The organism is Streptomyces sp. NPDC050535 (assembly GCF_044457665.1).
In the GTDB taxonomy this organism is placed as follows: domain Bacteria; phylum Actinomycetota; class Actinomycetes; order Streptomycetales; family Streptomycetaceae; genus Streptomyces.
On the sequence record NZ_JBITHE010000005.1, the window covers coordinates 282,527 to 396,753 of the forward strand.

The window sequence follows — 114,227 nt, forward strand, 5'->3', positions numbered from 1 at the left end:
GCCATCGCCGTCCACCTGTTGGGGACGCTGTACCTGTGCGCCGTGGTCGTGCGGGACATCTTCATGCCCGAGCGGGACATGGTGCGCCGCGCCGGTGACGACGATCCCTCGGGCGGGGTGCTGGACGGTGCCGAGGACATCTTCGTGTTCGGGGCCGCGGCCCGTCCGCCGCGGCACGCCGCCCAGTTCGATGGGCCTCAGGTGGACTGGGGCAGCGGCGGAAGCGCGACGGGTGGAGACAGTTCGCCCTGAGCGAACAGGTCGTAGCGAGCTACGGGAAGGGGCCGTACACGGTGTCCGTGTACGGCCCTTTCAGCTGGGTCGAGCGGGGTCGTCCTCCGACGGTCAGTGCTCGACGACGCGGTCGAACTGCGTGGTGGTGTGCCGCAGATGCGCCACGAGTTCGTCGCCGACCTTCGGCTCGGTGGCGTCGGAGGGCACGAAGAGGATGGAGACCTGCATGTGCGGGGGCTCCGCGAACCAGCGCTGCTTGCCCGCCCAGACGAACGGGGAGAGGTTCCGGTTGACCGTCGCGAGGCCGGCACGGGCGACGCCCTTCGCGCGCGGCATGACGCCGTGCAGCGCCTTCGGGGCCTCCAGGCCCACTCCGTGCGACGTACCGCCCGCGACGACCACCAGCCATCCGTCGGAGGCGGCCTTCTGCTGGCGGTAGCCGAAACGGTCGCCCTTGGAGACGGGTGTGACGTCCAGGACCGCACCGCGGTACTCGGTCGCCTCGTGGTCGCCCAGCCACAGCCGCGTACCGATGCGGGCGCGGAAGCGGGTCTGCGGGAACTGCTGCTGGAGACGGGCGAGTTCCTCGGCCTTGAGATGGCTGACGAACATCGTGTGCAGCGGCAGACGAGCCGCGCGCAGGCGGTCCATCCAGCCGATGACCTCCTCGACGGCGTCCGAGCCGTCGGTGCGGTCCAGCGGCAGGTGGATGGCGAAGCCCTCCAGCCGGACGTTCTCTATGGCGGAGTGCAGATGCGGCAGATCCTGCTCGCTCACTCCGTGCCGCTTCATCGAGGACATCACCTCGATGACGACACGGGCGCCCACAAGGCCGTACACGCCGTCGATGGACGACACGGAGCGGATCACACGGTCCGGCAGCGGCACCGGCTCCTCGCCCCGCCTGAACGGCGTCAGGACCAGCAGATCACCGCCGAACCAGTCCTTGATCCGGGCGGCTTCGTACGTGGTGCCGACGGCGAGGACGTCCGAGCCCAGGCGGGTGGCCTCGTCAGCGAGGCGCTCGTGGCCGAAGCCGTACCCGTTGCCCTTGCAGACGGGGACGAGCCCCGGAAACTGCTCGGACACCTGCTTGTGGTGTGCCCGCCAGCGCGCGGTGTCGACGTAGAGCGTGAGCGCCATGGCCGGTCCCGGAACCTTTCTCGTGGCTGCGGTGTATCAGAGGTATGAACGGAAATTGTGGCGGATTCGGCGGACTGATGGTGCGGCGCCGGGCCGGGTCAGGAGCGCGGCGTGCGGATCGGTCGAGGTCAGCGGCGTGACATGTAGATGTCGAGTGCCTTGTGGAGCAGCTTGTTGAGCGGGAAGTCCCACTCGCCGAGGTACTCCGCGGCTTCCCCGCCCGTGCCGACCTTGAACTGGATCAGGCCGAAGAGGTGGTCGGTCTCGTCCAGCGAGTCGGAGATACCCCGCAGGTCGTAGACGGTCGCCCCGAGCGCGTACGAGTCTCGCAGCATTCGCCACTGCATCGCGTTCGAGGGCCGGACCTCACGCCCGATGTTGTCCGAGGCACCGTACGAGTACCAGACGTGCCCACCCACCACCAGCATCGTCGCGGCGGACAAGTTCACGCCGTTGTGCCGGGCGAAGTAGAGCCGCATGCGGTTGGGGTCCTCGTTGTTGAGGGCCGTCCACATGCGCTGGAAGTACGACAACGGGCGGGGCCGGAAGTGGTCGCGGATCGCGGTGATCTCGTACAGCCGCTGCCACTCCTCCAGGTCCTGGAAGCCGCCCTGGACAACCTCGACGCCCGCCTTCTCGGCCTTCTTGATGTTGCGGCGCCACAGCTGGTTGAAGTTCTTGTGGACCTCTTCCAGGGAGCGATTGGCGAGCGGCACCTGGAAGACGTAGCGGGGCTGCACGTCGCCGAAGCCGGCGCCGCCGTCCTCACCCTGCTGCCAGCCCATACGTCGCAGTTTGTCGGCGACCTCGAAGGCGCGCGGTTCGATGAAGTCCGCCTCGATGTCACGCAGGCGCTTCACGTCCGGGTTCTGGATGCCGCCCTTGATGGAAGTCGCCTCCCAACGCCGGATGATCACCGGTGGGCCCATCTTCACGGAGAAGGCGCCCTGCTGCTTGAGATGCGCGAGCATCGGCTGCAGCCAGTCACCGAGGTTCGGAGCGAACCAGTTGATGACCGGCCCCTCGGGCAGGTAGGCGAGATAACGCTTGATCTTGGGCAGCTGGCGGTACAGGACGAGGCCCGCCCCGGCCATCTCGCCGGTCCTGTCGTCGAACCACCCGAGACTCTCGGAGCGCCACTCCGCCTTGACGTCTGCCCAGGCCGGGACCTGCATGTGGCTGGCCGCGGGCAGGCTCTGGATGTACGCCAGATGCTGCTCGCGGCTGATGGTCCTCAGGGTCAGGCTCATTCCGGGCGCTCCTCGGGCTGGTGTGTCCCCATGGGTACAGGGGCTCCGGCTCTCGCGCCGAAGCCTACTGCGCCCTGTGAGCGCCTCGTCTGGCCGTACGGAACCTGCGCCCCGACCGATACGTGGTCAGGACGCTCCGAGGGGTTGTTCGGCCCTCCGGTGGGCCTTCAGCCGATGACGCCGCCGAAGAGGCCGCCGTGTGCCATGCCCAGGAAGAAACCGACGGCCGAGGCACCGAGACCCAGGATCAGCCCGAAGCGCTCCCGGGTCGTCTCGGAGATGAACTGTCCGCCGGCACCGGTCAGGATGCCCACCAGCCCGGTCCAGGAGCTGAGCAGGTGCAGGCTGTGGAACTGGGCGGTGATGAAGGCCGTCGCCCCGAGAACGAGAGTCAGCCCGACCAGCGTGTCCTGGAGGGGGTGGGGCCTGTGGTCCGTGGCGAGCAGGGAGCCGGCGGTGTTGGGTCGCAATGTCTGTGCCATAAGGCACCTCCTGCGGAAGGCGGCGCATCGTAGCGCCATACACACCCGATGTGTACAGACTGACGCCGAACCCGGTCGGATTTCAACCGGAAGCCAGTGTGCGGGTAGTCTGTACCCTCTGCACCGGTGTCTGCCCAGGCCAAGGCCAGGTCACGACAGGGAAACCCGTTCGGTTCGCCGCTCGGGAGCCCCGATTGTCAGTGGCTGCCGATACCGTTGCGGACGCATCACAACCCTCCTGCCACGGAACGACCGTGGCCGCTGAGTCCAAAGGAGGTGGGTTCCACATGCGTCACTACGAAGTGATGGTCATCCTCGACCCCGATCTCGAAGAGCGCGCTGTCTCTCCGCTGATCGAGAACTTCCTCTCCGTCGTCCGTGAGGGCAACGGAAAGGTCGAGAAGGTCGACACCTGGGGCCGTCGTCGTCTGTCCTACGAGATCAAGAAGAAGCCCGAGGGCATCTACTCGGTCATCGACCTCCAGGCTGAGCCTGCGGTCGTCAAGGAGCTCGACCGACAGATGAACCTGAACGAGTCGGTCCTCCGGACCAAGGTCCTCCGTCCCGAGACCCACTGAGCTCTCCAGCTCAGCTGATCTCGGGCATCGAGTAGCAGCATTTAGCAGCCAGCAGCAAACCCGCCGAGAGGTTCCCCCATGGCAGGCGAGACCGTCATCACGGTCGTCGGCAATCTTGTCGACGACCCCGAGCTGCGCTTCACCCCTTCCGGTGCGGCGGTCGCGAAGTTCCGTGTCGCGTCCACTCCCCGCACCTTCGACCGGCAGACCAATGAGTGGAAGGACGGCGAAAGCCTGTTCCTGACCTGCTCGGTCTGGCGTCAGGCGGCGGAAAACGTCGCGGAATCGCTCCAGCGAGGCATGCGCGTCATCGTGCAGGGCCGGCTGAAGCAGCGGTCCTACGAGGACCGTGAGGGCGTCAAGCGCACGGTCTACGAGCTGGACGTCGAGGAAGTCGGCGCCAGCCTGAAGAGCGCCACGGCCAAGGTCACCAAGACCACGGGCCGAGGCGGCCAGGGCGGATACAGCGGTGGCGGTGCCGGCGGCCAGCAGGGCGGTGCCTGGGGCGGAAGCTCCGGCGGCGGCCAGCAGGGCGGCGGCGGAGCTCCCGCGGACGACCCCTGGGCGTCCGGCGCTCCCGCCGGCGGTCAGCAGGGCGGCAGCGGCGGCAGCGCCGGTAGCGGTGGCGGCGGCTGGGGCGGAAGCTCCGGCGGCTCGAGCGGCTCCGGCGGCGGCTACTCGGACGAGCCCCCCTTCTAAGAAGGGCGGGGCTCGAACCCCAACTTCTTGATCACACAGGAGAAACACCATGGCGAAGCCGCCTGTGCGCAAGCCTAAGAAGAAGGTCTGCGCTTTCTGCAAGGACAAGGTCACGTACGTGGACTACAAGGACACGAACATGCTGCGGAAGTTCATTTCCGACCGCGGCAAGATCCGTGCCCGCCGCGTGACCGGCAACTGCACGCAGCACCAGCGTGACGTCGCCACGGCTGTGAAGAACAGCCGTGAGATGGCGCTGCTGCCCTACACCTCCACCGCGCGATAAGGGAAGGGTGACTGACACATGAAGATCATCCTCACCCACGAGGTCTCTGGCCTCGGTGCCGCGGGCGACGTCGTCGACGTCAAGGACGGTTACGCTCGCAACTACCTGATCCCGCGGAACTTTGCGATCCGCTGGACCAAGGGTGGCGAGAAGGACGTCGAGCAGATTCGTCGTGCTCGCAAGATCCACGAGATCGCGACCATCGAGCAGGCCAACGAGATCAAGGCCCGCCTCGAAGGTGTCAAGGTCCGTCTGGCCGTTCGCTCCGGCGACGCCGGTCGTCTCTTCGGTTCCGTCACCCCGGCCGACATCGCCTCGGCGATCAAGGCTTCCGGTGGCCCCGAGGTCGACAAGCGCCGCATCGAGCTGGGCTCGCCGATCAAGACCCTGGGCGCCCACGCGACGTCCGTGCGTCTGCACCCCGAGGTTGCCGCCAAGGTCAACATCGAGGTCGTCGCGGCCTGACCGCTGCGCTCGGCATAGCTGAAGGAAGGGCCGCTCCCGGCTGGGTGCGGCCCTTCTTCGTTTCACGTGAAACGAAGAACGAGGCAGTGGTTTCACGTGAAACGCTCAGCGCGTCGCGCCCGTGACGATCCAGCGTCCCGAGCGGGAACGCATCCACAGGGTCGCCATCCGGACGGTCATCATCAGGGTCATCGCCCCCCAGAGAGCGGTGAGGTTGCCTCCGAGTACGGGTACGAGGAGCGCCACGGGAGCGAAGACCAGCAGGGTCAGCAGCATCGCCCAGGCCAGATACGGGCCGTCCCCCGCACCCATCAGAACTCCGTCCAGGACGAAAACGATCCCGCTGATCGGCTGCGAGACGGCGACCAGTAGCAGGGCGGGCAATGCCACGTTCTGGACGGCCGAGTCACTGGTGAACAGAGGGAGGAACAGAGGGCGGGCAGCGATGACCAGCAGGCCGAGTGCGACTCCGGTGGCGATTCCCCACTGGACCATCCGGCGGCAGGCATCCCGGGCACCCTGGGCATCGCCCGCGCCGAGGTAGCGTCCGATGATGGCCTGCCCGGCGATGGCGATCGCGTCGAGCGCGAAGACGAGCAGGCTCCACAGCGACAGAACGATCTGGTGGGCGGCTATGTCGGCGTCGCCGAGACGAGCCGCTACTGCCGTGGCGATCATGAGGATCGCCCGGAGGGACAGGGTGCGCACCAGAAGAGGTGCACCGGCCTGGGCGCAGGCCCGTATTCCGGCGGCGTCCGGCCGCAACGACGCGTTGTGCTTCCGGGCGCCGCGGATGACGACGTACAGATAGACCACCGCCATGCCGCACTGGGCGATGACGGTGCCCCAGGCGGAACCCGCGATGCCGAGGCCGGCTCCGTAGACGAGGCCGATGTTGAGGGCGCCGTTGGCGACGAAGCCTGCGGCGGCGACGTACAGCGGGGTCTTTGTGTCCTGGAGGCCGCGCAGGATCCCGGTGGCCGCGAGTACGACGAGCATGGCCGGGATGCCGAGTGCTGAGATACGGAGATAAGTGATGGCGTACGGAGCCGCGGTGTCCGAGGCGCCGAAGAGGCCCATCAAGGCCGGTGCCGTGGGCAGGGTGATGGCTATGACGGCCACGCCGATCAGCAGGGCGAGCCAGATTCCGTCCATGCCCTGACGGATCGCGGCGCTCAGGTCTCCCGCGCCGACGCGCCGGGCGACGGCTGCCGTGGTGGCGTAAGCGAGGAAGACGAAGACGCCGACGGCCGTCATGAGAAGGGCCGAGGCGACGCCGAGGCCGGCCAGTTGCGCGGTACCGAGATGGCCGACGATCGCGGTGTCGACCATGAGGAAGAGTGGCTCTGCGACGAGTGCGCCGAAGGCCGGAACGGCCAGCGCGACGATCTCTCGGTCGTGCCGGCGTCGGACGGCCTTGGACGCCGCGGGAGCCTGTGTCATGAGCACCAATCTAATCTTCCACAGGTAAGAGATGCAAACAGGTAGTGACTATTACTTGCTCGTGCTGGCGTACACCGTTTGCAACGATCTTGGTCTGGTCGCGAAAGTTTTTCTTCTGCACAGCCAGTGGATGGGAAAGGCGCAGTTCAGAGCGGGTTTCTCTGGAAGGTTGAGTGCTTGTTCACAGGCCTGTCCACCGGGTCGTGCACAGGTTTTGTGGAGTTCTCCACAGCATCCGGGGCGTCGTCCACATGGCCTGTGGATAACCAGATTGGCTGACGGTGCCCGCGGGCCTAACGTGGTGCGGCGCCCACTCTCTCCTTCGTCCTCGGATTCCTCGCAAAACCGACGCGCCAGAACCGGAGTTGGGTCCCTTAGTTGTCAGTGCCGTGCCGTAGAAATAAGGGGCACGGCTAGGTCCGCTCCGCGGACGGGAGGAGGTGGCTCGGTGAGTATTTCCGAGCCCTTGGACGACCCCTGGGCCGACAGCGGTCCCAGTGATCGTCTGCCCTCCTCCCGCCGGCGTCAGGAGGGTGGCCGGAGCCGCGACGAGCAGCACGACCGCGACCGGGAATCCGGCTCGTGGGAGGGCGGAGGGTCTGCCTTCGAGCGCGTACCGCCGCAGGACCTGGACGCCGAGCAGTCGGTTCTCGGCGGCATGCTTCTCTCCAAGGACGCCATCGCGGATGTCGTGGAGGTTCTCAAGGGTCACGACTTCTACCGTCCGGCGCACGAAACGATCTTTCAGGCGATCCTCGACCTCTACGCGAAGGGCGAGCCCGCCGACCCCATCACGGTCGCGGCCGAGCTGACCAAGCGGGGCGAGATCACCAAGGTCGGCGGCCCGCCGTACTTGCACACCCTGGTGCAGACGGTCCCGACGGCGGCGAACGCCGAGTACTACGCCGAGATCGTCCACGAGCGCGCGGTCCTGCGCCGGCTGGTCGAGGCGGGCACGCGTATCACGCAGATGGGTTACGCGGCCGACGGTGATGTCGACGAGATCGTCAACAGCGCCCAGGCCGAGATCTACGCGGTCACCGAGCAGCGCACCACCGAGGACTATCTGCCGCTCGGCGACATCATGGAGGGCGCGCTCGACGAGATCGAGGCGATCGGGTCCCGGTCGGGGGAGATGACCGGTGTGCCGACCGGCTTCACCGACCTCGACTCGCTCACCAACGGCCTTCACCCGGGCCAGATGATCATCATCGCCGCCCGTCCCGCCATGGGTAAGTCGACGCTGGCCCTGGACTTCGCGCGAACCTGCTCGATCAAGCACAACATGCCCAGCGTGATCTTCTCGCTCGAAATGGGCCGCAACGAGATCGCGATGCGTCTGCTGTCGGCCGAGGCGCGGGTCGCCCTGCACCACATGAGATCCGGCACGATGACCGACGAGGACTGGACCCGGCTCGCGCGCCGGATGCCCGATGTCTCCGCCGCCCCGCTCTACATCGACGACTCCCCGAACCTGTCGATGATGGAGATCCGGGCCAAGTGCCGCCGCCTCAAACAGCGCGCCGACCTGAAGCTCGTGGTCATCGACTATCTCCAGCTGATGCAGTCGGGCGGCAAGAGGTCCGAGAGCCGTCAGCAGGAGGTCTCCGACATGTCGCGAAACCTGAAGCTGCTGGCCAAGGAGTTGGAGCTGCCGGTGATCGCGCTGTCTCAGCTCAACCGTGGCCCTGAGCAGCGCACGGACAAGAAGCCCATGGTCTCCGACCTGCGTGAGTCCGGATCGATCGAGCAGGACGCGGACATGGTGATCCTGCTGCACCGCGAGGACGCGTACGAGAAGGAGTCACCCCGCGCGGGTGAGGCGGACATCATTGTGGGCAAGCACCGTAACGGCCCGACGGCCACGATCACGGTGGCCTTCCAGGGCCACTATTCGCGCTTCGTGGACATGGCGCAGACCTGATCCGAGAGCCCGTCGGTCCCGCGGGACCGACGCTCCCGCACCCGGCCGTGTCTCGGAGCGTCGGAGAAATGTGCTCGACGCACGGTGCCGGGCCGGGTGGACTGGGCGCATGACGACACCTCAGGAAGAGCTCCTTCCCACCACGGTCCGGTCTCTCCTGCACCGTATCGCCGTCGCTCAGGCCGAAGGACGGGCGCCGTCACTGGTCGCTTCGGTGGTCCGGGGCGGGGAGACCGTCTGGACCGGCGCACGGACCTCGGTGGACGGGCACGGGCCGGACGAGAACGTGCAGTACCGGATCGGTTCCATCACCAAGACCTTCACGGCCGTACTGGTCCTGAGGCTGCGTGACGAGGGGCTCCTGGATCTCGGTGATCAGCTCGAGAAGCATCTGCCGGGTACCGGCGCGGGGGAGGCCTCCATCGCCGAACTGCTCGCGCACACGGCGGGCTTGGCTGCCGAGTCACCCGCTCCCTGGTGGGAGCGCACGCCTGGCTCACTGCGCCCGGAACTGGCCGATGTGCTGGGTGAGCAGCCCTTCAGGCATCCGGTCGGGCGGCGCCACCACTACTCGAACCCCGGCTACACGCTGCTGGGGGCGTTGGTCGAGGAACTGCGAGGTGCTCCGTGGGAAGAGGTGCTGCGGCGCGAGGTGCTCGAGCCGCTGGGGCTGCGCCGCACCAGCGGACAGCCGCAGGCACCGCACGCGGGCGGATGGGCCGTCCACCCTTGGGCGGACGTGATGATGCCGGAACCGACGGAAGACCTCGGCCGTATGGCGCCGGCCGGACAACTCTGGTCCACCACCGGGGATCTGGCACGCTTCGCGGCCTTCCTGGCCCAGGGTGACGACCGCGTGCTGAGCGCGGACACCGTGCGGGAGATGCGGACGCCCGCCGCGCCGCCCGAGACGGCGGACCTGGCCGCGGGTTCCGCCTACGGACTGGGGATGCAGATCGTGCACCGCGACGGCCGGATCCTCGTCGGCCACTCCGGTTCCCTGCCGGGCTTTCTCGCCTGCCTGCTGGTGAGTGTGGAGGACGACCTGTCGGCGGTCGTGCTGTCCAACTGCACCTCGGGACCGCCGGTGTCGACCGTCGCCGCAGATCTCGTACGGATCGTTGCGGAGGCCGAGCCCCGGATCCCCGAGCCCTGGCGTCCGCTGCCCGAAATCGACGCAGCGGTGCTGGAGTTGGCAGGACAGTGGTACTGGGGGACGTATGCCTTCGGGCTGCGGCTGGTGGCCGACGGAGGTGTTTCGCTGGAGCCGTTGTCCGGTACGGGGCGGGGCGCGCGCTTCCGGGCGAACGGCGACGGTACCTGGACGGGACTCGACGGATATCACGCCGGAGAGCTCCTCCAGGCCCTACGGCGCCCTGACGGGTCGGCCAGCCACCTGGAACCTCGGATCGTTCACGTTCACGCGTCAGCCGTACGACGAGGGGGCTCCTGTGCCCGGTGGGGTGGACCCTGACGGCTGGCGAGGGGCTCGATAGGAGACGTGACGGCGGGAGGCGGCTGTTTCACGTGAAACAACCGCCTCCCGCCGAATGTGGGGCCGCTCCTCAGAGCGCCAGTTTGAACCCGACATGGGAGGCCGTGAAACCGAGCCGCTCGTAGAACCGGTGAGCGTCGGTACGGGTGACGTCGGAGGTCAGCTGAACCAACTGGCAGTCCTGACGCCGGGATTCCTCGATCGCCCACTCGATGAGCCGGGTACCGAGCCCACCGCCGCGCTCCTCGGCGTGGACACGTACGCCTTCGACGATCGAGCGGGTCGCGCCCTTGCGGGACAGCCCAGGAATCACCGTGAGCTGGAGAGTGCCGACGACACGGCCCCCACGTACGGCGACGACAAGGTGCTGGTTCGCGTCGCCGCTCAGGCGCTCCAGGGCCGCCAGATACGGGGTGAGGTCGTCGGGCGATTCCCGCTGGGCGCCCAGCGGATCGTCCGCGAGCATCGCCACGATGGCGGGGACGTCGTCCGCAGCGGCCGCTCGTATTTCAAGATCTCCCATGGCCGCACCCTACGAGAAGTGGGCTCACCCGTGCGTACCGCTCAGGCGGGCACGCTCGCCGATTCCACGACCCGGACCAGCGGGGCCAGTTCGGGGTTACGGGCCGCCTCGTCGAGCGCCTCGCGCAGGGCGGAGTCATTGGTGGGCCGCGCCGCTTCGAGGAGGGTCAGGCCCGCTTCGCCGACGTTCGTGTAGATGCCGCGGCGATCGGTCGGGCACAGGTAGCGCGAGAGCAGCCCGCGGTCCTCGAGCCGGGTTACCAGGCGGGTGGTGGCGCTCTGGCTGAGGACGACCGCGTCCGCGACCTGCTTCATCTGGAGGTGTCCGCCCTCGCCGTCGTGCTGCCGGCTGAGCACGTCCAGCAGGGAGTACTCCCGCACGCTCAGACCGTGCTTGGCCTGTAGAGCGCGCTCGATGTGGGCCTCGATCCTCCCGTGAAGCAGGGAGAGGGCGCACCAGCCCTGTGCGAGGGCGGTGAGCGCGGGGTCCGTGGCTGTCATGGCGTTTCCTCCGTCCCGGAGCGACTGAACCCAGGATAGAGCACCATCGCAATAGCCCGCCCTTGCATATAACCCGCGCATGCAACTATTGTGAACGCAGGCAAAGAGCTCCGGCAATCTTCTGGAAGGTGTTACCCCACCATGCCTCTCGCGCTTCTGGCCCTCGCGATCGGGGCCTTCGGAATCGGAACCACCGAGTTCGTGATCATGGGTGTGCTGCCCGAGGTCGCCGGTGACTTCGGTGTATCCATCCCCACCGCCGGACTACTGGTGACCGGTTATGCCCTCGGCGTGGTGATCGGCGCCCCGATCATGACCGCGCTCGGCACGAAGGTGTCCCGCAAGCGGATGCTGATGCTGCTGATGGGGCTGTTCGTGCTCGGCAACCTGCTCTCCGCCGCCGCCCCGAACTTCGGGCTGATGCTGGCCGGCCGAGTGGTGGCCTCCCTCGCCCACGGTGCCTTCTTCGGCATCGGCTCTGTGGTCGCCGCCGAACTGGTCGCCCCGGAGAAGAAGGCCGGTGCGATCGCCATGATGTTCAGCGGTCTGACCGTCGCCAATGTGGTCGGTGTCCCGCTGGGCACGCTGATCGGACAGTCCGCCGGATGGCGTGTCACCTTCGCCGGTGTGGCCCTGCTCGGAGTGGTCGGGCTGCTGGGCATCGCGAAGCTGGTCCCCGAACTGCCCAAGCCCGAAGGCGTGCACCTCCGCCACGAGCTGGCCGCTTTCAAGAACGTCCAGGTCCTCCTGGCCATGGCGATGACCGTGCTCGGGTTCGGCGGGGTCTTCGCGGCCATCACCTACATCGCGCCGATGATGACGCACGTCACAGGATTCGCGGACGGGTCCGTCACCTGGCTTCTGGTCCTCTTCGGCCTCGGCATGGTCGGCGGGAACCTGATCGGTGGCAAGTTCGCCGACCGCGCGCTGATGCCCATGCTGTACGTGTCCCTCGGCGGCCTCGCCATCGTGCTCGCCCTGTTCACCGTCACGGCGCACAACAAGTTCCTCGCGGCCGTCACGATCGCGCTGATCGGCGCTCTCGGGTTCGCCACCGTGCCGCCGCTCCAGAAGCGCGTCCTCGACCAGGCGCACGGCGCACCCACGCTCGCCTCGGCCGTCAACATCGGCGCCTTCAACCTCGGCAACGCCCTGTCGGCCTGGCTCGGCGGCATCGTCATCGCAGCGGGCATGGGCTACACCGCGCCCAACTGGGTCGGCGCCGTCCTCGCCGCGAGCGCGCTCGTCCTCGCGGTCGTCTCGGCCGCCCTGGAGCGCCGCACCACTGCTCGCAGCGCCGTCGTCACCGGTGGCACGCCCGCCGAGCGGCGGACCGCCGTCCCCCACTGACCAGCGCCGGGCTCTGGTGCGGGGCCAGGGCCGTCCCCGCGTCCTCTTGTCTCGGCATCAGCCGCTGTGACCCAGAACGAATCACCCAGCACGAATCACGCAGCACGAACCACCGAGCACCCCCTCACAAGGAGAAACACCCCCATGAGCACCACCACCGCAGTTGCCCCGTTGACCACTGAGGACGCCGAGGTTCTCGTCACCGCGGCCCGCCGTGCCGCGGAAGCGGCCGGAGTGCGGGTCAGCGTCACCGTTCTCGACGCGGGCGGTCACCTGCTCGCCTTCCGACGCGATGACCAGGCCGTGCTGATCTCCGGCGAGACCAGCACCCGCAAGGCCTACACGGCACTCCAGCTGAACTCGGCCACCGCGGACCTCGTCGAGGCGGTTCAGCCCGGCGGCCTCTTCCACACCTTGCCCACCGCGCTCGACCGCCCGCTCCTGTTCATCGCGGGCGGTGTGCCGGTCCACCGCGAGGGCCGGCTCATCGGTGCCGTCGGCGTCGGCGGCGGTGCGCCGGACCAGGACCATGGCTTCGCCGGAGCCGGTGTGGCGGCTCTCGCCTGACGGCGATTCAGCGCGGAAGCGCCGGTCTCCTCCACCCCGGGGGCCGGCGCTTCGCCGTTGCCTGCTTCAGGCCGTCGCCGTTCGCTAGCCGGCCGCCACCGTCAGTGGAGCGAAGCGTCGTGTCCAGTCCCCGGGCAGTTCCGAGATCCCGTACGTCATCACCGAGTTGAAGCCGGCGGACACGAGGCCGTGCTCCTTCACCCAGGACAGCAGCTCTTCGTGCCGTACATCGATGTCGGTGCGCAAAGGGCCGTCGGTGCGGGCGGCCAGTGAGGCGATGAGCGCCTTCGCTGTCTCCGTGTCACCGGCGATCAGCGGACCTACCACGTGGTTGTCCATGTTGGGCCACGCGGCCGCGTATCCGCTGATCCGGCCCCTGTCCTCGGCGACGCGCAGCTGGTCCGAGAAGGCGGGCAGTCGAGTGATCACATGAGTACGGTCACACCCGAAGGTTTCCTCGTCGAGCCGGAGGATCGCGGTCAGGTCCGCGGCCGTTGCCGGGCGCGTGAAGACCTTGGAGGTCGGCCCGGCGGGGGTGAAGTCACCTCGGACCATCTCGGCCCGGCCGGTGGCCTTGAATCCCAACTCCTCGTAGAGGGGACGGCCGTACGGCGTGGCATGCAGCGTCAGTGGGATGGTGCCCATCACCTCGACGACATGCCGCATCAGGCGCCGGCCGACTCCCTGGCGGGCATGCCGTTCGGCGACGAGCACCATGCCGATCGCGCCCAACTCGGGGCGCTCACGCGGTCCGTACTCGGTCACGACACAGGCGGTGACGAGTCCGCCGTCGGGATCGTCGATGCCGTATCCCGTTCCGGCAGTGAGGAGGAGGCCCCACTTGTGTTCCTCACGGGGCCAGCCACGGTCCTCGGACAGGTCGGCGCATGCGATGAGATCACGATGCGTCAGGCGGCGGATGGGCAGAGAGGCGAGGGAGGGTGTCGACACTCAGGTCAGGCTGCCTGACCCGTGCCCGCGACGTCCACTTGTTTGCGGGTGGACGTACGCGCCTCTGGTCAGGTCGCAGGCGATCAACCTGGCGCGCGGGCGGACGTTTCACGTGAAACACCTCACGCTTTTCGGCCGTGCTCTTCGCCGAGCGACTCAATGGAACCGGCGGGGATTCTCGCGCTGCGGTCAAAGTGCAGATCGCGGACCGGCTCTGTGAAGAATTCGAGGTGAGTCAGGACCGGCCGCGAGGCTTTGGGTGACTCGCTGTCGCACAGGGATGCGTTCGGTGCCGTGCAGGTATCCGTAGAGGCCGTCGCGGATCGGGATCCGACCGGTCCGGTGACCCACTCCTCTGTGGGGCTGAGACTGTGAAGCGCCCATGAATTGGCCCGCGGCGCCCGGCAATTGAGGCCATTGGTGCTTGAGCACCGCCAATTCGTGCTGAAGGCGGGCGGGACTTGTGCATGAGGCGGCTGCCGGTATGGTCGAGTCCGGTTCGCGTCCACCGTGATGTACGCAAGTCACGTAGAGGCGCGAACACACGTCAATGCAGCCTAACGGGACGGAGAGATCGAAGACCCGCATTTTCCGTTATGCGGCTGGGCTTCGGCTCGGGGTGGGATGCTGCGGTGGGACTGCGGCCAATGTCACATTCTTGCCTTACTTGTCCGTACGGAGTGGTAACCCGGGTTCAATGTGGCCGCATTGACCGTCGGAGGCTGAACCGGGAAAGAAAGCAAGCCGTCTGCGGGGAAAGCAGGCATCTTCCGACCGCGGAGGTGCGCAGACCGACCGAAAGATGTTCGAGGCGAGGCACAACCATGGACGCTCCGACCACCACGTCGGCCGACAAAGGCACTTCCGGCGGCAACGGCGGGAGTGGCTGGTTCACACCGCGCAAGGATCCCGCACCGACGTCCGCAGACGGAGAGCGGGAGGCGGAGGGGAGCCGTCTGGCCGCGCTGCGACCGGTGGGGCGGTCGACCGAGAACAGGCCTACGGACGCAGGGCCGTCCGGACGGACTCCCGGAGCAGCCGAGGCCACCCTCCCGCAGCAGCGAATACGGGCCGTCGAGCACTCTGGGACCACTGACCACCGGCGTCCCGAGGCGGTACCAGCCCCAGCGGCGCACCGCGAGCAGAGGCCCGAACCCGAGGCCGTACGACCGCAGTCAGGTCCCGCACCCGAAGCCGTACGGCAACAACCGGCCCCCGCACGGCCCGAGTACGGCTATCCGGGGCCTCAACCCGGCTCTGCGCGTACCGAACACGCCCTCGCGCAGTCCGGCCACGCCTCTCCGATGCCTCACCCGAGCCCGGAGCGGCCCGCTCCGGCGCCGGAGCCACGCGTTCCCGCTCAGAGTCCCCCCTCCACTCCTGCGGCGTCTCCGGACGCCGTACTGATCCGTCGGACCATGGCCGAAGCCGGTCCCGTGGCCGACAAGGTCACCTCCTACTTCTACGCGCTGCTCTTCGTGCGCCACCCGGAACTGCGGTCGTTGTTCCCCGCCGCGATGGACACCCAGCGGGACCGGCTGCTCAAGGCGCTGCTGACCGCCGCCGAGCACATCGACAACACAGAGGTCCTCGTCGCGTACCTCCAGAACCTCGGCCGTGGGCACCGTAAGTACGGCACCAGGCCCGAGCACTACCCGGCTGTCGGGGAGTGCCTGATCGGCTCACTCAGCCGGTTCGCCTCGGCGAGCTGGGACGCCGAGACCGAGGCGGCCTGGGTCCGCACGTACACGACGATCTCCCAGGTCATGATCGACGCAGCGGCCCAGGACGAACTGCGAGCCCCGGCCTGGTGGTACGCCGAAGTGGTCGCGCACGAGCTCAGGACCCCGGACATCGCGGTCATCACCGTCCGCCCCGACCAGCCGTACCCCTTCCTCGCCGGGCAGTACACGAGCCTGGAGACGCCGTGGTGGCCGCGGATCTGGCGCCACTACTCGTTCGCCTCGGCGCCCCGCTCCGACGGGCTGCTGTCCTTCCATGTGAAGGCCGTGCCGGCGGGCTGGGTGTCCAATGCCCTGGTGCACCGCGCCCGGCCCGGTGACAACGTCCGGCTCGGCCCGCCGGCCGGTTCGATGACCGTCGACCACACCACCGACAGCGGACTGCTCTGTCTGGGCGGCGGCACGGGCATAGCGCCCATCAAGGCGCTTGTCGAGGATGTCGCCGAGCACGGGGAGCGGCGCCCGGTCGAGGTCTTCTACGGTGCCCGTACCGATCATGATCTGTACGACATCGACACGATGCTGCGGCTCCAGCAGAGCCACCCGTGGCTCGCGGTACGCCCGGTGGTCGACCAGCAGTCCCATATCCAACTGCCCGACGTCATACGCGAGTACGGGCCGTGGAACGAGTTCGACGCCTACCTCTCGGGTCCGCCCGGGATGATCCGCAGCGGGGTGGACGTCCTCAGGGACATCGGTATGCCGTCGGACCGCATACGTCACGACGCGGTGGAGGAGCTCGTCGCAGCAGGGGACTGAGTGCGGAGCCGCGGTCCCACGGTCCGACTCGGTGTGACCCCGACAGAGCGTCAGCCCAGGTCAGGCGCGTGCATCGCTCGTACGCCCTCGATGTTCCCGTCGAGATAGTGCCGCAGGGACAGCGGCACGAGGTGGACGGAAGCGATGCCGACCCGGGTGAACGGGACCCGCACCGTCTCGTACTCGCCGCACGGCTCATCCATCTCGGGGCCGTGCCGCAGCGCCGGATCCATGGATTCCAGGTGGCAGACGAAGAAGTGCTGCACCTTCACGCCGGTCGAGCTCTCGTCGTGGCCGATGTGCTCGACGGTGTCGACGAAGCAGGGCACCACGTCGATGACCTTGGCGCCGAGTTCCTCGAGGACTTCACGGTGGAGCGCGTCGACGACAGTCGTGTCTTCCGGTTCGACCCCGCCACCCGGTGTGAGCCAGTAGGGATCGACACCGGGCTTGGTGCGCTTGATGAGAATCAGGTCGTCACCGTCCAGCAAGATGGCGCGGGCGGTGCGCTTGACCACGGGTCGGACGGTCATGGGAGGAATGTGGCCCGGTTGGTTCCACGTGAAACATCGCGAAGCCGCCAGGACGTCAGGAGAGGGCTCAGAAGGGGGCAAGAAGGCCCGCGGGGTGATGTCACGACCAGTCGGCGGCGGCACGCAGCAGCCACTCGTGCGCACGTGCGATGTGCGGCATGGCCAGCGTGCCGGTGCGGACCACCAGAAAGTACGTCCGCAGCGGGGGGACCGCCGGATCGAGGAGCGCCACGACATCGCCGCGTTCCAGGGCGGCGGCGCACAGGTACCGGGGAAGCACGGCGAGGCCCGCGCCCGTGGCGGCACAGGCGAGTACCGCGCGGAGATCGGGCACGACGACGGTGCCGGAGGTCGCCGGGCGGCGGTCGAAGACCGAGGCCCAGTAGCGGGCGACGAGCGGAAGAGACTCGTGCACCTCGACGACGGGGAAGTTCTCCAGTGCGTGGGCGCCCTTGCGGCGCAGCTTGCCCGGACCGATAAGGGCCGCCCAGCGCGGGGCGGCGACCAGGACGTGTTCCTCGTCGCAGAGCGGAGTCGCGGTGAGCAGCGCCCCGCGCGGCTGGGCTGTGGTGATGGCCAGATCATGGTGTCCGGCGGCCAGCCCCTCCAGTGTTTCCTCGGCGTTCCCGAAGGAGGCGCGCAGGGCCAGGCTCTGGCCGTCGTCGCCGGTCAGCTCGGTCAGTGCGGGCAGGGCCCGTTCAGCGGTGAACTCCGGCGGCCCGGCAAGGTGCAGAGTGCGCGACGAGGAGTCCTCGTCGAGCCCGGTCTCGGTGATCTCCACCAGAGCGTCGAGATGCGGTGCGGCCTTGTGGGCGAGTTCGTCGCCGATGGTCGTGGGGGTCACCCCGCGGGCCTGGCGCAGGAAGAGGGGCCTGCCCAACTGCCGCTCGAGTGCGCGGATCTGCGAGGTGACGGCCGGCTGAGAGAGTCCGAGCAGTGCGGCGGCTCGGGTGAAGGAACCGGCCCGGTGCACCGTCACGAACGTGCGTAGCAACGCCAGATCCACGATGCCCCCTCCCTTCCCGCCCACCTCGCCGGAGCCCCAACTATAAATATGTCGATAGGTCTCTGTCGCTACTGTGATTGGACACTGACACTGAGTCAACTAGCCTTGTGCGCGCGGTTCTTCGCGCGGAGAACCGGGACGGTCCGAGCCACGAGGGGGGAGGCTCGGACCGTCCGTTCTGCCTGGCGAGGCATCAGAAGCCGCAGCCGGACGGGTGGGGCCGCCTGCTCACCGATCGTTCAGGAAGAACCCGTCCTGGTCCGGTGAGGGCGCGGTCCGGTGAGGACGGAGTCCGGAGAGTGCGGGCCTCAGTCCTCGGACTCGTCGAGCGCCCGCAGCACGTCCGCCACCAGGTCCTCGGGATCCTCCGCGCCGGCGGAGAAACGGATGAAGCCCTCGGGTACCGCGTCCCCGCCCCACCGTCCACGCCGCTCGGCCGTGGACCGCACTCCGCCGAAGCTCGTGGCGTCGTCCACCAGCCGCAGGGCTTCGAGGAAACGGTCGGCACGCGCGCGCGTGGGCAGCGTGAAGGACACCACGCACCCGAAGCGCCGCATCTGCTGCGAGGCGATCTTGTACGAGGGATCGTCGGGGAGCCCCGGGTAGCGCAGCCCGGTCACCTCGGGCCGGTTCCGCAGCGCTTCGGCGATCGTCAGGGCGGTGGCGGTCTGCCGGTCGGCACGCAGTTGGAGGGTGGCCAGCGAGCGGTGGGCCAGCCATGCCTCCATCGGCCCGGGGATCGCGCCGACGACCTTCCGCCAGCGCCGTACGGGAGCCATCACGGACGCGTCGCGCCCGGTGACGTATCCCAGAAGGATGTCGCCGTGCCCGGTGAGCATCTTGGTACCGCTGGCCACGGAGAAGTCGGCGCCGAGCTCCAGCGGGCGCTGCCCGAGGGGGGTGGCGAGGGTGTTGTCGACGGCGACGAGGATGCCCTGCGCGTGTGCCGCCGCGACGAGCCGCCGTATGTCGCACACGTCGAGACCCGGGTTGGACGGGGTCTCGATCCACAGGAGCTTCGCGCCGTCGAGCACGTCGAGCTGGGCGTCGCCGCCGGTCGGGGCGGTGCGCACCTCGATGCCGAAGGCGGTCAGCTGCTCGCGCACCAGCGGCAGTACCTGGTAGCCGTCGTCCGGCAGTACCACGATGTCGCCGGCCCGCAGCTGGGAGAAGAGCACCGCGGAGATGGCGGCCATGCCCGAGGGGAAGGCGAGCGTCTCGACGCCGCCCTGCTCCGGGGCCTCCAGCTCGCCGATGGCGCGCTCCAGGAGCGTCCAGGTCGGGTTCTCGTCACGGCCGTAGGTGTACGGGCCGGTGGGCTCCCCCGGCAGATGGAAGTGCGCGGCGAAGACCGGGCCCGGGAGCGTCGGCTCGTACTTGACGGGTTCGGGCAGTCCGGCCCGCACCGCGCGTGTGCCGTCACCGCTACCCGTGACGAAATCTCCTGACGTCATGCCGCTCGTCCCTCCACTTGCTCTTGCACAGCGGCGAGCAGTCCGCGGCTCGCCGTCTCCACCATCTCAAGACATTCCGTGAAGCCTTCGATATGTCCGTAATACGGATCGGGGACATCGGGATCGGCGTCCGCGTCGGGGTCGTACGACCGCAGCAGCCGGATCTTCTCCGCGTCCTGAGGTGTGGGCGCGAGGCGGCGCAGGGCCTCTAGATGGCTGGAGTCGAGGGCGATGACGAGGTCGAGGCGGGCGAACCAGGAGACCTGGAACCGCCGGGCCGTGTGATCGCTCTCATAGCCGCCCGCTTCCAGGACGGCGATGGTGCGCGGGTCGGCGCCGTCGCCCTCGTGCCAGCCGCCCGTGCCCGCGCTGTCGACCTCGACCAGGCCGTCGAGCCCGGCTTCTTCGACGCGGGCGCGGAAGACGGACTCGGCCATCGGGGAGCGGCAGATGTTGCCGGTGCAGACGAAACAGACGGAGAAAGCCATCGGGACCACTCAGTCCTTGCCGTCGGGCAGGACGACGTTGAGCGCCCAGGACACGATCGAGATGATCAAGCCGCCCAGCACGGCGGTCCAGAAGCCCTCGACGTGGAAACTCAGGTCCAGTTTGTCGGCCAGCCACGAGGTGAGCATCAGCATCAGGGCGTTGACCACCAGAGTGATCAGGCCGAGCGTGAGGATGAAGAGCGGGAAGGTCAGCACCTGCACGACGGGCTTGACAAGGAAGTTCACCAGGCCGAACACCAGTGCCACAAGCAGGAGTGTGCCGATCTCCTTGCCGGTGTTGTCACCGGTCAGGGTGATCTTGTCGAGCAACCAGACGGCGATCGCCAGGGCCGCGGCGTTGGCGATCGTCTTGACTACGAAATTCTTCATGTGTCTGATCGTGGCAGAAGAGATCGACTGGCGAGCGCGGCTGTGGACAGAGCAGACGGCGTACGAGAGCGGACGAGGGCGATGAAGGCATTCCGGCTGGATGAACTGGAGGCGGAACGCGCCGCCAATGACGGTGCCTACCTGCAGTTTCTGCGTGAGCGGAACATGTCGGTCGGCCTGTACGCACTCGACGCGGGGGAGCAGGACCCGCAGCGGCCGCACCAGCAGGACGAGGTGTACTTCGTCGTGAGCGGGCGGGCCTCGATCACGGTCGGCCTGGAGACCACTCAGGTGGCGCGGGGCAGCGTCGTCTACGTGCCCGCGGGAGTCGCCCACAAGTTCCATCACATCACCGAGGACCTGCGGGTTCTGGTGGTCTTCTCTCCGCCCGAGAGCTGAGTTCGGTCTCAGGGTTCCCTAGGGGAACGGTCAGGGGGGAACAAGGGGTCCGAGGCCCCCGTCCGGTCCCGCGCGGATCTAGCATCGAACGCGGGACATCGAAGAACCCGGAATCACTGCCCCGGACTTGGGGCGACGGGCTGACAGAGGCAAGGACAAGGGCGATGCGAGAGATCTTCAACGGTATGCCGTGGTGGGTGAAGTGGGTCGCGGTGCCGGTCATCGCCCTCGTGGTGTTCGGCGGCCTGATAGCGACCGTCGTCGGCTTCGTCATCGGCCTGCTCTTCAAGGCGCTGATCTTCGTCGCGCTGGTCGGCGGACTGATCTACGTCGTAAGGAAGTTCACGACGAGTTCGTCCTCGCGCGGCGACTGGTGAGGCGACGGGCCGGCGCGAGCGGGTGAGCGATCGGTAACGGGTGGGCCGGTAAAGGGAAACCGAGGTTCCCTCGGCCGGGGGAAGTTTCCCGGTGGGGCCGTCTGCGAGCGGTGGTGGGCGGTTAAAGTCCGGGGGCCCGACGCGGGGCCGACCTCGCGGGCAGCGCACAACTCCCTCCCGTGTCCCCCCGCACGGGCGGTCCCCCTCGCGCTCAGGGAGTACCCCTTGGCCACGGTTGACACCGCACCCGCAGCATCACACGCTCCACCCGTCCAGCGGTCCGGGACCTCCGCGGGGTCTCGCGTCCCCCCGACCCAGCCACGCACGTCGCCCGCGGAGGCGCTCGCCGCGAAGAAGCCGCCCGCAGAGACGTCCGACGCACGCACGCCGACCGACGAGCGGGACACCCGGACCGCGGCGACACGCCCCCCGCCCGCCACCGCACGCACTCCCCTCTCCGGGGCTCGGGCACCCTCGCCCACGACCGCCCAAGCCGCGCTCTCCGGGGCGCGGACACCCCCGGCGGAGGCCGCGCCGCCGGAGCCGCATCCCACCACCCTCATCGGGTCCGTACAGCGGGCGATGCGCCTCCTGGAGGCCGTAGCCGCGCGCGAACACGGAGCGCCCGCCAAACAGCTCGCCAGGGAGGCGGGGCTCGCGCTCCCGACGGCGTACCACCTGCTGCGCACCCTGGCCCACGAGGGGTATCTGCGCCGCGAGAAGGGGCTGTTCGTGCTCGGTGAGGCCGCCGAGCGGTTGAGCAGCAGCGGAGCCCAGCAGAAACGTCGCAGCACGATGAACGACGCGCTCGCGCACTGGCGCGATTCGATCGGCGTCCCCGTGTACTACGCGACGTACCGCGACGGCGAGATCGAGGTGATCTGCGTCGCCGACACCCCGGCCAATCCCGCGGTCGAGGAGTGGGCCGACTTCCGGGAGACCGGGCACGCCCACGCCATCGGCCAGTGTCTGCTGTCGCAACTGGACGAGAAGGCACGCAGAGACCATCTCGACCGCTATCCGGTGCAGTCGATCACTCCCTACACGGTGCGCGACAGCGACAGCCTGCTGCGACGCCTGGAACGCGTAGGGCGGATGGAACCCCTGATCGAGCGACAGGAGTACGCCCTGGGCACCGTCTGCGCCGCGATTCCCCTCACCGTCGGCAACACCGCGTCGACCATGGCCATCTCCGTGCCGTCGCACCAGGCGGACCGACTCCTCCCCGCAGCACGCCAGTTGCAAGGGGAAATCGGCAGGCTGCTGGGGACACTCGCCATCTCTATCAGTATCTGAAAACTCACTCCTTGTAATCCGTCGTATACGTTGAGCAAGATTCCAGCAGTGTCAGGGGGATGATTCCTGGCCAGTCGACGGCAAACTCCGGGGTAGGCGATGCGCGAGTCGGTACAGGCAGAGGTCATGATGAGCTTCCTGGTGTCGGAGGAGCTCTCCTTCCGCATTCCGGTGGAACTGCGATACGAGACCTGTGATCCGTACGCGGTGCGGCTGACCTTTCATCTGCCCGGCGACGCGCCCGTGACCTGGGCGTTCGGTCGGGAGTTGCTGGTCGACGGCGTGGGCCGGCCGTGTGGCGACGGCGATGTGCACATCACTCCCGCCGACCCGGACGCGTTCGGCGAGGTCCTGATCCGGCTTCAGGTGGGCGGCGACCACGCGCTGTTCCGGTCCGGTGCGGCGCCGCTCGTGGCGTTCCTCGACCGGACGGACAAGCTGGTGCCGCTCGGGCAGGAGCGTGCCCTCGCCGACTTCGACACCCATCTCGACGAGGCGCTGGACCGCATCCTGGCGGAGGAGCAGAGCGCGGGCTGAGCGGTCACCCTCGGTCCAGAGTGGCGTAACGCTTCCTCCGAGGCGGCCCCGGAGCGGACAGCGGCCGCACGGCTCCCGGCAAGTCGCCTGGAAGCCGCGGGACTTCAGTGCTTGCGGCGGCGGCCCTTCCCACCCCGTACCGGCGTCCTGGCGGCCCCCACAGGCTCCCCAGGGCCGTCCGGAGTCCCTGGCCGGACCGCGCCCCCCGCACGGTCGGCGGAGACCACCAGGGCGGCCAGTGCGGTCGTGACCGGCACGGCGGCGACCAGGCCGATCGACCCGACCAGGGTGCGCACGATCTCCTCCGCGACCAGTTCGCTGTTGGCGACAGCTCCCACGCTGCTCTGCGCGATCGAGAAGAGCAGCAGCAGGGGCAGCGCCGCGCCCGCGTAAGCCAGGACGAGCGTGTTGACGACCGAGGCGATGTGGTCACGGCCGATCCGGATGCCCGCGCGGTACAGCCCCCGCCAGCCCATCGCCGGATTCGCCTCGTGCAGCTCCCAGACCGCGGAGGTCTGCGTCACCGTCACGTCGTCGAGTACACCGAGCGAACCGATGATCACGCCCGCGAGCAGCAGACCGCTCATGTCGATGGACGGATACAGGCCGTGGATCAGACCGGTGTTGTCGTCCGTGTTGCCGGTCAGCGCGGCCCAGTCGATGAACACCGAGCCGAGCACGCCGATGAGCAGCAGCGAGAGCAGTGTGCCGATCACCGCCACCGATGTCCGGGCCGAGAGGCCGTGGCACATGTAGAGCGCGATCAGCATGATGGCGCTGGCCCCGACGACGGCCACGACCAACGGGTTCGAACCCTGAAGGATCGCGGGCAGGATGAAGAACGTCAGGATCAAGAAGCTGACGGCCAGCGCGACCAGCGCCATGACGCCGCGCAGCCGGCCCACCGCGACGACGATCAGCGCGAAGATTCCGGCGAGCACCGCCATCGGGATCTTGCGGTTCACGTCACTGACGGAGTACTGCAGGTCCTTGGGCGCGGAGGGCTCGTACGCGACCACGACCTTCTCGCCCTCGTGCAACTGCCGTGACTGGTCCGGCTGAACGATCTCGGTGAACGTACGGCCCTTGTCGCTGCCGGTGTCGACCCGGATCGTCGCCTTCTTGCAGTCGCCCGTCGCTTGCTGCTGCGCGGAGGAACCCTCGGCGGTGGAGGTGTCGCCGGTCGGGGTCTCCCCCGAGGCGTTCGCGGAGTCGCAGTCCACCTTGTCGACCTTGGTGACCGTCGCCTGCTGGGTCTGCCGGTCGAAACCGACGCCGGTGCGCTCGTGTCCGGGTGCGCCGCCCGGCCAGAGCACCACGAGCCCCACGACGACCGCGACGGCGAAGGGGATCAGCACCGCGCCGATGACCTTGCGCAGGTGCTTGGAGACGGGAGCGGCGGGGCCATGGCTGTGACTGTGCGAATGACCGTGGCCGTCCCCCGGGCCCTGCCCGCCCCCGGATCCCCGTCCGCTGCCCGGTCCTTGGCCGTCGCCGGGACCCCCGCCACCGCCCGGACCGTGTCCGTCGCCGGGGCCATGTCCGTGCGGCGGCTCGGACGGCGGAATAGGAGGCTGCTGCGTCGTGGTCACCGACCGATCATCGCAAGAACGCACGGGGCCCACTGTTCAGCGCGCCCGATGTGACGCTAGCGTGGAGGCACCTTTGCACACGCGGGAGCTCGGAGCACCGGGCTGAGAGGGCGCTGACCTTCGTCGTAGCGATGTTTCACATGAAACATCGGCCAGACGGAAGCCGCTGCGTCGACCGCCGAACCTGTTACCGGGTAATGCCGGCGTAGGGAGTAGGTCTCATGACCAACAAGGACGTAACAGGCACGCCTGCCTCCAGTCAGACGGACGGGGCTGGTTCCCCGTCGCCGAACGGTGAGGCCGGGCGGTCCATCGGCTGGCACAAGGCGTACGCCGGAGGGTCGCGCCCCGATCTGCGGGTGCCGGTCCGTCAGGTACACCTCACCAACGGGCAGTCCGTCACGCTGTACGACACCTCCGGCCCGTACACCGATCCGGCCGTCGACACCGACGTCTGCCGGGGCCTGGCGCCGCTGCGCGAGAACTGGATCATCGCCCGCGGCGACACCGAGGAGTACGCGGGCCGCCCGGTCCGCCCCGAGGACGACGGGATCAAGCACACCTCACCGCGCGGTGGCCTGCGCAACCTCGACGCGGTCTTCCCTGGCCGGCCGCGCCAGCCGCGCCGGGGCCGCTCCGGACAGGCCGTGACACAGCTCGCTTACGCCCGTCGCGGCGAGATCACGCCCGAGATGGAGTTCGTGGCGGTCCGCGAGAACGTCGAGGCGGAGGTCGTACGCGAGGAGATCGCCGCCGGACGCGCGGTACTGCCCGTGAACGTCAACCACCCGGAGATCGAGCCGATGATCATCGGCAAACGGTTCCTGGTGAAGGTCAACGCCAACATCGGCAACTCCGCGGTCACCTCCTCCATCGAGGAGGAGGTGGACAAGATGACCTGGGCGACCCGCTGGGGCGCCGACACGGTCATGGACCTGTCCACCGGCCGCAACATCCACACCACCCGCGAATGGGTACTGCGCAACTCCCCCGTGCCGATCGGCACCGTGCCGCTCTATCAGGCGTTGGAGAAGGTGGACGGCCGCGCCGAGGAGCTGACCTGGGAGATCTACAAGGACACGGTCGTCGAGCAGGCCGAGCAGGGCGTGGACTACATGACGGTCCACGCCGGGGTGCGCCTGCCGTTCGTCCCGCTCACCGCGAACCGCAAGACCGGCATCGTCTCGCGCGGCGGCTCGATCATGGCCGCCTGGTGCCTGGCCCACCACCAGGAGAGCTTCCTCTACGAGAACTTCGAGGAACTGTGCGAGATCCTCGCGGCGTACGACGTCACGTACTCCCTCGGCGACGGGCTGCGGCCAGGGTCGATCGCGGACGCCAACGACGCCGCGCAGTTCGCGGAGTTGAGGACTCTCGGGGAACTCAACAGGATCGCGAAGCGTTTCAATGTTCAGACCATGATCGAAGGCCCGGGACATGTCCCGATGCACAAGATCAAGGAGAACATCGACCTTCAGCAGGAGATCTGTGATGAAGCTCCGTTCTATACGCTCGGCCCGCTGACGACGGACGTCGCGCCTGCGTACGACCACATCACCTCCGGCATCGGTGCCGCGATGATCGCCTGGTGGGGCACGGCCATGCTCTGCTACGTCACGCCCAAGGAGCACCTGGGCCTGCCGAACCGTGACGACGTCAAGACCGGGGTCATCACCTACAAGATCGCCGCCCACGCGGCCGACCTCGCCAAGGGTCACCCGGGCGCGCAGGACTGGGACGACGCACTGTCCGACGCCCGCTTCGAGTTCCGCTGGGAGGACCAGTTCAACCTGGCCCTCGATCCGGACACGGCACGGGAGTTCCACGACGAGACGCTGCCGGCCGAGCCCGCCAAGACGGCTCACTTCTGCTCCATGTGCGGGCCGAAGTTCTGCTCGATGAAGATCAGCCACAGCATCACGGAGCAGTTCGGTGGCACGGCCGCCGCGGGAGCGTCCGCCGAGGAGGTCGCCGAGGGGATGCTGCTGAAGTCGAAGGAGTTCGCGGCGAGCGGGAACCGGGTGTACCTGCCGATGGCGGACTGACCCGGAAGCGGCACCCGTTCCTTCTCCGCGCCCCCGGACCCGGTCACCACGGCCGGGGGCGCGGAGAAGGCCGACGTGCTGACACGGATACGGCACGAAGGCCGCACGGAAACCACCGACGACGTTCCGACAGCCGGTCGAGACGTTGTACCGACAGCTGTACCAGGCGTTGTACCGACAACCGGTCCAGGCGTTGCCATACGGACGGGTTCTCTCGGCAGACTTGGCGCATGACATCCACATCGATGAGCAAGGGCGCCAATCTTCCGGTCGACGCCGGGGCCGTACACGCCGTGCTCGGCTGGTCCGGGGCGCCCGGCGCGCCGGACGCCGACGCCTCGGCGCTGCTGCTCGGTGCGGGTGGACGGGTGCGGGACGACGCGGACTTCGTCTTCTACAACCAGCCGCAGCACGCCTCCCGTGCCGTACGACACCTCGGGAAGCAGCAGGCCTCCGGTGTCACGACAGACACGGTCGAGGTGGACCTGCGTGCCCTGGAGCCGGACATCGAGCGGGTCGTCCTGTGTGCCTCGGCAGACGGGGGCACCTTCGGTGAGCTGTCCGGGCTGACACTGCGGCTGCTCGACGCCGGGACGCGGAGCGAGCTCGCGTACTTCGAGATGGAGGCCACGAGCGAGACGGCGTTCATCGGCGGTGAGCTGTACCTGCGAGGCGGTCGGTGGAAGTTCCGCGCGGTCGGACAGGGGTATGCGTCCGGACTCGCGGGCCTGGCCACCGACTTCGGTATCAGCGTGGACGAGGAGACGGACACCGCGGCGGCCTCGTCGGCCGGCAACTCGGCGTCCGGTTCGACGCGTACACCGGCGTCCGTTCCGGCACGCACCCCGGAGTCCACTCCGCGACCCGCCCGGGCGCCCGCTCCGACGCACACCGCGACGGCCCCGCCCGCTCCGACTCCGTCTCCCCGTCCGGCCCCGGCTCCGCGTCCGGCCCCCGCCCCGGCCCCCGCTCCGTCAGGCCCGCGCCTCACCAAGGGCGAGGAACGGCTGCCCGTGGACATGCGCAAGCGGCTCGACCTGCGCAAGGAGCAGGTGGCGGTCAGCCTGCGGAAGCACGGTGCGGTGGGGGTCGGAGCGCGGGTCGTGCTGGTCCTTGACGCCTCCGGATCCATGTCCGGGCTGTATTCCAAGGGCGTCGTGGCCGACGTGGTGGAGCGGATGGCCGCGGTCGCCGCGGAGTTGGACGACGACGGGGTGATGCAGGCGTGGACGTTCGCGTCGCAGGCCGCCCGGCTGCCGGATCTGACGCTGGGGGAACTGCCGGAGTGGCTGGAGCTGCATGTCCGGGTCGGTGAGCTGACCCTGTTCCGGCGGAGCAGGAAGCCCCGCAAGGGGCTGCGGCCCGGGCAGGTGGACATGCGGGCGGTCGGCATCCAGAACGAGGAACAGAAGGTGATCGCCGAGGTGCGTACGTATGTTCGTGAGAACCCGGCCGCCGATCCCACGCTGGTGCTGTTCTTCTCCGACGGTGGCGTCTACCGCAACAAGGAGATCGAGCGGGAGCTGCGGGAGGCGGTGGAAGAGCCCGTCTTCTGGCAGTTCGTGGGCCTGGGCCGGTCCGACTACGGCGTCCTGGAACGGTTCGACCAGCTGCCGGGCAGGCGGGTCGACAACGTGGGGTTCTTCGCCGTCGACGACATCGAGGGCCTGCCGGACCCGGAGTTGTACGACCGGCTGCTGTCGCAGTTCCCGTCCTGGGTGACCGCGGCCCGGCAACTGGGCATCGTCTGAGGCCGACGTGCGTACATCTGAGGCCGACGTGCGCGCGTACGCCTGAGGCCGCCGTGTGATGCGTACGCCTCAGGCTGCCCGTGCGTGCGCACGCGGTCGACGAGGTACGGGCCCGCGCCGAAGCGGCGCGGGCCCGGTTCCCCGTCACGTGACCGTCCCCGACCGTCGGCCGGCGGGGCGTCACTCCGGCTGGTGTTCGGGCCCCCCGAAGTCCGGGCTGGAGAAGTCCGGGCTCGAGAAACTCGGGCGCGCCGCCGCCGGACCGCCGTCGGGGCTGCTGAACCCCGGCCGGTTGTAGCCCAGTCGCGGCATACGGCCGCTCGGCGTGGGCGACGGACGACCGAGTGCCGTCGAGCCCGGGTCGGCGAGAGCCTCTCGGAGGAACGGCATGATGCCGCGCTCCAAAAGGGCCTCGCGCCAGGCTTCCCTGGCCCGGGCGACCTCTTCGTCGAGCTCGCCGTGGGCTCCGGCCTGGAGCGAGGACGAGCTGTTGCGCAGTGCGGCGAGCAGCAGTCCGACCGCGGCGACCAGAATCGCGGCCGCCGTGATCGCACCGAAGACCCACCCGGTGGTCAGGAGGGTCTTGGCGAACGCCGGCTCGGGGTCGAGCATTTTCAGGATGTACCCCACGAGCAGGAATATCGCCGCGGCCGTCCCGGCGAGGACGGGGGCGAGCACCGCGACGACGGCGATGGCGCCCGCTCCGGCTGTCTCGGTGACCTCCCCCACGGTGGCCGCGAGTCCCATCGCGCTCGAACCCGGCTCGGCGGAGCCGGCTTCCTTGCGAACGGACGGGGTGGTCGGCGCCGGCTGGCGCAGTTCCTCACGGGCCTTCACGTAGTGCTGGTACTCGGCTGCCGCGGCCACGGTGATGAGTGCTGTGGCGTTGAGCGCCATGGTGCGCAGTTGTTCCGGGTTGAGCCGCTGGCCGACAGCGGCGAGTTCCGGGTGGTGTGGTGCGGAGCGCAGCGCCTCATCGAGGATCCGCTCGTAGTCCTGGCGGTCCTCGCTCAGCAGGTGCTGCGGAACGCTGTTCATCTGCATCCCCCGATGCTCCGTAGGGCTGATGGCTCGCACGCTGACGAGCCGTTGGGCAGAAACGGAGGGGAGCCTGCTACGGATAGTCCGATGGTAGAGCGGTGACGGCACGCCGTGACAGGGGGTTTCCAGAAATTGCCCTCTGGCCAGCGAAGTCCTTCTCCGTGGGATGCCTGCCCCGAGAACCCTCAGGTATCCAGTGGAAGTTGCTGGACCAGCAGTTTTCCGGCCATCGTCACACCGCCGTCCATCGCGATGGCGAGTCCATCCGCGTAGAGATGCGGTCCTTCGACTCCGGGGCCCGTGCTGTCCTCGCCGTCCTCGGAGCCCACGTCGCCCAGGAGGTAGGGGATGGGGCTGTGGCCATGGACGATGCGTGAGCCGCCGTACATGTCCAGCAGGGAGAGTACGGCCGCGGCGCCGCCGTCGTCGCGGAAGGCGAAGCGCTTGGTGAGCTTGCGGAACAGGTCCCAGCACTCGTCCGCGTCGTTGCGGGTGAGGGTCTCGCGGACGGTGTCGTTGACCGCCTCGATGGAGTCGCCGTAGTCGAGGTAGGCGGTGGTGTCGGAGTGCACCAGCAGGTGTCCGTCGACCTGCTCCATGGCGTCGAGGCGGGCCATCCACTGCAGATGGTGGTCCTGGAGACGGTCCATGTCGGTCTTCTGGCCGCCGTTGAGCAGCCAGGCGGCCTGGAAGGTGGCGGTGCCCGCGCCGGAGTTGACGGGCGTGTCGCCGAAGCGCCTGGCGCCGAGCAGCAGCAGCTCGTGGTTGCCCATGAGCGCCTTGCAGTAGCCGCCGGCGGCGGCGGCCTCGGCGGACAGCCGCATCACGAGGTCGATCACGCCGATGCCGTCCGGGCCGCGGTCGGTGAAGTCGCCGAGGAACCAGAGGCGCGCGGTACCCGCCGACCAGTTGCCCCCGGCGTCGACGAGGCCCTGCTCCTGGAGCGCGCCGACGAGCTGGTCGAGGTAGCCGTGCACATCCCCCACGACGTACAGCGGGCCCGGTCCGTCGGCTCCGCCCGGCACGGGCTCGGCGGGGTCGACGACGACCTGGACCGTGTCACCCCGGTTGATCACGGGCAGGTCGCGCCGTGTCGGCGTGTAGCCCTCGGGCTCCGCGGCGGGTCCCGGCCCCGGTCCCTCGTCGGGTGGCGTGCTCTGTGCGTACGGACCGGCCTCGTGCACGTACGCGGGCACCCGGAAGTCACGCAACGTCGCCGTCCGCGCCTCGGGTCCCTGACCGGCCCCCTGAGTCATCGACCCCTCCACCACCATCGCGCCGCATCTGCACCGGATCGGACTGCCTGGTCGCAGCGGCCCGCGGTGTCGTGGGCCCATCATAGGAATGCGGATCGCGCCATGTGATGACCCAGGGGTGGTGAATCGGAGCAGGAGCCCCGTTCGCCGGGGTTTTTGCCCGGATTGGGCGGAGCTTGGCCCGCCCCTCCGCACCGGGCGTCAGCCTTTCTCGGGTGATCGGGGCGGACTCACCGTCGTCCGCGGCGGGCGTCGTTCGGAGGAGGTCCGCACGATCAGCTCGGTCGGTATCACCTGCTCGACCGGTTGGTCCGATTCGACCCCCTCGATGGCGTCGATGAGGAGTTGCACCACCGCGGTGCCGATCCGGCGCGGTTTGAGCGAGAGCGTGGTGACGGGCGGCTCGGTGTTGGCGTACACGGTGGACTCGCTGCAACAGACGAGGAGCAGGTCGTCCGGTACGCGCAGGCCGTAGCGCCGGGCCGCGGCGAGCAGGTCGGTGCCGTTCGGGTCGAAGAGCCCGTAGACGGCGTCCGGACGGTCGGGGCGCGCGAGCAGCCGGTCGGCCGCTACGGCTCCCGCGCACGGATCGTGCGCCGGGTAGGCCTCGTACACCGGATCCTGGCCCACGCGCTCGCACCAGCGCAGGTAGGCGGTGGTGGAGAGGTGGGTGTAGGTGTCGGTGGTGGTGCCTGTGAGGAGGCCGATCCGGCGGGCGCCGGCGTCGGCCAGGTGTTCGAGGATGCCGAGTACGGCGGCCTCGTGGTCGTTGTCGACCCATGCGGTGACCGGCAGCGAGCCGGCCGGGCGGCCGTCGGAGACGACCGGTAAGCCCTGGCGGACCAGTTCGCTGACGACCGGGTCGTGGTCGGACGGGTCGATGACGACGGTTCCGTCCAGGGCGACGTTGGACCACACGTCGTGGCGCGAGGTCGCGGGGAGGATGACCAGGGCGTAGCCCCTGGCCAGCGCGGCCGAGGTGGCGGCTCTCGCCATCTCCGCGAAGTACGCGAACTCGGTGAAGGTGAAAGGTTCATCCCCGTATGTCGTCACGGTCAGGCCGATGAGGCCCGACTTGCCGGTACGGAGGGTTCGGGCCGCGGCCGACGGGCGGTAGCCCAGCCGGTCGGCGACCTCGCGGACATGGCGTCGGGTGGCGTCCGGGAGCCGGCCCTTGCCGTTGAGGGCGTCGGAGACGGTCGTGATGGACACTCCGGCGGCTGCGGCCACGTCTCTGATGCCCGCCCGGCCCGGCCGACCGCCTCGGCGGGTAGTTTCCGCCCGGCTCACCTGGTGCTTCCCTGCTGCTGTCATGGCGAGCCGATAGTAGGGCTCATGCGGTGGGGTAGTGCGGACGCATATGCACTCGTTGACAGGCACGTTTCTGCATGGTCGAAATGGGTCAACTACCTTAGAAAAAAAGTCAGTTGAACGATCCAATGGCAAGACGTGACTTGTCGGCGCGCATAGGCCTGCCAACAGGGCCATGTCTCGAAGAGGTCTCAACTCACCTTGACGAGGGATGCGCGCCACGGAGTGAGCCACCGGCGCGCGGCGCGAAGGGTGGCGCGCCCCCCATTCGTACGCCTTCGTACGGGGATGATCACTCGGGCTCCGCCGGCGGCGAGGTGGTTGTCCACAGGCCGTTCGCAGCGGCGCCGAATCCTCATAAGGTGAGGAGTATTGGTAGCCGGTGGTGGTCATGAGCCGTCGGTGGTCGCGAGGAGGACTGCGGTGAGCGAGACGAGCCCCAAGCTGCGTGCCGAGCTGGAGGGTATCCCCACCTACAAGCCCGGCAAGCCCGCCGCGGCCGGTGGCGGGGTGGCGTACAAGCTGTCCTCGAACGAGAACCCTTATCCGCCCCTGCCCGGCGTGATGGAGAGCGTGGCCGCCGCTTCGGCGTCCTTCAACCGCTACCCGGACCTGGCGTGCACCGGTCTGATGAACGAGTTGTCGGAGCGCTTCGCCGTCCCCCTCTCGGACCTGGCCACCGGCACCGGTTCCGTCGGCGTCGCGCAGCAGCTGGTGCAGGCCACGAGCGGCCCGGGTGACGAGATCATCTACGCCTGGCGGTCCTTCGAGGCGTACCCGATCATCGCGCAGATCAGCGGGGCGACCTCGGTGCGGGTGCCGCTGACCCCTGGCGAGGTGCACGACCTGGACGCGATGGCGGACGCGATCACCGACCGGACCCGGCTGATCTTCGTCTGCAACCCCAACAACCCGACGGGCACCGTGGTGCGCCGGGCCGAGCTGGAGCGGTTCCTCGACCGGGTGCCCGGCGATGTGCTGGTGGTCCTGGACGAGGCGTACCGCGAGTTCATCCGCGATGCCGAGGTGCCGGACGGTGTGGCGCTCTACCGCGACCGGCCCAACGTGTGTGTGCTGCGCACCTTCTCCAAGGCGTACGGGCTGGCGGGCCTGCGGGTCGGTTTCGCGATCGCGCACGAGCCGGTGGCGGCGGCGCTGCGCAAGACGGCGGTGCCCTTCGGGGTGAGCCAGCTCGCGCAGGACGCGGCGGTCGCCTCGCTGCGCGCCGAGGACGAGCTGCTGGGCCGGGTCGGCTCCCTGGTGTCGGAGCGCGTCCGGGTGGTCGAGGCGCTGCGCGGCCAGGGCTGGACGGTGCCCGAGACGCAGGCCAACTTCGTCTGGCTCCGGCTGGGGGAGCGCACGCTCGACTTCGCGGCCGCCTGCGAGCAGGCCGGGGTCGTCGTGCGGCCGTTCACCGGCGAGGGGGTCCGGGTGACGATCGGCGAGACCGAGGCGAACGACATCTTCCTCAAGGCGACGGAAGGGTTCCGCAAGGAGCTCTAGTCCCCCGGGGAGCCGGGGAGCCGGGGAGCCGGGGTGCCAGGACGTCGGGTCGTCGCGTCGTCGGTTCCACCGAGTTCCAGCCCTCGGGGCCGGGGCAGCGATTCCGCCAGGAGTTTTGGGTCCCGGGCCGAGTCAGCGGCTCCGGCGGGAGTTCTACGAGTTCGGGGGCGCCGTCGCGCGGTGGAGGTGAGCGGCGGCGCCCCGGCATGTGCACGGACGGGTGGGATGCCGACGCGGGCAGGGGGCGGTCGCGGGCCGGGTGTGGCCGCGGCCGTGCGGTCCGGCGGGGGTCCGAGCCGGCCTCCGTGTGTCGACAAATCTGCCCGTGACCAGCCGGTCCACGCGTAAGCACCCCCCATGTGTCAACCCTCGAACGGCCATGCGGCATACTTGCTTGTGAATGTGAACGCGTTCACAAGGGTGTCCCGGTTGCTCCCGTGATGTACGTGACAAAAGGGGCAAGCTGTCGCTGCATCACGGCGATGTAAGGAGACTGACGACGTGGAATTGGCTTTGGCGCCGGAGACCCTGGCGCGCTGGCAGTTCGGCATCACCACCGTCTACCACTTCCTCTTCGTCCCCCTGACGATCTCGCTCGCCGCACTCACGGCGATCCTGGAGACCGCCTGGGTGCGGACGGGCAAGGAGCACTACCTCAGGGCGACCAAGTTCTGGGGAAAACTGTTCCTGATCAATATCGCCATGGGTGTCGTGACCGGCATCGTGCAGGAGTTCCAGTTCGGCATGAACTGGTCCGACTACTCGCGCTTCGTCGGTGACGTCTTCGGCGCCCCGCTCGCCTTCGAGGCCCTGATCGCCTTCTTCTTCGAGTCCACCTTCATCGGGCTGTGGATCTTCGGCTGGGACAAACTGCCGAAGAAGATCCACCTCGCCTGCATCTGGATGGTCTCGATCGGCACGGTCCTGTCCGCGTACTTCATCATGGCGGCCAACTCCTTCATGCAGCATCCGGTCGGCTACCGGATCGTGAAGAAGGCGAACGGCAGTACGCGGGCCGAGCTCACCGACTTCCCCAAGGTGCTCTTCCAGGAGACGGCGCTCGTCAACTTCTGGCACGTCATGAGCGCCTCCATCCTGGTCGGCGGCGCCTTCGTGACCGGCATCGCCATCTTCCATCTCCGCAAGAAGCAGCACATCCGGACGATGCGGATGTCGCTGCGGCTCGGGCTGATCACCGCGCTCGTCGGCACGATCCTCACCGTCGTCAGCGCCGACACCCTCGGCAAGGTGATGTACGAGCAGCAGCCCATGAAGATGTCGGCCGCCGAAGCCCTGTGGGAATCGGAGCAGCCCGCACCCTTCTCGCTCTTCGCGTACGGCGATGTCGCCGAGGGGCACAACACGGTCGCCATCGAGATCCCGGGGATACTGTCCTTCCTCGCCAAGAACGACTTCAACGCCAAGATCCCCGGCATCAACGACATCAACAAGGCCGAGCAGGAGAAGTACGGGCCGGGTGACTACCGCCCCAACATTCCCACCGCCTACTGGGCCTATCGCTGGATGATCGGCTTCGGCGGGGTCTCGATGATCCTCTGCGTCGCCGGCCTCTGGCTGACCAGACGGAAGTTCTGGCTGGCGGCGGAACACCGCACCGGTGACGAGGACGTACCGAAGCTCATGCTCACCAAGCAGCGGGAGCTGGCGCCGAAGCTCGGCAACTGGTGGTGGCGACTGTCCCAGTGGACGCTGATCTTCCCGATCATCGGCATCTCCTGGGGCTGGATCTTCACCGAGACGGGACGCCAGCCATGGGTGGTCTACGGCCTGCTGAAGACCAAGGACGCGGTCTCGCCCGGAGTCTCGCAGGGCGTGGTGCTGACCTCGCTGATCGTGTTCACCCTCATCTACGCGGTCCTCGCCGTCATCGAGGTGAAGCTGATGGTCAAGTACGTCAAGCAGGGGCCGCCCGAGCTCACCGAGGCCGACCTCAACCCGCCCACGAAGATCGGCGGCGACTCCAGTGACGCCGACAAGCCGATGGCCTTCTCCTACTAGGCCCAGGGAGCTGCTGAGTCATGGAACTCCACGACGTCTGGTTCGTCCTCATCGCGGTCCTGTGGACCGGCTACTTCTTCCTGGAGGGCTTCGACTTCGGGGTCGGCGTCCTCACCAAACTGCTGGCCCGGAACCGCACCGAGAAGCGGGTCCTGATCAACACGATCGGCCCGGTCTGGGACGGCAACGAGGTGTGGCTGCTCAGCGCGGGCGGTGCGACCTTCGCCGCCTTCCCCGAGTGGTACGCCACGCTCTTCTCCGGCTTCTACCTGCCGCTGCTGATCATCCTGGTCTGCCTGATCGTGCGCGGGGTCGCCTTCGAGTACCGGGTGAAGCGGCCCGAGGAGCACTGGCAGCGCAACTGGGAGAACGCGATCTTCTGGACCTCCCTGATCCCCGCGTTCATGTGGGGCGTGGCCTTCGGCAACATCGTGCGCGGCGTGAAGATCGACAGGAGCTTCGAGTACGTCGGGGGCTTCTGGGACCTTCTCAACCCGTACGCGATCCTCGGCGGCCTGGTCACACTGACCCTGTTCACCTTCCACGGGACGGTGTTCGTCGGGCTCAAGACCGTCGGGGACATCCGGGGGCGGGCACGGAAACTGGCGCTCAAGCTCGGGCTGGTGACCGCCGTACTGGCTCTCGTCTTCCTGATCTGGACCCAGGCCGACAACGGTGACGGCAAGTCCCTGGCCGCGCTGATCGTGGCGGTGGTCTCGCTCGTCGCGGCACTCGGGGCGGTCCAGGCCGGGCGTGAGGGCTGGGCGTTCATGTTCTCGGGGCTCACTATCGTGGCGGCCGTCGCGATGCTGTTCCTGTCCCTCTTCCCGAACGTCATGCCGTCCTCGCTCAATGACGAGTGGAGCCTGACGGTCACCAACGCGTCGTCGAGTCCGTACACGCTGAAGATCATGACCTGGTGTGCGGTGATCGCGACGCCGATCGTTCTGCTCTACCAGTCGTGGACGTACTGGGTGTTCCGTAAGCGGATCGGCACGCAGCACATCGCCGATGCCGCGCACTGAGCCCTCCGACGCGCACTGCGTCCGGCTGAGCGTGCCGAGTCCGACTACGGCATGTTTCACGTGAAACATGCCTGATGAGCCAAGGGTGTGTTTCACGTGAAACCAATCGACCCGCGTCTGCTTCGGTACGCCCGCGCCACTCGCTTCTTCCTCGCGGCGGTCGTCGGTCTGGGAGTCGCCGGGGCGGCGCTGGTCATTGCCCAGGCAATGCTCATCGCCGAAGTGGTGGTCGGTGCCTTCCAGCACGGCTTCTCGGTCACCGAACTCCGCACGCCGCTCGCTCTGTTGGTTCTGGTCTCGCTGGGGCGGGCCTTCGTCTCCTGGCTCACCGAACTCGCCGCGCACCGGGCGAGCGCGGCGGTCAAGTCGGAGTTGCGGGGACGGCTGCTGGAGCGGGCTTCGCAGCTCGGCCCCGGCTGGCTGAGCGGGCAGCGGACGGGCTCGCTGGTCGCCCTCGCCACACGGGGAGTTGACGCGCTCGACGACTACTTCTCGCGTTACCTGCCGCAGTTGGGGCTCGCGGTGGTGGTCCCCGTGGCGGTGCTCGCGCGGATCGTCACCGAGGACTGGGTGTCGGCTGCCATCATCGCCGGCACGCTGCCGCTGATCCCCGTCTTCATGATTCTCATCGGTTGGGCCACCCAGAGCCAGATGGACCGTCAGTGGCGACTGCTGTCGCGGCTCTCGGGGCACTTCCTGGACGTGGTCGCCGGGCTGCCCACGCTCAAGGTGTTCGGCCGGGCCAAGGCACAGGCCGAGTCGATCCGGAAGATCACCGGTGAGTACCGGCAGGCGACCATGCGAACGCTGCGGATCGCCTTCCTGTCGTCCTTCGCCCTGGAGCTGCTCGCGACGATCTCGGTCGCGCTGGTCGCCGTGACCATCGGTATGCGGCTCGTCCATGGCGAGATGGACCTCTACGTGGGGCTCGTCATCCTCGTCCTCGCACCCGAGGCGTATCTGCCGCTGCGGCAGGTCGGAGCGCAGTACCACGCCGCCGCCGAGGGGCTCTCCGCGGCGGAGGAGATCTTCGCGGTGCTGGAGACTCCCGTGGCCGCGTCCGGCTCGCGTCCCGTGCCGGACGGTGAGATCGGCTTCGAGAGCGTGACCGTGCGGTACCCGGGGCGCTCGGGAGACGCCGTCTCGGACGTCTCCTTCACGGTCGGGTCTGGTGAGACGGTGGCCCTTGTCGGGCCCAGCGGGGTGGGCAAGTCGACGCTGCTGAACGTCCTGCTGGGCTTTGTGGAGCCCGCTGAGGGCCGGGTGCGGATCGGGGGAGTCGATCTCCGCGAACTCGACCTGGCGGACTGGCGGTCGCGCATCGCCTGGGTGCCGCAACGGCCCCACCTGTACGCCCAGTCCATCGCCGAGAACGTACGGCTCGCCCGGCCCGACGCGGACGACGCTGCGGTACGGCGGGCGCTGTCCGACGCGGGCGCCGCCGGCTTCGTCGACGCGCTGCCCGACGGAGCCGACACCGTGCTCGGTGAGGACGGCACCGGGTTGTCGGCCGGCCAGCGCCAGCGTCTCGCACTGGCCCGGGCGTTCCTCGCGGACCGTCCGGTGCTGCTCCTCGACGAGCCGACAGCCGCCCTGGACGGGGCGACGGAGGCGGAGGTCGTGAAGGCGGTGCGGCGGCTCGCCTTGGGACGGACGGTGCTGCTGGTGGTGCACCGGCCGGCGCTGTTGGAGGTGGCCGACCGGGTCGTACGGATGGAAGGCGGAGCGGCTGTCCCGGTGTCCGGTGCCGCGGCGGCTGTCCCGGCGCTCGATTCCGGGGTGGCTGTTGCGGCCTCCGGCTCCGTGTACGCCCCCGGTACGCGGGAGACGCGGCCGGTCGAGCGGGAGGGCACGTCGGCGGCCCCGGAGACTACGTCGGCGGCAGCCCCGGAGGGCACTTCGGCGGCAGCCGGAGGAAAGCCGGACCTGCCCACCCGAAGGCATGGCGGCGTGCTCGCCCGCGTCCGGGCCATGGCTGTTCCCAGGCGGGGCGCGCTCGCCCTCGCTCTCCTGCTCGGCAGCCTCGCGCTCGGAAGCGCCGTCGGGTTGATGGCCACGTCCGGGTGGCTGATCTCGCGCGCGTCCGAGCAGCCGCCGGTGATGTATCTGATGGTGGCGGTGACGGCGACCCGGGCGTTCGGCATCGGGCGGGCCGTGTTCCGGTACACGGAGCGGCTCGTGTCGCACGACGCGGTGCTGCGGATGCTGGCCGACACCCGGGTCGCCGTGTACCGGCGCCTCGAGCGCCTGGCACCCGCCGGGCTGCGGACGACCCGGCGTGGAGATCTGCTGTCGCGGCTCGTCGCCGATGTCGACGCGCTCCAGGACTACTGGCTGCGATGGCTGCTCCCGGTCGGGGCCGCGGGCGTCGTGTCCGCCGCTTCCGTCGGCTTCACCGCGTGGCTGCTGCCCGAGGCCGGTGCCGTACTCGCCGTCGGGCTGCTGGCGGCCGCGGTCGGAGTGCCGTCGCTGACCGGCGCCGTGGCGCGCCGCGCGGAGCGACGGCTGGCACCCGCTCGCGGAGCCCTGGCCACCCGGGTGGCCGATCTGCTCACCGGTACGGCCGAGTTGACCGTCGCGGGCGCGCTGCCCGCCCGTACCGCCGAGACCCGGCGGGCCGACTCGGTGCTCACCCGTATCGCCTCCCGGGCCGCCACCGCGACGGCGCTCGGCGACGGGCTCACCGCTCTGGTGTCCGGGCTGACGGTCGCGGCCGCGGCCCTCGTGGGTGCCCAGGCGGTCGCCGCGGGGCGGCTGAGCGGCGTGGCGATGGCCGTGGTCGTCCTCACCCCGTTGGCCGCGTTCGAGGCCGTCCTCGGGCTGCCGCTCGCCGTCCAGTACCGACAGCGGGTGCACAAGAGCGCGGAGCGGGTGTACGAGGTGCTGGACGCCCTCGATCCCGTACGCGAACCGGAGGACCCGGCGCAGGCGCCCGCGTCCCCCTTCCCCCTGGTCCTCGAGTCGCTGGACGCCCGGCACGCGGGACAGGACCGGGACGCGCTCACCGGTCTCGGCCTGACCCTGGAGCAGGGGCGCAGGATCGCGGTCGTGGGCCCCTCCGGATCCGGCAAGACCACGCTCGCGCAGGTCCTGCTGCGCTTCGTGGACGCCGGCGCGGGCACGTACACGCTGGGCGGAGTGGACGCGTACGAGATGACAGGGGACGCCGTACGCCGGCTGGTCGGGCTGTGTGCCCAGGACGCGCACCTCTTCGACAGTTCGGTGCGCGAGAACCTGCTGCTGGCCAGGAAGGACGCGACCGAGGCCGAACTGCGTGACGCGCTCGCGCGGGCCCGGCTCCTCGACTGGGCCGACGGGCTGCCCGACGGGCTCGACACGCTCATCGGCGAGCACGGCGCCCGGCTGTCCGGGGGCCAGCGCCAGCGGCTCGCGCTCGCCCGCGCACTGCTGGCCGACTTCCCCGTCCTCGTCCTGGACGAGCCCGCGGAACACCTCGACCTGCCGACGGCCGACGCTCTCATGGTGGATCTGCTGGCCGCGACCGAAGGCCGTACGACACTGCTGATCACCCACCGATTGGCGGGACTGGACGCCGTGGACGAGGTGATCGTGCTGGCGGAGGGCCGTACGGTCCAACGGGGGCCGTACGCGGAGCTGGCGGCCGTCGAGGGTCCGCTTCGGGAGATGGTGGAGCGGGAGGCCGCGGGGGATCTGCTGGTGGGTGCCGCGGTGCGCTGAGGCCTGTGGCTCGGCGTCTTCGTGGTGAGCTGAGCGCTGTGGCTCAGCCCCTCGGCGTGGCGGCGTGCGGCGCCGGTGGTCGCGCTGTGCGGTCGAGGCGCTCGGCGTCGAGGTCCGGGACGGGTGTCCGCCTCCTCGAGCCCGGCGTCCTCGGGCCCACCGTCCGCCCTCGCCTCGACTTTCCGTGGCAATTGGGACTAACTACGCTCAAGCTATGTCGGCAGACCCCGCCTCGCCCGAGCCCGAGTCCGAGTCCGATGGCGGTTCGGGCCTGCCCGCCGGTCCGGAGGCCCGCGGTGGACAGGGGCTGTCCGCCGACCTGGCCGCGCGGGTGCCTCAGCTGTTGGAGGCGGTGCGGTCGGTGGGAGCGGGACTGGAGCTGCACTCCACGCTGGACCACATCTGTGAGACCGCGGCCGAGCTGGCGGACGCCCGGTACGCGGCGATCGGAGTCCTGCCGCAGGATGGGGACGGCCTCGTGGACTTCGTGTTCCACGGCGACGGCGTCGACGGTGATACCGCCCGGCTGATCGGGCGGTTGCCGGACGGGCACAGGGGGCTGCTGGGGGCGCTCATCCACGACCCGGAGCCGGTACGGCTCGCGAACCTGGCGGACGATCCGCGCTCCTGTGGCTTCCCCGAGCACCATCCGCCGATGCGGACCTTCCTCGGGGTGCCCATCCGGGTACAGGGCGAGATCTTCGGGAACCTGTACCTGACGGAGAAGCGGGGCGGCCCCTTCAACGACTACGACCTCACCATGGTCCGCGTGCTGGCCACGGAGGCGGGCATCGCCATCGGCAACGCCCGGCTGTACGAGGCGGCCCAGCAGCGCGAGCGCTGGATCGACGGCTCGGTGGCCGTCACCACCGCCCTTCTGTCCGACGGCGGCGCCGAGGACGCCCTCCAGGTCGTCGCCGAACAGGCCCGCCGGCTCTCCGGCTCGGCGGCCGGGGTCGTGCTGCTGCCTTCCGCCGAGGGTGGCCTCGAGGTCGTCGCCGTCGCCTCCGAGCACCCCTCGAAGGCGGTGGGAACGGTCTTCCCGCCGGAGAACGAGTTCGTCGCCGAACTCCTCTGCTCAGAGCCCGTCTTCGTCGATGACGCGGCCACCGACCCCCGCATGGTCACCGAGTTCGCCCGCAGTTACGGGCCGATGATGATGCTCCCGCTGCAGAGCGACGGCCGCGTCCTCGGATGCCTCGTCACCCCGCGCACGGTGGGCGCCCGCCCGTTCACGGAGACGGAACGGACCCTGGCCGCGCAGTTCGCCGCGCAGGCCGCGCTCGCGCTGATGATGGCCGAGGCACAGCGCGACCGGGAGCGGCTCGCGGTGTACGAGGACCGCGACCGGATCGCCCGTGACCTGCACGATCTCGTGATCCAACGGCTCTTCGCCACCGGGATGATGCTGGAGAGCGCCCAGCGGCGGTCCGTCGCCCCCGAGGTCCGGGAAGGGGTCGGCAAGGCGGTGGACGCACTCGATGTCACCATCCAGGAGATCCGCACCGCGATCTTCGCGCTCCAGCAGGACCCCGCGGAAGCCCCGTCCGGACTGCGCACCCGCGTCCTGCGCGAGATCAGCATGGCCGCCGTCCCTCTCGGCTTCAAACCCGCCCACCACTTCGTCGGTCCCGTCGACACCGTGGTCGGGGAGCTCACCGGCAAGAACCTCATCGCCGCCCTGCGGGAGGCCCTCTCCAACGCCTTCCGGCACGCCGGAGCCTCCCGCATCGACGTCGTCGTCGACGCGACCGTGACCCTGCGGGACGCACGGCCGGGTGTACGGCTGACCGTCGCCGACAACGGGGTCGGCATCCCCGACGGCGGCCGGCGCAGCGGCCTGCGCAACCTCGAGCGGCGCGCCGAGTCCCTGGGCGGCGAGAGCTGGTTCGAGCCGGGGGCCGGTGAACACGGCAGCGGTACGACGGTGATCTGGCAGGCGCCGTACTGAGCGCACTCGGCGGCCACTCCACCGGGCGGCCCCGCGGCGGCACCGGTACGGGTTCGCACGGCGGCACCGGTACGTGTTTCGCACGGCGCCACGTCCGCCGGTTCCGCAGCTCCGCGCCCCGCTGGGCGCGTCTCGCGCGTCCCCAAGCACACTCCACCGCCTCCTTGGGGCAACACGCCCGGACCAGGCCCCTGTTCGGCCCACCCGGCAGACCCATCCGTGGCGCCCGTTCCCCCGTGCGTACCCCTTGAACAGGACCGCGGGCGTGGGTACGCGACACGATCGCTGTCATGCGCTCATCTCGCCGACATCCCCTGCTCCTGCCGGCCCTGTTGTGCGCGGTCGCGGTGCTCGCGGCCCGGCCCACCTCCGCCGAGGGCGAGTCCGGGGCCGAGCCCGGCATCAGCGCCCAGGTGGCGCGGCTCTACGAGGACGCCTCCGTCGCGGCGCGGCAGTACGAGGCCGGACATCAGGAGGCCGAGGCGCAGCGGAGCAGGGCGCAGCGGGCGGAGGAACTCCTCGAGCGCGAACGGCAGGACATCGCGGTGCTGCACGGAGACCTCGGCCGGATCGCGCGCGCCCAGTACCGCGAGGGCGGCGGCCTGCCGATCACCGCGCAACTGCTGCTCGCGGACAGCCCAGAGGAGCTGATGCGCGGTCAGCGTGCCGTGTGGCAGGCCGATCTCGCCGTGAACAACGCCATCAGCAAGAGCCGCCGGGCCGAGGAGAGGCTCGCCGCCGACGAGGCGAAGGCCCAGGAGCAGTGGCAGGCGCTGGACAGGCGCAACGCCGAACTCGCCGACATCAAGCGGACGATCCAGGTGAAACTGGATGAGGCGCGGTCGGTACTCCAGGGCCAGGCGGACGCCGCGGTGGTGGCGGGCTCCTGCCGCGGTGCCGTCCGGCTCGATCAGCCGCAAACGGACCTCACGCGCGCGTGGGTCCCGCCGGTGGAGACGTACGAACTCTCCGCGAGCTTCGGCAGCGGCGGTGAACGCTGGACGAACCGGCACACCGGGCAGGACTTCGCGGTGCCGATCGGCACGCCGGTACGGGCGGCCGGGGCGGGCCGGGTCGTGAAGGTGTCGTGCGGCGGGGCCTTCGGTATCGCGATCGTGGTCCGGCACCCGGGCGGCTACTACACGCAGTACGCGCACCTCGCCGCCGTCACCGTCGACCAGGGCGAGCAGGTCGCGGCCGGGCAGTGGATCGGACAGTCGGGCACGAGCGGCAACTCGACCGGGCCGCATCTGCACTTCGAGGTGCGGGTCACGCCCGAGCTGGGTTCGGGGATCGACCCGGTTCCATGGCTGGCCGAGCGCGGGGTTCGGCTGTAGCTCCGCGCCAACGAGTGGGACCGGGCCGTGCCGACAACGAGAGCTAGGCCCGCCGCTCGGCGACGATCCGTTCGATCACCACCGCCACCCCGTCCTCGTTGTTGGCGACCGTGCGTCCGGAGGCCGCGGCGATCACGGCGGGGTGGGCGTTGCCCATCGCGTACGAGCGGCCCGCCCAGGTGAGCATCTCGACGTCGTTCGGCATGTCACCGAAGGCGATGACCTCCTCGTGGGAGATGCCGCGCTCGGCGCAGCACAGCGCGAGCGTGCTCGCCTTGGAGACACCGGGGCCGCTGATCTCCAGGAGGGCGCTGGGGCTGGAGCGGGTGACGCCGGCCCGGTCACCGATGGCCAGGCGGGCGACGGTGAGGAAGTCGTCCGGGTCCATGCCGGGGTGGTAGGCGAGCACCTTGAGGATCGGCTGGTCGGCGTCGAGGGCGCCCTCGGCGAGGAGCTTCTCGGCGGGCGCGACGGACTCCGGGGGCTCCATGTGCAGCGCCGGGTACGCCGGTTCGAGGTGGAGTCCGTAGGTGCGCTCGACGGCGACCGCGGTGCCGGGGGCGGCGGCGCGGAGCAACTGGATGACGTCGAGAGCGACATCCGGCGCCAGCTCGCGGATCTTGACGAAGCGGTGGGCGCCGGTGCCGCCATGGAGGTCGACCACGGCGGCGCCGTTGCCGCAGATCGCCAGGCCGTGCCCGTGGACGTGATCGCTGACGACGTCCATCCAGCGGGCCGGGCGGCCGGTGACGAAGAACACCTCGATGCCCGCCCGCTCGGCGGCGGCGAGAGCGGCGACCGTGCGCTCGGACACCGACTTGTCGTCGCGCAGCAGAGTGCCGTCGAGATCGGTGGCGATCAGCCGGGTCGGAACCATGGAGGCCGGGGTCTCGGGCCGTCGAGTCGCTGAGGTCACCGGGCCATTGTCCCGCATATGCGCGCACGGGCGGGCGGCGGTCCGCACATGTGAGTGATTACCGTCCTCACCAGCGCTGTCACACCCCGTCAGGTGCGATCCGCCGGTTCAGGCCAGTTGTGCGGCCGCCTCCAGGGCGATCCGCTCGAAGGCCTTCTCGTCCGCCGCGAAGTCGGAGTCGGGGATCGGCCAGTGGATCACCAGGTCGGTGAAGCCCAGTTCGGCGTGGCGGCCTGCGAAATCGACGAACGCGTCCACCGACTCCAGTGGACGGCCACGGTCCGGGGTGAAGCCGGTGAGCAGGATCTTGTCCAGTTCGTCCACGTCACGACCGAGCTCGGCGCAGGCCGTGCCCAGCTTCTCGACCTGGCCGCGAATGGCCTGAACCGACTGTTCAGGGGTCCCCGTCTCGTACAGTTTCGGGTCGCCCGTCGTCACCCACGCCTGCCCGTGCCGTGCCGCGAGCCTCAGTCCGCGCGGCCCGGTTGCGGCCACCGCGAAGGGCAGCCGGGGGCGCTGGACGCAGCCGGGGATGTTGCGGGCCTCGTGCGCCGAGTAGTAGTCGCCGCCGTACGAGACCGAGTCCTCCGTGAGGAGGCGGTCGAGCAGGGGCACGAACTCGGCGAGGCGGTTGGCGCGCTCGCGCGGGGTCCAGGGCTCCTGCCCGAGCGCCGTCGCGTCGAACCCCGTGCCGCCGGCGCCGATTCCCAGGGTGATCCGGCCGTTCGAGATGTCGTCGAGGGAGATCAGTTCCTTGGCGAGGGTCACCGGATGCCGGAAGTTCGGCGAGGTCACCAGCGTGCCGAGGCGCAGGCGGTCGGTGACGGCGGCCGCGGCGGTCAGCGTCGGGACGGCTCCGAACCAGGGGCCGTCCCGGAAGGTCCGCCACGACAGGTGGTCGTACGTGAACGCGGTGTGGAACCCGAGCTCTTCCGCGCGCTGCCACACGGCACGACCGCCCTCGTGCCAGCGGAGGTACGGCAGGATCACGGTGCTCAGACGCAGACTCATGCCGTCGAGCCTATGCGCACGAGCGAGGCGGCCGCCGCATGAGGCGGGTGGTCGGCGCGCGGGTGAAGCGGTCGACGAGCGAGTGGACCGGGGTGACGGTTCCCCGGGGATGCGGTGGCGGTTCACCCGGAAACGGGGCGCCGATCGAGCGAAGAGTGCAGTGATCGAGCGGAGACGTGCAGTGATCACGCGGAGACGTGCGGTGATCGCGTGGTGGGGGGCGGCGGGCGAGCGGAGAGGTCGGCCAGTGAGTCGAAGGTCAGCGCACGCGTCCGCTCAGCCACGGGCTGAGGCGGACCATCAGCAGGTGCTCCTTGTACGTCCGGTCGCCGGGCAACGGCACGATGAGCCGATAGCCGGGCGGGAACCGGCGCGCGCTCACATACGCGAGGCCGCCGAGTACCGAGCGCAGAAAGGCGGGCACGTCGTCGCGCGGGATGTCGGGGAACTCGACGCCCTCGACGCTGACTAGCGCGTCGTCCTCCGGATAGAGCCGCACGCTCAGCCGGGGCAGCCCGCCGAACTCCACGAAGGCCTCGTGCGGCAGCGAGCCGTCGGGGTCGGCGGTCACGCCGACGCCCGCCGCGCTGCGGCGGGACGTCTGGTCGGCGCCGATGTCGTGGGTGACCTCGAACTCACGCGCGTACTCGGAGGCGATCACCCGCAGTGCGGTGACGGCGGCTTCGGTGCTGGGCAACTGCTCCATGCTTCCGATCATCCCTGAGGTCAGTGCGGGGTGGGGAACCGGATGTACCGGGGCGGTACGGCCTCGGTGAGCCACACGCCGTTCGCGCTGACGTGGAAGACATGGCCGTCGCGGCCCATGGCGGCGGCGTCCACGGAGAGCACGACAGGCCGGCCGCGGCGGGCGCCGACGCGGGTGGCGGTCTCGCGGTCGGGCGAGAGGTGCACGTCGTGCCGGTTCATCGGCTTGAGGCCCTCGGCGCGGATCGCGTCCAGGCTGCGGGCCACGGTCCCGTGGTAGAGGTACGCGGGGGGAGTCGCCGCGGGCAGCCCCAGGTCGACATCGACGGAGTGGCCCTGGCTGGCGCGGATCCGGGCCCCCTCGACGGCGAAACGCCGCTTGTCGTTCGCGGCCACCACGTGGTCCAGCTCCTCACGCGTGAACCGGAAACCGTGCGCCGACGCCGCGGCGATCAGCGTCTCGATCTCGACCCAGCCGCCCTCGCCGAGGGTGAGCCCGATCCGCTCGGGCTGGTGCCGCAGATGTTTCGAGAGGTACTTCGACACCTTCACGGTGCGTCTTTCATCCATCCCGCAAGGGTGCCTGCCGGGATGGAGATCACGCATTTGATTTTGGTCCAGAGGTTTGATCCACAGCCAAGTCCAGTTATCCACAGGGGAATTGGCGATTCTGTGGACAACTCACCAGATCTATCAGGGTATTTAGCCAACTATGTTCTTCTTGTTGTGGTTTGCTGTGAGCTGATCCAAGGTACGGGCCTGGACTTCCCGTTCGGCGGCCGCGGCGATGAAGGCGTCGACCTGCCCGGCGCCAACCAGCCTCGCGATCGCGTCTGTTGTCGTGGCCGGGATCGCCACGAAATGCGCCTCGTCCATGGGCTGCGGCACCTTGTCCGCGCCGAGCTGCTGACGCAGATACCGGTTGGCGAACAACCGCATGGCACGGGCCAGTTCGGCGTCCACGGTCTGCTGGGCGAGCGGCCGGAGCCGTCGTACGAGGGAGGCCGCCTCGGCCGCTTCCGCGTCCGACGGGGCGTGTCCCCCCAGATAGCGGGCGAACACGTGCTCGGTCGTGAACTCCAGGAAGCGGGAGGCTATGTGCTCGACCTGGCCCCTCAACTCCCTCAGATGACTGGAGATCGCGGGCAGCGGAACCCCCGCCGCGTACAACTCGACCGCCACATCCAGCTCTTGAGGGCTCGGAACGAGGAAGAGCTCCTCGTCCCCCGGCACGGGTTCCAGTACACCGAGCGCGATCGCGTCGGCGAGGGCCGCGGCGTCCGGGCTGCCGCCGAACCGCTCGTCCAGGTCGGCCCGGGAGATCCGTACCGGCTCCTCGTCCGTCCACGGCCCGTCGACCTCCGCGACCAGACCGAGGACCCCGCCCAGACCCCGGCCCGCGTCCCAGGCCTCCAGGAGCTCCTTGATCGAGGCCAGCGTGTACCCCCGGTCAAGGAGGTCGGCGATCTGGCGCAGCCGGGCCAGATGCGCGTCCGCGTACACGTTGGCACGGCCGCGCCGCTCGGGGCGGGGGAGCAGACCACGATCCTGATAGGCACGGATGGTGCGGACCGTGGCACCACTGTGATGTGCCAGATCCTCTATGCGGTACGTGGGTTGGACCGGCGGAGTGGTCTGTGCCGCGGGATCGGGCTGTGCGGGCGGGGTGGCTTGCGACGCGAGAGCGGGCTGTGCGGGCGAGGTGGCTTGCGACGCGAGAGTGGGCTGTGTTGGCGGGGTGGCTTGCGCTGTGCCATTGGGCTCTGCCAGCGGAATGGTCTGCGCCGCGGGGCCGGGCTGCGTCGGCTGGGTGGGGTGCGCCGGGGGGCCGGGCTGTGCCGGCGGTCCGGCATGCGCCGCTTGATCGGCCTGCGCCGCTGATCCGGCCTGGTCGGGTGGACCGGCGAGGTCGGGTGGACCCGCCTGCGCCGCCGGATCGACACGCGCCGCCGGACCGAGCCCGGCTCCCGCCCCCGCGACGCTCACCGCACCGGCGGAACCGGCCGTACCGGACGTACTCACCGCACCAGCCGTGCCCACCGCATCCACCGACTCCTCGTTCACGCTCCCCGCCCTCCCGAGTCGCCGGGCGGAGTCGCCCGGCGAAGTCGCTACGCGATGGCCGCCCGGCCGATCGCTCCCGCCGCGGAGCGGGCCGCCGGCGACTGCGCGAGGTACTCCACCGCCCGGCCCAGCGAGCCCTCCTGCGAGGGATGGTACGACCGCCGCAGATAGCGGGGTACGGCCGCTCCCAGCTCCTTCCAGGTGGGCAACAGCCCCTTGCGTACGGCCCTGTTGTGGGCGGCGAGCGAATAGCGCAGGCGTCCGGCGAGTTGCGGGTCGTGGCGGATGAGGTAGGCAGCTCCCCACCCCCACAGGTAGAGCAGCACGGGCGCGGTGACCGCCATGCCCGCGACCCGGCGCGCGTACCGGGGCAGGCTCTCGCCGCCGCAGTGCTGGTACATGTCGAAGGCGACCGCGCGGTGTTCGACCTCCTCCGCGCCGTGCCAGCGCAGCAGGTCGAGCATGACCTCGTCGGCGTCGGCGAGATCCAGGCCCTCCGCGGCCAGCACCCAGTCGCCCAGTACCGCGGTGAACTGTTCGATCGCCGCGATCACCGACAGCCGGACGCGCAGCCACTCCCGCGGCGCGATGGGCGCTCCCAGCGGCGGCCGTTCGCCGAGCAGCACCTCGAAGAGGAAGTCGACGTACCGGGTGAAGTCCGCGGTGTCGAGCCGCTGTGCCGCCAGGTGCTCCAGGACGTACGCGTGCTGCACGCTGTGCGTCGCCTCCTGGCCCATGAACCCCTTGACGTCCTTGAGGAGTTCGGGGTCGTCGACGAGCGCGAGCGCCTCCTTGAAGACCTTCACGAACCACCGCTCCCCCGCGGGCAGCAGCAGATGCAGCACGTTGATGACGTGCGTGGCGGTGGGCTCGTCCGGGATCCAGTGCAGCGGGGTGCTCTCCCAGTCGAAGGACACCCGACGCGGAGTGATCGTGCGGTGGCCCTCGCCCACGGACTCCTCGCCCACGGACTCTTCACCCACGGAGCCATCAGCCGATTCGCTGCCCACGGAGTCCTCACTCATGAAGCCATCGGCCGATTCGCTGGTCGATCCGCTCACAGCGGCGGCTCCAGCCGGGCGACCGCGCGCAACGCTCTCGGTGTGAAGCGGGACATGAGGTGGGCGCCGCGGGCCTCCGGGGTGACGGGCACGACCGCCTGGTTGCGGACGACGGCGCGCAGGATCGCGTCGGCCACCTTCTCGGGCGGGTAGTTGCGCAGCCCGTACAGCCGAGCCGACTTCTTCTGGCGCCGCCGCTCCTCGTTCTCGTCGACACCGGCGAAGTGCGCGGTCGAGGTGATGTTGGTGTTGACGAAGCCGGGGCAGATCGCCGAGACGCCGATCCCCTGCCCCGCCAGCTCCGCGCGCAGGCACTCGCTGAGCATCAGCACGGCCGCCTTGGAGGTGCTGTAGGCGGGCAGGGCCTTCGACGGCTGGTACGCCGCCGCCGACGCGGTGTTGACGATGTGGCCGCCCTGTCCGCGCTCGGCCATCTGCTTCCCGAAGAGCCGGCAGCCGTGGATCACGCCCCACAGATTGACGTCGAGGACCTTCTTCCAGTCCTCGGGAGTGGTGTCGAAGAAGGACCCCGAGAGCCCGATCCCGGCGTTGTTCACCAGCACGTCCACCACGCCGTACTCGGTGGCGACCTTCACGGCGAGCTTCTCCATCGCCTGCTCGTCGGAGACGTCGACGGTCTCGGCCCAGGCCTCGGGGGAGCCGATCAGCCGGGACATCTCCGCCGTGCGGGCCGCGCCCTCCGCGTCACGGTCGACGGCCACCACGCGCGCGCCGGCCTCGGCGAACGCGAAGGCCGTGGCCCGCCCGATGCCGCTTCCCGCGCCGGTGACCAGCACGAGCTGACCGCCGAACCGGTCCGCGTGCCTGCCGGTGGCCACGGTGTCTCCCAGGGGCACCCCGTCCTCGTTGGCGCGCACGAACTCGGTGATCCAGGAAGCCAGTTGATCGGGCCGGGTGCGCGGAACCCAGTGCTTGGCCGGGAGCGTACGGCGCACCAGGCCCGGGGCCCACTGCTCCAGCCCGTCGTAGAGCCGCTCGGAGAGGAAGGCGTCCCCCAGGGGCGTGATGAGCTGCACGGGCGCGTGCGCGTACGCGTCCTCGCGCGGCCTGCTCAACCGCGCCCGTACGTTGTCCCGGTACAGCCAGGCGCCGTGCGCCGCGTCCGAGGGCAGCGACGGCGTGGGGTAGCCGTCCGCGGGGACCTTCTCGACGCGCCGCAGGATCTTCGGCCACTGTCTGCCCAGGGGGCCGCGCCAGGCCAGCTCGGGCAGCACGGGCGTGTGCAGCAGGTACACGTACCAGGACTTGGCGCCCTGGCCCAGGAGCTGACCGACCCTGCGCGGAGTGGGCCGCTTCACGCGCTGCTTGATCCAGTGCCCGAAGTGGTCGAGGGAGGGCCCGGACATCGACGTGAAGGACGCGATCCTGCCCTCGGTGCGGGCGACCGTGACGAACTCCCATGCCTGCACCGAACCCCAGTCGTGCCCCACCAGGTGCACGGGTTCGTCAGGGCTGACCGCGTCCAGGACGGCCAGGAAGTCCTCCGTCAGTTTCTCCAGCGTGAACCCGCCCCGCAGCGGCTGCGGCGCCGACGACCTGCCGTGCCCGCGGACGTCGTACAGCACGACGTGAAAGTGCTCGGAGAGCCGCCCGGCGACCTCGGTCCACACCTCCTTGGAGTCCGGATAGCCGTGCACGAGCACGACCGTCGGCTGCCGCGGATCGCCCAGCTCCGCCACGCACAGCTCGACTCCGCCCGTCCGCACCCAGCGCTCGCGCGCCCTGTTGAGACTCACTTGTCCTCCGCCCAGCGCCGCACGTGCGGCAGATCGTCGTCCAGCCAGAACGCGCTCGCTTCGGGATCCCTCGAGTCCGTGACGACCAGGATCTCCTCGAACTTCGCGCCCGTACCCCGGAATCCGAGGTGTGGTTCGACCGCCCACAGCCCCGGACGGGGCGGATGGTCGGAGAACCTGTACGGCGACCACAGCGGCGACCAGCCGTCGCGGTGACCGTGCAGCGCGTCGCTCACCAGTCCCTTCAGGGACTGGGTGCCGAACCCGAACAGACGCGGCGACCAGGGGCGTTCCCTCACCCGGTCGACCTTGTGGGCGATCACACCGAACGGATAGGCACGGTGCCGGTTCGCATAGCCCTGGCGGACCATGAGCCGGTCCACGTCCTGGTAGATCTCGCGCAGCGGGCGACGCTCACGCACCTCGCGCAGGATCAGCTCGCGGTGCGCCCTGAGGCCGGCCATCAGCTTGTCCTGAACGGGATTCAGCCCCAGGGAGCCCGAGTAGCCGATGTCCGCCGTGAAGCCCTTGTGGACCGGGGCCAGGTCGAGGATGAACGGCATCCCCGCCTTCAGCCGACGGTTGGTGGGGAAGAACTGGAGCGGGATACGGAAGTTGACGAACGCCGTGCGGTCCCCGAACCAGGCGAAGGGCAGATGGAACCAGTCCCGCACCCCGCGCCCGCGCAACCACTCACGCTGCATACGCGCCGCCTCGCGCTCGGTCACCCCCGGCTTCAGCCGTGCCGCGACCGCCTCCGCGCACTCGTAGGCGAGCCGCTGCACCTCCCTGAACCCCCGCAGCTCCGCGGAGAGTTCACCTGTCGCCGCACCGCTCATGCCACCGTCCGTCCACCACGATCGCCGTACGTGCCCGTAACTTGACACTGATGAATGTGACAATGGTTGGGGGCTGCGTCAATAGGCCTGCGCGACCGCTGTGGACAGCCGGGCCGATGTGGATAACCCTTCGCCGGTTGTTCGACCTCAGGGGGGACCCTTACGGAGCCCCTACACCTGAAGAGGGACGCCGATACAGCTCCCTGGTCTGACGACCCGCTGTGGCGTGCGCCACTACCTTCGAACCGTGACTGTGATCGCGACCGAAAGCCTGAGCAAGCGGTTCCCCAGGGTGACCGCTCTTGACCGGCTCTCCGTGGACGTCGGACCCGGTGTGACCGGACTCGTCGGAGCCAACGGAGCCGGCAAGTCCACATTGATCAAGATCCTGCTGGGTCTGTCCCCCGCCACGGAGGGCCGCGCACAAGTGCTCGGCCTCGACGTCGCCACCGAAGGCGGCGCCATCCGTGAGCGAGTCGGGTACATGCCCGAGCACGACTGCCTGCCGCCCGACGTCTCGGCCACCGAGTTCGTCGTCCACATGGCGCGCATGTCCGGACTCCCGCCGGCCGCGGCCCGCGAGCGCACCGCGGACACGCTGCGCCACGTCGGCCTCTACGAGGAGCGGTACCGCCCCATCGGCGGCTACTCGACGGGCATGAAGCAGCGCGTCAAGCTCGCGCAGGCCCTCGTCCACGACCCCCAACTGGTCTTCCTCGACGAGCCGACCAACGGCCTCGACCCGGTCGGCCGCGACGAGATGCTCGGCCTCATCCGCCGTATCCACACCGACTTCGGCATCTCGGTCCTCGTCACCTCGCACCTCCTGGGCGAACTGGAGCGCACCTGCGACCACGTCGTCGTGGTGGACGGCGGCAAACTGCTGCGGTCCAGCTCCACCACCGACTTCACCCAGAAGACGACGACCCTCGCCATCGAGGTCACCGACACCGACGAGCACCCGGACGGCACCCGCGCCGTACGCGACGTGCTCCTCGCGCGCGGGGTGGAGACCCACGACGGCAGCGGCCTGCCGGGCGCCGGACACATCCTGCTGCTCACCGCCGACGGCGAGGAGACCTACGACCTCGTCCGCGACATCGTCGCCGACCTCGGCCTCGGCCTGGTCCGTATGGAACAGCGCAGGCACCACATCGCCGAGGTCTTCAACACCGAGAGCGACCGACACGACCAGAGCGGCGAACGCGACGAGCGCGAGCAGCGGAAGGAGGCGGTCGGCCATGGCGGTTGAGCAGCCCCAGGTCCTGCCCACAACGGGCGCGGGCGAACAGACCCGCATCCACAACATCGGCTACCGCAACTACGACGGGCCGCGCCTGGGCCGCGCCTACGCCCGCCGCTCGCTGTACTCGCAGTCCCTGCGCGGCTCCTACGGACTCGGCCGCTCGGTCAAGTCCAAGGTCCTGCCCATGCTGCTCTTCGTGGTGATGTGCGTCCCCGCGCTGATCATGGTGGCGGTCGCGGTCGCCACCAACCTCAAGGACCTGCCCGTCGACTACACCCGCTACGCGATCATCATGCAGGCGGTCATCGGCCTCTACGTGGCCTCCCAGGGACCCCAGTCCGTCTCCCGGGACCTGCGCTTCAAGACCGTGCCGCTGTACTTCTCCCGCCCCATCGAGACCGCCGACTACGTAGGCGCCAAGTACGCGGCCCTCGCCTCGGCACTCTTCGCCCTCACCGCGGCGCCGCTGATCGTGCTCTACGTAGGGGCCCTCCTGGCCAAGCTCGACTTCGCCGACCAGACCAAGGGCTTCGGCCAGGGACTGGTCTCCGTGGCGCTCCTGTCGCTCCTCTTCGCCGGCATCGGCCTGGTCATCTCCGCGATCACCCCGCGCCGCGGCTTCGGCATCGCGGCCGTCATCGCCGCTCTGACCATCACCTACGGAGCCGTGTCCACCGTCCAGGCCATCGCCTTCGAGCAGTCCAGCACCGGGGCCGTCCCCTGGCTCGGCCTGTTCTCCCCGATCACCCTCATCGACGGAGTCCAGACGGCCTTCCTGGGCGCCACCTCGGCGTTCCCCGGAGGGGAGGGCCCCTCGTCCGCGCAGGGCGTCGTCTACCTCATCGTCGTCCTGGGCCTCATCGCCGGCTGCTACGGCCTCCTGATGCGCCGCTACCGAAAGGTCGGGCTGTGACCACGCTCAACATCGACCACGTCTCACGCTGGTTCGGCAACGTGGTGGCGGTCAACGACATCACCATGACCATCGGCCCCGGGGTCACCGGCCTGCTCGGCCCCAACGGTGCTGGAAAGTCCACCCTCATCCACATGATGGGCGGCTTCCTGGCCCCCTCCACCGGCACCGTCACCCTTGACGGCCGGCCCACCTGGCGCAACGAACAGATCTACAAGCAGATCGGCATCGTCCCCGAGCGCGAGGGAATGTACGACTTCCTCACCGGGCGCGAGTTCGTCGTCGCCAACGCCGAGTTGCACGGCCTCGGTGGCAAGGCCGCCCAGCGGGCCCTCGCCACCGTCGAGATGGAGTACGCGCAGGACCGCAAGATCTCGACGTACTCCAAAGGCATGCGCCAGCGCGTGAAGATGGCGTCCGCGCTCGTCCACGAACCGTCCCTGCTGCTCCTCGACGAGCCCTTCAACGGCATGGACCCGCGCCAGCGCATGCAGCTCATGGACCTGCTGCGCCGCATGGGCGACGAGGGCCGCACCGTGCTGTTCTCGTCCCACATCCTCGAAGAGGTCGAGCAACTCGCCGCCCACATCGAGGTGGTCGTAGCCGGACGGCACGCGGCAGGCGGCGACTTCCGCCGCATCCGCCGGCTGATGACCGACCGGCCGCACCGCTACCTCGTCCGCTCCAGCGACGACCGGGCACTCGCCGCCGCACTCATCGCCGACCCGTCCACGTCCGGCATCGAAGTGGACCTCGCCGAGGGCGCGTTGCGCATCCAGGCCGTCGACTTCGGCCGGTTCACCGCGCTGCTGCCCCGGGTCGCACGCGACAGCGGCATCCGGCTGCTCACGGTCTCGCCGTCCGACGAGTCCCTCGAGTCCGTCTTCTCGTATCTCGTAGCGGCGTAGGAGGCCGAAGATGTACGACCCCACAGTCGCCAGGCTCACGTATCGAGCCCTGCTCGGCCGCCGCCGAGCCCTCATTCTCGGCGCCCTTCCCGTGCTCCTCATCATCATCGCCGTGGCCGTACGCGGCTTCACCGGAGCCGACGACCAGGTCGCCGCCGACGTACTGGGCGGGTTCGCGCTCGCCACGATGGTGCCGATCATCGGCGTCATCGCCGGCACCGGCGCCATCGGCCCCGAGATCGACGACGGCTCGGTGGTGTACCTGCTCGCCAAACCGCTGAAGCGGCCCACGATCATCTTCACCAAACTGATCGTCGCCGTCGCCGTCACCATGGCGTTCTCGGCCGTGCCGACGTTCATCGCCGGCATGATCCTCAACGGCAACGGCCAGCAGATCGCCGTCGCCTACACCGTCGCCGCCCTGGTCGCCTCGATCGCGTACGCCGCGCTGTTCCTCCTCCTGGGGACCATCACCCGGCACGCCGTTGTCTTCGGCCTCGTCTACGCCCTCGTCTGGGAAGCCCTCTTCGGGTCACTGGTGTCCGGCGCGCGCACCCTCAGCGTCCAGCAGTGGGCGCTCGCGGTGGGCCACAAGGTCACCGACGGCAACCTCGTCACCTCGGACGTCAGCCTGCCGACCGCGACGGTGCTGCTGGTCGTGGTCACCGTCGCCGCCACCTGGTACGCCGGGCAGAAGCTGCGCACGCTGACGCTGGCCGGCGAGGAGTGAGCGGGGCTCCACGCGCGCGTGCCTGCTGTCGCCGTGCACGCGCGCGTGGAGCCCTCCTTTCTTGACAGCGGCTTCACGTCTGTCTGTGCACACTGGACAAACGGGGACGCACGGCCAGGAGGAACGGGGATGGCAACCGAGGAACAACGGGGTGACGGTCGCGAGCGGTCGGTGGACCAGCGGTCCGACGAAGCCTGGGACGACCTTGTCCTGGACCAGGACTTCATACGGTCCGCCGAGACGGCCGAGCCATCGGCCCGCGCGCGTATGCTCGCCGCCCGCTGGCGCGAAGGGGGACCCGATCCGCAGCCTTGGCGCTCCGACGAACCGCCCGCGGGATGGTTCTTCAGCAAGGCCCGCCGTCGCAGGTGGCGCCGCGGCTAGCCCCGGCTTCCCGTCCCGGTCAGGCTCGACTCCCACTCCGGCCAACCACGTCTTCTCGCCCCGGCTTTATTCGGTGGCGCCCAACTCGGCGTACGGGCACAGTAGTTGTGTCAACGCCGCCGGTTCGAATCGGCGCCATGTTCTGGGAGAGGGGCGCGACGATGTTCATCAGGAACAGTTCGTCGAGCTCCCGACAGGGCGGCCCGCGGCGGGTTCCGGAGTAGCTACCCTCCGTCGAACCCGCCTCGCACGGGGGGCTGCTCGGGGCGGCCGCTTCGAGCGCGCATCGCGCGACGGCCGCCCACCCGGAGGATTGGCCGAGAGGCAAGGCACCGGCTTGCGCTGTGCTCCATCAGAAGCAGGTCGCGGTCGGGGCTGAACCCCCGCGCGCGTTCGATTCGTGCATCCTCCGCAAGACACCTTCACGAGCGCCGGGCCATGGCGTCCGGCACCCTGCCACGGGATCCGGCACGCTGCGATCCACCGTAAGACGCCGCACCGCGGCTACGGCGCCCGCACCGCGGCTACGGCGCCAGCAACCGTTCCAGCACCACCGCGATGCCGTCCTCCTCGTTGGAGGCCGTCACCTCGTCCGCGACCGCCTTGAGCTCCTCGTGGGCGTTGGCCATCGCCACCCCGTGCGCCGCCCAGGCGAACATCGCGATGTCGTTGGGCATGTCCCCGAACGCGATCGTGTCCGCGGCCTTCACACCGAGACGGCGGGCCGCCAGGGACAGCCCCGTCGCCTTGGAGAGACCGAGGGGCAGCAGCTCCACGATCCCGGCACCCGCCATGGTCACGCCGACCAGACCGCCCGCGATCCTCAGGGTCACCGCGGCCAGCTCGTCGTCGGAGAGCGTCGGGTGCTGTACGTACACCTTGTTCAGTGGCGCCGCCCAGAGGTCCGCCGCGTCCCTCAGCGGTACGACCGGAAGCGAACCCTCCAGCCTCCGGTAACCGGGCGCGACCAGCACCTCGCCGTCCAGCCCGTCACGGCTCGCCGCCAGCAGGAGCGGGCCGACCTCCGCCTCGATCTTGGCGAGCGCCAGCCCGGCCAGCTGCCGGTCCAGCGTCACCGAGGTCAGCAGCCGGTGCTCCCCCGCGTCGTACACCTGCGCGCCCTGACCGCACACCGCGAGCCCCTGATAACCGAGGTCGTCGAGGATGTGCCGGGTCCAGGGCACCGCGCGCCCGGTGACGACGATGTGCGCGGCGCCCGCGGCGGTGACCGCGGCGAGCGCCTCACGCGTACGGGGCGAGACCGACTCGTCGGAACGCAGCAGTGTCCCGTCGAGGTCGGTCGCGACGAGCTTGTAAGGGAACGACCCGGTCGATCCGGTAGTGCCGGTCACTTGGAGATCGGCTCCAGGACCTCACGGCCGCCCAGGTACGGACGCAGGACTTCCGGCACCCGTACGGAACCGTCGGCCAGCTGGTGGTTCTCCAGGATCGCCACAATCGTGCGCGGTACGGCGCACAGCGTGCCGTTCAGCGTCGAGAGCGGCTGCACCTTCTTGCCGTCCCGCATGCGGACCGACAGCCGACGGGCCTGGAAGCTTTCGCAGTTGGACGCCGAGGTCAGCTCGCGGTACTTGCCCTGGGTCGGGATCCACGCCTCGCAGTCGAACTTGCGGATCGCCGAGGAACCGAGATCGCCCGAGGCCACATCGATCACCTGGAACGGCAGCTCGAGGGCGGTCAGCCACTGCTTCTCCCAGTCCAGGAGCCGCTGGTGCTCGTTCTCGGCGTCCTCGGGAGCGACGTACGAGAACATCTCGACCTTGTCGAACTGGTGCACGCGGAAGATGCCGCGGGTGTCCTTGCCGTACGTGCCGGCCTCCCGGCGGAAGCACGGCGAGAAGCCGGCGTACCGCAGGGGCAGCTTGTCGGCGTCCAGGATCTCGTCCATGTGGTACGCGGCGAGGGGGACCTCGGAGGTGCCGACCAGGTAGAAGTCGTCCTTCTCCAGGTGGTAGACGTTCTCCGCGGCCTGGCCGAGGAAGCCGGTGCCCTCCATGGCGCGCGGGCGGACCAGCGCCGGGGTCAGCATCGGGATGAAGCCGGCCTCGGTGGCCTGCGCGATCGCCGCGTTGACGAGGGCGAGCTCCAGGAGCGCGCCGACACCGGTGAGGTAGTAGAAGCGCGAGCCCGACACCTTGGCGCCGCGCTCGACGTCGATCGCGCCCAGCGCCTCGCCGAGCTCCAGGTGGTCCTTCGGCTCGAAGCCCTCGGCGCCGAAGTCACGGATCGTGCCGTGCGTCTCCAGGACGACGAAGTCCTCCTCGCCGCCGACCGGGACGTCGGGGTGCACCACGTTGCCGAGCTGGAGGAGGAGCCGCTTGGCCGCCTCGTCCGCCTCGTGCTGCTCGGCGTCGGCGGCCTTGACGTCGGCGGCCAGCTGACCGGCCTTCTTCAGCAGCTCGGCCTTCTCGTCGCCCGAGGCCCTGGGGATCAGCTTGCCGAGCGCCTTCTGCTCGGAGCGCAGCTCGTCGAAGCGGAGGCCGGACGACCTGCGCCGCTCGTCGGCGGAGAGGAGGGAGTCGACGAGCGCGACATCCTCTCCACGGGCGCGCTGGGAGGCGCGAACACGGTCGGGGTCCTCACGGAGCAGGCGAAGGTCAATCACCCCTCAAGGTTACCGGTGCGTGCTTCCCGCCAACGACTCGATATTCCGGCCCATGACTTCTGTCCCGTAATGGGGCAAATGCCGGACTGGATTTCTTGATCAGTTATGCGCGTCAATAAAAGGGCCCGGCTCCCTGAATCGGAGCAGGTGGCGGGCGGTCTGTTGACCGTATCCCCTTGCGGGAAGCGGGACTTGAGAACCGAGTTGTCCACAGGGCTCCGGGCCTCCGTGAAGTTATCCACAGGTTGTGTGGATGATCTGTGGACTACGGAAGTGATCATTCCGAAATTCGCGACCGGGGCGAGGGATTCCCTGGCCAAACCATGCCTACACCCACGTTCGAGTGGATTCGAGCAGAAATGCTTCGCTCCATAGGATTGACCGAAGGAAAAAAGTGGACGAGGGGTGACGTGCCGGCCTGTGGACGAACCAAGGCCCCACAGGCCGATTTGTCGACGATGCAGCCCTCCGTTGTCGACTTGTCCCCAGGTCGAGAACCATGCCTGTGGATAACTCTTGTGGATGACGAAAATCAGCAGGTACGACTGGTGGCTGATGACTGGTGCCAGCCCGGCTCAGGGCATGGCTGAGCGGCAGACGGGAGTCGTCGGAACCGGACCGCAACCGGAGCAAGCCGGGACCCAAGCCGAGACCCAAGCCGGGATCGAAGCCGGGATCGAAGCCGGGTCAGAACCGACCGTCGTGGCAACGCGCCACCCAGTCGGCCGCCGCCACGAACTCGCCGTCCGACGTCCCCCGGAGCGGAGCGGGTACACCCTCGACTCCGACGTCCGCACGCGGGTACGACCCGAGGAACCGCACCTGGTGGCAGATCCGCTTGAGCCCCATCAGGGCGTCGGCCACCCGGCGGTCGGAGATATGGCCCTCGGCGTCGACGCAGAAGCAGTAGTTGCCGATGCCCTCGCCGGTGGGCCGGGACTGGAGCAGCATCAGGTTGATGCCCCGGGTGGCGAACTCGCCCAGCAGGTCGCGCAGCCCTCCGGGGTGGTCGTCGCGCGGCCACAGGACCACTGACGTCTTGTCCGCGCCGGTGGGCGCCGCGGGCCGGGCGGGGCGCCCCACCAGCACGAAGCGTGTCTGCGCGTTCTCCGCGTCGTGGATCCCGGTCTCCAGTGCCTCAAGACCGTAGGGGCCCGCCGCGAACTCACCGGCGAAGGCGGCGTCGTACCGGCCCTCCTGGACCAGTCGCGCACCGTCCGCGTTCGAGGCGGCCGATTCCCAGAGGACGACCGGGAGGTTGGCCTTCATCCAGTTGCGGACCTGCGGCTGGGCGGCGGGGTGCGCGGTCACCGTCTTGATCTCCGACAGCTTCGTGCCGGGCCTGACCAGCAGCGCGAAGGTGATCGACAGCAGTACTTCTCGGTAGATCATCAGCGGCTTGCCCGCGACCAGTTCGTCGAGGGTCGTGGTGATGCCGCCCTCCACGGAGTTCTCGATCGGCACGAACGCGGCCTCGGCCTCGCCGTTGCGGACGGCGTCGAGCGCGGCGGGGACCGACACCATCGGGACGAGCTCCCGGGTGGCAACCTCCGGGAGCGTCCGCAGGGCGACTTCGGTGAAGGTGCCCTGCGGACCGAGATACGCGTAGCTGGCTGGCATGACCTCACCCTAATGGGCCAGGCGCGACCCGGTTCACGCCTGTGGAAACAACCGCCCTGGAGTGCGAAGGCCGGCCCTGCGGAATCGAACGCGGCGGTGAGCGGCCCGCGCCCGGAGCGGACCGCTCACCCCTCGAGCAACCGCTGTCCCACGTACTCCCCCTCCGCCGCCCCGCCCGGCACCGCGAACAGTCCGCTCGACTCGTGGCGGATGAACTCGGAGAGCGCGTCGCCGCGGTCGAGCTTGCGCTGGACGGGGACGAAGCCGCGTACCGGGTCGGCCTGCCAGCAGACGAAGAGGAGGCCCGCGTCGGGCACCCCGTCGGTGTCGAAGCCGTCGTGGAAGGAGAACGGCCGGCGCAGTATCGCGGCGCCGCCGTTCTGGTCGGGGCGGGTGATGCGGGCGTGCGCGTTGATGGGGACGACCAGGTTCCCGTCGGTGTCGGTCTTGTCGAGGTTCATGCCGGTGGTCTCGGAGCCGCCGCTGAGCGCCGCTCCGGTGGACTTCTTCCGCCCGATGACGGCCTCCTGGGCCTGCACCGAGAGCTGCTCCCAGGTGTCGAGGAGCATGCGGATCCGGCGTACGACGGCGTAGGAGCCGTTCGCCATCCAGGCCGGGTCGCCGGAGGCGGGGACGAAGACGCGCTGGTCGAAGTCGGTTTCGGACGGCTTGGGGTTGCGGGTGCCGTCGAGCTGGCCCATCAGGTTGCGGGCCGTCATCGGCTGGGCGGTGGCACCCGGCGTGCGGTTGAAGCCGTTCATCTGCCAGCGCACGCGGGCGGCGCTGCCCGCGTCCTTCTGGATCGCGCGCAGGGCGTGGAAGGCGACCAGGGCGTCGTTCGCGCCGATCTGTACCCAGAGGTCGCCGTTGCTGCGTGCCTTGTCGAGGTGGTCGGAGGAGAAGTCGGGGAGCGGGTCCAGGGCGACCGGGCGTTGCTTCTCCAGGCCCGTACGGGCGAAGAAGCTGTGCCCGAAGCCGAAGGTGACCGTCAGGGAGGACGGTCCGGCGTCACGCGCGACGTCGGTGTCGTCCTGTGCGGCCGCCTCGCCGGCCATCAGCCGCTGGGCTGTCCTCGACCAGCGGCGCAGCAGTGCGGTGGCTTCCTTGCGGCCCGCGCCGGCCGCGAGGTCGAAGGCGATGAGATGGCCGCTGGCGTGGAGGGCGGTGGTGATGCCGGGCTGATGTTTCCCGTGAAACATCACCGTGTCCATGCCGAGCGAGGTGAGCGGTACCGCCTTGCCGGAGGGCGCGGCGGCGTACCCCGTTGCCGCGCCCGCCGCGCCGAACGCGAGTCCGGTGGCCCCGGCGGTGCCCAGCAGTCGCCGCCGCGAGATGCCCTCCTCGGGGGAGGCGTTTTCGGAAACGGCCTCCCTGGGGGGGACCACTTTGAGGGTGCCCTCTTCGGGGGAGGCGTGCGGGGACGTCTCCCGGGCGGCGCCCCCCTGGGAAGGGGCTCCCGGCGTGGACTGGTCAGCCATGGTGTGGTTCAGCCGATCTTCGCGTTCTTGTCTACGGTCGCTTGGTCGATGTCGGAGGTCCGCACGGTCACGGCGATGTTCCAGTCGCCCGCGATGGGGAGTTGTACCCCGGTCGCCGTCCAGTGGCCGGTGGCGATGCGGTCGGGGGTCACGGGCAGCGGGCCGATGTCCTTGGCCTCGAGGGTGAAGGCGACCTTCACCTCGGGGACGTCGAAGGCCTTGCCGTTGGGCCGCACCACGTAGACGTGCATTTCGTTGCCGCCGACGCGGGCCGGGTCGAGGGTGACCTCCACGGTGCCCTTGCCGTCCTCGCCGCCGGTGTCGAACGGGAGCTTCAGGGAGAGCGGTCCGGACTGCTGGGAGGAGGCCGAGGTGGCAGCTTTGGCCTCTTCTTCGGTGCGTCCCGGTTCGGTGGACGTCAGCACCGTGGTGACCGCGAGGAGGACGACCGCGACGCCGGCCTCGGCGAGTACGGAGCGGCGCAGGCCGGAGCGGAGCGGGTCGGCGTCGCGGAGGCGCTTGTCGCGGGTGCCGTCGACAGCGGCGCGCTGCCGGGCGAGCTGGGCCGCCCGCTGGGAGTCGCCGGAGCCCGCGGAGACCTTGGTGCGCGTCTTCGCGCGCTGTTCGACCATGCCCGCCGTGACGGTCTCCGGAACCGTGGTCAGCTGCCCCGTCCAGCGCCGGGAGATCCAGGCGATGCCGACGAGGACCACGACCAGGCCGATCTTGACGAGCAGCAGCTGTCCGTACGTCGTGTCGGTGAACGCCGACCAGGAGCCGACCTGCCGCCACGACTGGTAGATCCCGGTCACGACCAGCGTGATGACGCTGGCGAACGCGACGCGGGAGAAGCGCTGGACGGCTGCCGCCTCGATCTGTGCGTCGGCGGGGGCCCGGAACAGGGCCACGAGCAGGGTGGAGAGCCCGCCGAGCCAGAGGGCGACGGCCAGCAGGTGCAGGACGTCGACGGGCATCGCGATGCCCGTCTGGATGCCGGCGGAGGCGTGTTCGGCCATCGCCCAGGTCGCGGCGAGGCCCGCGGCGACGACGGCGCCGCCGATGGCGAGTCCGAAGGTGAGGTCCTTCTTCTCCTGGGCGAGATCGGCGCCGTCGGCGTCGGTGCCGCTTCCGGCGGCCTCGTCGCGCTTCACGTAGGCCCCGAAGAGGACCGCGATGAACAGCGCGCCGGCGGCGAGCAGCAGCAGTCGTGACACCAGTGCGGCGCCCGACTTGGTCTGCAGTACCTCGGCGAGCAGCGTCAGGTTGAAGATGTCGCCGACCTTGCCGGAGCCGACGTACGAACCGCGCAGGAGCAGCAGTGCGAGGGTGGCGGTGGTCAGTGCGAGCCATCCGGCGACCACGAGCCGCTGGACCGGGCGGACTCCGGCGCCGCGCTGCCAGCAGGCCAGCACGAAGGCCGCGCCGCCGACCAGGAGGATGAATCCGGCGTACGAGAGGTAGCGTCCGGCCTCGTAGAGCGCGCCGACGACTCCGCCGCCCACTTCCTGGGCGGAGACGGCCACGGAGGTCTGTGAGGGCGCGCCGATGGAGAAGGTGAAGGCTCCGGAGACGGGGTGGCTGTCGGCCGAGACCACCTGGTAGGTGACGGTGAACGTGCCGTCGGGCAGCCCCGAGTGCAGTTTCACGGCGTAGGTGGTGCCGCTCGGGTTGGTGGCCCTGCCGGTGTCGACGCGCTCGCCCTTGGGGTCGAGGACCTGGAGGGCGCCGTCGGACAGGGCGATCTGCTCGGAGAACGTCAGTGAGATCTGGGTGGGTGCCTTGTCGACCACCGATCCCTGTGTCGGGTTGCTGCCGGTCAGCGCGGCGTGCGCGGAGGCGGGCGCGGCGCCTGCCAGGAGCGCGCCGGCGACGGCGAGGAACAGCAACAGCAGCGTCCGTATCCGCACGGTGCCACGACGTCCGGCGCCGCGTGTGGTGTCACGCACGGCGCCACGGGGAGCGATGGTCCGCGTCACAGGTGATCCTTCCTCAGTGCCCGGTCTTCGGGTTGTACGTCGCGGACTTCACCGGCATGGAGATCTTCACCGTGCCGGACTTGGTGAAGTGCAGCTCCACCGACACCTTCTCGCCCTGCTTCGGCCGGTGGGTGAGCTTTTCGAACATGAGGTGGTTGCCGCCGCTGGCGAAGTCGAGGGTGCCGTCGGCGGGCACGGCGAAGGACTTCTCCTCCTCCATCGTGCCGTCCTTGGTGGAGTGCAGCGTGACGTCGCCCGAGAGGTCGCTGGTGACCGAGGTCAGGGTGTCGGAGCCGCCGGTGTTGGTGACGGTGAAGAAGCCGGCCGCCATGGTGTCCATGCTCGGGGCGGGCATGTAGGCGCCGCTGACCTTCAGGCGGGGCTTGGCGGTGGCGTTGGCTGAGCTGTTGGCGCCGCAGCCGGCGAGTGCCAGGGCCGCGGCGGTCACCACGGCGGCTCCCACGGTGCGCCTCACGGGTTCTGTCCCTTGATGAGCTTGGGGAGGTCCTTGATGTAGTCGTCGACGGTGGCGTCCTCGCCGTACAGCACGTAGCCGCCTTCGGTCTTCGGTGAGAAGGCGATGACCTGGGTGCCGTGCACGGAGACGAGTTTGCCGTTCTTGTCCTTCGACGTCGGCTCGATGGAGATGCCGAGGGTGCGGGCGCCGGCCTGGATGGTGGCGAAGTCGCCGGTGAGGCCGACGAAGTCGGAGTCGATGCCCTTGAGCCACTTGCCGAGCGCGGCGGGGGTGTCGCGGCCGGGGTCGGTGGTGACGAACACGACGCGGAGCTTGTCCTGCTCGGCCTTGGGGAGTGCCTTCTTGGCGACGGCGAGGTTGTTCATCGTCAGCGGGCAGACGTCGGGGCAGTGGGTGTAGCCGAAGTAGACGAGTGTGGGGTCGCCCTTGGTCTCCGCGCGGAGGTCGTACTTCTCGCCCTCCGTGTCGGTGAGGACGAGGTCCGGCTTCTCGAACGGCTGGTCGAGTACGGTCGCGGCCTTGCCGGAGTCGGCCTCGACGGACACGTCGGCGACCGCCTTGTCGCTGTCGTCACCGCTGCCGCAGGCGGACAGGGTCAGAGCGGCGGCGGCGAACAGGGCGGCCGCAGCATACGTCTTCTTGCGCATATCAAAATGTCCCAGATGTGAGGGCCCGGGTCGGCACCGGGGTCGTACGACGGCCGGTACGGCGCTGTCGTACGACCTCCGGTGCGCTCCGGGAGTGCGATGGATCAGGCGTTGGTACGCCGGCGGCCGGCCAGCACGCCGTACGCCACACCCGCCACGCCGATGACGATGCCCACGACGCCGAGCACGCGCGCGGTGGTGTCACTGCTGTCGGTGGAGGAGGCGGCGACCTCGGTGGTCTCCGCGTGTTCCGCGGAGGCTTCGGAGGCTTCGGCCGTGGGCTCTGCGGAGGCGTCGGACCCGTGGTGGCCCTCCTCGCTCGCCGCGCTGAGCGCGAGCACCGGGGCCGGGTTCTCGGGCTCCTCCGCGCCTTCCTTCTGCTCCTCGATCCAGCGGACGACATCCTTGTTGGAGTACGTCTGGATCGCCTTGAAGACGAGTTCGTCGGTGTCCTCGGGGAGCGCTCCGACGGAGAGCGGGAACTTCTGGAAGTAGCCGGGCTCGATGCCCTTGCCGGTGGCGGTCCAGGTGACCTTGGTGACGGCCTCGGAGATCGACTCGCCGTGCAGTTCGAGTGGCTTGTCGAGCTTGGACTTGGTGACCTTGGCGGTCCAGCCGGCGACCGGCTGGGGCATGACGGAGGCCAGCGGGTGGTCGGTCGGGAAGTTCACCTCGAGCTTGGTGGTCGAGGCGTCGTCGCGCTCGTTCGGCACCTTGAAGTTGACCGTCGCGTAGCCGCCCTTGGCGGCCTCGCCCTCCGGCTGCACGCTGACGTGCGCGAAGGCGGGGCCGGACAGGACGAGGACGGCCGAGGCGGCGAGGGCACCGGTGGCGGCGATACGGGAAACCTTCATGACAGGAAGCACTCCACTGTGAGTCCGATGACCGGACGGGATCCGGTGAGCCCGGACGGGATCCGGTGAGCTGGGGGCGCGCGTGATGCGCGATGCGCGTGCGGAAAGCCGCCCGGAAGGCGCCTCTTGAGGGCGCCGGGAACGCGGGCACGCGCGTGTGCCGCACGACGGCAGCCCCTCGGTGGAGTGGTGGCGTCGCGTCAGGCAGCGAGGACGTGCGCGGTGGCGGACGGCGGTCCACGCCGGACGACGGTGTGCTGGAGCGCGGCGGCGGGGGGCTTCGGGGGCGGGAACAGTGCGGGGCGCTGGGTGCGCGGCGCCGCGTCCGGCGTACCGGGGAGTCCCGCACGCAGGGCGCGTACGAGTGCGAGCGCGGCGCGCAGGGAACGTACGAGCGCCCCCTCCGCCACCCCGTGCGCCGACAGCCTGATGAGGCGCAGCAGCGCCATGTCCCCGCGGCGCAGCACCCACCCGGTGGCGACGGCCGCCAGGACGTGACCGAGGAGCATCGGGAGGGAGGGCAGCACGGACATCGAGGAGCCGGCCGCGGCCGACATGACGTCCGTGGAGTGGTGCATGGACTGCGTCATGTCCGTGTCGACGCGGGCGTCGGCGAGGATCCGCTGGGCCTGCGCGGGGCTGATCGCCGCCGTGGTCGCACCGCAGAGCAGGCTCGCGGCGCGCTGGACGAGCGAGGCGTCGGTCATGACCATGCCCGACCCGGTACCCGATCCGCCGGTCGACGACATGGCCGAGGCCATCGTCGTACCGCCGTGCTGGCCGAGTCCGAACAGGGTGTGCAGCACGGTCTGGCCGGTCGCGAGGACCGCCGCGATGCCCGGCAGCGAACGCTCGCGTCCGGCCAGCGGCGCGGCGACGGCGAAGACCGCGAGGAACCCGGCCGCCAGGGTCCACGAGGGGACCGTAGCGGAGGAGGCGAGCACATGACCGGCCGCGGCCAGCACGACGCAGACCGCGGCGAACACCGCGGCCCGAAGCATCCGGAGGTCGTATCCGGAGCGCGCCGTGCGCTTGTGGGGGGCAGTCATGGCGGGCTCATCATCGCACTGGGCTCACCCCTTCCATACGGCAGGTCGGGAAAGTCGCCGTGCGGCACGGAGCGCGACGGTCCGGGCGACCACCCGCCCGCGGGCGGATCCGTACGGTTCGCCTCCACCGATCGGTACGGCTCGCGAACACCGAACTGTTCGACTCGCGTGCACCGATCGGTGCGCCCCGTGTGCAACGGACCTTGCGACCCGCGTCCACCGGACCGTGCGGTCCGCGTGCACCTATGCGCGCCACACGCGTGGACGCGATTCGAGCCGCCCGCGCGAATGGATCGGTGCCGCCCGCGCATACGGATCGGTGCCGCCCCGTGAACCGATTCGCGCCACACGCGTGAACCGGTCCGCGTCATCCGCGCCCACGGAGGCCCCCGCCGCCTGCACATACACCGACTCCTGTCGCCCGCGCATCCGCCGTATGGGCGGCATCACGTCAAGTGGGCGATTGCGCACGTGTGGTTGCGGCAATACGTAACGGTATGTCGAGCCGCGGCCGGGAGGCTGGAGCATGAGCATCTGGTGGTCACTCCATTTGCGGCGTGAAGCCGCGAGCGTTCCGCTGGCCAGACGTCTGCTGATCGGCACGATGGAGACCGCGGGCGTGGACCCGGACGTCTCCTTCGATCTGTCCATCGCCCTGAGCGAGGCCTGCGCCAACGCCGTCGAGCACGGCGGCGACACCACCGCGCAGGGCGACTTCTCCGAGGCGTACCGGGTGACCGCCTACCTCGACGGCGAGACCTGCCGCATCGAGGTTACCGACTCCGGACCGGGCTTCCCCTCGGGCCCCGAGGTCACGTCGGGCCGCGCCGCCCGCACCCCGCTGCGCCCGGTCACAGCCCGCGCCGACGCCGAGAACGGCCGGGGTCTGTGTCTGATCCAGGAGCTCGCGGACCACGTCCAGATCGGCAACAAGCCGGGGCGGGGCGGCGCGGTGGTCAGCTTCGACAAGATCCTCAAGTGGCGGAAGGACGCGCCTCTCCTGGCGGTGTAGTCCTCGTCGCCTACCCCGGGGCGCGGGTCCGTGAGGTGTCGAGCTCCGCGAGCAGGCGCACGAGAGCCGCCCTGCGGTCGCTGCCGCCGGGCAGGCGGGAAAGACACGCCCGCAGCGCGTCGAGGTGCTCGAGCCGCATCCTGCCCGCGCCGCTCCTGGCGACGATCGCCCTGATCGCGTGGAACCCCCAGTACTTACTGAAGGCGTGCTCCTCGCGCAGTACCGCTTCCGTCAAGGCGTCCAGGAACATCCCGTCCGGGCGGGCGTACAGGCGTGCGTAGGCGGCGAGTCGGGTCCCGGGGTCGGCGGAGTCGAGCCTGGCGGCGACGTCGAAGTCGCCCATCCGTGGGGAGAGGGCCACCAGGTCGGCGAAGATCCGCTCCATGCGGTCGGTGCGCGCGGGGCCGCTCTCCTCGTGCTCGCGCACCCAGGTGTAGTCGGCGGCGAGTCGCTCGACGGCCGCCTTCGCCTCGCCGTCGGGCGTCTCCTCCAGTTCCGTACCGCCGGTCGCCACGAGGGCGATCCGGGCCGCGCGTGACGCGTCGTCCGCCGCCCCGCCTGCCCGTGCCGTGGCCTCCTCGGTCGCCTCGATGCGGTTGACGAGCTGCTTGTACTGGAACTTCGCTCCGCCCGGCAGTTCGATGCTGTCGAACAGGTCGCCCAGCCACGGCACGACGGCCACCGCGAGGAGCAGCGCGGTGACTCCGTCGACGGCGATCCCGGGTGCGACCGCGTGCACGACCGCGGCTGCGAGCGCCGCGCACGTGATGACTCCCGCGATCACGTCCCGCCGCCGGCTCTGCCCGTCGCCCGGACCACCCCGCACATCCTCCTCAGCCATGACGACCACCCTGGCAGAGGCCGCCCGGCGCGCGCCGGGGAATCCGATCACCGGCCGCGCACGTACCGGGCGCCCGTTTCAGCTTTCCCAGAGTCCACAGTCAACTGACAGCGCCACCCCATGTCCTTGACGGGTGACACCCCTAATTTTCCCAGCATGACGGGAAGCCACAAAGAGAAGACGATCACCCGGCGCCGCGCGATCGCGGTGACCGGAGGTACGGTCGCGGCCGGCGGGCTGGCGGTCGCGGGATACCAGGCGGCGTTCGCCGACGACACGACGACCACCGCCGTCGCCGACGCGTCGGCCTCGGCGAGCTCCACCAGCGGCGGCCAGTGCGTGCTGATGTCCAGCGTCACGGAGGGGCCGTACTACCTGGACGGCGCCCTGGTGCGCAAGGACATCACCGAGGGCAAGAACGGTGTCCCGCTGACGCTGCGCATCACCGTCCAGGACACCACCGACTCCTGTGCCCCGGTCGCGGGCGCCGCCGTGGAGATCTGGCACTGCGACGCCTGGGGCTACTACTCCGGCTACACCACCGCCAACCCCGGCGGCTCCGCGCCCGCCGAGAGCGAGGACGGTTCGACCGCCGACGACAAGACGTACCTGCGCGGTTATCAGGTCGCCAACGCCAACGGGGTCGTCAAGTTCGAGACGATCTTCCCGGGCTGGTACACGCCGCGCACCTGCCACATCCACGTCAAGGTGCACACCGGCGGCGAGAAGGAGGACGGCACCTACGAGGGCGGCAAGGTGAACTTCACCGGCCAGCTCTTCTTCGACGACGACATCGCCGCGGAGATCTTCACCCTGGAGCCGTACTCCCAGCACTCCGGCAGCTACACCAAGCTCGCCGACGACATGGTGTACGAGGACAACGGCGCCGCCGGCGGTCTGCTGACCCTGAAGGCGGTGCACAAGAAGGACCCGTCCAAGGGCTACAAGGGGTCCATCATCCTGGGCATCGACCCCGACGCCGAGAGCACCGGCGCGGGCAGCGGCGGCGGTGGTACGCCCCCGAGCGGATCCCCGGGCGACGCGCCGACCGGCACGCCGCCGAGCGACGCCCCGACGGACAGTGCCTCCCCCTCCGCCTCGGCGTCCTCGTAGGATCCGCCCATGAGCAGCCGCGAGGACGAGACGCTCGCGCGGGCCGCCGTGGCCGCGCTGACCCGGCAGTTGGAGCTTTCCCCCAAGCCCGGACTGCCCGACCCGCGCGACCTCGACGCCCGGGCCACCCGCCAGGACCACTGTGCCCTGCGCTGGTCGGCCAAGGCGCTGGCGCCCGGCCTCGCGGCGATGGCGGCCGCCGCCCGCCGCATCGGCGGGCCCACGCCCGAACTCCGTACGGAACTGGGCGCGATCGGCCGGTCGACCGAGCACTCGGTGGCCCTCGCGGGCGGCGGACACCGCGGCGCCCTGTGGGCCCTCGGGCTCCTGGTCGCCGCGGCGGCCCTGGAACCCCGGGCCGCCGGGGTGGACGTCACCGCGGCCGCCAAACGGATCGCCGCACACCAGGACCGGCGGGCACCCCGGCGGCCCTCCCGGGGGTCGTCCGTCTCGGCGAAGTACGGCGCGGCCGGGGCGCGGGGCGAGGCGCGGGCCGGATTCCCGCACGTACGGCGCGCGTTGGAGGCGCTCGCCGCCGCCCGTTCGGCCGGCGCGCCCGAGCCGTACGCCCGGCTCGACGCCCTCCTCACCGTCATGTCCACGCTCCAGGACACCGAGTTGCTCTACACGGCGGGACCGCACGGCCTGCGCCATGTCCAGGCGGGCGCACGCGGAGTCCTCGAAGCGGGCGGTACGTCCACGGAAGCGGGCCGCGCGGCCCTGTCCGCCCTCGACGACGACCTCCACGCGCGCGCGTGGAGCCCCCGTGGCAGCGGAGGGCTGCTCGCGGGAGCCCTGTTCGTGGACTCGCTGCCGGTGATGGCCGGTTCACCGGCGGGGGCCGCCTGACGCGCCTGCTCGACGATCGGTTCGCCGGCACGGCTTCCCCGGCTATGCCCAGTTCGCCTGTACGGGCCTCCTGGCACGGTCAGTTCGCCGGTACGGGCTTCCTGACGAGCTCCTTCGCAGGACCGGCGGTCGCGGTGGAGGTCGCCCAGCGCGTCGCCGGTCCCATCGCGTACGAGGCGGCCAGCATCGCCCCGCCCAGAAGCAGCCACCCGGGCGTCCCCCAGCCCACCAGCAGCGCGGTCAGGACAAGGGGGCCCATCGTGCGGGCCACCGTGACACCGGTGCCGAAGAAGCCCTGGTACTCGCCCATGCGGTCGGCCGGAGCGAGGTCGAAGGCCAACTGCCAGGAACCCGCGGACTGCTGCATCTCGGCGACGACCTGAAGTACCGCACCTGCCACCAGAGCGCCCACCGCGACCCACGCCGGGACACCGGACGACAGGGCGAAGACCGCGCAGGACGCCAGCATGACGAGCCCTGAGCGGCGTATCGCGCGCGTGGCCGACGTGAGGCCCCTGACACCGCGGGCCATCCGTACCTGGAAGACCACCACCGCCGCCGTGTTGAGCACGAACAGCGCGGAGACCAGCCAGGCGGGCGCCTCGGTCCGCTCGGTGATCCACAGAGGGATGCCGAGGCTGAGCAGCGGCATCCGCAGCAGCAGCACGGTGTTGAGGAACGTGACCAGAACGTAGGGGCGGTCGCGCAGCACACCGGGGCCAGGACTCCGGCGTACGGCGACGGCCGCCGTCCGGGACACCGACGGCAGGCGCAGCAGCAGTGCCGCGCACAGCAGGAAGCTCACCGCGTCCAGCGCGAACACCCCGAGGTAGGCGGTCCGCGTCCCGGCGTGCAGCGCGAGCCCGCCCAGGCCCGCGCCCACCGCCAGGCCGGCGTTGAGCGTGGACTGGAGATGCGCGAGCAGCCCGGTCCGCTCCCCGGCCGGGATCAGCCCCGCCAGCAGTGCCTGCCGGGCCGCCGCGAGCCCCGACTGCGCGGACGCGTACGCGCACGCCGCCAGGACGAACGGGAGGAAGCCGCGTACGACGAGGAAGGACGCGACCGCCGCCGCGGTCGCCAGCGCCAGCAGCACCGCCGTGCCGCGCGGCCCGCGCCGGTCCGCCAGCCGCCCCAGTGGCACACCCACCAGCGAACCGACCGCCCACGCGACGGTCAGCCCGAGCCCCACCCGCCCGGGGGCGAGACCGACGACGTGCGTGAAGTACAGCGCCGATGTCACGTAGTAGGCGCCGTCTCCGACGGAGTTGGCCAACTGGGCCAGGGCCAGGACACGCTGCGGACCCGCGGGCGGGACGAGGGAGTTCGTCATGCCCTCGACACTAGAAGCGCGGTGGATCCCTATACAGGCCCAATCGGAGCGCCGTTCCATGGCCCAATTCGACGGACGGGTGGATGTCGAGGGTCGCTTGGGGAGACATGCCCACCAAGGCTCGCTACGACCGGCCAGCCCGCCAGAGCCCGCCTCGGAAGGCGCGCTCTCGCCACCGCCCGCCACAGGAACCCCTCAGCCGCCCTCCAGCACCCGCCCCAGCACCTCCAGCGCCTCCGGATAGGCCCGCTCCCGCGGCGTCCCGTACCCGACGACCAGACCCTGCGTACGGCCGCCGACGTCCGGCGTGTGCCAGTGCTCCCCCAGAGAGCCGACCGCGAGTCCCTGTTCCGCGGCCCGCGCCAACGCCTCGGCCTCGTCCGGCACTTCCACCAGCGCGTGCAGCCCCGCGGCGATCCCCCGTACGCTCCGCCCCGCCCCCAGCCGGTCGACGAGCCGGTCCCTGCGCCGCCGGTAGCGCAGACGGCACGCGCGCACGTGCCGGTCGTACGCGTGACTGTTGATCATGTCGGCGAGGGCCAACTGCCCGATGGACTCGGTGTGATGATCGCTGTGCAGCTTGACGTCGGCCACCGCGTCGACCAGGTGCGGCGGCAGCACCATCCAGCCGAGCCGCAGCGCGGGCCCGAGCGTCTTGGAGGCGGTGCCCAGGTACGCGACCTGGCCCGGTGCCATCCCCTGGAGGGCGCCGACGGGCTGCCGGTCGTAGCGGAACTCCCCGTCGTAGTCGTCCTCGACGATCAGCGCGTCACGCGCGCGTGCCCAGTCGGTGAGCGCCCGACGCCGCTCGGGGTGCAGTGTCACGCCGGTCGGGTACTGATGGGCGGGCGTGAGGACCACGGCGTCCGCGGCGGTCAGTCCCCCCGCGCAGGCCCCGCGTTCGTCCACCGGCAGTGGCACCACCCGCGCGCCGCCCCGCCGCACCACGTCCCGGTGGAACGGCAGCCCGGGGTCCTCCATGGCGACCGTCCCGCCGTCCAGCACGCGCGCGAGGAGCGCGAGCCCCTGCACGTACCCGGAAGTGATCACGATCCGCTCCGGCGGCGCGAGCACGCCCCGGGCCCGGCCCAGGTACTCCGACAGCGCGGTCCGCAGCTCGATGCGGCCGCGCGGATCCCCGTAGTCGTACGCCCAGGAGGGCGCCGTCGCGATCGCCCGCCGCAGCGCCCGGAGCCACGCCGCCGCCGGGAACGCCCCGACGTCCGGGCTGCCCGGCCGCAGGTCGAAACGGGGCGCACGCGCGCGTGGAGCACCGGCGGCCGCCGGCACGCCGTCCGCGGGCAGCGCCGCCACGTCGGTGCCCGAACCCTGCCGCGCCGTCAGGTACCCCTCGGCGATCAGCTGGTCGTACGCCGCCTTCGCCGTCCCCCGGGAGACGCCCAGCTCGGCCGCCAGCCGCCGGGTCGCGGGCAGCCGGGTGCCCGGCGCGAGCCGCCCGTCGCGCACCGCGTCACGCAGCGCCCGCTCGAGCCCCGATCTGCGCCCCGCGGCCACATCCGGTTCCAGATGCAGGTCCACTCCGAAGCCGGACCAGAAGTCGTCCACGAAAAGCCGCCCCCCCGGGGACCGTGTTCTCCGCCTGTGCCCGACACGCCTCCCCGGGCACACGAATGGCCGGGCACCGCCTCGGATACCCGGCCATCGATGTCGTATCAGCCCTCCAGGCCCTTGTAGGGCACTCTGTCAGGCCTTCAGGGAGGCCATCCACGCCTCGACCTCGTCGGAGCGTCGCGGCAGCCCGGCCGACAGGTTCAGGTTCCCGTCCTCGGTCACCAGGATGTCGTCCTCGATCCGCACCCCGATACCGCGGTACTCCTGCGGCACCGTCAGGTCGTCCGCCTGGAAGTACAGGCCCGGCTCGACGGTCAGGCACATGCCCGGCTCCAGCGTGCCCTGCACGTATGTCTCGGTGCGCGCGGCGGCGCAGTCGTGGACGTCCATGCCGAGCATGTGACCGGTGCCGTGCAGGGTCCAGCGGCGCTGCAGGCCCAGCTCCAGGACGCGCTCCACCGGACCCTCGACGAGGCCCCACTCGACGAGCCGCTCGGCCAGCACGTGCTGCGCGGCGTCGTGGAAGTCGCGGTACTTGGCACCCGGCCGCACGGCCGCGATCCCGGCCTCCTGGGCCTCGTACACGGCGTCGTAGATCTTCTTCTGGATCTCCGTGTACGTGCCGTTGACGGGCAGCGTGCGCGTGACGTCGGCGGTGTAGAGCGTGTGCGTCTCGACGCCCGCATCCAGCAGTAGCAGGTCACCGGAGCGGACCGGGCCGTCGTTGCGCACCCAGTGCAGCGTGCAGGCGTGCGGCCCGGCGGCGCAGATCGAGCCGTACCCGATGTCGTTGCCCTCGACCCGCGCGCGCAGGAAGAAGGTGCCCTCGATGTAGCGCTCGCTGGTCGCCTCGGCCCTGTCGAGGACCTTCACGACGTCCTCGAAGCCGCGCACGGTCGAGTCGACGGCCTTCTGCAGCTCACCGGCCTCGAACTCGTCCTTGACCAGCCGGGCCTCCGACAGGAAGACCCGCAGCTCCTCGTCGCGCTCGGCGGTCACCTTGTCGTTGAGCGCCGCCTCGATGCCGGCGTCGTGGCCGCGTACGACCCGGACCGGACCGGTGGCCTCGCGCAGTTCGCCGGCGAGCTCGCGGACGTCGGAGGCGGGGATGCCGTACAGCTGCCCGGCCTCCGTCAGGGAGTGGCGGCGGCCGACCCACAGCTCGCCCTGGCCGCTGAGCCAGAACTCGCCGTTCTCGCGGTCGGAACGCGGCAGCAGGTAGATCGTCGCCTTGTGTCCGCCCGTGGTGGGCTCCAGGACCAGGACGCCGTCCTCGGTGAGGTTGCCGGTCAGGTAGGCGTACTCGACCGATGCGCGGAAGGCGTATTCGGTGTCGTTCGAGCGGGTCTTCAGGTTGCCCGCGGGGATGACCAGACGCTCGCCCGGGAAGCGCGCGGAGAGCGCGGCACGGCGGGCGGCGGTGTACTCGGCCTGCGCGATCGGCTCGAGACCGTGCAGCTCCGTGTCGGCCCAGCCGGACTTCATGTTCTCGGCCAGCTCGTCGGACACGCCCGGGTACAGCCCGTTCTTGCGCTGCTCGATCGGCTCTTCGGAAGTCTCGTCCGGGGTCTCCGGGTTGAGCTCGTCCGCCACGGTCTGCCTCCTATATACGACTCTGGACCCCCATCATCGTACGGTCGTACGTAAGGGGGTCCAGAGCCGGAAGGCCCGTTACACAGGGCGGTCCGGCGCTCACTCGAAGCGCGCCGCCAGCAGGACGACGTCCTCCTCGGAGTCCGCCTCGTCCAGCCCGTCCGGCAGCACACTCCGCAGTACGTGATCGGCGAGCGCGCCCGGGTCGTCGCGCACGGTCCTGGGGACGCTCGCGGCGGCCGCGTGCAGCCGGGCGAAGGCGCGGTCCATGGGGTCGCCGGTGCGGTGCAGCAGGCCGTCCGTGTAGAGCAGCACCGTTTCACCGGGCTCGGCGCACAGCTCGACGCTCGGTGCCTCCCAGCAGGCGAGCATGCCCAGGGGCGCCGACAGGGAGGTCTCCACGAACTCCGTGCGCCGCGGGCCGATCACCAGGGGCGGGCAGTGTCCCGCGCCGGCGAGCGTGATCTTGCGCAGCGCGGGCTCGCAGAAGGCGAAGAGGGCGGTGGCGGAGCGGGCCGGCTCGGTCAGCCGCATCAGCAGTTCGAGGTCGGAGAGGACGGCGACGGGGTCCTCGCCCTCCATCACCGCGTACGCCCTCAGGGACGCTCTGAGACGGCCCATCGCGGCGACCGCGCTGGGCCCGGACCCGGTGACGGAGCCGACCGCGAGGCCGAGCGCCGCGTCGGGCAGCGGCAGCGCGTCGTACCAGTCGCCGCCGCCGCGCGGTCCCGTGCGGTGCCGGGCGGCGAGCTGGACGCCGGACACCCGGGGCAGCCGTGAGGGGAGCAGCTCCTCGGAGACGGTCGTGATGCACGCGCGCGTGCGCTCCAGTTCCAGCAGCCGTGCCAGGTGCTCGGTCGCGTGCCGGGCGTACCGGCCGATGAGGTGGCGCTGGCGCTCCACCGGTTCGGCGGGCTCGTCGTAGAGCCACACGGCGGCGCCCAGGCGGCCCGCGGCGTCGGTGGACAGCGGCAGCGCGTAGCTCGCCGCGTACCCGAGCCGGGCGGCCACCTCGCGGTGGCGGGGGTCGAGCCCGTCCTCGGCGAACAGGTCGGGCTGTGTGATCTCCGCCTCGCCGCCCGGCAGTCCGGCGGCCGTGTCGAGAAGCTTCCCGTACGCCGTACAGCTGCGCGGGATGGTCTCGATGTGGCCGAGATCGGCCCGCGCGAGGCCCAGTCCGATCGTGGTGTCGGGGCCGAGTCCGTCACCCGGTTCCATGACGACGAGACCGCGCCGGGCGCCCACGAGGGCGGCTCCGGCGCGCAGCAGTTCCTCCAGGGCGTCGCTCAGTGTCGCCGTGCGAGCCAGGCGTTCGGTGAGTTCGTGGAGGGTGGTGAGATCGGAGACCAGTCCGGCGAGACGATCTTGTAGATCGGCTCCGGGGCCGGTGGGCGAGGCGGAAGTGGTGGCCGATGGGGTGGTCCTGGTGGCGGACGTCGGCGCGACAGTGTGTGCGGGCGAGGGGACCGTGGAATCGATTCCGGCCACTTTCGGAAGGTGAGGGGCGGTCATGTCATCCGGCTTTCCGACCGGTGCGTATTGCTCAATAGCATCGCAAACCCCCATGTCGTTCTGCGCCGCAAGCAGTGTCTCCACATGTACACGCACTCGTAAGGGGATGTCCAGCATTGTCCTGCCGGGATTCCTGGTGTCCGTGAGACCGGCGGTAACCCTTGCGGAATAGTAAAGTTGGCTTAAAACTGACTCGGGTAAGGGCTTATTGAGGTCGACTGGCCTCGTTCCACAGAGCGTCACAGCGGTCGTGATGGGTACGTACTCGGTGAAGGCCAGGGGCGGTTGCGAATCGCCCGGAACCTGGCAGTGGATCCGGGCGTCTTATCCACCGACGACCGTGCCCCATCCTCCCGTGGCGGAGGCGGCTAGAAATACCCGGGACGGCAATTCGCCAGGCGCCGCCACCCCACGCCATGCCCATGCTTCAGGCACACGAAGTACGGACGCGGACGCAGCCAGACGCTCGGCCCAGAGGGGTTCCCCTTGCCTCCAGCAAGGGTGTGATGCGCCAGCAGGTACGCACAGTGAAGTGATCGACACATGATGTGAATGGTCCACAGTGTTGCCAGGCGTGCAACGGAAAGGAACGAGCGCTCATGCGCGAGATCCTCGGAAGGCGACGCAGGCTCCTGTCCAGGCGAAACAACGGCAGGCCTGAGATGCTCAAGTCAGCCCTGACCTTCGCGACCGAATGGCAGTGGCCCGTACTCCCGGGTGTGGCGTCGGACCCGCAGGGGCGGGCCCGCTGCGGATGTCCCGACCCGGAGTGCACGGTGCCCGGCGCCCATCCCTTCGACCCAGGCCTCCTCGCGGCCACCACCGACGAGCGCATGGTGCGCTGGTGGTGGACCAACCGGCCGACAGCACCGATCGTGCTGGCCACCGGCGAGAAGGCCCCCTGCGCGGTGAGCCTGCCCGCCCTCGCGGCGGCTCGCGCGCTCGCCGCGCTCGACCGCCAGGGCATGCGCCTCGGCCCGGTCGTCGCCGCCCCCACGCGATGGGCGATCCTCGTCGCGCCCTACTCCCTGGAGCAGCTCGGCGAGCTGCTGTACGCCAAGGACTACGTCCCCGGCTCGCTCCGCTTCCACGGAGAGGGCGGCTACATCGCGCTGCCTCCGTCGGAGACGGGCCAGGGCCAGCTCCGCTGGGAACGCGCGCCGCTGCCCGGCTCGGCCGCGCCCTGGGTACCCGATGTGGAAGCCGTGGTGGACGCCGTCGTGGAGGCTCTCACTCGTACGGGTGTGAGCGCGCCCGAGTTGTAGGGGTGTCGGGCGCGCGGCGAACCGGGCGCCCGCCCATGGTCGTTATCTTCAGCCCTATGCCGCGCCACTCCGGGGGACGACCCCGAGAATCCCGAAGAGTTCGTCTGCTCGCGCTCGTGGGCGTGGTGGCGGTCGCGGTCGCCCTTCCGCTGGCCGTGGCATCCGCAGGACCTGTCGACGACCAGGGTCCTGCGGATGCACGTGCGCCCGAACGCTCCACGCACTCCGCGCCCGACGGCGGCAGCAGTGTTGGCACGGGCAGCGACAACGGCAAGGGGCCGGCCCCCGACCCCGCGCGCTCGCCCCGGCTGCTCGGCCTCGGTCTCGCGACCGCCGCCCGCTGCGGCCCCGAACTCACCTCCGCCGACGGCATCGAGGCGCAGACCTGTGTCCTGACACAGGGTGAGGAGACATGGGCGCGCACCTACTACCGGAACGCGACCGGCGGCGAGCTGAGTTCCGTACTGAGCCTCATGGAGCCGGGTGGCCGCACGGTGCTGATGCGGTGCGCGGTGAGCGCGCAGGACGACCCTGGAGCGTGCGAGACACCGAGGGGGCGCACGACGGGAGACGTGGGGGCGTACGCGGCGGTCGCGGAGTTCGCGAAGGGCGGCGAGGACGGGCCGCTGCTGCTGCGCTCGGGGAGCAACTCGGCGCCGTAGCAAGCCGGTTGACGCGGTCCGGGACTCCGCACCGGATTCCGCACATGAGAAGACCCGGTTGCTGGCGACGGGGGATGCACCAGCAACCGGGCTACTCGAACGGTAACAAGAGATCGGCGGTTCGCAAATTCGGTCTTGGCTATTCGGACACGAATTTACCTGTCAGTACGGGGAGTTGTGACAGGACTCACCCCTCTGGTGAGTCCTGACCACCTGACCGGTCGGTCAGTTCCCTGTCTGTGCGTCAGCTGAGCGTCACCTGTCGGTTGGTGAGGCCGCCGCGCGCCCGCCGCTCGTCCGCCGTGAGCGGTGCGTCCGCGGCGAGGGCGGTGGTGAGACGCTCGGCGAACTCGGCCGCCGGCTTCTCGATGTCGTCCGCCGTGACCCCCGTCGGCAGGTCCCAGACCGGCACGGTGAGCCCGTGCGCGCGGAAGGAGCCGACCAGGCGGGTGCCCTCGCCCAGACCGGACTTCCCGGCGACGTGCAGCCGAGCGAGCGCGTCCAGAAGCCGCTCCTCCTGGTACGGCATGACCCAGCGCAGGTGGTTCTTGTCGGGGGTCTCGCACCAGTAGGCGGCGTCGACACCGGAGAGCTTCACGGTCGGGATGGCGGCGGCGTTGGCCCGCTCCAGGGAGGCGGCCACCTCGGGCGACGCGTTCTCCGCGTCCGGGACCCAGAATTCGAAGCCCGTGTGCACAACTGGCTCGAACGCGCCTTCGGGGTCGAGCAGATCTTGGAGCCGCGGACCGTCGGCGGCGGCGCGGCGGCCCTCGACCGGAGTGCCGGGCTGCGCGGTGAGCGCCCGCCGGAGGGTGTCGGCGAGGTCGCGGCTGATGTCGCCGGACGCCGTGTCGTTCTGGAGGCCGATCAGGACCGAGCCGTCGTCGCGGCGCAGCGCGGGCCATGCCATCGGCAGGACGGTGGCGAGCGTGACCGAGGGGACGCCCTCCGGCAGGCCCTCCCTGAGCTTCAGCTCGACGGTCGCGGCGGGCACCAGCTCGCGCAGCGCGATCCAGTCGCCCTCGCCGGCCAGGCCCTCGAAGGGGCGCTGCACCAGCTCGGTCGCGGCGTGCGCGGCGGCCCGGCCGTGACAGGCCTTGTAGCGGCGGCCACTGCCGCAGGGGCAGGGTTCGCGAGCGCCGACAACCTGGACGTGTCCATCAGCGCCGCCGGCACGGGCACCATCCTTCAGCTGAGGCTGCTTGGCCTTCGTCTGCGGTCGCTTCTTGGCCATCGTGGGTGTCTCCCGGTTACGGCTCGTCTGGTACGGGCGCGAGCCTAGCCGTTCGTACGAGAGCCGACGGGACCCTGTGGACAACGCACCGAGTCGTCCCGGAACCGACACTTCGGTCCAGGTGGTGTCGTATCGAGCGCGCTTCAGGCCAGGTCGTCGAACGCGTCCGCGAAGTCCAGGTCGGGTATCGCGGGCCGCGGTATGAGCGGCTGGCGCCGGCCGGCCGGTGACGTGACGCGCGTAGCCGGGTCGTCCCGTCGACGGGCCGGCTTCACGCTGTCCTGGACGACGACCCAGACCGTGATCTCTCCGTGGGCGTCGTCCCGGACGCCCCAGTCCTTGGCCAGTGCCGTGATGATGTTCAGCCCGCGGCCGCCGTGGGCGGTCACCGAGGGTGTGGCCGGGACGGGTCGGGTCGGTCCACCGCCGTCCGTCACCTCGACCGTGAGCCGTCCCGACGGATCGACCTGCCACGCGGCGCGGACGTCACCGTCACCCGCCAGGGCGTCGCCGAGCGGCCTGCCGTGCCGGCACGCGTTGCTGAGCAGTTCGGAAAGGATCAGTACGGCGTCGTCGATGACCGTTTCCGCTACCCCACCGGTACGCAACTGATCGCGCATCCGGTGTCTCGCTTCCCCCACGCCCGCAGGGCCATGAGGAACGGCCATGCTCGACGACGTGGGCACCTCTTGTGCCACCACCAACGCCACCCCCGAGACCTCCTTTGCCCCACGCCACGGTGTGGATGCCCTCTTGTACTGGACCGGAAACCGGCCAATCCAGGTCTGCTGACGCACTCGTAACGATCGAATACGGAACGAACGCGCCGGTGCACTCCTGGTGACCGTGTGGCTGGTTTTCGACGCTGCCCGGTGGGGTTATAGGTGATGGCTGGCTGAAAGTGCGCGGTGGCGTCAGCGGCCCAGCCGGCTCAGGACCGCGCGCGGGCGGTTCGTGATGATGGCGTCGATGCCCAGCTCAACGCAGAGGTCGACATCCTCCGGGTCGTTCACCGTCCAGACGTGGATCTTGTGTCCGGCGCGTTTCAGACGGTCGATGTACCCGGGGTGACTGCGTACGATCCGCATCGACGGGCCCGCGATCCGGACACCGGCGGGCAGCCGCCCGTCGCGCAGCCGGGGCGAGACGAACTGCAGCAGATACACCGTGGGCAGGGTCGGCGAGGCGGTCCTGACGCGCTGCAGTGAGCGCGCCGAGAAACTCATGACGCGTACCGGCGACTCGGCCGCGGAGTCCGGGGCGTCCAGGCCGAAACGCTTCAGCAGGAGCAGCAGCCGCTCCTCGACCTGCCCCGCCCAGCGCGTGGGGTGCTTGGTCTCGATGGCCAGTTCCACGCGGCGGCCCGCGTCGGCGACGAGTTCGAGCAGCCGCTCCAGGGTGAGGACGGAGGTGTCCTCGCGGTCCCCGGGGCCGTACTCCCAGTCGGGAGACTCGTCGCGGTTCTTCCAGGCGCCGAAGTCCAGCGCCGCGAGATCGGCGAGCTCCAGGGCCGAGACCGCTCCGCGGCCGTTCGACGTACGGTTGACGCGGCGGTCGTGGACGCAGACGAGATGGCCGTCCGCGGTCAGCCGCACATCGCACTCGAGGGCGTCCGCACCGTCCTCGATCGCCTTCCTGTACGCGGCCAGGGTGTGCTCGGGTGCTTCCTCGGAGGCTCCGCGGTGGGCGACGACCTGAATCGGGTGCTGTCGTGCGTAGGTCACCGCGTCATGGTGCCACCGTCGGAGGGCTGACGTGAGGGCGTATATGTCGAGAATGAGTTAATTTCTGCCGACAGGCCCCTTGTAAGGGTTGGTCTCGGACACACAGGCACCGCTTATGGTGCTCTGACGTCCAGTGGGAAAAGCTGACGGCAGACAAGAGCATCGGTAGAACAAGAGCACATGCACAGCTGAATCGCGCCGGACCGTCGACAAGCGTGAGCGAGTGTGACCGAGTGCGACCGAGAACAACAGCCGTGGATCGAGGAGAAGAGCTGTGAGCACCGAGAACGAGGGCAACGCAGTACCCCCGGCCCCGTCCGCACCTCCCGTGCCGGTGGACACTCCCGCTGCTTCCGCGCAGAGCGCCGCACCCGGGGAGAGCGCGCCGACCGCTCAACTCCCGTCGGTGCCGCCGAGCGCTCCCGGCACACCGGAGCAGGCACCTGCGTACGGCGCACCGGGCCATGCGCCGGCGTACGGCTCTCCGGGCCAGCCGCCGGCGTACGGTGCACCGGGCCAGGCGCCTGCGTACGGCTCTCCGGATCAGGCACCTGCGTACGGTGGCGCACCCGATCAGGCACCGGCGTACGCCTCCGTGGGCGGCGGGGCTCCTGACGCGCAGGGATACGACTCCGGGTCTGCCGGAGCGTCTGGGCCGTCCGGGGCGCCGGTCTCCGCGGCCGACGCGGGCTGGCCGCCTCCGCCGCCCGCCACCCCCTCGTACGCGGACGGCGGCGGTTCGGGATCCGGCTGGGGCTCCTCCTCCCACCAGCCCGCCCACAAGTCCGGCGGCGGACGCGGCGGTCTGGTCGCCGCGATCCTCGTCGCCGCGCTGGTCGCGGGCGGCGTGGGCGGCGGCATCGGCTACTCGCTGGCCAAGGGGAACGACGACTCCACCGGATCGACCACGGTGTCCGCCTCGGAGAGCGGCGGCGACGTGAAGCGCGCCGCGGACACCGTCGCGGGCGTGGCCGCCAAGGCGCTGCCGAGCACGGTCACCATCGAGGCCGAGAGCAGCAGCGGCGAGGGCGGCACGGGCACCGGCTTCGTGTTCGACAAGGAAGGCCACATCCTCACCAACAACCACGTGGTGGCGGACGCGGTCGACAACGGCAAGCTCACCGCGACCTTCTCCAACGGCAAGAAGTACAACGCCGAAGTGGTCGGCCACGCGCAGGGTTACGACGTCGCCGTCATCAAGCTGAAGAACCCGCCCTCGGACCTGACGCCCCTCGCCCTCGGCAACTCCGACAAGGTGGCCGTCGGCGACACGACCATCGCGATCGGCGCCCCCTTCGGCCTCTCGAACACGGTGACCACGGGCATCATCAGCGCCAAGAACCGCCCGGTGGCCTCCAGCGACGGCACGTCGAGCAGCGCCTCGTACATGAGCGCGCTCCAGACGGACGCCTCCATCAACCCCGGTAACTCCGGCGGTCCCCTGCTGGACGCCCAGGGCTCGGTCATCGGCATCAACTCGGCGATCCAGTCCAGCGGCAGCCTCGGCGGCACCAGCCAGTCCGGCTCCATCGGCCTGGGCTTCGCGATCCCGATAAACCAGGCGAAGAACGTGGCCCAGCAGCTGATCAAGACGGGCAAGCCGGTCTACCCGGTGATCGGTGCGTCGGTCTCCCTCGAAGAGGGCACCGGCGGGGCGAAGATCACCGACCAGGGTGCGAGCGGCTCCGCCTCCGTCACGGCCGGCGGCCCCGCGGACAAGGCGGGCCTCAAGTCCGGCGACGTCATCACCAAGCTCGACAACCAGGTGATCGACAGCGGCCCCACCCTGATCGGCGAGATCTGGACCCACAAGCCCGGAGACACCGTCAAGCTCACCTACACCCGCAACGGCAAGACCCAGACGACGGACGTCACCCTGGGCGAACGCGAGGGCGACAGCTGACGGTGGGTCGGCGCGTGAGTGGAACTGAGCTGAGCTGAACTGATCGGCACCGTAAGGGGCGCCCTCGTTTGGGGGCGCCCCTTACGCGTGTCTCCTGTACGGAGCCTGAGCCCTTGGCAACTGGCCCCGGCTTCTCGGCCCCCGTCTTTCGGGCCCCGCCTCTCGGCACGCGGAACCGGCGATGCGACTGCCCTCGGAGAGCTGGTGCCGGGGTTCCGCGACGCGGTGACGGAGCTCTACTCCGCCCACGAACCCATCGCGGCCCTCCCTGCGGCCCACCGCCCACGACACCTCCCGAGGCCGGTACTCTGTACTCGCTCCGCCCCAGGTGGGCCGGGGCGTTGGTGGGTTGCCCGAGCGGCCTAAGGGAACGGTCTTGAAAACCGTCGTGGCAGCGATGTCACCGTGGGTTCAAATCCCACACCCACCGCAAGGTCAAAGAGTGTGCAGGTCAGAAGGGGTGTCTCCCAGCGAGAGACACCCCTTCTGCGTTCCCGCTGTCTCACCCTGACTCGCGTGTATCCCAGCTTTGACCAGTACGTATGGGCCATCTGTGGGCCAGGAATCGGGCCTACTCGTCGTCAGCCAGGCCCCGGGCGATCAGTTGGTTGGAGCGTCCCTGATCCCCCTTCAAGATCTTGGCGTAGAAGCGGTAGAGCACCGCGATGCTGTGCCCTGCCCGTGCCGCCACCTCTGCCGGATCCACCCCCGATTTGATCCACAGGGAAACACCGGCGTGCCTCAGCGAGTACGGGACATCGGCGAGCCGGGACGCCACCTCGTGCTCTGACAGAGCCTTGACCCGAGCGGCGCTCCACAGATCGCAGTACTCCGTGGAACGCACGCGGCTACCTCTCACCGCTCGGAAGAGTCGACCGTCCGGCGCGGTGCCGTACGCGGCGATGTGGTCACGGAGCATCTTGACTAGCGCTGGCGGAATCGGCACGGACCGAGTCGCCCCGCGGGCACGACGCTTGAGCCCTCGCGACTCGTACGAGGTTCCGTCATCCGTCCAGCCGCCGGCCACTTCGGGGCGACTCTCCCCGAGCAGCAACTCCCCCCACTGATCGGCGGTTTCCTCGCTGTCAGGGGGCAGCGTGCAGTCTGAGCGCTTCAACGACGCAATCTCCCCCGGGCGCATCGCGGCGTAGTACAGGCAACCGAAGAACGCTGCCATGTGCTCACCGCGTGATCCAGCGCCGCGTACGGCATCGATGAGCGCGCGAGCCTGCGCGGGTCCGGGGACGTACCGAAAGTCGATCTCGTCGTCCCGCTCGGGAACTGTCCAGTCGACGCGTTGGAGCGGGTTGGTGGACAGGAGTCCCTTCTCCTCCACGGTGTACTTGAGGAAGTTGCTCAGGACCATGAGCTTTCGCCGCAAGGTGTTCTCAGCCGCCTTGCGGCCGTCCAGCCGTCGTGAGAGCGCGTCCAGGGCGGGACGGAGCAACTCCGGGTTCTCCAGGGCGCTCACCTGTGCGGAGTGCTCGGAGAGCCACGACAGGGCGGCGCGGATGTCCTCCGGGGGTTCGTCAGCGACGTGGCGAGCGACCAGCTCACCATCGGGACCCGTTACCGCGCGGAACGCCCACTGATAGAGCGCCGCCCGCAGCGTCTTGGCCTTCGGGGCACCCCGGTTCGTGGTGACGAGAGCGGGGATCACGACCGCGAGCGATTCGGCGATGCTGGCACGGTGCTTGGCGGCGGCGCGTGGCCACTTCATCAGCGCGTACGCGGTGGCGTGCTCGTACCAGGTGGGCGAGTTGAGCGCCGCCAACTCGCGCGCCGGCAGACCGGTTTCCTCGTCGAACTGCTCGCGTTCCCGCAGCGCGGTCATGAGTTCGGAGCGGCGCCCGTCGGCCTGTGTCTTGAGCTTGAAACTCCGGGAGTGAGGACGGCGACCGACACGCCACCGCAGCTCAAAGGGCTTGGGGCGTCCGGATCGCTTGCGGATTGACCAGATGTCTACGTCGTACGTGAGCATGGGGCTCCCACGGAGAAGGGCCCGCCGAACGGCGGGCCCTTGGTTGATGTGCGGGGTTGAGTCAGGCGGCGGTGCGCTCTCCGCAGTTCTCCCACCAGGCGTCGAGGTCGGTGCGGTTGACGCGGAGCTGGCCGTTGGGGAGCGTGTGGATGCGGGGGGCTTTGCCACGGGCGCGCATGCGGTAGAACGCCGCGCGGCTCATCTTGATCTCTGCGAGGACTTCAGCGAGCTTGAGCTTCTCGGGGCGGGCCATGGTGAAACTCCTTGGAGAAGTGCCGTGTTGGGGCTCGGGGCCCCCTTCCCAGGGGTCCGCCACGTCCGCCACGCCGCCACATCGCAGGTCAGAGCCTTGATCGTGTGGCGGATAGCGGTTGTGTGGCGGATAGGTGCCGCCACACCCGGACGGTGTGGCGGCACCGGAGTGAGCCAGTTCGGTCAGATGGTGAGGGCGGGCTGTGTGGCGGTTTCCGTGGATGTGTGGCGGATGGCGGTGGCGGTATCCGCCACGGATGCACCCCCGCTGACCTGCGGTGTGGCGGACGTGGCGGACGTGGCGGATTCTCCGGGGGAGGGAGGGCAGTACCGCGACCAGGCGTCTGCGAGGTCTTCCGCGTAGTAGCCCTTGGGGAAGCCCGAAGCGGTCCGGATACCGCGCGGCTTGATCGGCTTGATGTGCGGGGTGACGTACTGACCGAGCAGCCGGGCGAGGGTCCGGGAGTTGATCGGTTTGTCGTCCAGGTCGCCCCACGGGGCGTCGTCCATGCGCAGCAGGCATTCGATGATGGCGGCGGTGGGCATCCGGTCCTCACCGCAGAACACCTTGTCGCGCAGGTCGGTCAGCAGCCGGACGCCCATGGAGGCTTCGTCGTTGTCGTGGCCTGCGTTGATCAGTTCGAGGCAGGCGGCGCGGGCCCGTGCGGGCCAGTCTCCGCCGGCCGCGTCTGCCACGGCGAGGAGGGGTTCCCAGACGTCGGCGGGGCGGTCGGTGACGCCTTCGGGCATGGCGGGCCATGCGCCTGCGACCTGGTCGCTGACGGTCTTGGCCCACTTCGCGAGGCGGTCACGGATGGCGTGGCCCTGCTGGTCGTGGATGCGCTGCCGGTAGCTCTCCACCTTCTCGTTGGGGGCGCGCTTGCGCATGCGGATGATGACGGAGCGGGTCAGGACGGTGTCGGGCAGGGAGCCGAGTCCTGCCATGGCGACGGCGCAGTACGAGCCGAAGACCTGCGCGTTCTGGTTGGAGCCTTCGCCAACGCACCGCAGGGCGCCGCCGATGCGCCGGTATCCGGCGTTCAGGAATCCGCGTAGTGCTTCGTCGGCGCCGGCCTTGGGGCCGAAGATCGTGTCCACCTCGTCGAACAGGACGGTGGGCAGGCCATCGGCTGAGTCGACCAGCCGGTACAGGGCGTTCGCGGACGCGGACACGGTGGCGACCGGGCGGGGGGTGAGGAGTTCCACGATCTCCAGCGCGCGGGACTTCCCGGAGCCGGGCTCCGGGGACAGGAACGCGATCCGGGGTGTGGTCTCGAAGCAGTCGATCAGGTGGGCGTGCGCGTCCCACAGCGCCACGGCGACGTAACCGGATTCGGTGGGAAAGACGTTGAAGCGACGGTGGAAGGCTTCCACCTCGTTCAGCAGCGCGGCGCCGTCGATGGTGGGCGGGGTGGGGGTTGGGTCGGTCATGCGGCGGCCCTCCCTTCCTGGGGTGTGCGGAGCGGGCAGGTGTCGCGGTGTGCTTCGTGGTCGGTGATCAGGGCGAGCACGCGGGCTTTGCCCATGGCGCTGCGGTCACGGCCGCACAGGCACTTCGAGGTGGCGGTGGGCACGGCGCCCCGGGGCGCGATGATGGACAACCACGCCACGGGGTACCGGCCATCACGCCGGCGGGGGTCAGGGCGAACAGCAATGGGGATGCCTTCGGCGACGCCCTTCGAGTCGCCTACGGCCGTCGTGTCCACAGGCTGTGGAGCGGCGTGCGGCCGGTCGGCGGTCACGGATGGGCAATCCAGGCGGGGGGAGTTGGGGCCGGTCATGAGGCTGCCTGCCGTGGTGTGGCGTGGGTGATGACCCAGTCCATGGCGCTGCGGATGGTGGTGCGGCACTCGGCCGGCGGGAGTCCGGTAGCCTCCCCCGCCGCCTGGATTGCCTGCTCTGCCGAGTCCCTGGGGAGGTGGCCCCATGCGACGAACCGGGCCACCTTGCAGGCGCTCTTGTGCAGCGTGTTGTTACGGCCGTTCGGCCCGCCCTCGTTCGCCGCCCGGATGACCGCACACTCGCGCTCCAAAGCGGTGTTCGCTGCTCGGGTCCCGTCCCGCACGGGAGCCAATTCCACACATGAGGGCTTGGGCTGTTCCGTGAGCAGGGAAGCCAGCCACACGGGCAGCGGGACCACCGGAGCATCGTCGAGGACCTCGTACGTGCCGTCGGGGGTAGTGCTGCCGGAGGCGACGACGTATCCTCCCCACGCACGGGTGTCGATGTGCTTGCCGAGCCGGTCCGCGCTGCACTTCAACCGGACGCCGGGCGGGGCGGTGAAGTACAGGTGCTCTCCGCCGCGCGCGGTCCGCACCCGGTAGGTGTGGGGGATGGCCTGTCCGGTGCGCTCGCAGAGCGCCGCAAGGGAAGTCGCGCCGTCAGGCGCTCCTTTCGGCTCTTCGGGCTTGCACACGTCCAGGTCGATGACGAGCAGACCGGCCGGTCCGGTAGCGATCCCGACGTTGTAGGGGCGGGCGCCCCATGTGGCGTGGATCAACTCGGGGTTGGTGGTGGCGCGCTGTTCGGGCTTGCGGTGCCCGTGCGCACAGCGCCCGGTGCCGGGGCAGGCCCGTTCGGGATGTCCGGCCGGCCGCTTGGCCCATGGGTGCAGGGGGATGACGGGCCAGTCGCGCCCCGCGGCTGTCAGCGCGGAGTCGAGCAGGCGCCGGTTCGCGGTCATCAGGTCGTTCACGCGGCCACCTCCAGCGTGCGGGAGGTGAGGAACGCGTGGCCGATCCACTGGCTGTAGGCGGGTGGGATGGCTTCGCAGACTTCGCGGATGCCGCGTTTGATGTCGCCGCCGGCCGGGACTTTGATCCACGGCATGTTCATGGCGTCGCAGGCGGCGTTCTGCCAGGCGCGGGAGTGGGCGCCACCGGTGATGGTCATGAACGGCTTGTGGGGTGTGGGCAGGTAGCCGTTGCGCGTGCAGCGCTCGATGTGCGCCGGGTGCTGGGGGGTGGCCAGCGGCCAGTTCGTCTCGAAGACGCGGTGCCGGTAGACGTTCAGGTCGAACATCGGGCCACACAGCATCGCCGGGTCCCGCAGCTTGGCGGCTGCCGCCTCCACGTTCTCCAGCACGTAGGGCAGGCCGACCGCCTCGAACGCCGCCCGGGTCGGGTCGATCAGGTCGGGATAGACCTTGTGGTTGTAGGCGTTCAGCGGCGTGTAGAGCTGGCACGGCGGGCTGCCGTGACCGAGGTCGAACTCATGCCCGCGGTCGCGGATGTACTCGATGGCGTCGCCCTGGTGGAACTCGAACGGGTAGTTGGGCTGCGGGTTGATGTCGACGCCGACCACCTCGAAACCGGCGAGGTGGAAGCCCATCGCCATGCCGCCGGCGCAGCAGAAGGCGTCCAGCACCCGCAGCCCGTTCGGCCGCCGCACCGGCAGCACACGGGCGCTCACGCCGCCACCTCCACCGGGGCCATGGCGGCGAGGTGGGCGCGGCCGATGAACTCGGTGTAGGCGGGCGGGATGGCCTCGGTCAGTTCCTCGCGGACGTCGGTCCACGTGATGCCCATCGCGGCCTGAAGCTCCGGGATGGACGGCTTGCCCCCGCCGTTGCCGTAGGCGGCGACGTACGGTCCGTCGAAGTAGCGGCCGTGCCGCCACCCGCGGACCCGTCCCCGGTGGGCGACGTGCGCCGGCTGCTCGATCGTCCAGCCGCCCAACTCGAAGTTGCGGTGGCGGATGACTCCGAGGCCGAACATCTCCCCGCACAGGGTCAGATCCCGTCGGATGTCCGCGCGGCCGTTGGGCTGCTCGATGATGTAGGGCAGGCCGGTCTTCTCCAGGAGTTCGCGGGTGGGCGCCACCAGATCCTCATGTCGGCCGCCCCACCCGCGGGACTGGTTGGTGCCCACGGTGAGCGCGCACTTGGCCTGGCACGGCGGGGAGGCGTGCACGAACGCGTACCGCTCGATCTCCCCGGAGTCGATCAGCGCGGCCAGTCGCTCCGGTGCGTCGCCGTGATGGTAGGCGAAGGGGTAGTTGGGCCGGGAGGCGATGTCGACACCGTCCACGGCGAACCCTGCGCGGTGGTAGCCCATGGCGGCGCCGCCGGCGCACGAGAACAGATCCAGCAGACGCGGCCGTAGGCCACGTGCTCGCCGGATGTCGGTGGGTTGAGTCATGCTGGGAGGTCTCCAGTTCCTTTGATGGATGCTGGCTGGCAAGGGCGGCCCCGCTTCTTTGGCGAGAGGGAGGGGCCGCCCTTGGCGTAGCTAGGTGTTCTTGGAGCGGAAGAGCTTGAGGGTGATGCCACCGACCCCGAGCGGGCCGGCGGCCCCCGCGATGACGGTGACCGTGTGGGCCGCGGCGTCGAGCAGGAAGCAGATCGCGGCGACCAGTCCCCAACCGCCGGCGACGACCGCGCCGGCGACGGCGAACGGGACGACGATGCGCTGCCACGGGATGCCCTTCGGATCGATCGCCGGGGCGACGATGACGATCGGCCGGCCGGTCGCCTGAGCGCGCTGGTAGACGTCGGCGGGGATGTGCGGAGCTATCTGGCCGGGCGGGGTGTACTGGCTCATTCCTGGCTCCCTGAGGGTGTGCCGCGGGCCCGCGGCAACTGGTGGCGCGGGCCCGTGCGGCGGGGTGGTGTGCTTGTCGCGTTGCTTGTCGTCTCTCTTGTCGCATGGCTTGTCGTCCGGCTTGTCGCTTGTCTTGTCTTGTCGCTTGTCGCCTCCCAGGTCACAAGCCGTATCCGGACCCCACAGGGCCCGTGGACGACATGCGGCGCGTGAGGGACGACAAGCGACAAGCGATCAGCCGTCGGCGGTGTGGGAGCGGTGAACGTAGCGGGCTTTGGTGCCCTCACCGACGCGCACGGCGGTGCCGTCCCGCATCCACGTTTTCAGCCAGCCGACGACCGTCTGACGCGTCGTGCCGTACGCGTCCGCGAGCGCGCGGGCGATCGCGGACGCGCCGGTGCCGTCCCGTCCGGCGGCGAGCAGCGCGGCGAGCGCGGCCTGTTGCGCAGGGCTGTCCTGCTCACCCCGCAGCGCCGACAGATTCAGCCCGGCCGGCTGGTCCGACCCGTTGCCCTCGACGGGGATGCTCGGGCCGGGTGCAGTGCCGAATTGAGCGTCGATCTCTTCACGGAACCGACGCGCCAACGCATCCTCGGGAGACTCCCGCTGCTCGCTCAACGCGGACAGCCGCAGCGCCGACGCCGGCCCGTACGGCTCAGCGTCGGTACTGTCGTCGTAGGCAACCTGCTCGCGCATCCATGCGGTGCGCTCCGCATCCCACCGCCGCGCATACGCGGGCCCGGCAGCCTTCGCGGACACGTCGTCCAGCTTCGGGTGCCGGTCGGACGTCGCTGCGGTGATCTCCCGGATCTGGTTGGGGAGGATCCGCCACGACTTGAACAGCGCGGCCGGCGACTCCGGGGTGCTCATGAACCCGGCGCCCTTGTGCGGCGCCTGGTCGACGCGCAGTCCGCGGCTGCCGGGGAACATCTTGGACAGGTCCATGCCCTCGGTCTCACCGCCGGTGAGCGCGGCGCGCACCTTGGCTTCGCGGCGGATCATCAGGTTGTTGAGCACGCTGCCGGTGGCTCCGAGGGCGGTGATGACGGTGCGCACGCCCATGGCGCGGGCGATGCGGATCACTTCGGTGAGCTTCTCGGCGAGCTTGCGGATCTGCCGGTCGGTGCTGGCCAGGATCTCCGCACCCTCATCGACGACGAGCATGATCTGAGGAATCCGCGGACTGATCGGCAGCAGGTCCGTGTTGGCCTTGGACAGCACGTCCTGGTAGCCCATCTTGCGTTGCTTGGCCACACGCACCGCGGCATCGAGCATGGTCAGGGCTTCGTCGTAGGTTCCGGCGAGCCAGTCGACGCCGGGCCGCACGGGCTTGCCGTCCTCCCGCGTCAGCTCCCCGTTCAGGGCGGGCAGGACCCAGGGCAGGCCGGCCGATCCGGCGTTCAGGTCGATCACCCACGTGAGTATGTCCTCAGCCCGCGCGAAGCCGGCCAGGATGTTGTGGACCATGTTCGTCTTGCCCGAACCCGTCGGACCGACGATCAACGCGCACTGCTCACGCAGGTAGGCCCGGATCTCCTCCGCGTTCGTCCGGTAGCCCCACGGGATGCCGGTATGCACGGAGAGCGGCCCGTAGTCGGAGGGGTAGTTGCGCACTTCTTCCAGCACGTTGACCGTGGTCACGTCGATGATGACCCGGCCCTGGTGGATGCCGGGGCCCGCGGTGGCGGTGCAGCCGTGCGGCAGCCGAGCATCGGCGGACAGCCGCGGCGACTCGGACGCGATCCGGTTCCACGTGGCGCCGCCGGCCGGGAGTTCGGCGTCGAGGGAGAACCCGGCCCCGGTCTCCCACATCTCGACACCGACGACGCGCACGGTGATGGAGCAGACGCGCTGGATACGGTCGACCCATTCCGCGGCGATCGCCCGCCGCTCCGCGGACAACTCCGCAGCAATGGTGCGCTGTTCAGCGGCGTCGGCTTCGTCCTCACGGGCTTCCTCAAACAGCGCGGCGGACCGTGCGGCGGCGCCGATGCCGACGCCGATGGTGGCGAGCGATCCGAGGGCGGCCCAGGTGAGCGGGCCGTTCGTCATGGCCCAGGTGGTCCAGCCGGCGCCGACGAGCCAGGATGCGGCGCGGGTGGCGAGGGTGCGGCCGGCGTTGCGCACGCGGATACCGGCGATGGTGTGACCGAGGGCGCCGGCGGCGCCGGCGGCGAGTACCCAGCCGGGGGGCATGGCGGTCGCGGCCCCGGTGGTGGCGAGGGCGAAGGCTCCGGTGGTGGCGGACAGGGCGCCGGTCACGGGTCCGTGACCGGCACTCCAGTCCAGCACCGGGCCACTGCCCTGCTGCTTGTGTTTGGCGGTGGCGGTGGCGCTCATGTCAGACGTTCCAGCCCTTCTCAGCGTCGGTGCCGTTGCGGGGGTCCTCGTGCCGGGAGATGTCCTGCTCGTGCGCCTGCCGGAACAGCGGCCCCATGTCCTCCGCGACCGCGACGGCGCTCATCAGGGCACCGAAGATGTCGTTGAACCCGTCCGCGACTTCCTTCTCCAGCGGAAACTCCGAGTCGGACCGCTCCGCGAGGATCTTCATCACGTTCGCCACCGCGGTGAGCGCGGCGGGGAGCCCTTCGACCATGGCGAGGATCTCCATGGCGTTCTCGGGCTCGTACTGGTTGGCGGCCTGCTCCATCTCGGAAGCAGCCTCTTCGAACCGGAATCCGGACACGTGCTCTCCTTCACTCACAGGGATGTTCGTGCTGGTGGGAACCACGGCCGCGGGCCGCTCGACGCCTTCCGCGATACCGTCCGTGCCGTCCTTGGTGGCTGCCGCGTCCGCGGCGGCTTCCTGCTCGCGCCGCTTCGCGCGGGCACTCTCGTCGCGGGCCGCGCGCTGTTCGCCGGCGGTCTGCACCATGCGGCGGAACAAGCGCCCCCCGGGGTGGACCAGGGCGGGGATGTTGAGCTTGCGGCCGATCCAGGTGGTCAGGCAGCCGAGTAGCCCGACGGGCAGCGCGAGCAGCGCGGCGAGCAACCGGCGCCCCTGGAAGCGCGCCGCGGACCTGCGCAACGCCTGCCGGGCCGCCTTGCGAGCCGGGGCCTTACGGACCTGCGCACGCTGCGCGGCGACGGTGCCGCCGGTCTTGGCATCGCGCTTCGTGCGCTGCTTGGCGATCGCCGCGTCCCGCGCTGCGCGGGCTTTGCGGGCGGCGCCGCCCATCAGGCGGCCGGCGAGACCAGGCCGGTTGCCCAATCGGGGCTTGCGGGCCGCGGTCTTGGCGTTGCGGCGTGCATCGGCCACCGCACGCCGGGCACCGGTGGTCTGCGCCCGTTGTGCGCCGCGCGAGCCTGCCGCATCCCTCTGCGCGGCCCGCAACGCCTTGACCTGCCCGAACCGACCAGCAGCACCTTTACTCGTGCCAGCGGCGTGCTTGGACGGGCTGTGACCACTCTTGCTGAGGGTCTTCCCGCCGTTGGCGGCGCTGCTGCTGTGGCGGCCCGCGCTGCCGGTGGTGCGGCGGTGCTGACCGGGCACCTTGCCCGACCGGCCACCGGAGCCACCTGCACGCGAGCCACCCGAGCGACTCCCCGATCCGCCTCGCAGTCCAGCAGTGTGGGCAGCGGCACGGCCGGCAGTACGGGCGACGGAACGGCGGTTGTCACGGCGGGAGTTGGGCTTGCGGGAGCGGGTGGCGGCGATCGTGCCGAGCACGACCATGCCGGTAGCGGCGACAGCCGCGGCGATCGGCCCGCCCGCCAGGGCAGCGGCGGCGACCGCGCCCACGGTGCCGTTCGCCCCGGACAGGGCCAACGGGACGATGGGCCAGCCACCGGGCGTGTGCTCCACCTCCTTCATGTCCTTAACCGCAGTGGCCTGCGGTGCGGGTGTCGGGGGTGGTGCGGTAGAGGCAGCCTGAGCGGCTACCGGTTCAGTACTGAGGTCCGTCATGCTGTGAGCACTCCTTCAGGGGAGTAGGGCCCGGCCAGGGCTGTAGGAGGCGATTGGCCGGGCCTGCCAACGAGGGTCAGGCGGCGCGCTGTTCGTCGTCGGGATAGGCGCAGGTCACGCACATGCCGAGCGATGCGGGGATGACGTATCCGGCATCCCGCCTGCACTCCGGGCAGGTGCGCCGCGCGGTATTGGCCTTGGCCAGAGCCGCCCACTTCGCCGGCGTCATCGGCCGTACGGGCTTGGCCCTGTCGATCTCGTAGAGGTAGGCGACCAGCGGGCCGCGCCGGTAGCGCGGTCGCTCGATCTGCGCGGCCACGTCCTGCCCACCGGGCCGTAACCCCCGGGCCCGTAGCTGCCGGACCGTGGCCAGACCCTCCGGAGCAAGGCGCCAGGAGTAGACGGGTATGGAGGCCATCAGCCGGCAACCTCAGCCGACTCGGACCCCTCCGCGCTGCTCTCGCGCAGACGCGTAGCCACCCAACCGATCGACCAGCCGGTCTCTTCCGCCAACTGCCGCACCGACTTCTCGCCCTCCCTGAACGACCGGAGGTAGGCGCGGGCTTCGTCCTCAGGCATCTTCGTGAACGGGGTCGGCCCACTGTTCACGGCGGTGTTCACGACGCCGTTCACGGTGTTCACACCGACCCGCTCAACTGCCTCGCGGGAGGCCAGGGAAACGACCTCCCGCGCCTGCCGGTCGGACCGTGAACGGTCCGCCTGTTCACGCTGTTCACGCCGCAACGCGTCCTCACGCTGCTGCTCGTCATGGCGGACGCGCTCTTCGTATTCGCGCTGCTCACGACGGGTCTCAGCCTCACGATCGAGGCGTTCACGCTCGATACGCGCGTTGTGGTCACGCTCCGCGGCCCGCTCGGAAGCCTCCCGCTCGGCACGCTCACGTTCGACCTTTTCGGCATGGTCACGGGCCTGCTGTTCACGGTGTTCACGGTCGGCCCGTTCGCGTTCACGGTCGGCCCGCCGCTGCTGTTCACGCTGCTCGGTCTCGGCAGCCCGTGAACGCTCGATCCTGTCCACGGCCTTGTTGATCGCACGCCGGTAGGAGAGGCCTGCCTCAGCGGTGGCGATCAGCAAGAGCGGCGCCACCGAGTGGACCGCCACACCGACCGCATCCCCCTTGAGCGCGCTGTCTCCGATGTTCAGGAGCAGCGTCATCAGACCGGTCATCCACCGCAGCACGGCCGGCCACGCACCGGAGCTCCCGCCAAGGCGGGCCACGGTCGCATCAAGGCGGACCACGATGACCACCGCGGTGTCGACCACAAGCGGAAGGATCGGCGCGGTGCGGTCCCAGCCGTCCGGGGTGACCCGTTCCACCAGGGGCGTGACCGTGAGGACGGAGAACAGCACCGCACCAGCGGTGATGGCCCACGTCCCATAAGAGAGCGTCTTTTCCGCGGAGCGGATCTGCTCCGCGGACAGGGACTCAAGCATCGCGGCCCCCACCCTGCTCGCGCTCACGGCGGGCCCGGTAGGTGAGCATCAGATGCAGACAGCCGGCGAACACGGCCACGTTCCACAGACCGCGGCCCCACGACGGAAGCGGCACCAGCCACGACGTCACACACGCCGCGATCAGCACCGCACCGCCCTGGCGCAGCCACCAGGCGAGCAGCCGCTCCCTCATGCCGCCACCTGTGTTCCCGCAGTGCAGCGACCACCCTGGCGCTTCGCGGTGCGGCGTGAACGGCGGGTGGTGGGGCGGGAGATGAGCGGGCTCATGCGGAGCAGGGACTCGGCGAACGCCGCAGCCTCAGGGTCGCTCTCGCGCAGTTCCGTGAGCACTTCCCGCGCCACGTCCAGCCGCGCCGCCCGCTCCAGGTCCGACTCCCGGACGGGGCCGGTGAACAGCTCAAGGTCGATACCGAACGCCAACTCCGCGAACTCATCCGGCGTAACAGCCACATGACCAGCAACGATGTACTTCATGGGTCGTGACTCCTTCATTAGTCGAACGGCCCGAACAGCGGCCCCGGAGTTGCACCTCCGGGGCCGCACGCCGTTGAAGTCGGTTAGTCCGGCTCCCCTCAGCGCTGCTCGTGCGAGACGAGCAGCGGAGGCAACCGGCCGCAGCCACTGAGCTGCGAAACGGTGAAACATGCGCGGCCACAGCCGCGCGGCCGTCTTTTCGACTCGGGGAGACGGGGCCCACCTATGCAGTTGAAAAGGAGCGACCAGCAGGGGCTCTGTGAAAGCGGGTCCCGAACCGGCACGACCTTGAAGCAGCCCAAAGAAGACCCTTCCGGCCCGCTGTCCCAGGACTGCGAGCGGCCTGAGATGACTATGCATCGCAGTCCCAGGACTGTCAACAGTCCTGGGACTGTGCTTCACTGGGACGCGTCGAGAGGAGTGCCGCGTGGCACCGAAGTGGCGGGAGCTGGCAGACAAGCTCGCCGAACAGATCAGGAGCGGCGAATACGCTCCGGGCGCTCAGTTGCCCCAGATCAGGGACCTAGTGACCGCAGGTGAGGGGTCGAAAGACACCGTCCACAAGGCATACAAAGCTCTGGAGAGTCAGGGCCTTGTGACGTCTTCGCGCGGCCACGGCACAGTTGTGCGTCAGCAGACACCGCTCAAGCGGCTCGGTATCGCGCGGTACGACAAGGCGAAGTGGCGGGACGGCGGCGAAGTGGCGTTCATCGCCGACCGCGTGGCGTCGGGCCGCTCGTATCGCCGGAACGAGCAGACCCAGAACGTCAGCCGACTCAAGGCGCCGGCGCTTGTGGCCGAAGCTCACGGCCTGCCCGAAGGTGCCGAGGTGTACGCGCGGGCGCGTCTGGTGAAAGAGGGCACGCAGCCGACGCACACGTTGACCAGCTACTACAGGCCCGAGCACGTTGAAGGCACACGCATTGTCGACCCGACACCGGGGCCCGCAGGTCGCGGTGGCGGCTTCCGCGTCCTCTACGACGCCGGGTACGAGATCGACCACATGAAAGAGGAGCTCTACGCGCGCGTCCCCAGCGACGAGGAAGTCCAGCTCTTGCATCTCTCGCCGGGAGAGTGGGTGGTGGAGCTGCACCGCACCACGTACACCGCCGATGGGACTGTGGTGGAGTTCGCCATCGGGGTTCACGCGGCCACACGCTTCTCGTGGAGCTACGACTTCAGGGTGCCCGACTCAGCGCATACGGAAGGCGAGAGCAAGTGATCTCTACGCAAGTGTGGGCGGACGCCCAACGGCTCTGGGACTTCCAGCAGATGGGCCATGAGCCGCGCCCCTGCTCTGTGGCGATCGGACTTGGCAGCCACGATTTGGGGGTGGCAGACGCAACGGTCGACCTGTACGAGCGCGGGATGGTGCCGCTTATCGTTTTCACTGGGGCGACCAGCCGTACGACTCGCGAGCGCATGCCCCGCGGTGAAGCCGAGCACTACCGGGAGCGGGCGATCGAACTCGGGGTGCCCGCGGACGCCGTCCTTGTCGAGCCGCGGGCCCGGAATACGGGTGAGAACATCCGCTTCTCCCGCGCCCTGCTCCAAGACCGGGGCGTTCCCGTGTCCTCGGTCCTGTTGGTCAGCAAGCCGTACGAGGAACGACGGGCGTACGCCACGGCACGGAAGCTCTGGCCGGATGTCGAGTGGGTGAGCGCATCCACTCCCATGACGCTCCCTGAGTACGTCGATTCGATCCAGGACGCGCGCCTCGTCATCGACATGCTGGTCGGAGCCCAGCAGCGGCTAATGGTGTACCCCCGGCACGGGTTCATGATCGAGCAGACGATCCCCGACGATGTGGCGGCGGCGTACGAGCGCTTGTGCGCCGAAGGCTTCACCAGTCGCCTCCTGGCGGATGAGACGATGCGGGGCTGACGGAGTGATGTTCTGACCCTGTGGCCAACCTCCGGCCAGGATCGCCGTTCGGAGTCGCCCGCAGCCGAAGAACACGCCGGTCAGAGGCAGTTACGGTTCGTGCCAGTGATCGGCCTTGACACCCGTCGCCGAGTCAGCAGGATAGACTTTTCGCCTCTCACTGCGCCGACCGCATCACGCTGCTGGCAGCCTCGTGGCGAGAGTGAGAGGCAGAAACGACGTCGTGGCGCCCACGCATCTCGATGTCAGTGCCTGCCGCTACGGTTCGGGCGTGGATGAACTCTTGAGTGAGGTGCTCGACCTTCAGAAGGTCTGGCAGGCCAAGAACACCGAAGAAATGCAGCGTCGTGGATTCGTCGTTCGTACCGAGATCCGCGACTGGCTGCGTGAGCATGCCGAGGCTCTCGCCGTAACCATGGAGATACCCCTCGACGATGTAAGGGTGGAGGGTAAGGACGGGGCTGGCCAGAGGGCTGAGGTCGCATGGACTCGCGTCTACTCGAAGAGCAGAGCCCCGAGCGCGACCGATGGTTGGTACATCGTCTATCTGTTCAGCGGCGACGGTGAACGCGTCTACCTGTCGCTCATGCAGGGCACGACCGAGTGGATCGCCGGCGAGCTCAAGCCCCGTGAGCCTGCCGCTCTGAAGAAGCGCATCGACTGGGCACGCCCGCTCATCGAGCAAGTTACTGCCGAACGTCCTGACCTGCTGACGGAGATCCGTCTCAATGCGCGCACCAAGCTTGGCAGGGGTTACGAGCCGGGCAACGTCGTGGCCATCGAGTACCAGCGCGATGCCATCCCCAACTCGGATGTCCTGAGCGAAGATCTGCTTTTCATGGCGCAGCTCTTGGGGCTCCTGTACAGGGCTGCGGACGACGCGACCCACCTTCCCGGCGATCTGCCGGTGGAGGTCCGAGAGGCAGTCCAGACCGCGGCGACCACGGCGAACCGCAGGAGCGCCCGCAAGGGCGGTCAAGGGTTCCTCCTGACCGCCGCCGATCGCAGGGCCATCGAGCAGCGCAGTGTCCTGCTCGCCACGGAGCACTACGAGGCCCAGGGGTGGATCGTGAAGGACGTCGGTGCCATCAAGCCGTACGACCTGCACCTGACACGAGGGGACGAGAAGCTTCACGTAGAGGTGAAGGGGACCACGTCCGACGGTAGCCAGATCATCCTGACGCGGGCGGAGGTCGAATGGCAGCGCAAGTTCGCGCCGGACAACGCCCTCACGATCGTCCACTCCATCGAACTGGATCGCACCGTCGAACCCGTGACCGCGACCGGTGGAGTCCTGCACTGCACCTCACCGTGGACCATCAAGGAAGAGACCTTGACCGTCATCTCCTACATCCACCGAACCGGACTGTGAGGCAGACAACTGAGCACGCTAGCGCGCCGGTGATCGGTGGACGAGCAGGCAGGTCGCTATTCCACGGATTACAAGATCATCGAAAGCAAGGGCGCGTCGCATCCTCGGCGGGGACCCGCCATCCACCCTGCATCACGAAATCGCACGTAAGGACGACTTCATCACGATCTCAGTGAGGGTTGCGGATTAATTTTACTGTAAAGCTCCCACGGTTGAATCATAATGCAGTATCCAGCCCTCGCTACTGAGTGGCGGTAGGCCTTTTTGGCAATTTACCCTTGTTCGGTATCTTCCCACTACGTGGAAAGATACCGTGTGCGAAATTACTGGAGAGAGAGAATTCCTTGCCAGACCTAGTGCAGATGCTCACCGACCACGTGGAGCGCGGCGAGTTGTGGACCTCGCACCTGGTGAGGTGATTGATGAGGCGGCCAGGCTCGTAGCAGGAGACGTGCAGGATCTGAGCGCGCTTGAAATGCAAAGAACGGACACCAGCAGAGTTGGGCAGCGTAAAAGACGGAGCCATAGCAACTGGCTGGCAGCGACCTAAAACAAGCAACCCAACTGCGCCGCACCGCTGGGTACCGGCTTCTCTGCAGCACCGGTCTCGTAGGCGCGTACATGGTCAGTGAGGCATTGCCCGATCACCTCTCCAAGACGTACAGGGACAGCGTTGCCAATCAACCGGCCCAGTCGGCTGAAGGTAACCTGCTCGTCCCGCCTGAGGAACTTATAATTCCGAGGAAACGTCTGCAGCATCGCTGCTTCACGGAGCGAGATTGCGCGATCCTGAGTAGGATGCCCAAAGCGCCCGTTCCCGTAACCAAAGCACTGCGTGGTGATGGTAGGCGCTGGTGCATCCCACTCCATGCGTCCATAGACGCTCGGGTAGGTTGAGCCGGTCTCTTTGCGGTGACAAGCAGCGATCAAATCCGGATCCCAGTCGCGCCAGGTACCTCCGGGCTTAGAAGCCTTGATTCGCTTCATGTTGATTTCACTGAGAGACGACGCGGTATGAAGGGAATCCCGAGAATGCTGTCCCCCTGCGGTAATGGGGGGTAGCTTACCGATCTCGTCGCGAACGGTTCTGGGGGATTGCACGAACTGTGGCGTGAGGTCTAGCCCGTGCCCACCAAGCTTGGAAGCCAAAAGAACAAGCCGCTTGCGTGATTGCGGAACCCCGATCTTCGTGCACTCGACCTTTGCCCAGCTTACAGAGTACCCGCTCAGTGATTCCAGGAATTCCGAAAAAACTTCGTGGTCCGCAAGCTGTACAACATTTTCCATGGTGACGAGATCAGGCTGCAGATCGGCAACGATGGAACCGAAGTTTAGGACGAGCCGCCAATCCATGCCTCGCTTTTTACTTCGACCCTTTTGGCTGTAAGTTGAAAAAGGCTGGCACGGCGCACATCCGGCTAGGAGTGAGTACTTCCCCTCCGCAAGATAAGGCTCAAGATCAACGGCCTTGAGATCTTTAACGTCCCGTTCAATGAATGGTGCCGAATTATTTGCTTCAAACGGATAGCGGCAATGCGGGTCTAGGTCGACGCCGGCCGTGACGTTGATACCGCTGCGCACCAGACCATGAGTGAGCCCTCCTACACCGCAAAACAGATCAACCGCTGAAATGTCAGGGGGGGCGTCACTCATGCCGTATCACCGCTTGGTCTGCTATCTGGTCGGAGAAAACTATGGGAATCGATATAGTCTCTAAAACATGCGATCACTTCACGTAGGTAGTCCTCCACGCACTGTGACATCTCCCGCAACTCGCGCACTACAACACCATCCGCGCAGTCCACGAAGGAGATCGAACCGTGAGCTAGGCCGTTCCTGCGGCTTTTGACCAGTTGGAGTGGCCCGAGCCCATCCCGTCGCTTCCGCTTAACGCTGGCTTGCGTCGTTACAGTCAGCGACAACGGGCAACCCAGCCGCTCGGCCATCTTGTAGATTACCTCATCGTCCCAGTTGCCTCCGCCACCGACGTCTATGACGAACGGCTTGACGGGGAGCTGCTGAACAATGTGCGTACTCATCTCAAGTGCGTGTTTCAGGCGACTCGGGGCAGACATGTCGGCATGAGTGCGAGCGGTGGACCTGACCCACTCCTGCAGAAGATGGTCGTTTAATTGATGTGGCTGCCACGCCCTCGCAGAGGAAGTCGCTTCAGTTAGCTCAGAGACGCATCTCGCCATCGTTGCTTCAACCAGGTTGTAAAGCTGCAGGTAGACGCTCGAATAAAGGATCCTCTGCTGCTTAGCCGTGATTCTATATTCAGACACGGCAAGGCGAGGAATGCCGCTTTGGGTAGCCTCTTCGAGCTTTTCGAGGAAGTCGATGTAAGAATCAACCTCACTGAATCGTTCCTCGAAGAACGGAAAAAGGTCTGCAGTGCTCACGCTTCCACCAGCTTATCGCGCACGAAGCCGATTCGCCCCTCCAAGCGCGACCGGGCATTTGCTCCGTCAGATCCTGTGATCTCTACGAAACGCTCGCTTGTGAGCCACTCGATGACATTGAATCGCTCTCGCCCGAAATCCTTGATCTCGGGCCGCTCTTGCAATGCCTGATATGAGCCGAGAATGATGGATTCGTACCGTGCGCGAGGCGTAGCCCTGCCATTCGATGCCTTGCGGAAGCCGTAGGGAAATACCCTTTCCACGAACTCCAATGTCTCGCGGAAACGCCGACTGTAGGAGATTGACAGGGTCGAATCAGTCGCAAACGCGAGATTCATCTTCCTCGCATATTTAAAAATAAAATCAGACGGGCGATCTTTGTAGTCGACAAGGCCATCCCCGTAGGCAAAGAACCGCGTCACCAGTTCGTCATACCCACGCTCGTCTTTTTGCTTCTTGCTCATCGGGGCGAGAGAGTGAAGAAGCTGATTGTCGGCAAGCTCAATCACGAGGTCTAGGAATGGGCCGGCTAGCGCTCCACGCCTGACTTCGGCCTTATTTGCGATCTTGCTGCCAGTGTTGATCCGCTCGAACATGTCCAGTCGGGCCGGTTCGTCAGCATGCTCGTTGAGGACAATTCCCCTGATCGACTTGTTCTTGATCTTCCTCTGGCGTGATTCAGGAAGATCCGTGAACCTAAAGCCGGAAATATACGGTAGTTGATCGAGATCTCCGAGGCGGAAGTCACCGAGGATGAACTCCTCCAACGTCCGGAGCCGTTGGGACCCGTCCACGACCTCTAGCTTGCCGGTGTCCTCCATCTCCCAGAAGAACACAAAGGGGATGGGCAATCCCATGATGACCGATTCGAGAAATTTCGACTTGCGCTCCGGCTCCCAGGTGAACGCTCGCTGGTAGCGAGGCACGACGTACTCGTTCGCCCGCATCTTGCTAGCCAGGATCTCGATCGTGTATTCGGTGATGTAAAAGTCGATACGCTTGGATTGCTCGACGATCTGCTGCTCAGCAGCCGCCTGCTCTTCCGGGCCGATCAGGATGTCACCGTTCGTCATCATTCATCCCCACCTACGCGCTCCGCGATGTCGACTAGCCCACCTGATACACGATCATGCCACGCACTGTCAGGTCGTTTCCAAGGTTCACCTCCGCTGCCTGCTGCGCGTTGCCCGCGGCGGCTGCACAGTGCAGCTAGGCGCAGGCCGATTGTCTGCGGTCGCAGCAGTAAGTCATCCCGACCACCGTCTCGTTTGGTGAGCGGATCTCATGGGCCACCTGTGGGCCAGCGGATAGGTCGAGTATCGCCACAGCAGCGTTCGAGCAGGTCAGATGAGGTGCCGACGAGGTCAGAGTGACGCTCTTGAAAACCGTCGTGGCAGCGATGTCACCGTGGGTTCAAATCCCACACCCACCGCAGGTGAACGGCCCCCCGACCAAGTGCATTGGTCGAGGGGCCGTTCCTGTTCCCGCAGTTGAGCGGGCGGGGCAGGCGGGTCGCGTCAGCCTCGGGAGGTCTCGGGCTCCGGGGTGATCCGGGTCCGTGGCCACTTGATGGCGACGTCGAACCGAGTCGCGTGGGCGTTCACGTCCGGTTTCCTGTCATCCGGGCCGCCGAGGCCACCGTTGACCGGGCCTCGCGGAGGGTGAGGCCGGTGTGGACGGCCGCGTCGATGAGAGCGGGGGTCAGGGCCGGGCCGATGCCGTTCTCGTAGGCGCGGCAGGCCGCCCAGAAGAGACGGGTGTTGCGTTGGCCCGCGTGGGCCGCCAGGACGAACTGGATCAGGCCCTGGCCCTGTCCGTGTACGTCCGCCGGTGTCGAATCCGTCGGCTTGGCGTGCCGTGGTGGCGGCAGGAGAAGCCGTAGCAGGGCCGGTGGACAGGGTGCGGGCGCCAGATGGGCGGTGCCCGGGGCGGTGCTGTAGGCGCCGTGGTCGGTACGGGAGCCGGGGCCGACGAGGTAGCCGCCGGCGCCGCGGACGTCGATACCGGGGGCCAGTCGGCTCGCCGAGTTGGGGACGGCCACGTCCGGCGGCCCGCTCAGCCACAGGTGGCGGCCGCCGCTCGGGGTGAGGACGACCACGGTCTCCGGGATGGTGAACAGGTGCCGCAGCGCCAGCTCGCGCAAGGCCGCGGACGACTCCGTACCGGACTTGGTGTCGAGGTCGATGCCGATCAGGTGGTACGGCGGCAGGCCACAGGCGATGCCGTAGCCGGTGGCCCAGGGGGCGGCCGTGAAGAGCGATCGAATGCGGCGTGGGTCGGTCGAGGCGTCGTACACGCCGTGTCCGAAACGGCCGCACTCGCCGTGGCAGACGGGCAGGCCGGCGGGGTCGATGCGGTGGGGGGAGCGGAGCGCTGGGAGCTTCGTGCGGGACAGCGGGATGACCGCGAGGCCGCGCTCGGCGGCGGACAGTGCGTGGGCCAGGGCCATGGTCGTGGCCTGCCGGTCGGTGGTGGTGGCCATGCCTCCATGTTCGTACGAGTGTTCGAAAAAGGGAAGGGGGTTCGGTGAGGCATCGAAGCGGTGGGGGGTGTTTCGGGGATTACGGGGGAGATTGGCGGAAAAAGTGCTGAAACGCTTCATCCCGTGCGGCGCCTGTCGTCCGAGCCCGCATCGCGACCCTGACCTGCGAATTCAAGGCAGACGTGATGGGCGGAAGGTCGCGAAAGGGGTTTATCGACTTGTCCTCACGCTTCAGGGGGAATCGGTGCTTCCGGGGTGGTTCGCCAGGGGTTCGGTGGGCAACTCTGGAGTCGCGACGTCGTGCACATCACCGAGGCGGTCGGCCAACTGCCTTGGGACAAGCCGTACTTCCCGGTTCACGCCGGTGCGTACAACTGGTTCTTCTGGAGGAATTCACATGGCAAGCATCCGTACCGCCCGCGTCCTCGCCGCCGTCGCAGCTCTGCCTCTCGCGGCCACCCTCTTCACAGGGGTCGCGGCGGCGGACAACGGCGCCTTCGCGGACGACGGATCGAACGCGGCGGTGGCGACCGTCAGCGGCAGCGGTGTCGGTGGCGACAACTTCGGGAACTCGTCCACCACACAGCAGCAGGCGGTCGGCTCAGGCGCCTCGAACCAGAACAACACGGCCCAGGTGAACGGCTCCGCGTTCACGGCCATCGACCAGTCGAACAACGTCGTCAACTTCACCAACCTCTGGTGGTGAGCCCCGGGCCGATGCGCTCACATCGGCCCAATGACCCCCGTGCGGGGTTGTGCTCTACGGGGTTGTAACGCGTCTGCGCGGCGGTGCTTCGGTGCCGTCGCGCAGACGTTTTCGTGTCTCCACGCGCGCGTGCCCATATGTGGACGCCTATGCGCTCGGGGGGTGCCCAGGGGCGGTGCTCGGGTACGGGCGGAGAGGGTGCCGATGCGGGTTCCGTGACCTTGACAGTCGGCATTGTCTGACGGACAGTCAGAAACCCTTGTTCGTACGAGGTCCGGGAGGCCGCCGCCGTGCACCTCGCCCCCACCGAACGCCAGCAGCGCCTGCGCGCCGAACTCCGTACTTACTTCCGCGACCTGATGCCCGACGGCCCACCGCCCGCCGACGACCCCGACAGGCAGCGCGCGTTGCTGCGCCGCATCGGCGCCGACGGACTGCTCGGGCTCGGTTGGCCCGTCGCGTACGGGGGGCAAGGGCGCGGCGCTGACGAGCAGTTCGTGTTCTTCGACGAGGCATACCGGGCCGGTGCGCCCGTGTCGATGGTCACGTTGAACACCGTGGGACCGACGCTCATGAAGTACGGGAGCGAGGAACAGAAGGAGTTCTTCCTGCCCCGCATTCTGAGCGGCGATCTCGTCTTCGCGATCGGGTACTCGGAGCCCTCGGCGGGGACGGATCTGGCCTCGCTGCGGACGCGGGCGGTGCGGGTGGGTGGGGGGGCCGTTTCCTCGGGCCCAGGGTCTCGGCCGGGCGCGGCCGAACCCGGGGTGGGGGCGGGGGTCGGGGGAGACGGCTCCGCCGCAGGTGGGGGTGGTTCCGGCGCCGTGGGTGTCGGCACCAGCACCGGCGTCGGTGGTGGTGCCGGCGGTGACTGGCTGATCGACGGGCAGAAGATCTTCACCTCCAACGCCCAGAACGCCGACTGGATCTGGCTCGCCTGCCGGACCGCCCCGGACGCGCCCAAACACCAGGGCATCTCCATCATCCTCGTGCCGACGGACGCGCCCGGCTTCTCGTGGACGCCGATCGAGACGGTGGGCGGGCTGACGACGACAGCGACGTACTACGACGGGATCCGCGTCCCGGCCGCCAACCTCGTCGGCGAGGAGAACGGCGGCTGGGGACTCATCACCAACCAGCTCAACCACGAGCGGGTCGCGCTCGCCGCGATCGGCATGCAGGCCGAGGACTTCTACGCGGCCGCGCTGAAAGCGGCGCGTACACCCGATCCGGTGACCGGTCGGCGCAGGGTTGACGAGCCGTGGGTGCGATTCCAACTGGCTGAGGCGCATGCCCGACTGGCGGCATCACGCCTGCTCAACTGGCGTTTGGTGGGAGACGTGGGGGCGGGCCGGCTGGCGCCTGGCGACGCGAGCGGCGTGAAAGTGGTGGGAACCGAATCGGCGGTCGCGGTGTACCGAATATGTCAGCAAATTGTCGGAGCGGATGCTCTGGTCCGCTCCGGTTCGCCGGGGGCGTTCGGGGACGGCGAGCTGGAGCGGATGAACAGGGCAGCGCAGATCAATACGTTCGGGGGCGGGGTGAGCGAGGTGCAGCGGGAGATCGTGGCGACCATGCGGCTCGGGATGCGGAGGGGCCGGCGGTGAGCGACATGAACGACAGGAGCGACAGGAACGACAGCGATAGGAAGGACGAGAGCGATGAAATGGCGGTGGCGACCGATGCCTTCGAGGAGCGACTCAGGGCGTACGAGGGACGCGCGGCCGCCGTCGCGGGCGTGGGCAAGGACCCGGTCAACGAGCCGATGATCCGGCACTGGTGCGAGGCGATGGGCGACACCAGCCCGGCGTACGCGGGGCCGTACGCCATGGCGCCGCCCACCATGCTCCAGGTGTGGACGATGGGCGGCCTCTCCGGGCACACGGACCGCTCGGACGCATACGACGAACTGCTCCGGCTGCTCGACGACTCCGGGTACACCTCAGTGGTCGCCACCGACTGCGAGCAGGAGTATCTGCGCCCGCTGCGACCCGGAGACGAGATCACTTTCGACGCGGTGATCGAGTCGGTCTCCGCGCGCAAGACCACCAAACTGGGGACTGGGCACTTCGTCACGACACGGATGGACGTTCGGGCAGGCGGCGAACCCGCGGGGACCCACCGGTTCCGGATCCTCAAGTACGCCCCGGCACGGAATCGGCAGCCGGCCGAGACGACCCGGCACCGCACCGGGACGACACCGCAGCCGAGCGAGATGACCCGGCACCGGACCGTGGCGACCCGGCAGCCGAGCGAGTCGACACAGCAGCGGTCCGATACGACCTGGCACCGCACCGATACGACCCCGGACCAGTCCGATACGACCCTGGACCAGTCCGTTATGACCTCGCACCGGTCCGATACGACCTCGCACCGCACCGAGGTGACACAGCACCGGACCGAGAAGACAGGGCAGTCGACCCGGGTGTCGCGGGCGAAGCCAGGGGACAGACGGCCGCGGCCGGTGATCAACCGGGACAACGCCGGCTTCTGGGAGGGCGTGGGCCGACATGAGCTGCTGATCCAGCGCTGCGACGGCTGCGCCACGCTGCGTTTCCCCTGGCTGCCTGGATGCAACGCATGCGGCTGCCTGGAGTGGGACACGGTCGAGGCGAGCGGCGACGGCACGGTCTACTCGTACGTCGTCATGCACCACCCGCCCTTCCCGGCCTTCGACCCTCCCTACGCGGTCGGCCTGATCGAACTGTCCGAGGGCGTGCGGATGGTGAGCAACGTAGTGGGTGTGCCGTACGACAAGGTGCGCATCGGGATGCCCGTGCGGCTCGGATTCCAGCGCTACGACGACGAGTTGGAGCTGCCTGTCTTCCGGGCCGGTGACACGGGTGACACCGATGAGGCTCGCGTGGACGGGGGCGGCTGACATGGACTTCACGCCCACCGAGGAGCAGGCGGCGGCCCGCGATCTGGCCGCGCGGATCTTCGGCGACCTCTCCACACACGAGCGGCTCGCCGCGGCCGGGACCGGCAGTGACGCCGAGCTGTGGAAGGCACTGTGCGCGGCCGGACTGATAGGAGCAGTGGCGGATACCGGGCTGCTCGGCCTGGTGCTGCTGCTGGAGGAGCAGGGGCGCGCCACGGCACAGGTGCCGTTCGCGGCGAGCTGTGTGTATGGGCTGCTGACGGTGGCGGCCCACGGTTCACCGGAGCAGCGGGAGCGGCTGCTGCCAGGGATCGCCGACGGGACGGTGGTGGTGAGCGGAGCGCTTCCCGGGCCGGGGGCAGCCGTACGGACAGCAGGGCCGGGCGCGACAGGTGCGGGAGCGTCACGAGCCGTACGCATGCCATCCCAGGGGCAGTTGACCGGCATCTTCCCCGTGGTGCCGTGGTTGCGGGACGCCACCCATGTGCTGGTCGCGGACGACCGGCGCCGGCTGTGGCTGGTGCGGACCGCCGAGGCGGTGTGCGAGCCGGTGGAGCTGACGGCGCCCTGGTCGGCGGGGCGACTGACTTTTGAAGGGACGCCGGGCGAGCGGCTCGGCGGTGACGGTGCGTACGACGACGTACTCGCGACCGCACGTACCGCCTTCGCCGGACTACAGGCCGGAGTGTGCGCGGGATCGCTGGCCCGAGCGGTGGAGCACACCAACGCGCGCGAGCAGTTCGGTCGTCCGCTCGCCGCCAAGCAGGGAGTCCAACTCCGCGCGGCCGATGCCCACATGGACACCGAAACGATACGGGTGACGGCCTACGAGGCCGCGTGGCGTCGCGACGAGGGCCTGGCATACGCGACCCAGGCCCTGACAGCAGCCTGGTGGGCGTCGGAGGCGGGCCAGCGCGTGGTACACGCGGGCCAGCATCTGCACGGCGGAACGGGGGCCGACCTGGAGCACCCCGTGCACCGGCACTTTCTGTGGGGACGCCAACTGGACGCGTACTTGGGATACGGAGGCGAAGTGCTCCAGGAACTGGGGGAGTTGATCGTGAGCGACGGGGCGGAGACATGAGGCCTGGGGAAGTGAGGCCTGGGGATACGAGGGACACGGCCAGCGATCCGAAGGTCAGCGACGTGAAGATCGGCGAAGGGAGGCTCGGCGGAGGGAGAGTCAGCGACCTGAGGGTCGGAGACGCGCTCCCCCCGCTGGAGATCGAGATCACCCGCACGCTGATCGTGGCCGGAGCCATCGCGTCGCGGGACTACCAGGACGTGCACCACGACGCGGAGCTGGCGCGGCAGAAGGGTTCCCCCGACATCTTCATGAACATCCTGACCACCAACGGACTGGTCGGGAGGTACGTCACGGACCGCTTCGGACCGGGCGCGATTCTCCGCAAGGTGGCCATCAGGCTCGGGGCACCCAACTACCCGGGCGACACCATGGTGTTGACCGGTTCGGTGGAGGAACTCGCGGGCGACACGGCGACGGTGCGGATCATCGGGGCGAACGGCATCGGCAGACATGTGACCGGCACGGTGACGGTCACTCTTCCGTCCGGGGAAGCGTCATGAGCGTACGGACGCGGGACACCCTGGGAGGGCGGGCCGCGATCGTCGGGATCGGGGCCACCGAGTTCTCCAAGGACTCGGGGCGCAGTGAGCTTCGGCTGGCTGTCGAGGCGGTGCGGGCCGCGCTCGACGACGCGGGGCTGACGCCAGGTGACGTGGACGGGATGGTCACGTTCACGATGGACACCAGCCCGGAGATCACTGTCGCCCAGGCGGCCGGCATGGGGGAGCTGTCCTTCTTCTCGCGCATCCACTACGGGGGCGGGGCGGCCTGCGCGACTGTCCAACAGGCGGCGCTCGCGGTTGCGGCCGGGGTGGCGGAGGTCGTGGTCTGCTATCGGGCGTTCAACGAGCGGTCGGGACGCAGATTCGGGTCCGGGGTGCAGCGGCGGGAGCCGTCGGCGGAAGGGGCGGCGCTCGGGTGGGCCCTGCCGTTCGGGCTGCTCACACCCGCGTCCTGGGTGGCGATGGCGGCCCAGCGGTATCTGCACACGTACGGGCTGACACCGGAGGTGTTCGGCCAGGTCGCCGTCGTGGACAGGAAATACGCGGCGACGAACCCGGCGGCCTACTTCCACGGCAGACCGATCACGCTCGCCGAGCACGCGGCCTCGCGGTGGATCGTGGAGCCGCTGCGGCTGCTGGACTGCTGCCAGGAGACGGACGGCGGCCAGGCACTGGTGGTCACCTCGTTGGAGCGGGCCCGCGATCTGCCGCACCCTCCCGCGGTGATCAGGGCCGCCGCCCAGGGCGCGGGCCGGGGGCAGGAGCAGATGACCAGTTTCTACCGGGACGACCTGACAGGGCTGCCGGAGATGGGCGTGGTGGCGCGCCAGCTGTGGCGGACGGCCGGGCTGACCCCGGCGGACATCGACGTGGGCATTCTCTATGACCACTTCACGCCGTTCGTGCTGATGCAGCTGGAGGAGTTCGGGTTCTGCCCGCCGGGACAGGGAGCGGAATTCGTCGCCGAGGAGCGGCTGCCGCTCAACACGCATGGCGGACAGTTGGGGGAGGCGTATCTGCACGGGATGAACGGCGTGGCGGAGGCGGTACGACAACTGCGGGGGACGGCGGTGAACCAGATACCGGGCGCCCGCCACACTCTCGTCACCGCGGGCACCGGCGTTCCCACATCGGGGTTGATCCTGGGGGCGGACGCGGGCTCCGGTGCGGGTTCCCAGGACGTCGGTCGTCCGCGGAGTCGGCCTGGGGGCGCCGGGTGACTGGTTCCGTCCCGCGTACTACCGCCGTAGTCCTCTCTCAGGGGTGAACCCTCAGGGTGCAGGACCCGCTCGTCCACCTTCAGGAGGTGGGGGGAGCCCCCCACCTACAACCTGAGGCGGACACCGCTTCGGGACCTGCGGCCGATCCGCGAGAGTAGGGGTCGATCCTAGCGTGGAGCCATGACCACACCCGTCTGCACCAGCGCTTCGAACGCCGCGACGCGGACCCTTCCGTACGCGCCTTACCCGTCGTTCGCGTCGTACGTGAAGGCACGCCAACCGGTGCTGCTGCGTACCGCACGGTCACTGACCGCGAACCCGTGCGACGCCGAGGATCTGTTGCAGACCGCGCTCACGAAGACGTACGTCGCGTGGGAGCGGATCGAGGACCACCGGGCGCTCGACGGTTACGTACGGCGGGCGCTGCTGAACACGCGGACGTCGCAGTGGCGCAAGCGCAAGGTCGACGAGTTCGCGTGCGACGAGCTGCCGGAGCCGCAGGGGGCGCCTGTCGGGGATCCCGCCGAGCAGCAGGCGCTGCACGACGCGATGTGGCGGGCGATCATGAAGTTGCCGGCACGGCAGCGGGCGATGGTCGTCCTGCGGTACTACGAGGATCTGAGCGAGGTACAGACGGCAGAGGTGCTCGGCGTCTCCGTCGGGACGGTGAAGTCGGCGGTGTCGCGTGCGCTGGGCAAGCTGCGGGAGGACCCCGAGCTGGAGCCCGTACGGCAGTGACCCCGGCAGGGTCGGCCGTCCCCGGGCACCCACCAGGATCCGCCCGACGCCCGACGCCCGACGCCCGACGCCCGACGCCCGACGCCCGACGCCCGACGCCCGACGCCCGACGCCCGCCCACTGGCCCCGGCTCTCACCGTTGCCCCCCGGCCCCCCGGCCCCCCGGCGTTTCGGCCTCCCGGCCTCCCGATTTCCGGAAGATCATCGCGACCTTGATCGATTACCTTGATCGATCATCCCGGCTACTAGTGACATACCGTTCGGTATGTGCGCAGAATCAGCGCACCCCTTACCGCCTCGTAGGCAATGTCGCCCCGGGAGGAACGCTGTGTTGAGCACGATGCAGGAGGTACCACTGCTGATCTCGAGGATCCTGGCCCACGGGTCGGCGGTCCACGGATCATCGCAGGTGATCACCTGGACCGGCGAGGGAGCGCCCCAGCGGCGTTCCTACGCCGAGATCGGCGCCCGAGCCGCACAGCTCGCGCACGCCCTGAGCGACCTCGGAGTGGAAGAGGGACATGCGACAGGGACGCTGATGTGGAACAACGCCGAGCACGTGGAGGCGTATTTCGCGATTCCCTCCATGGGCGCGGTCCTGCACACGCTCAACCTCCGCCTCCCCGCGACGCAGCTCGCCTACATCGTCAATCACGCCGCCGACCGCGTGATCATCGCCAACGGTTCGCTGCTTCCGTTGCTCGCACCGCTCCTTCCCCACCTGCCGACGGTCGAGCACGTCGTGGTTTCGGGGCCCGGTGACCGTTCGCTGCTCGACGGGGCGACGGCGCGGGTGCACGAGTACGAGGAGCTGATCGCGGGCAGGCCGACCAGCTTCGACTGGCCGGAGCTGGACGAACGTACGGCCGCGGCCATGTGTTACACGTCCGGCACGACGGGCGACCCCAAGGGCGTCGTCTACTCGCACCGTTCCGTCTACCTGCACTCCATGCAGGTCAACATGGCCCAGTCGATGGGGCTCACCGACCGGGACACCACGCTTGTCGTCGTCCCGCAGTTCCATGTCAACGCCTGGGGTCTGCCGCACGCGACCTTCATGACCGGCATCAACATGCTCATGCCGGACCGCTTCCTCCAGCCCGCGCCGCTCGCCGAGATGATCGAGAGCGAGAAGCCGACGCATGCCGCGGCCGTTCCCACCATCTGGCAGGGTCTGCTCGCCGAGCTGACCGCCAAACCCCGGGACGTCTCCTCGCTCACCCAGGTCACCATCGGCGGCTCCGCCTGTCCGCCCTCGCTCATGGAGGCCTTCGACAAGCTGGGCATGCGGGTCTGCCACGCCTGGGGCATGACGGAGACGTCCCCGCTGGGCACCATCGCCCGGGCGCCGGCGCATGTAGTGGGCACGGACGAGGAGTTGGCCTACCGGCTGACGCAGGGCCGTTTTCCGGCCGGCGTCGAGGCTCGCCTCACCGGGCCCGGCGGCGAACGGCTCCCCTGGGACGGCGAGTCCGCCGGCGAACTGGAGGTCCGCGGCCCCTGGATCGCGGGCGCGTACTACGGCGGCCCCGGTGCCGAACCGGCCCGACCCGCCGACAAGTTCAGCGAGGACGGCTGGCTCAAGACCGGCGATGTCGGCACGATCAGCTCCGACGGCTTCCTGACGCTCACCGACCGAGCCAAGGACGTCATCAAGTCGGGCGGCGAGTGGATCTCCTCGGTCGACCTGGAGAACGCGCTGATGTCCCACCCGGACATCACCGAGGCCGCCGTCGTCGCCGTCCCCGACGACAAGTGGGGCGAGCGTCCCCTTGCCACCGTCGTCCTCAGGGAAGGCGCCACCGCCGACTTCGACACCCTCCGCGCCTTCCTCGCGGGCGAAGGGAAGATCGCCAAGTGGCAGCTCCCCGAGCGCTGGACGATCATCGAGTCGGTTCCGAAGACGAGCGTCGGCAAGTTCGACAAGAAGGTGCTGCGCCGGCGGTACGCCGCGGGTGAGCTGGATGTGACGCAGCTCTAGCAGTTCCGGCAAGGGGCTTGGGGCACTGTTTCACGTGAAACAGTGCCCCAAGCCCCTTCCTCGTGACCTCAGTTCGCACCCCGATGACTGCTCGGTGCGGCCGGTCGGTCAGTTCGTGCCGATACGCGCCAGCAGGTCCACGATCCGCTCTTGCACCTCGGCGCTCGTCGAGCGCTCCGCCAGGAACAGAACCGACTCCCCCGAAGCCAGCCGCGGAAGTTCGGCCTGGTCGACGGCGGCGGTGTAGACGACGAGCGGCGTGCGGTTCAACTGCCCGTTCGCACGCAGCCAGTCCACGATTCCGGCTTGGCGCCGCCGTACCTGGAGCAGGTCCATCACCACCAGGTTGGGCCGCATCTGCGAGGCCAGCGTCACCGCGTCCGCGTCACTCGACGCCCGCGCGACCTGCATCCCGCGCCGCTCCAGCGTCGCCGTCAACGCCAGCGAGATCTCCGCGTGTTCCTCGATGAGCAACACCCGAGGCGGGTGCTGCTCGGAGTCCCGGGGCGCCAGGGCCTTGAGGAGTACGGCGGGATCGGCGCCGTACGCCGCCTCGCGCGTCGCCTGTCCGAGTCCCGCCGTCACCAGTACGGGCACCTCGGCGGCGACAGCGGCCTGACGCAGCGACTGGAGTGCCGTGCGCGTGATCGGCCCGGTCAGCGGGTCGACGAAGAGCGCGGCCGGGAAGGCGGCGATCTGCGCGTCGACCTCCTCACGCGAGTGAACGATCACGGGCCGGTAGCCGCGGTCGCTCAGCGCCTGCTGGGTCGTCACGTCGGGTGCGGGCCACACGAGCAGGCGCCGCGGGTTGTCCAGCGGTTCCGGCGGCAACTCGTCGTCCACGCGCTGCGGACGTGGCTGGTCGGCGACCTCGACGGCACCGCCGGGACCGTCGAGCGGCTCGGGACCCTCGTCGGCGTTCTCGTCCGGGGCTCCTATGGCGTACGAGCGTCCGGCGCCCTCAGTGGCTCCCGCCAGCCGTGACCCGGGGGCCTGTCCGCCGCCCTGCGGATGCGGACGGGCTGCCGTCTCCGGGCGCTCGGCGGCGGGCTCGGGGCGGGTGCCGA

At 69.4% G+C, this 114,227-nt stretch carries 103 protein-coding genes, 2 tRNA genes, 1 pseudogene and 1 riboswitch (2 of these 107 running past the window's edge); of the genes and pseudogenes, 46 read left to right on the forward strand and 60 right to left on the reverse strand.

Annotated elements, in window-relative coordinates; all coding sequences use genetic code 11:
* Positions 1-252, forward strand: the 3' end of a protein-coding gene (locus ACIBLC_RS14395) for a glycosyltransferase family 87 protein (RefSeq protein WP_399211219.1). The gene continues 1,257 nt to the left of window position 1, outside the view; 252 of the gene's 1,509 nt are visible here — the last part of the coding sequence; the start codon falls outside the window, past its left edge; it ends in the stop codon at positions 250-252.
* Positions 253-345: 93 nt separating this feature from the next.
* On the opposite strand, the gene ACIBLC_RS14400 is transcribed toward ACIBLC_RS14395, so the two are convergent.
* The 3 genes from ACIBLC_RS14400 to ACIBLC_RS14410 form a co-directional block, all read right to left on the reverse strand.
* Positions 346-1,377 carry an alanine racemase gene (locus ACIBLC_RS14400; RefSeq protein ID WP_399211220.1) on the reverse strand — a complete coding sequence of 344 codons (1,032 nt, stop codon included), beginning with the start codon at positions 1,375-1,377 and terminating at the stop codon, positions 346-348.
* Positions 1,378-1,505: 128 nt separating this feature from the next.
* The gene (gene femX, locus ACIBLC_RS14405; RefSeq protein ID WP_399211221.1) at positions 1,506-2,627 is read right to left on the reverse strand and encodes a peptidoglycan bridge formation glycyltransferase FemX; all 1,122 of its coding nucleotides are present in this window, start codon (positions 2,625-2,627) and stop codon (positions 1,506-1,508) included.
* Positions 2,628-2,794: 167 nt separating this feature from the next.
* Positions 2,795-3,109, reverse strand: a complete 315-nt coding sequence (locus ACIBLC_RS14410) for a hypothetical protein (RefSeq protein WP_399211223.1) — start codon at positions 3,107-3,109, stop codon at positions 2,795-2,797.
* A gap of 287 nt (positions 3,110-3,396) precedes the next feature.
* Between ACIBLC_RS14410 and rpsF the strand changes: the two genes are divergently transcribed.
* From rpsF to rplI, 4 genes are all read left to right on the forward strand, one after another.
* Positions 3,397-3,687 carry a 30S ribosomal protein S6 gene (gene rpsF, locus ACIBLC_RS14415; protein ID WP_006604399.1) on the forward strand — a complete coding sequence of 97 codons (291 nt, stop codon included), beginning with the start codon at positions 3,397-3,399 and terminating at the stop codon, positions 3,685-3,687.
* Between the two features lie 78 nt (positions 3,688-3,765).
* Positions 3,766-4,386: a single-stranded DNA-binding protein gene (locus ACIBLC_RS14420; protein WP_399211225.1), complete on the forward strand. Its 621-nt coding sequence runs from the start codon at positions 3,766-3,768 to the stop codon at positions 4,384-4,386.
* 49 nt (positions 4,387-4,435) lie between these two features.
* Positions 4,436-4,672, forward strand: coding sequence for a 30S ribosomal protein S18 (rpsR, locus tag ACIBLC_RS14425; RefSeq protein WP_003949403.1), 237 nt, complete (start codon positions 4,436-4,438; stop codon positions 4,670-4,672).
* Positions 4,673-4,690: 18 nt separating this feature from the next.
* Positions 4,691-5,137 carry a 50S ribosomal protein L9 gene (rplI, locus tag ACIBLC_RS14430; protein ID WP_153289645.1) on the forward strand — a complete coding sequence of 149 codons (447 nt, stop codon included), beginning with the start codon at positions 4,691-4,693 and terminating at the stop codon, positions 5,135-5,137.
* 105 nt (positions 5,138-5,242) lie between these two features.
* Here the strand turns inward: rplI and ACIBLC_RS14435 are convergent, their stop codons facing one another.
* Complete coding sequence (locus ACIBLC_RS14435) at positions 5,243-6,589, reverse strand: MATE family efflux transporter (protein ID WP_399211226.1); 1,347 nt, start codon at positions 6,587-6,589, stop codon at positions 5,243-5,245.
* A gap of 439 nt (positions 6,590-7,028) precedes the next feature.
* On the opposite strand from ACIBLC_RS14435, the gene dnaB reads away from it, so the two are divergent.
* Complete coding sequence (dnaB, locus tag ACIBLC_RS14440) at positions 7,029-8,504, forward strand: replicative DNA helicase (protein ID WP_399211227.1); 1,476 nt, start codon at positions 7,029-7,031, stop codon at positions 8,502-8,504.
* Positions 8,505-8,613: 109 nt separating this feature from the next.
* Positions 8,614-10,000: pseudogene (locus ACIBLC_RS14445) on the forward strand (serine hydrolase domain-containing protein).
* 69 nt (positions 10,001-10,069) lie between these two features.
* On the opposite strand, the gene ACIBLC_RS14450 reads toward ACIBLC_RS14445, so the two are convergent.
* Positions 10,070-10,522, reverse strand: coding sequence for a GNAT family N-acetyltransferase (locus tag ACIBLC_RS14450; protein ID WP_399211228.1), 453 nt, complete (start codon positions 10,520-10,522; stop codon positions 10,070-10,072).
* A gap of 41 nt (positions 10,523-10,563) precedes the next feature.
* On the reverse strand, positions 10,564-11,022 hold the full coding sequence (locus tag ACIBLC_RS14455) for a MarR family winged helix-turn-helix transcriptional regulator (RefSeq protein ID WP_399211229.1): 459 nt from the start codon (positions 11,020-11,022) through the stop codon (positions 10,564-10,566).
* 141 nt (positions 11,023-11,163) lie between these two features.
* Between ACIBLC_RS14455 and ACIBLC_RS14460 the strand changes: the two genes are divergently transcribed.
* Positions 11,164-12,372, forward strand: a complete 1,209-nt coding sequence (locus ACIBLC_RS14460) for an MFS transporter (RefSeq protein ID WP_399211230.1) — start codon at positions 11,164-11,166, stop codon at positions 12,370-12,372.
* Positions 12,373-12,516: 144 nt separating this feature from the next.
* On the forward strand, positions 12,517-12,939 hold the full coding sequence (locus ACIBLC_RS14465) for a heme-binding protein (protein ID WP_399211231.1): 423 nt from the start codon (positions 12,517-12,519) through the stop codon (positions 12,937-12,939).
* 84 nt (positions 12,940-13,023) lie between these two features.
* On the opposite strand, the gene ACIBLC_RS14470 is transcribed toward ACIBLC_RS14465, so the two are convergent.
* On the reverse strand, positions 13,024-13,890 hold the full coding sequence (locus ACIBLC_RS14470; RefSeq protein ID WP_399211232.1) for a GNAT family N-acetyltransferase: 867 nt from the start codon (positions 13,888-13,890) through the stop codon (positions 13,024-13,026).
* 824 nt (positions 13,891-14,714) lie between these two features.
* Between ACIBLC_RS14470 and ACIBLC_RS14475 the strand changes: the two genes are divergently transcribed.
* On the forward strand, positions 14,715-16,391 hold the full coding sequence (locus ACIBLC_RS14475) for a globin domain-containing protein (RefSeq protein ID WP_399211234.1): 1,677 nt from the start codon (positions 14,715-14,717) through the stop codon (positions 16,389-16,391).
* A gap of 50 nt (positions 16,392-16,441) precedes the next feature.
* On the opposite strand, the gene ACIBLC_RS14480 is transcribed toward ACIBLC_RS14475, so the two are convergent.
* The 5 genes from ACIBLC_RS14480 to ACIBLC_RS14500 all read right to left on the reverse strand — a co-directional run bounded on the left by ACIBLC_RS14480 (position 16,442) and on the right by ACIBLC_RS14500 (position 20,262).
* Positions 16,442-16,924: an NUDIX domain-containing protein gene (locus ACIBLC_RS14480; protein WP_399211236.1), complete on the reverse strand. Its 483-nt coding sequence runs from the start codon at positions 16,922-16,924 to the stop codon at positions 16,442-16,444.
* A 100-nt stretch (positions 16,925-17,024) separates the two neighbouring features.
* The gene (locus ACIBLC_RS14485; RefSeq protein ID WP_399211237.1) at positions 17,025-17,930 is read right to left on the reverse strand and encodes a LysR family transcriptional regulator; all 906 of its coding nucleotides are present in this window, start codon (positions 17,928-17,930) and stop codon (positions 17,025-17,027) included.
* A gap of 308 nt (positions 17,931-18,238) precedes the next feature.
* A complete protein-coding gene (locus ACIBLC_RS14490; protein ID WP_399211238.1) occupies positions 18,239-19,384 on the reverse strand; it encodes a cystathionine gamma-lyase in 1,146 nt (381 codons plus the stop codon).
* Entirely contained in the window at positions 19,381-19,872 is a 492-nt protein-coding gene (locus tag ACIBLC_RS14495) for a low molecular weight protein-tyrosine-phosphatase (protein ID WP_399211239.1), read from the reverse strand. Before ACIBLC_RS14495 ends, ACIBLC_RS14490 begins: the two co-directional genes overlap by 4 nt.
* Positions 19,873-19,881: 9 nt before the next feature.
* The gene (locus ACIBLC_RS14500) at positions 19,882-20,262 is read right to left on the reverse strand and encodes a phage holin family protein (protein ID WP_399211240.1); all 381 of its coding nucleotides are present in this window, start codon (positions 20,260-20,262) and stop codon (positions 19,882-19,884) included.
* 81 nt (positions 20,263-20,343) lie between these two features.
* On the opposite strand from ACIBLC_RS14500, the gene ACIBLC_RS14505 reads away from it, so the two are divergent.
* The 4 genes from ACIBLC_RS14505 (at position 20,344) to ACIBLC_RS14520 (ending at position 22,871) form a co-directional block, all read left to right on the forward strand.
* Positions 20,344-20,661 carry a cupin domain-containing protein gene (locus tag ACIBLC_RS14505; RefSeq protein ID WP_399211241.1) on the forward strand — a complete coding sequence of 106 codons (318 nt, stop codon included), beginning with the start codon at positions 20,344-20,346 and terminating at the stop codon, positions 20,659-20,661.
* Between the two features lie 164 nt (positions 20,662-20,825).
* Positions 20,826-21,038, forward strand: coding sequence for a DUF5326 family protein (locus ACIBLC_RS14510; protein ID WP_365440758.1), 213 nt, complete (start codon positions 20,826-20,828; stop codon positions 21,036-21,038).
* Between the two features lie 561 nt (positions 21,039-21,599).
* Positions 21,600-22,334, forward strand: a complete 735-nt coding sequence (locus ACIBLC_RS14515) for an IclR family transcriptional regulator (RefSeq protein WP_399211421.1) — start codon at positions 21,600-21,602, stop codon at positions 22,332-22,334.
* 99 nt (positions 22,335-22,433) lie between these two features.
* Positions 22,434-22,871 carry an SsgA family sporulation/cell division regulator gene (locus tag ACIBLC_RS14520; protein ID WP_399211242.1) on the forward strand — a complete coding sequence of 146 codons (438 nt, stop codon included), beginning with the start codon at positions 22,434-22,436 and terminating at the stop codon, positions 22,869-22,871.
* A gap of 104 nt (positions 22,872-22,975) precedes the next feature.
* On the opposite strand, the gene ACIBLC_RS14525 is transcribed toward ACIBLC_RS14520, so the two are convergent.
* Positions 22,976-24,463: a YibE/F family protein gene (locus ACIBLC_RS14525; protein ID WP_399211243.1), complete on the reverse strand. Its 1,488-nt coding sequence runs from the start codon at positions 24,461-24,463 to the stop codon at positions 22,976-22,978.
* A gap of 71 nt (positions 24,464-24,534) precedes the next feature.
* Positions 24,535-24,692: riboswitch (TPP riboswitch) on the forward strand.
* Here ACIBLC_RS14525 and thiC point away from each other — a divergent pair.
* The gene (gene thiC / locus ACIBLC_RS14530) at positions 24,685-26,508 is read left to right on the forward strand and encodes a phosphomethylpyrimidine synthase ThiC (RefSeq protein WP_399211244.1); all 1,824 of its coding nucleotides are present in this window, start codon (positions 24,685-24,687) and stop codon (positions 26,506-26,508) included. Its footprint overlaps the riboswitch before it by 8 nt.
* Positions 26,509-26,738: 230 nt before the next feature.
* Positions 26,739-28,259 carry a VWA domain-containing protein gene (locus ACIBLC_RS14535; protein ID WP_399211245.1) on the forward strand — a complete coding sequence of 507 codons (1,521 nt, stop codon included), beginning with the start codon at positions 26,739-26,741 and terminating at the stop codon, positions 28,257-28,259.
* A gap of 180 nt (positions 28,260-28,439) precedes the next feature.
* On the opposite strand, the gene ACIBLC_RS14540 is transcribed toward ACIBLC_RS14535, so the two are convergent.
* The 3 genes from ACIBLC_RS14540 to ACIBLC_RS14550 form a co-directional block, all read right to left on the reverse strand.
* Positions 28,440-29,303 carry a hypothetical protein gene (locus tag ACIBLC_RS14540; RefSeq protein WP_399211246.1) on the reverse strand — a complete coding sequence of 288 codons (864 nt, stop codon included), beginning with the start codon at positions 29,301-29,303 and terminating at the stop codon, positions 28,440-28,442.
* A gap of 182 nt (positions 29,304-29,485) precedes the next feature.
* Positions 29,486-30,556 carry a metallophosphoesterase gene (locus tag ACIBLC_RS14545; protein ID WP_399211247.1) on the reverse strand — a complete coding sequence of 357 codons (1,071 nt, stop codon included), beginning with the start codon at positions 30,554-30,556 and terminating at the stop codon, positions 29,486-29,488.
* A gap of 201 nt (positions 30,557-30,757) precedes the next feature.
* Entirely contained in the window at positions 30,758-31,870 is a 1,113-nt protein-coding gene (locus ACIBLC_RS14550) for a LacI family DNA-binding transcriptional regulator (RefSeq protein ID WP_399211248.1), read from the reverse strand.
* A 420-nt stretch (positions 31,871-32,290) separates the two neighbouring features.
* Between ACIBLC_RS14550 and hisC the strand changes: the two genes are divergently transcribed.
* From hisC to ACIBLC_RS14580, 6 genes are all read left to right on the forward strand, one after another.
* Positions 32,291-33,370, forward strand: coding sequence for a histidinol-phosphate transaminase (gene hisC / locus ACIBLC_RS14555; RefSeq protein WP_399211250.1), 1,080 nt, complete (start codon positions 32,291-32,293; stop codon positions 33,368-33,370).
* Between the two features lie 501 nt (positions 33,371-33,871).
* Positions 33,872-35,389: a cytochrome ubiquinol oxidase subunit I gene (locus ACIBLC_RS14560; RefSeq protein ID WP_399211251.1), complete on the forward strand. Its 1,518-nt coding sequence runs from the start codon at positions 33,872-33,874 to the stop codon at positions 35,387-35,389.
* Between the two features lie 20 nt (positions 35,390-35,409).
* Complete coding sequence (gene cydB, locus ACIBLC_RS14565) at positions 35,410-36,414, forward strand: cytochrome d ubiquinol oxidase subunit II (RefSeq protein WP_399211252.1); 1,005 nt, start codon at positions 35,410-35,412, stop codon at positions 36,412-36,414.
* 96 nt (positions 36,415-36,510) lie between these two features.
* A complete protein-coding gene (cydD, locus tag ACIBLC_RS14570; protein ID WP_399211253.1) occupies positions 36,511-40,113 on the forward strand; it encodes a thiol reductant ABC exporter subunit CydD in 3,603 nt (1,200 codons plus the stop codon).
* Between the two features lie 214 nt (positions 40,114-40,327).
* The gene (locus ACIBLC_RS14575) at positions 40,328-42,064 is read left to right on the forward strand and encodes a GAF domain-containing protein (protein ID WP_399211254.1); all 1,737 of its coding nucleotides are present in this window, start codon (positions 40,328-40,330) and stop codon (positions 42,062-42,064) included.
* A gap of 290 nt (positions 42,065-42,354) precedes the next feature.
* A complete protein-coding gene (locus tag ACIBLC_RS14580; RefSeq protein WP_399211255.1) occupies positions 42,355-43,401 on the forward strand; it encodes a peptidoglycan DD-metalloendopeptidase family protein in 1,047 nt (348 codons plus the stop codon).
* Between the two features lie 43 nt (positions 43,402-43,444).
* Here ACIBLC_RS14580 and ACIBLC_RS14585 read toward each other — a convergent pair whose 3' ends face one another.
* The 8 genes from ACIBLC_RS14585 to ACIBLC_RS14620 form a co-directional block, all read right to left on the reverse strand.
* Complete coding sequence (locus ACIBLC_RS14585; RefSeq protein ID WP_399211256.1) at positions 43,445-44,335, reverse strand: Cof-type HAD-IIB family hydrolase; 891 nt, start codon at positions 44,333-44,335, stop codon at positions 43,445-43,447.
* 90 nt (positions 44,336-44,425) lie between these two features.
* The gene (locus ACIBLC_RS14590) at positions 44,426-45,328 is read right to left on the reverse strand and encodes an LLM class flavin-dependent oxidoreductase (RefSeq protein WP_399211257.1); all 903 of its coding nucleotides are present in this window, start codon (positions 45,326-45,328) and stop codon (positions 44,426-44,428) included.
* 259 nt (positions 45,329-45,587) lie between these two features.
* On the reverse strand, positions 45,588-46,046 hold the full coding sequence (locus tag ACIBLC_RS14595; protein WP_399211258.1) for a hypothetical protein: 459 nt from the start codon (positions 46,044-46,046) through the stop codon (positions 45,588-45,590).
* Positions 46,047-46,054: 8 nt separating this feature from the next.
* On the reverse strand, positions 46,055-46,603 hold the full coding sequence (locus tag ACIBLC_RS14600) for an RNA 2'-phosphotransferase (RefSeq protein WP_399211259.1): 549 nt from the start codon (positions 46,601-46,603) through the stop codon (positions 46,055-46,057).
* A gap of 132 nt (positions 46,604-46,735) precedes the next feature.
* Complete coding sequence (locus ACIBLC_RS14605) at positions 46,736-47,638, reverse strand: MerR family transcriptional regulator (RefSeq protein ID WP_399211422.1); 903 nt, start codon at positions 47,636-47,638, stop codon at positions 46,736-46,738.
* A 506-nt stretch (positions 47,639-48,144) separates the two neighbouring features.
* Positions 48,145-49,122 carry a metal-dependent hydrolase gene (locus ACIBLC_RS14610; protein ID WP_399211260.1) on the reverse strand — a complete coding sequence of 326 codons (978 nt, stop codon included), beginning with the start codon at positions 49,120-49,122 and terminating at the stop codon, positions 48,145-48,147.
* 32 nt (positions 49,123-49,154) lie between these two features.
* Entirely contained in the window at positions 49,155-50,915 is a 1,761-nt protein-coding gene (locus tag ACIBLC_RS14615; protein ID WP_399211261.1) for an SDR family oxidoreductase, read from the reverse strand.
* Positions 50,912-51,754, reverse strand: a complete 843-nt coding sequence (locus ACIBLC_RS14620) for a M24 family metallopeptidase (RefSeq protein ID WP_399211262.1) — start codon at positions 51,752-51,754, stop codon at positions 50,912-50,914. The genes ACIBLC_RS14615 and ACIBLC_RS14620 overlap by 4 nt, the downstream gene beginning before the upstream one ends.
* A 253-nt stretch (positions 51,755-52,007) precedes the next feature.
* On the opposite strand from ACIBLC_RS14620, the gene ACIBLC_RS14625 reads away from it, so the two are divergent.
* The 6 genes from ACIBLC_RS14625 to ACIBLC_RS14650 all read left to right on the forward strand — a co-directional run bounded on the left by ACIBLC_RS14625 (position 52,008) and on the right by ACIBLC_RS14650 (position 56,347).
* The gene (locus ACIBLC_RS14625) at positions 52,008-53,006 is read left to right on the forward strand and encodes an ABC transporter ATP-binding protein (protein ID WP_399211423.1); all 999 of its coding nucleotides are present in this window, start codon (positions 52,008-52,010) and stop codon (positions 53,004-53,006) included.
* The gene (locus tag ACIBLC_RS14630; RefSeq protein WP_399211263.1) at positions 52,996-53,913 is read left to right on the forward strand and encodes an ABC transporter permease subunit; all 918 of its coding nucleotides are present in this window, start codon (positions 52,996-52,998) and stop codon (positions 53,911-53,913) included. The genes ACIBLC_RS14625 and ACIBLC_RS14630 overlap by 11 nt, the downstream gene beginning before the upstream one ends.
* Positions 53,910-54,821 (forward strand): ABC transporter ATP-binding protein, encoded by a 912-nt coding sequence (locus tag ACIBLC_RS14635; RefSeq protein ID WP_399211264.1) that lies wholly within the window; start codon positions 53,910-53,912, stop codon positions 54,819-54,821. Before ACIBLC_RS14630 ends, ACIBLC_RS14635 begins: the two co-directional genes overlap by 4 nt.
* Before the next feature lie 10 nt (positions 54,822-54,831).
* Positions 54,832-55,551, forward strand: a complete 720-nt coding sequence (locus ACIBLC_RS14640) for an ABC transporter permease (RefSeq protein ID WP_399211265.1) — start codon at positions 54,832-54,834, stop codon at positions 55,549-55,551.
* Between the two features lie 129 nt (positions 55,552-55,680).
* Positions 55,681-55,935 carry a hypothetical protein gene (locus ACIBLC_RS14645; RefSeq protein WP_399211266.1) on the forward strand — a complete coding sequence of 85 codons (255 nt, stop codon included), beginning with the start codon at positions 55,681-55,683 and terminating at the stop codon, positions 55,933-55,935.
* A gap of 307 nt (positions 55,936-56,242) precedes the next feature.
* A tRNA-OTHER gene (locus ACIBLC_RS14650) sits at positions 56,243-56,347 on the forward strand.
* A gap of 112 nt (positions 56,348-56,459) precedes the next feature.
* Here ACIBLC_RS14650 and ACIBLC_RS14655 read toward each other — a convergent pair.
* From ACIBLC_RS14655 to ACIBLC_RS14695, 9 genes are all read right to left on the reverse strand, one after another.
* Positions 56,460-57,287 (reverse strand): HAD family hydrolase, encoded by an 828-nt coding sequence (locus tag ACIBLC_RS14655; RefSeq protein WP_399211267.1) that lies wholly within the window; start codon positions 57,285-57,287, stop codon positions 56,460-56,462.
* Positions 57,284-58,561: a serine--tRNA ligase gene (gene serS, locus ACIBLC_RS14660; protein ID WP_399211268.1), complete on the reverse strand. Its 1,278-nt coding sequence runs from the start codon at positions 58,559-58,561 to the stop codon at positions 57,284-57,286. Before serS ends, ACIBLC_RS14655 begins: the two co-directional genes overlap by 4 nt.
* 687 nt (positions 58,562-59,248) lie before the next feature.
* On the reverse strand, positions 59,249-60,181 hold the full coding sequence (gene pheA, locus ACIBLC_RS14665) for a prephenate dehydratase (RefSeq protein WP_399211269.1): 933 nt from the start codon (positions 60,179-60,181) through the stop codon (positions 59,249-59,251).
* A gap of 125 nt (positions 60,182-60,306) precedes the next feature.
* Entirely contained in the window at positions 60,307-61,659 is a 1,353-nt protein-coding gene (efeB, locus tag ACIBLC_RS14670; protein ID WP_399211270.1) for an iron uptake transporter deferrochelatase/peroxidase subunit, read from the reverse strand.
* Positions 61,660-61,667: 8 nt separating this feature from the next.
* A complete protein-coding gene (locus ACIBLC_RS14675) occupies positions 61,668-63,635 on the reverse strand; it encodes a copper resistance CopC/CopD family protein (RefSeq protein ID WP_399211271.1) in 1,968 nt (655 codons plus the stop codon).
* 13 nt (positions 63,636-63,648) lie between these two features.
* Positions 63,649-64,110, reverse strand: coding sequence for a copper chaperone PCu(A)C (locus ACIBLC_RS14680; protein ID WP_399211272.1), 462 nt, complete (start codon positions 64,108-64,110; stop codon positions 63,649-63,651).
* The gene (locus ACIBLC_RS14685; RefSeq protein WP_399211274.1) at positions 64,107-64,760 is read right to left on the reverse strand and encodes an SCO family protein; all 654 of its coding nucleotides are present in this window, start codon (positions 64,758-64,760) and stop codon (positions 64,107-64,109) included. The genes ACIBLC_RS14680 and ACIBLC_RS14685 overlap by 4 nt, the downstream gene beginning before the upstream one ends.
* A 104-nt stretch (positions 64,761-64,864) precedes the next feature.
* Positions 64,865-65,614 carry a YcnI family protein gene (locus ACIBLC_RS14690; protein ID WP_399211275.1) on the reverse strand — a complete coding sequence of 250 codons (750 nt, stop codon included), beginning with the start codon at positions 65,612-65,614 and terminating at the stop codon, positions 64,865-64,867.
* A gap of 200 nt (positions 65,615-65,814) precedes the next feature.
* Positions 65,815-66,663, reverse strand: a complete 849-nt coding sequence (locus ACIBLC_RS14695; protein ID WP_399211276.1) for a hypothetical protein — start codon at positions 66,661-66,663, stop codon at positions 65,815-65,817.
* A 526-nt stretch (positions 66,664-67,189) separates the two neighbouring features.
* Between ACIBLC_RS14695 and ACIBLC_RS14700 the strand changes: the two genes are divergently transcribed.
* Positions 67,190-67,675 (forward strand): ATP-binding protein, encoded by a 486-nt coding sequence (locus ACIBLC_RS14700; protein WP_399211277.1) that lies wholly within the window; start codon positions 67,190-67,192, stop codon positions 67,673-67,675.
* Between the two features lie 10 nt (positions 67,676-67,685).
* Here ACIBLC_RS14700 and ACIBLC_RS14705 read toward each other — a convergent pair whose 3' ends face one another.
* Complete coding sequence (locus ACIBLC_RS14705) at positions 67,686-68,516, reverse strand: hypothetical protein (RefSeq protein ID WP_399211278.1); 831 nt, start codon at positions 68,514-68,516, stop codon at positions 67,686-67,688.
* Between the two features lie 156 nt (positions 68,517-68,672).
* Between ACIBLC_RS14705 and ACIBLC_RS14710 the strand changes: the two genes are divergently transcribed.
* Complete coding sequence (locus tag ACIBLC_RS14710) at positions 68,673-69,629, forward strand: intradiol ring-cleavage dioxygenase (RefSeq protein WP_399211279.1); 957 nt, start codon at positions 68,673-68,675, stop codon at positions 69,627-69,629.
* Positions 69,630-69,638: 9 nt separating this feature from the next.
* Positions 69,639-70,478 carry a triphosphoribosyl-dephospho-CoA synthase gene (locus ACIBLC_RS14715; RefSeq protein ID WP_399211280.1) on the forward strand — a complete coding sequence of 280 codons (840 nt, stop codon included), beginning with the start codon at positions 69,639-69,641 and terminating at the stop codon, positions 70,476-70,478.
* A 79-nt stretch (positions 70,479-70,557) separates the two neighbouring features.
* Here ACIBLC_RS14715 and ACIBLC_RS14720 read toward each other — a convergent pair whose 3' ends face one another.
* The 4 genes from ACIBLC_RS14720 to ACIBLC_RS14735 all read right to left on the reverse strand — a co-directional run bounded on the left by ACIBLC_RS14720 (position 70,558) and on the right by ACIBLC_RS14735 (position 76,602).
* The gene (locus ACIBLC_RS14720; RefSeq protein ID WP_399211281.1) at positions 70,558-71,808 is read right to left on the reverse strand and encodes an MFS transporter; all 1,251 of its coding nucleotides are present in this window, start codon (positions 71,806-71,808) and stop codon (positions 70,558-70,560) included.
* 195 nt (positions 71,809-72,003) lie between these two features.
* Positions 72,004-73,374 carry a PLP-dependent aminotransferase family protein gene (locus ACIBLC_RS14725; protein ID WP_399211282.1) on the reverse strand — a complete coding sequence of 457 codons (1,371 nt, stop codon included), beginning with the start codon at positions 73,372-73,374 and terminating at the stop codon, positions 72,004-72,006.
* Between the two features lie 138 nt (positions 73,375-73,512).
* A complete protein-coding gene (locus ACIBLC_RS14730; protein ID WP_399211283.1) occupies positions 73,513-74,973 on the reverse strand; it encodes an aminopeptidase P family protein in 1,461 nt (486 codons plus the stop codon).
* Between the two features lie 99 nt (positions 74,974-75,072).
* The gene (locus tag ACIBLC_RS14735; protein WP_399211284.1) at positions 75,073-76,602 is read right to left on the reverse strand and encodes a PP2C family protein-serine/threonine phosphatase; all 1,530 of its coding nucleotides are present in this window, start codon (positions 76,600-76,602) and stop codon (positions 75,073-75,075) included.
* Between the two features lie 482 nt (positions 76,603-77,084).
* Here ACIBLC_RS14735 and ACIBLC_RS14740 point away from each other — a divergent pair, with 482 nt between their 5' ends.
* The gene (locus ACIBLC_RS14740) at positions 77,085-77,750 is read left to right on the forward strand and encodes a bifunctional DNA primase/polymerase (protein ID WP_399211285.1); all 666 of its coding nucleotides are present in this window, start codon (positions 77,085-77,087) and stop codon (positions 77,748-77,750) included.
* Between the two features lie 56 nt (positions 77,751-77,806).
* The gene (locus tag ACIBLC_RS14745; protein ID WP_399211286.1) at positions 77,807-78,412 is read left to right on the forward strand and encodes a hypothetical protein; all 606 of its coding nucleotides are present in this window, start codon (positions 77,807-77,809) and stop codon (positions 78,410-78,412) included.
* Between the two features lie 244 nt (positions 78,413-78,656).
* Here the strand turns inward: ACIBLC_RS14745 and ACIBLC_RS14750 are convergent, their stop codons facing one another.
* From ACIBLC_RS14750 to ACIBLC_RS14760, 3 genes are all read right to left on the reverse strand, one after another.
* On the reverse strand, positions 78,657-79,646 hold the full coding sequence (locus ACIBLC_RS14750) for a DUF5926 family protein (protein WP_399211287.1): 990 nt from the start codon (positions 79,644-79,646) through the stop codon (positions 78,657-78,659).
* Between the two features lie 143 nt (positions 79,647-79,789).
* The gene (locus ACIBLC_RS14755; RefSeq protein ID WP_399211288.1) at positions 79,790-80,443 is read right to left on the reverse strand and encodes an ATP-binding protein; all 654 of its coding nucleotides are present in this window, start codon (positions 80,441-80,443) and stop codon (positions 79,790-79,792) included.
* Positions 80,444-80,560: 117 nt separating this feature from the next.
* A complete protein-coding gene (locus ACIBLC_RS14760) occupies positions 80,561-81,370 on the reverse strand; it encodes a glycerophosphodiester phosphodiesterase (protein ID WP_399211289.1) in 810 nt (269 codons plus the stop codon).
* Positions 81,371-81,644: 274 nt separating this feature from the next.
* On the opposite strand from ACIBLC_RS14760, the gene ACIBLC_RS14765 reads away from it, so the two are divergent.
* Together ACIBLC_RS14765 and ACIBLC_RS14770 are read left to right on the forward strand one after the other, a co-directional pair.
* Positions 81,645-83,273, forward strand: a complete 1,629-nt coding sequence (locus tag ACIBLC_RS14765) for a trypsin-like peptidase domain-containing protein (protein WP_399211290.1) — start codon at positions 81,645-81,647, stop codon at positions 83,271-83,273.
* A 343-nt stretch (positions 83,274-83,616) separates the two neighbouring features.
* Positions 83,617-83,703 (forward strand) — tRNA-Ser (locus tag ACIBLC_RS14770).
* Positions 83,704-83,844: 141 nt separating this feature from the next.
* On the opposite strand, the gene ACIBLC_RS14775 is transcribed toward ACIBLC_RS14770, so the two are convergent.
* From ACIBLC_RS14775 to ACIBLC_RS14840, 14 genes are all read right to left on the reverse strand, one after another.
* A complete protein-coding gene (locus ACIBLC_RS14775) occupies positions 83,845-85,254 on the reverse strand; it encodes a tyrosine-type recombinase/integrase (RefSeq protein WP_399211292.1) in 1,410 nt (469 codons plus the stop codon).
* A 61-nt stretch (positions 85,255-85,315) separates the two neighbouring features.
* Positions 85,316-85,507, reverse strand: a complete 192-nt coding sequence (locus ACIBLC_RS14780) for a helix-turn-helix domain-containing protein (RefSeq protein ID WP_365442084.1) — start codon at positions 85,505-85,507, stop codon at positions 85,316-85,318.
* A gap of 182 nt (positions 85,508-85,689) precedes the next feature.
* The gene (locus ACIBLC_RS14785) at positions 85,690-86,937 is read right to left on the reverse strand and encodes a DUF3631 domain-containing protein (protein WP_399211293.1); all 1,248 of its coding nucleotides are present in this window, start codon (positions 86,935-86,937) and stop codon (positions 85,690-85,692) included.
* Positions 86,934-87,116, reverse strand: coding sequence for a hypothetical protein (locus ACIBLC_RS14790; protein WP_399211294.1), 183 nt, complete (start codon positions 87,114-87,116; stop codon positions 86,934-86,936). Before ACIBLC_RS14790 ends, ACIBLC_RS14785 begins: the two co-directional genes overlap by 4 nt.
* Before the next feature lie 167 nt (positions 87,117-87,283).
* Positions 87,284-88,189 (reverse strand): bifunctional DNA primase/polymerase, encoded by a 906-nt coding sequence (locus ACIBLC_RS14795; protein ID WP_399211424.1) that lies wholly within the window; start codon positions 88,187-88,189, stop codon positions 87,284-87,286.
* Between the two features lie 8 nt (positions 88,190-88,197).
* Positions 88,198-88,917, reverse strand: a complete 720-nt coding sequence (locus ACIBLC_RS14800) for an SAM-dependent methyltransferase (protein WP_399211295.1) — start codon at positions 88,915-88,917, stop codon at positions 88,198-88,200.
* Entirely contained in the window at positions 88,914-89,645 is a 732-nt protein-coding gene (locus ACIBLC_RS14805) for a DNA methylase (RefSeq protein WP_399211296.1), read from the reverse strand. The genes ACIBLC_RS14800 and ACIBLC_RS14805 overlap by 4 nt, the downstream gene beginning before the upstream one ends.
* 90 nt (positions 89,646-89,735) lie before the next feature.
* Complete coding sequence (locus ACIBLC_RS14810; protein ID WP_399211298.1) at positions 89,736-90,047, reverse strand: hypothetical protein; 312 nt, start codon at positions 90,045-90,047, stop codon at positions 89,736-89,738.
* A gap of 234 nt (positions 90,048-90,281) precedes the next feature.
* On the reverse strand, positions 90,282-92,387 hold the full coding sequence (locus tag ACIBLC_RS14815; protein ID WP_399211299.1) for a hypothetical protein: 2,106 nt from the start codon (positions 92,385-92,387) through the stop codon (positions 90,282-90,284).
* A 1-nt stretch (position 92,388) separates the two neighbouring features.
* The gene (locus ACIBLC_RS14820) at positions 92,389-93,861 is read right to left on the reverse strand and encodes a hypothetical protein (protein WP_399211300.1); all 1,473 of its coding nucleotides are present in this window, start codon (positions 93,859-93,861) and stop codon (positions 92,389-92,391) included.
* Between the two features lie 169 nt (positions 93,862-94,030).
* Complete coding sequence (locus ACIBLC_RS14825) at positions 94,031-94,372, reverse strand: RRQRL motif-containing zinc-binding protein (protein WP_399211301.1); 342 nt, start codon at positions 94,370-94,372, stop codon at positions 94,031-94,033.
* Positions 94,372-95,409: a DUF2637 domain-containing protein gene (locus tag ACIBLC_RS14830; RefSeq protein WP_399211302.1), complete on the reverse strand. Its 1,038-nt coding sequence runs from the start codon at positions 95,407-95,409 to the stop codon at positions 94,372-94,374. The genes ACIBLC_RS14825 and ACIBLC_RS14830 overlap by 1 nt, the downstream gene beginning before the upstream one ends.
* Positions 95,402-95,602 (reverse strand): hypothetical protein, encoded by a 201-nt coding sequence (locus ACIBLC_RS14835; protein WP_399211303.1) that lies wholly within the window; start codon positions 95,600-95,602, stop codon positions 95,402-95,404. The genes ACIBLC_RS14830 and ACIBLC_RS14835 overlap by 8 nt, the downstream gene beginning before the upstream one ends.
* On the reverse strand, positions 95,599-95,904 hold the full coding sequence (locus tag ACIBLC_RS14840; RefSeq protein WP_399211304.1) for a hypothetical protein: 306 nt from the start codon (positions 95,902-95,904) through the stop codon (positions 95,599-95,601). Before ACIBLC_RS14840 ends, ACIBLC_RS14835 begins: the two co-directional genes overlap by 4 nt.
* 427 nt (positions 95,905-96,331) lie before the next feature.
* On the opposite strand from ACIBLC_RS14840, the gene ACIBLC_RS14845 reads away from it, so the two are divergent.
* The 3 genes from ACIBLC_RS14845 to ACIBLC_RS14855 all read left to right on the forward strand — a co-directional run bounded on the left by ACIBLC_RS14845 (position 96,332) and on the right by ACIBLC_RS14855 (position 99,160).
* Positions 96,332-97,126 (forward strand): GntR family transcriptional regulator, encoded by a 795-nt coding sequence (locus tag ACIBLC_RS14845; RefSeq protein WP_399211305.1) that lies wholly within the window; start codon positions 96,332-96,334, stop codon positions 97,124-97,126.
* Positions 97,123-97,788 (forward strand): YdcF family protein, encoded by a 666-nt coding sequence (locus tag ACIBLC_RS14850; RefSeq protein ID WP_399211307.1) that lies wholly within the window; start codon positions 97,123-97,125, stop codon positions 97,786-97,788. The genes ACIBLC_RS14845 and ACIBLC_RS14850 overlap by 4 nt, the downstream gene beginning before the upstream one ends.
* A 223-nt stretch (positions 97,789-98,011) precedes the next feature.
* Positions 98,012-99,160, forward strand: coding sequence for an MrcB family domain-containing protein (locus tag ACIBLC_RS14855; RefSeq protein WP_399211308.1), 1,149 nt, complete (start codon positions 98,012-98,014; stop codon positions 99,158-99,160).
* A 546-nt stretch (positions 99,161-99,706) separates the two neighbouring features.
* Here the strand turns inward: ACIBLC_RS14855 and ACIBLC_RS14860 are convergent.
* The 4 genes from ACIBLC_RS14860 to ACIBLC_RS14875 all read right to left on the reverse strand — a co-directional run bounded on the left by ACIBLC_RS14860 (position 99,707) and on the right by ACIBLC_RS14875 (position 104,044).
* The gene (locus ACIBLC_RS14860) at positions 99,707-100,813 is read right to left on the reverse strand and encodes a DNA cytosine methyltransferase (protein WP_399211309.1); all 1,107 of its coding nucleotides are present in this window, start codon (positions 100,811-100,813) and stop codon (positions 99,707-99,709) included.
* Positions 100,810-101,562, reverse strand: coding sequence for an MAE_28990/MAE_18760 family HEPN-like nuclease (locus ACIBLC_RS14865; protein ID WP_399211310.1), 753 nt, complete (start codon positions 101,560-101,562; stop codon positions 100,810-100,812). The genes ACIBLC_RS14860 and ACIBLC_RS14865 overlap by 4 nt, the downstream gene beginning before the upstream one ends.
* Positions 101,559-102,638, reverse strand: a complete 1,080-nt coding sequence (locus ACIBLC_RS14870) for a DUF262 domain-containing protein (protein WP_399211311.1) — start codon at positions 102,636-102,638, stop codon at positions 101,559-101,561. The genes ACIBLC_RS14865 and ACIBLC_RS14870 overlap by 4 nt, the downstream gene beginning before the upstream one ends.
* Before the next feature lie 524 nt (positions 102,639-103,162).
* Positions 103,163-104,044, reverse strand: coding sequence for a bifunctional DNA primase/polymerase (locus tag ACIBLC_RS14875; protein ID WP_399211312.1), 882 nt, complete (start codon positions 104,042-104,044; stop codon positions 103,163-103,165).
* A gap of 397 nt (positions 104,045-104,441) precedes the next feature.
* On the opposite strand from ACIBLC_RS14875, the gene ACIBLC_RS14880 reads away from it, so the two are divergent.
* The 8 genes from ACIBLC_RS14880 to ACIBLC_RS14915 all read left to right on the forward strand — a co-directional run bounded on the left by ACIBLC_RS14880 (position 104,442) and on the right by ACIBLC_RS14915 (position 113,160).
* A complete protein-coding gene (locus tag ACIBLC_RS14880; RefSeq protein ID WP_399211313.1) occupies positions 104,442-104,750 on the forward strand; it encodes a hypothetical protein in 309 nt (102 codons plus the stop codon).
* 290 nt (positions 104,751-105,040) lie between these two features.
* Positions 105,041-106,357: an acyl-CoA dehydrogenase family protein gene (locus tag ACIBLC_RS14885; RefSeq protein WP_399211314.1), complete on the forward strand. Its 1,317-nt coding sequence runs from the start codon at positions 105,041-105,043 to the stop codon at positions 106,355-106,357.
* A gap of 59 nt (positions 106,358-106,416) precedes the next feature.
* Complete coding sequence (locus tag ACIBLC_RS14890; RefSeq protein ID WP_399211425.1) at positions 106,417-107,631, forward strand: bifunctional MaoC family dehydratase N-terminal/OB-fold nucleic acid binding domain-containing protein; 1,215 nt, start codon at positions 106,417-106,419, stop codon at positions 107,629-107,631.
* Position 107,632: 1 nt separating this feature from the next.
* The gene (locus tag ACIBLC_RS14895; RefSeq protein ID WP_399211315.1) at positions 107,633-108,715 is read left to right on the forward strand and encodes an acyl-CoA dehydrogenase family protein; all 1,083 of its coding nucleotides are present in this window, start codon (positions 107,633-107,635) and stop codon (positions 108,713-108,715) included.
* Positions 108,716-108,822: 107 nt separating this feature from the next.
* The gene (locus ACIBLC_RS14900) at positions 108,823-109,218 is read left to right on the forward strand and encodes a MaoC family dehydratase (RefSeq protein ID WP_399211426.1); all 396 of its coding nucleotides are present in this window, start codon (positions 108,823-108,825) and stop codon (positions 109,216-109,218) included.
* Positions 109,215-110,441, forward strand: a complete 1,227-nt coding sequence (locus tag ACIBLC_RS14905; protein ID WP_399211316.1) for a lipid-transfer protein — start codon at positions 109,215-109,217, stop codon at positions 110,439-110,441. Before ACIBLC_RS14900 ends, ACIBLC_RS14905 begins: the two co-directional genes overlap by 4 nt.
* A 180-nt stretch (positions 110,442-110,621) precedes the next feature.
* On the forward strand, positions 110,622-111,179 hold the full coding sequence (locus tag ACIBLC_RS14910; RefSeq protein WP_399211317.1) for a SigE family RNA polymerase sigma factor: 558 nt from the start codon (positions 110,622-110,624) through the stop codon (positions 111,177-111,179).
* Between the two features lie 328 nt (positions 111,180-111,507).
* Entirely contained in the window at positions 111,508-113,160 is a 1,653-nt protein-coding gene (locus ACIBLC_RS14915; RefSeq protein WP_399211318.1) for a long-chain fatty acid--CoA ligase, read from the forward strand.
* 108 nt (positions 113,161-113,268) lie between these two features.
* Here the strand turns inward: ACIBLC_RS14915 and ACIBLC_RS14920 are convergent, their stop codons facing one another.
* Positions 113,269-114,227, reverse strand: the 3' portion of a protein-coding gene (locus ACIBLC_RS14920; RefSeq protein WP_399211319.1) for a PAS domain-containing protein. It continues 3,190 nt past the right edge of the window; 959 of the gene's 4,149 nt are visible here — the last part of the coding sequence; the start codon falls outside the window, past its right edge; it ends in the stop codon at positions 113,269-113,271.

Coding starts and splice junctions, on each gene's coding strand:
- ACIBLC_RS14815 (WP_399211299.1), bottom strand. CDS start 92,387: ATGAGCGCCACCGCCACCGCCAAACACAAGCAGCAGGGCAGTGGCCCG.
- ACIBLC_RS14870 (WP_399211311.1), bottom strand. CDS start 102,638: ATGATGACGAACGGTGACATCCTGATCGGCCCGGAAGAGCAGGCGGCT.
- ACIBLC_RS14510 (WP_365440758.1), top strand. CDS start 20,826: ATGCGAGAGATCTTCAACGGTATGCCGTGGTGGGTGAAGTGGGTCGCG.
- ACIBLC_RS14580 (WP_399211255.1), top strand. CDS start 42,355: ATGCGCTCATCTCGCCGACATCCCCTGCTCCTGCCGGCCCTGTTGTGC.
- rpsR (WP_003949403.1), top strand. CDS start 4,436: ATGGCGAAGCCGCCTGTGCGCAAGCCTAAGAAGAAGGTCTGCGCTTTC.
- femX (WP_399211221.1), bottom strand. CDS start 2,627: ATGAGCCTGACCCTGAGGACCATCAGCCGCGAGCAGCATCTGGCGTAC.
- ACIBLC_RS14775 (WP_399211292.1), bottom strand. CDS start 85,254: ATGCTCACGTACGACGTAGACATCTGGTCAATCCGCAAGCGATCCGGA.
- ACIBLC_RS14710 (WP_399211279.1), top strand. CDS start 68,673: ATGACGGGAAGCCACAAAGAGAAGACGATCACCCGGCGCCGCGCGATC.
- pheA (WP_399211269.1), bottom strand. CDS start 60,181: ATGCCAGCCAGCTACGCGTATCTCGGTCCGCAGGGCACCTTCACCGAA.
- ACIBLC_RS14455 (WP_399211229.1), bottom strand. CDS start 11,022: ATGACAGCCACGGACCCCGCGCTCACCGCCCTCGCACAGGGCTGGTGC.
- ACIBLC_RS14465 (WP_399211231.1), top strand. CDS start 12,517: ATGAGCACCACCACCGCAGTTGCCCCGTTGACCACTGAGGACGCCGAG.
- ACIBLC_RS14545 (WP_399211247.1), bottom strand. CDS start 30,556: ATGACTCAGGGGGCCGGTCAGGGACCCGAGGCGCGGACGGCGACGTTG.
- ACIBLC_RS14795 (WP_399211424.1), bottom strand. CDS start 88,189: ATGACCGCGAACCGGCGCCTGCTCGACTCCGCGCTGACAGCCGCGGGG.
- ACIBLC_RS14500 (WP_399211240.1), bottom strand. CDS start 20,262: ATGAAGAATTTCGTAGTCAAGACGATCGCCAACGCCGCGGCCCTGGCG.
- ACIBLC_RS14830 (WP_399211302.1), bottom strand. CDS start 95,409: ATGCTTGAGTCCCTGTCCGCGGAGCAGATCCGCTCCGCGGAAAAGACG.
- efeB (WP_399211270.1), bottom strand. CDS start 61,659: ATGGCTGACCAGTCCACGCCGGGAGCCCCTTCCCAGGGGGGCGCCGCC.
- ACIBLC_RS14705 (WP_399211278.1), bottom strand. CDS start 68,516: ATGGCTGAGGAGGATGTGCGGGGTGGTCCGGGCGACGGGCAGAGCCGG.
- ACIBLC_RS14480 (WP_399211236.1), bottom strand. CDS start 16,924: ATGACCGTCCGACCCGTGGTCAAGCGCACCGCCCGCGCCATCTTGCTG.
- ACIBLC_RS14695 (WP_399211276.1), bottom strand. CDS start 66,663: ATGACTGCCCCCCACAAGCGCACGGCGCGCTCCGGATACGACCTCCGG.
- ACIBLC_RS14540 (WP_399211246.1), bottom strand. CDS start 29,303: ATGCAGATGAACAGCGTTCCGCAGCACCTGCTGAGCGAGGACCGCCAG.
- ACIBLC_RS14750 (WP_399211287.1), bottom strand. CDS start 79,646: ATGGCCAAGAAGCGACCGCAGACGAAGGCCAAGCAGCCTCAGCTGAAG.
- ACIBLC_RS14700 (WP_399211277.1), top strand. CDS start 67,190: ATGAGCATCTGGTGGTCACTCCATTTGCGGCGTGAAGCCGCGAGCGTT.
- ACIBLC_RS14640 (WP_399211265.1), top strand. CDS start 54,832: ATGTACGACCCCACAGTCGCCAGGCTCACGTATCGAGCCCTGCTCGGC.
- ACIBLC_RS14820 (WP_399211300.1), bottom strand. CDS start 93,861: ATGAAGGAGGTGGAGCACACGCCCGGTGGCTGGCCCATCGTCCCGTTG.
- ACIBLC_RS14630 (WP_399211263.1), top strand. CDS start 52,996: ATGGCGGTTGAGCAGCCCCAGGTCCTGCCCACAACGGGCGCGGGCGAA.
- ACIBLC_RS14460 (WP_399211230.1), top strand. CDS start 11,164: ATGCCTCTCGCGCTTCTGGCCCTCGCGATCGGGGCCTTCGGAATCGGA.
- ACIBLC_RS14645 (WP_399211266.1), top strand. CDS start 55,681: ATGGCAACCGAGGAACAACGGGGTGACGGTCGCGAGCGGTCGGTGGAC.
- ACIBLC_RS14880 (WP_399211313.1), top strand. CDS start 104,442: ATGGCAAGCATCCGTACCGCCCGCGTCCTCGCCGCCGTCGCAGCTCTG.
- ACIBLC_RS14740 (WP_399211285.1), top strand. CDS start 77,085: ATGCGCGAGATCCTCGGAAGGCGACGCAGGCTCCTGTCCAGGCGAAAC.
- ACIBLC_RS14860 (WP_399211309.1), bottom strand. CDS start 100,813: ATGAGTGACGCCCCCCCTGACATTTCAGCGGTTGATCTGTTTTGCGGT.
- ACIBLC_RS14910 (WP_399211317.1), top strand. CDS start 110,622: ATGACCACACCCGTCTGCACCAGCGCTTCGAACGCCGCGACGCGGACC.
- rplI (WP_153289645.1), top strand. CDS start 4,691: ATGAAGATCATCCTCACCCACGAGGTCTCTGGCCTCGGTGCCGCGGGC.
- ACIBLC_RS14475 (WP_399211234.1), top strand. CDS start 14,715: ATGGACGCTCCGACCACCACGTCGGCCGACAAAGGCACTTCCGGCGGC.
- ACIBLC_RS14535 (WP_399211245.1), top strand. CDS start 26,739: ATGACATCCACATCGATGAGCAAGGGCGCCAATCTTCCGGTCGACGCC.
- ACIBLC_RS14690 (WP_399211275.1), bottom strand. CDS start 65,614: ATGAAGGTTTCCCGTATCGCCGCCACCGGTGCCCTCGCCGCCTCGGCC.
- ACIBLC_RS14840 (WP_399211304.1), bottom strand. CDS start 95,904: ATGAAGTACATCGTTGCTGGTCATGTGGCTGTTACGCCGGATGAGTTC.
- ACIBLC_RS14805 (WP_399211296.1), bottom strand. CDS start 89,645: ATGACTCAACCCACCGACATCCGGCGAGCACGTGGCCTACGGCCGCGT.
- ACIBLC_RS14835 (WP_399211303.1), bottom strand. CDS start 95,602: ATGAGGGAGCGGCTGCTCGCCTGGTGGCTGCGCCAGGGCGGTGCGGTG.
- ACIBLC_RS14490 (WP_399211238.1), bottom strand. CDS start 19,384: ATGACGTCAGGAGATTTCGTCACGGGTAGCGGTGACGGCACACGCGCG.
- ACIBLC_RS14610 (WP_399211260.1), bottom strand. CDS start 49,122: ATGAGTGAGGACTCCGTGGGCAGCGAATCGGCTGATGGCTCCGTGGGT.
- ACIBLC_RS14620 (WP_399211262.1), bottom strand. CDS start 51,754: ATGAGCGGTGCGGCGACAGGTGAACTCTCCGCGGAGCTGCGGGGGTTC.
- ACIBLC_RS14745 (WP_399211286.1), top strand. CDS start 77,807: ATGCCGCGCCACTCCGGGGGACGACCCCGAGAATCCCGAAGAGTTCGT.
- rpsF (WP_006604399.1), top strand. CDS start 3,397: ATGCGTCACTACGAAGTGATGGTCATCCTCGACCCCGATCTCGAAGAG.
- ACIBLC_RS14715 (WP_399211280.1), top strand. CDS start 69,639: ATGAGCAGCCGCGAGGACGAGACGCTCGCGCGGGCCGCCGTGGCCGCG.
- ACIBLC_RS14685 (WP_399211274.1), bottom strand. CDS start 64,760: ATGCGCAAGAAGACGTATGCTGCGGCCGCCCTGTTCGCCGCCGCCGCT.
- ACIBLC_RS14585 (WP_399211256.1), bottom strand. CDS start 44,335: ATGCGGGACAATGGCCCGGTGACCTCAGCGACTCGACGGCCCGAGACC.
- thiC (WP_399211244.1), top strand. CDS start 24,685: ATGACCAACAAGGACGTAACAGGCACGCCTGCCTCCAGTCAGACGGAC.
- ACIBLC_RS14505 (WP_399211241.1), top strand. CDS start 20,344: ATGAAGGCATTCCGGCTGGATGAACTGGAGGCGGAACGCGCCGCCAAT.
- ACIBLC_RS14420 (WP_399211225.1), top strand. CDS start 3,766: ATGGCAGGCGAGACCGTCATCACGGTCGTCGGCAATCTTGTCGACGAC.
- ACIBLC_RS14905 (WP_399211316.1), top strand. CDS start 109,215: ATGAGCGTACGGACGCGGGACACCCTGGGAGGGCGGGCCGCGATCGTC.
- ACIBLC_RS14780 (WP_365442084.1), bottom strand. CDS start 85,507: ATGGCCCGCCCCGAGAAGCTCAAGCTCGCTGAAGTCCTCGCAGAGATC.
- ACIBLC_RS14785 (WP_399211293.1), bottom strand. CDS start 86,937: ATGACCGACCCAACCCCCACCCCGCCCACCATCGACGGCGCCGCGCTG.
- ACIBLC_RS14410 (WP_399211223.1), bottom strand. CDS start 3,109: ATGGCACAGACATTGCGACCCAACACCGCCGGCTCCCTGCTCGCCACG.
- ACIBLC_RS14600 (WP_399211259.1), bottom strand. CDS start 46,603: ATGGATGAAAGACGCACCGTGAAGGTGTCGAAGTACCTCTCGAAACAT.
- ACIBLC_RS14595 (WP_399211258.1), bottom strand. CDS start 46,046: ATGATCGGAAGCATGGAGCAGTTGCCCAGCACCGAAGCCGCCGTCACC.
- ACIBLC_RS14520 (WP_399211242.1), top strand. CDS start 22,434: ATGCGCGAGTCGGTACAGGCAGAGGTCATGATGAGCTTCCTGGTGTCG.
- ACIBLC_RS14825 (WP_399211301.1), bottom strand. CDS start 94,372: ATGGCCTCCATACCCGTCTACTCCTGGCGCCTTGCTCCGGAGGGTCTG.
- ACIBLC_RS14495 (WP_399211239.1), bottom strand. CDS start 19,872: ATGGCTTTCTCCGTCTGTTTCGTCTGCACCGGCAACATCTGCCGCTCC.
- ACIBLC_RS14450 (WP_399211228.1), bottom strand. CDS start 10,522: ATGGGAGATCTTGAAATACGAGCGGCCGCTGCGGACGACGTCCCCGCC.
- ACIBLC_RS14890 (WP_399211425.1), top strand. CDS start 106,417: ATGGCGGTGGCGACCGATGCCTTCGAGGAGCGACTCAGGGCGTACGAG.
- ACIBLC_RS14550 (WP_399211248.1), bottom strand. CDS start 31,870: ATGACAGCAGCAGGGAAGCACCAGGTGAGCCGGGCGGAAACTACCCGC.
- ACIBLC_RS14810 (WP_399211298.1), bottom strand. CDS start 90,047: ATGAGCCAGTACACCCCGCCCGGCCAGATAGCTCCGCACATCCCCGCC.
- ACIBLC_RS14875 (WP_399211312.1), bottom strand. CDS start 104,044: ATGGCCACCACCACCGACCGGCAGGCCACGACCATGGCCCTGGCCCAC.
- ACIBLC_RS14735 (WP_399211284.1), bottom strand. CDS start 76,602: ATGCTGGACATCCCCTTACGAGTGCGTGTACATGTGGAGACACTGCTT.
- cydB (WP_399211252.1), top strand. CDS start 35,410: ATGGAACTCCACGACGTCTGGTTCGTCCTCATCGCGGTCCTGTGGACC.
- ACIBLC_RS14720 (WP_399211281.1), bottom strand. CDS start 71,808: ATGACGAACTCCCTCGTCCCGCCCGCGGGTCCGCAGCGTGTCCTGGCC.
- ACIBLC_RS14575 (WP_399211254.1), top strand. CDS start 40,328: ATGTCGGCAGACCCCGCCTCGCCCGAGCCCGAGTCCGAGTCCGATGGC.
- ACIBLC_RS14400 (WP_399211220.1), bottom strand. CDS start 1,377: ATGGCGCTCACGCTCTACGTCGACACCGCGCGCTGGCGGGCACACCAC.
- ACIBLC_RS14895 (WP_399211315.1), top strand. CDS start 107,633: ATGGACTTCACGCCCACCGAGGAGCAGGCGGCGGCCCGCGATCTGGCC.
- ACIBLC_RS14590 (WP_399211257.1), bottom strand. CDS start 45,328: ATGAGTCTGCGTCTGAGCACCGTGATCCTGCCGTACCTCCGCTGGCAC.